The 115,343-nt window shown below is 38.2% G+C and carries 110 protein-coding genes, 1 tRNA gene, 1 other RNA gene and 2 riboswitches (1 of these 114 cut by a window edge); of the genes, 87 read left to right on the top strand and 25 right to left on the bottom strand.

Annotation, left to right across the window (positions count from 1 at the left end):
• From ftsX to CIL03_RS10905, 3 genes are all read left to right on the top strand, one after another.
• A protein-coding gene (gene ftsX / locus CIL03_RS10915; protein ID WP_094885880.1) for a permease-like cell division protein FtsX crosses the window boundary here: on the top strand, positions 1-461 show its 3' portion. Its footprint begins 433 nt before the window's first position; only the last 461 of its 894 coding nucleotides appear in the window; its start codon lies off the left edge, out of view; the stop codon is at positions 459-461.
• A gap of 64 nt (positions 462-525) precedes the next feature.
• Positions 526-1,932 carry a murein hydrolase activator EnvC family protein gene (locus CIL03_RS10910; RefSeq protein WP_094885879.1) on the top strand — a complete coding sequence of 469 codons (1,407 nt, stop codon included), beginning with the start codon at positions 526-528 and terminating at the stop codon, positions 1,930-1,932.
• Between the two features lie 172 nt (positions 1,933-2,104).
• Complete coding sequence (locus CIL03_RS10905) at positions 2,105-3,580, top strand: S41 family peptidase (RefSeq protein WP_094885878.1); 1,476 nt, start codon at positions 2,105-2,107, stop codon at positions 3,578-3,580.
• Between the two features lie 173 nt (positions 3,581-3,753).
• On the opposite strand, the gene CIL03_RS10900 is transcribed toward CIL03_RS10905, so the two are convergent.
• Entirely contained in the window at positions 3,754-5,235 is a 1,482-nt protein-coding gene (locus CIL03_RS10900; protein WP_094885877.1) for a BCCT family transporter, read from the bottom strand.
• Between the two features lie 318 nt (positions 5,236-5,553).
• Here CIL03_RS10900 and CIL03_RS10895 point away from each other — a divergent pair, with 318 nt between their 5' ends.
• The 6 genes from CIL03_RS10895 to CIL03_RS10870 all read left to right on the top strand — a co-directional run bounded on the left by CIL03_RS10895 (position 5,554) and on the right by CIL03_RS10870 (position 12,357).
• Positions 5,554-6,759 (top strand): PDZ domain-containing protein, encoded by a 1,206-nt coding sequence (locus CIL03_RS10895; protein WP_240508051.1) that lies wholly within the window; start codon positions 5,554-5,556, stop codon positions 6,757-6,759.
• 373 nt (positions 6,760-7,132) lie between these two features.
• Complete coding sequence (locus CIL03_RS10890) at positions 7,133-7,654, top strand: cupredoxin domain-containing protein (RefSeq protein WP_094885875.1); 522 nt, start codon at positions 7,133-7,135, stop codon at positions 7,652-7,654.
• 24 nt (positions 7,655-7,678) lie between these two features.
• Positions 7,679-9,154 (top strand): cbb3-type cytochrome c oxidase subunit I, encoded by a 1,476-nt coding sequence (locus CIL03_RS10885; RefSeq protein WP_094885874.1) that lies wholly within the window; start codon positions 7,679-7,681, stop codon positions 9,152-9,154.
• 32 nt (positions 9,155-9,186) lie between these two features.
• Positions 9,187-9,747 carry a hypothetical protein gene (locus CIL03_RS10880; protein WP_094885873.1) on the top strand — a complete coding sequence of 187 codons (561 nt, stop codon included), beginning with the start codon at positions 9,187-9,189 and terminating at the stop codon, positions 9,745-9,747.
• A gap of 890 nt (positions 9,748-10,637) precedes the next feature.
• Positions 10,638-11,681 carry a multicopper oxidase domain-containing protein gene (locus tag CIL03_RS10875; protein WP_094885872.1) on the top strand — a complete coding sequence of 348 codons (1,044 nt, stop codon included), beginning with the start codon at positions 10,638-10,640 and terminating at the stop codon, positions 11,679-11,681.
• Positions 11,682-11,811: 130 nt separating this feature from the next.
• Positions 11,812-12,357 carry a YkoP family protein gene (locus tag CIL03_RS10870; RefSeq protein ID WP_094885871.1) on the top strand — a complete coding sequence of 182 codons (546 nt, stop codon included), beginning with the start codon at positions 11,812-11,814 and terminating at the stop codon, positions 12,355-12,357.
• Here the strand turns inward: CIL03_RS10870 and CIL03_RS10865 are convergent.
• Positions 12,354-13,184 carry a metallophosphoesterase gene (locus CIL03_RS10865; protein WP_094885870.1) on the bottom strand — a complete coding sequence of 277 codons (831 nt, stop codon included), beginning with the start codon at positions 13,182-13,184 and terminating at the stop codon, positions 12,354-12,356. The genes CIL03_RS10870 and CIL03_RS10865 overlap by 4 nt on opposite strands.
• A gap of 91 nt (positions 13,185-13,275) precedes the next feature.
• On the opposite strand from CIL03_RS10865, the gene CIL03_RS10860 reads away from it, so the two are divergent.
• The 22 genes from CIL03_RS10860 to CIL03_RS10755 all read left to right on the top strand — a co-directional run bounded on the left by CIL03_RS10860 (position 13,276) and on the right by CIL03_RS10755 (position 38,429).
• Positions 13,276-14,394, top strand: coding sequence for an MGDG synthase family glycosyltransferase (locus CIL03_RS10860; protein ID WP_094885869.1), 1,119 nt, complete (start codon positions 13,276-13,278; stop codon positions 14,392-14,394).
• Between the two features lie 335 nt (positions 14,395-14,729).
• The gene (gene uvrB / locus CIL03_RS10855; RefSeq protein WP_094885868.1) at positions 14,730-16,712 is read left to right on the top strand and encodes an excinuclease ABC subunit UvrB; all 1,983 of its coding nucleotides are present in this window, start codon (positions 14,730-14,732) and stop codon (positions 16,710-16,712) included.
• Between the two features lie 7 nt (positions 16,713-16,719).
• Entirely contained in the window at positions 16,720-19,602 is a 2,883-nt protein-coding gene (uvrA, locus tag CIL03_RS10850; protein WP_094885867.1) for an excinuclease ABC subunit UvrA, read from the top strand.
• A gap of 157 nt (positions 19,603-19,759) precedes the next feature.
• Entirely contained in the window at positions 19,760-20,113 is a 354-nt protein-coding gene (locus CIL03_RS10845; protein WP_094885866.1) for a YojF family protein, read from the top strand.
• A gap of 26 nt (positions 20,114-20,139) precedes the next feature.
• Entirely contained in the window at positions 20,140-20,802 is a 663-nt protein-coding gene (gene bshB2, locus CIL03_RS10840; protein WP_094885865.1) for a bacillithiol biosynthesis deacetylase BshB2, read from the top strand.
• 173 nt (positions 20,803-20,975) lie between these two features.
• The gene (locus tag CIL03_RS10835; RefSeq protein WP_094885864.1) at positions 20,976-21,335 is read left to right on the top strand and encodes a phage holin family protein; all 360 of its coding nucleotides are present in this window, start codon (positions 20,976-20,978) and stop codon (positions 21,333-21,335) included.
• A 157-nt stretch (positions 21,336-21,492) separates the two neighbouring features.
• Positions 21,493-22,428 (top strand): HPr(Ser) kinase/phosphatase, encoded by a 936-nt coding sequence (hprK, locus tag CIL03_RS10830; RefSeq protein WP_094885863.1) that lies wholly within the window; start codon positions 21,493-21,495, stop codon positions 22,426-22,428.
• A gap of 11 nt (positions 22,429-22,439) precedes the next feature.
• A complete protein-coding gene (lgt, locus tag CIL03_RS10825) occupies positions 22,440-23,321 on the top strand; it encodes a prolipoprotein diacylglyceryl transferase (protein ID WP_094885862.1) in 882 nt (293 codons plus the stop codon).
• A 40-nt stretch (positions 23,322-23,361) separates the two neighbouring features.
• Positions 23,362-24,321, top strand: a complete 960-nt coding sequence (locus CIL03_RS10820) for a nucleoside recognition domain-containing protein (RefSeq protein WP_094885861.1) — start codon at positions 23,362-23,364, stop codon at positions 24,319-24,321.
• Entirely contained in the window at positions 24,296-24,931 is a 636-nt protein-coding gene (gene ppaX, locus CIL03_RS10815; RefSeq protein WP_094885860.1) for a pyrophosphatase PpaX, read from the top strand. Before CIL03_RS10820 ends, ppaX begins: the two co-directional genes overlap by 26 nt.
• A gap of 3 nt (positions 24,932-24,934) precedes the next feature.
• Positions 24,935-25,453 (top strand): acyltransferase, encoded by a 519-nt coding sequence (locus tag CIL03_RS10810; protein ID WP_094885859.1) that lies wholly within the window; start codon positions 24,935-24,937, stop codon positions 25,451-25,453.
• A 293-nt stretch (positions 25,454-25,746) separates the two neighbouring features.
• Positions 25,747-26,556, top strand: coding sequence for an MIP/aquaporin family protein (locus CIL03_RS10805; RefSeq protein WP_094885858.1), 810 nt, complete (start codon positions 25,747-25,749; stop codon positions 26,554-26,556).
• Positions 26,557-26,611: 55 nt separating this feature from the next.
• Complete coding sequence (glpK, locus tag CIL03_RS10800; protein ID WP_094885857.1) at positions 26,612-28,102, top strand: glycerol kinase GlpK; 1,491 nt, start codon at positions 26,612-26,614, stop codon at positions 28,100-28,102.
• 614 nt (positions 28,103-28,716) lie between these two features.
• The gene (locus tag CIL03_RS10795) at positions 28,717-30,384 is read left to right on the top strand and encodes a glycerol-3-phosphate dehydrogenase/oxidase (RefSeq protein WP_094885856.1); all 1,668 of its coding nucleotides are present in this window, start codon (positions 28,717-28,719) and stop codon (positions 30,382-30,384) included.
• Between the two features lie 235 nt (positions 30,385-30,619).
• On the top strand, positions 30,620-31,786 hold the full coding sequence (locus CIL03_RS10790) for an RNA-guided endonuclease InsQ/TnpB family protein (RefSeq protein ID WP_094885855.1): 1,167 nt from the start codon (positions 30,620-30,622) through the stop codon (positions 31,784-31,786).
• Between the two features lie 268 nt (positions 31,787-32,054).
• Entirely contained in the window at positions 32,055-33,050 is a 996-nt protein-coding gene (locus CIL03_RS10785) for a tetratricopeptide repeat protein (RefSeq protein WP_094885854.1), read from the top strand.
• A gap of 148 nt (positions 33,051-33,198) precedes the next feature.
• Positions 33,199-34,149 (top strand): thioredoxin-disulfide reductase, encoded by a 951-nt coding sequence (gene trxB / locus CIL03_RS10780; RefSeq protein ID WP_094885853.1) that lies wholly within the window; start codon positions 33,199-33,201, stop codon positions 34,147-34,149.
• Positions 34,150-34,450: 301 nt separating this feature from the next.
• Positions 34,451-34,915, top strand: a complete 465-nt coding sequence (locus CIL03_RS10775) for an NUDIX hydrolase (protein WP_094885852.1) — start codon at positions 34,451-34,453, stop codon at positions 34,913-34,915.
• Between the two features lie 76 nt (positions 34,916-34,991).
• Positions 34,992-35,876, top strand: a complete 885-nt coding sequence (rapZ, locus tag CIL03_RS10770) for an RNase adapter RapZ (RefSeq protein WP_094885851.1) — start codon at positions 34,992-34,994, stop codon at positions 35,874-35,876.
• A gap of 1 nt (position 35,877) precedes the next feature.
• Positions 35,878-36,834: a gluconeogenesis factor YvcK family protein gene (locus CIL03_RS10765; protein WP_094885850.1), complete on the top strand. Its 957-nt coding sequence runs from the start codon at positions 35,878-35,880 to the stop codon at positions 36,832-36,834.
• Between the two features lie 35 nt (positions 36,835-36,869).
• Positions 36,870-37,820 carry a DNA-binding protein WhiA gene (gene whiA / locus CIL03_RS10760; RefSeq protein ID WP_094885849.1) on the top strand — a complete coding sequence of 317 codons (951 nt, stop codon included), beginning with the start codon at positions 36,870-36,872 and terminating at the stop codon, positions 37,818-37,820.
• A gap of 354 nt (positions 37,821-38,174) precedes the next feature.
• Positions 38,175-38,429 carry an HPr family phosphocarrier protein gene (locus CIL03_RS10755; RefSeq protein WP_094885848.1) on the top strand — a complete coding sequence of 85 codons (255 nt, stop codon included), beginning with the start codon at positions 38,175-38,177 and terminating at the stop codon, positions 38,427-38,429.
• A 40-nt stretch (positions 38,430-38,469) separates the two neighbouring features.
• On the opposite strand, the gene clpP is transcribed toward CIL03_RS10755, so the two are convergent.
• Together clpP and CIL03_RS10745 are read right to left on the bottom strand one after the other, a co-directional pair.
• Positions 38,470-39,060 (bottom strand): ATP-dependent Clp endopeptidase proteolytic subunit ClpP, encoded by a 591-nt coding sequence (gene clpP / locus CIL03_RS10750; RefSeq protein ID WP_094885847.1) that lies wholly within the window; start codon positions 39,058-39,060, stop codon positions 38,470-38,472.
• A gap of 198 nt (positions 39,061-39,258) precedes the next feature.
• Positions 39,259-39,334 (bottom strand) — tRNA-Arg (locus CIL03_RS10745).
• A 674-nt stretch (positions 39,335-40,008) separates the two neighbouring features.
• On the opposite strand from CIL03_RS10745, the gene CIL03_RS19835 reads away from it, so the two are divergent.
• Positions 40,009-40,182, top strand: coding sequence for a hypothetical protein (locus tag CIL03_RS19835; protein WP_165767935.1), 174 nt, complete (start codon positions 40,009-40,011; stop codon positions 40,180-40,182).
• On the opposite strand, the gene CIL03_RS10740 is transcribed toward CIL03_RS19835, so the two are convergent.
• From CIL03_RS10740 to CIL03_RS10735, 3 genes are all read right to left on the bottom strand, one after another.
• Positions 40,171-40,521, bottom strand: a complete 351-nt coding sequence (locus CIL03_RS10740; RefSeq protein ID WP_094885846.1) for a hypothetical protein — start codon at positions 40,519-40,521, stop codon at positions 40,171-40,173. The genes CIL03_RS19835 and CIL03_RS10740 overlap by 12 nt on opposite strands.
• Complete coding sequence (locus CIL03_RS19830; RefSeq protein WP_165767934.1) at positions 40,514-40,666, bottom strand: hypothetical protein; 153 nt, start codon at positions 40,664-40,666, stop codon at positions 40,514-40,516. The genes CIL03_RS10740 and CIL03_RS19830 overlap by 8 nt, the downstream gene beginning before the upstream one ends.
• Positions 40,667-40,766: 100 nt before the next feature.
• Positions 40,767-41,300: a shikimate kinase gene (locus tag CIL03_RS10735; protein WP_094885845.1), complete on the bottom strand. Its 534-nt coding sequence runs from the start codon at positions 41,298-41,300 to the stop codon at positions 40,767-40,769.
• 133 nt (positions 41,301-41,433) lie between these two features.
• Here CIL03_RS10735 and aroD point away from each other — a divergent pair, with 133 nt between their 5' ends.
• The 7 genes from aroD (at position 41,434) to CIL03_RS10700 (ending at position 50,211) form a co-directional block, all read left to right on the top strand.
• Positions 41,434-42,195 (top strand): type I 3-dehydroquinate dehydratase, encoded by a 762-nt coding sequence (gene aroD / locus CIL03_RS10730; RefSeq protein ID WP_094885844.1) that lies wholly within the window; start codon positions 41,434-41,436, stop codon positions 42,193-42,195.
• Positions 42,196-42,435: 240 nt separating this feature from the next.
• Positions 42,436-43,452, top strand: a complete 1,017-nt coding sequence (locus CIL03_RS10725) for an ABC transporter ATP-binding protein (RefSeq protein ID WP_094885843.1) — start codon at positions 42,436-42,438, stop codon at positions 43,450-43,452.
• A complete protein-coding gene (locus CIL03_RS10720) occupies positions 43,427-44,404 on the top strand; it encodes an ABC transporter ATP-binding protein (protein ID WP_094885842.1) in 978 nt (325 codons plus the stop codon). The genes CIL03_RS10725 and CIL03_RS10720 overlap by 26 nt, the downstream gene beginning before the upstream one ends.
• 39 nt (positions 44,405-44,443) lie before the next feature.
• Positions 44,444-46,144, top strand: coding sequence for an ABC transporter substrate-binding protein (locus CIL03_RS10715; protein ID WP_094885841.1), 1,701 nt, complete (start codon positions 44,444-44,446; stop codon positions 46,142-46,144).
• 139 nt (positions 46,145-46,283) lie between these two features.
• Positions 46,284-47,285 (top strand): ABC transporter permease, encoded by a 1,002-nt coding sequence (locus CIL03_RS10710; protein WP_094885840.1) that lies wholly within the window; start codon positions 46,284-46,286, stop codon positions 47,283-47,285.
• Between the two features lie 12 nt (positions 47,286-47,297).
• Complete coding sequence (nikC, locus tag CIL03_RS10705; protein ID WP_094885839.1) at positions 47,298-48,230, top strand: nickel transporter permease; 933 nt, start codon at positions 47,298-47,300, stop codon at positions 48,228-48,230.
• A gap of 118 nt (positions 48,231-48,348) precedes the next feature.
• Positions 48,349-50,211 (top strand): DUF2207 domain-containing protein, encoded by a 1,863-nt coding sequence (locus CIL03_RS10700; protein ID WP_094885838.1) that lies wholly within the window; start codon positions 48,349-48,351, stop codon positions 50,209-50,211.
• A gap of 90 nt (positions 50,212-50,301) precedes the next feature.
• On the opposite strand, the gene CIL03_RS10695 is transcribed toward CIL03_RS10700, so the two are convergent.
• Entirely contained in the window at positions 50,302-51,231 is a 930-nt protein-coding gene (locus tag CIL03_RS10695; RefSeq protein WP_094885837.1) for a prenyltransferase, read from the bottom strand.
• 371 nt (positions 51,232-51,602) lie between these two features.
• On the opposite strand from CIL03_RS10695, the gene CIL03_RS10690 reads away from it, so the two are divergent.
• From CIL03_RS10690 to CIL03_RS10675, 4 genes are all read left to right on the top strand, one after another.
• Positions 51,603-52,379, top strand: coding sequence for a 3-hydroxybutyrate dehydrogenase (locus CIL03_RS10690; RefSeq protein ID WP_094885836.1), 777 nt, complete (start codon positions 51,603-51,605; stop codon positions 52,377-52,379).
• Between the two features lie 193 nt (positions 52,380-52,572).
• Positions 52,573-53,004, top strand: a complete 432-nt coding sequence (locus CIL03_RS10685) for a hypothetical protein (RefSeq protein WP_094885835.1) — start codon at positions 52,573-52,575, stop codon at positions 53,002-53,004.
• A gap of 736 nt (positions 53,005-53,740) precedes the next feature.
• Positions 53,741-54,673 carry a fumarylacetoacetate hydrolase family protein gene (locus CIL03_RS10680; RefSeq protein ID WP_094885834.1) on the top strand — a complete coding sequence of 311 codons (933 nt, stop codon included), beginning with the start codon at positions 53,741-53,743 and terminating at the stop codon, positions 54,671-54,673.
• 15 nt (positions 54,674-54,688) lie between these two features.
• Complete coding sequence (locus CIL03_RS10675) at positions 54,689-55,234, top strand: DinB family protein (RefSeq protein WP_094885833.1); 546 nt, start codon at positions 54,689-54,691, stop codon at positions 55,232-55,234.
• Positions 55,235-55,658: 424 nt separating this feature from the next.
• Here CIL03_RS10675 and CIL03_RS10670 read toward each other — a convergent pair whose 3' ends face one another.
• Both CIL03_RS10670 and CIL03_RS10665 read right to left on the bottom strand, forming a co-directional pair.
• Positions 55,659-56,045: a ribonuclease HI family protein gene (locus CIL03_RS10670; protein WP_094885832.1), complete on the bottom strand. Its 387-nt coding sequence runs from the start codon at positions 56,043-56,045 to the stop codon at positions 55,659-55,661.
• Between the two features lie 68 nt (positions 56,046-56,113).
• Complete coding sequence (locus CIL03_RS10665) at positions 56,114-56,977, bottom strand: YitT family protein (RefSeq protein WP_094885831.1); 864 nt, start codon at positions 56,975-56,977, stop codon at positions 56,114-56,116.
• 158 nt (positions 56,978-57,135) lie between these two features.
• Between CIL03_RS10665 and rpoN the strand changes: the two genes are divergently transcribed.
• The 10 genes from rpoN to CIL03_RS10615 all read left to right on the top strand — a co-directional run bounded on the left by rpoN (position 57,136) and on the right by CIL03_RS10615 (position 67,683).
• Positions 57,136-58,419, top strand: a complete 1,284-nt coding sequence (gene rpoN, locus CIL03_RS10660; protein WP_094885830.1) for an RNA polymerase factor sigma-54 — start codon at positions 57,136-57,138, stop codon at positions 58,417-58,419.
• Positions 58,420-58,426: 7 nt separating this feature from the next.
• Positions 58,427-58,669 carry a glutaredoxin family protein gene (locus CIL03_RS10655; protein WP_206207692.1) on the top strand — a complete coding sequence of 81 codons (243 nt, stop codon included), beginning with the start codon at positions 58,427-58,429 and terminating at the stop codon, positions 58,667-58,669.
• 166 nt (positions 58,670-58,835) lie between these two features.
• Entirely contained in the window at positions 58,836-59,864 is a 1,029-nt protein-coding gene (locus tag CIL03_RS10650) for a sugar-binding transcriptional regulator (protein ID WP_094885829.1), read from the top strand.
• 37 nt (positions 59,865-59,901) lie between these two features.
• Positions 59,902-60,909 carry a type I glyceraldehyde-3-phosphate dehydrogenase gene (gap, locus tag CIL03_RS10645; protein ID WP_094885828.1) on the top strand — a complete coding sequence of 336 codons (1,008 nt, stop codon included), beginning with the start codon at positions 59,902-59,904 and terminating at the stop codon, positions 60,907-60,909.
• 151 nt (positions 60,910-61,060) lie between these two features.
• Positions 61,061-62,242, top strand: a complete 1,182-nt coding sequence (locus tag CIL03_RS10640; protein ID WP_094885827.1) for a phosphoglycerate kinase — start codon at positions 61,061-61,063, stop codon at positions 62,240-62,242.
• A gap of 18 nt (positions 62,243-62,260) precedes the next feature.
• Entirely contained in the window at positions 62,261-63,019 is a 759-nt protein-coding gene (tpiA, locus tag CIL03_RS10635) for a triose-phosphate isomerase (RefSeq protein ID WP_094885826.1), read from the top strand.
• Positions 63,016-64,551 carry a 2,3-bisphosphoglycerate-independent phosphoglycerate mutase gene (gpmI, locus tag CIL03_RS10630; RefSeq protein ID WP_094885825.1) on the top strand — a complete coding sequence of 512 codons (1,536 nt, stop codon included), beginning with the start codon at positions 63,016-63,018 and terminating at the stop codon, positions 64,549-64,551. The genes tpiA and gpmI overlap by 4 nt, the downstream gene beginning before the upstream one ends.
• A 33-nt stretch (positions 64,552-64,584) precedes the next feature.
• The gene (gene eno / locus CIL03_RS10625; RefSeq protein ID WP_094885824.1) at positions 64,585-65,871 is read left to right on the top strand and encodes a phosphopyruvate hydratase; all 1,287 of its coding nucleotides are present in this window, start codon (positions 64,585-64,587) and stop codon (positions 65,869-65,871) included.
• 145 nt (positions 65,872-66,016) lie between these two features.
• On the top strand, positions 66,017-66,997 hold the full coding sequence (locus tag CIL03_RS10620) for a nucleoside hydrolase (RefSeq protein WP_094885823.1): 981 nt from the start codon (positions 66,017-66,019) through the stop codon (positions 66,995-66,997).
• An 80-nt stretch (positions 66,998-67,077) separates the two neighbouring features.
• Entirely contained in the window at positions 67,078-67,683 is a 606-nt protein-coding gene (locus CIL03_RS10615) for a nitroreductase family protein (protein WP_094885822.1), read from the top strand.
• Between the two features lie 144 nt (positions 67,684-67,827).
• Here the strand turns inward: CIL03_RS10615 and ptsP are convergent, their stop codons facing one another.
• Together ptsP and CIL03_RS10605 are read right to left on the bottom strand one after the other, a co-directional pair.
• Positions 67,828-69,540, bottom strand: coding sequence for a phosphoenolpyruvate--protein phosphotransferase (ptsP, locus tag CIL03_RS10610; protein ID WP_094885821.1), 1,713 nt, complete (start codon positions 69,538-69,540; stop codon positions 67,828-67,830).
• 109 nt (positions 69,541-69,649) lie between these two features.
• A complete protein-coding gene (locus CIL03_RS10605; RefSeq protein ID WP_094885820.1) occupies positions 69,650-70,567 on the bottom strand; it encodes an alpha/beta hydrolase in 918 nt (305 codons plus the stop codon).
• A 177-nt stretch (positions 70,568-70,744) separates the two neighbouring features.
• Here CIL03_RS10605 and secG point away from each other — a divergent pair, with 177 nt between their 5' ends.
• The 6 genes from secG (at position 70,745) to ssrA (ending at position 76,231) form a co-directional block, all read left to right on the top strand.
• The gene (secG, locus tag CIL03_RS10600) at positions 70,745-70,975 is read left to right on the top strand and encodes a preprotein translocase subunit SecG (protein WP_094885819.1); all 231 of its coding nucleotides are present in this window, start codon (positions 70,745-70,747) and stop codon (positions 70,973-70,975) included.
• A gap of 108 nt (positions 70,976-71,083) precedes the next feature.
• Positions 71,084-71,830: an alpha/beta hydrolase gene (locus CIL03_RS10595; protein ID WP_094885818.1), complete on the top strand. Its 747-nt coding sequence runs from the start codon at positions 71,084-71,086 to the stop codon at positions 71,828-71,830.
• A 49-nt stretch (positions 71,831-71,879) separates the two neighbouring features.
• Positions 71,880-74,048: a ribonuclease R gene (gene rnr / locus CIL03_RS10590; RefSeq protein ID WP_094885817.1), complete on the top strand. Its 2,169-nt coding sequence runs from the start codon at positions 71,880-71,882 to the stop codon at positions 74,046-74,048.
• A gap of 299 nt (positions 74,049-74,347) precedes the next feature.
• Positions 74,348-75,157, top strand: coding sequence for a zinc transporter ZupT (gene zupT, locus CIL03_RS10585; protein ID WP_094885816.1), 810 nt, complete (start codon positions 74,348-74,350; stop codon positions 75,155-75,157).
• Between the two features lie 120 nt (positions 75,158-75,277).
• Entirely contained in the window at positions 75,278-75,742 is a 465-nt protein-coding gene (gene smpB, locus CIL03_RS10580) for an SsrA-binding protein SmpB (RefSeq protein ID WP_094885815.1), read from the top strand.
• Between the two features lie 121 nt (positions 75,743-75,863).
• Positions 75,864-76,231: a transfer-messenger RNA gene (ssrA, locus tag CIL03_RS10575) on the top strand.
• A 99-nt stretch (positions 76,232-76,330) separates the two neighbouring features.
• Here ssrA and CIL03_RS10570 read toward each other — a convergent pair.
• On the bottom strand, positions 76,331-76,882 hold the full coding sequence (locus CIL03_RS10570; protein ID WP_094885814.1) for a DUF3967 domain-containing protein: 552 nt from the start codon (positions 76,880-76,882) through the stop codon (positions 76,331-76,333).
• A 225-nt stretch (positions 76,883-77,107) separates the two neighbouring features.
• Between CIL03_RS10570 and CIL03_RS10565 the strand changes: the two genes are divergently transcribed.
• Positions 77,108-78,163 carry a M42 family metallopeptidase gene (locus tag CIL03_RS10565; protein ID WP_094885813.1) on the top strand — a complete coding sequence of 352 codons (1,056 nt, stop codon included), beginning with the start codon at positions 77,108-77,110 and terminating at the stop codon, positions 78,161-78,163.
• Between the two features lie 41 nt (positions 78,164-78,204).
• Here the strand turns inward: CIL03_RS10565 and trhA are convergent, their stop codons facing one another.
• Complete coding sequence (trhA, locus tag CIL03_RS10560; protein ID WP_094885812.1) at positions 78,205-78,852, bottom strand: PAQR family membrane homeostasis protein TrhA; 648 nt, start codon at positions 78,850-78,852, stop codon at positions 78,205-78,207.
• A 131-nt stretch (positions 78,853-78,983) separates the two neighbouring features.
• On the opposite strand from trhA, the gene CIL03_RS10555 reads away from it, so the two are divergent.
• The gene (locus tag CIL03_RS10555) at positions 78,984-79,556 is read left to right on the top strand and encodes a DUF1836 domain-containing protein (protein ID WP_094885811.1); all 573 of its coding nucleotides are present in this window, start codon (positions 78,984-78,986) and stop codon (positions 79,554-79,556) included.
• Between the two features lie 20 nt (positions 79,557-79,576).
• Positions 79,577-80,557: an LLM class flavin-dependent oxidoreductase gene (locus tag CIL03_RS10550; RefSeq protein WP_094885810.1), complete on the top strand. Its 981-nt coding sequence runs from the start codon at positions 79,577-79,579 to the stop codon at positions 80,555-80,557.
• Between the two features lie 53 nt (positions 80,558-80,610).
• On the opposite strand, the gene CIL03_RS10545 is transcribed toward CIL03_RS10550, so the two are convergent.
• The gene (locus tag CIL03_RS10545) at positions 80,611-81,135 is read right to left on the bottom strand and encodes a cysteine hydrolase family protein (protein ID WP_094885809.1); all 525 of its coding nucleotides are present in this window, start codon (positions 81,133-81,135) and stop codon (positions 80,611-80,613) included.
• Between the two features lie 174 nt (positions 81,136-81,309).
• Here CIL03_RS10545 and CIL03_RS10540 point away from each other — a divergent pair, with 174 nt between their 5' ends.
• From CIL03_RS10540 to CIL03_RS10520, 5 genes are all read left to right on the top strand, one after another.
• Positions 81,310-81,663: a lmo0954 family membrane protein gene (locus CIL03_RS10540; protein ID WP_094885808.1), complete on the top strand. Its 354-nt coding sequence runs from the start codon at positions 81,310-81,312 to the stop codon at positions 81,661-81,663.
• Positions 81,664-81,684: 21 nt separating this feature from the next.
• Positions 81,685-82,314 (top strand): PspA/IM30 family protein, encoded by a 630-nt coding sequence (locus CIL03_RS10535; RefSeq protein ID WP_094885807.1) that lies wholly within the window; start codon positions 81,685-81,687, stop codon positions 82,312-82,314.
• Positions 82,315-82,465: 151 nt separating this feature from the next.
• Entirely contained in the window at positions 82,466-83,197 is a 732-nt protein-coding gene (liaF, locus tag CIL03_RS10530) for a cell wall-active antibiotics response protein LiaF (RefSeq protein ID WP_094885806.1), read from the top strand.
• A complete protein-coding gene (locus tag CIL03_RS10525) occupies positions 83,194-84,240 on the top strand; it encodes a sensor histidine kinase (RefSeq protein WP_094885805.1) in 1,047 nt (348 codons plus the stop codon). The genes liaF and CIL03_RS10525 overlap by 4 nt, the downstream gene beginning before the upstream one ends.
• Entirely contained in the window at positions 84,233-84,865 is a 633-nt protein-coding gene (locus CIL03_RS10520) for a response regulator transcription factor (RefSeq protein ID WP_094885804.1), read from the top strand. The genes CIL03_RS10525 and CIL03_RS10520 overlap by 8 nt, the downstream gene beginning before the upstream one ends.
• 42 nt (positions 84,866-84,907) lie before the next feature.
• On the opposite strand, the gene CIL03_RS10515 is transcribed toward CIL03_RS10520, so the two are convergent.
• Positions 84,908-85,933, bottom strand: coding sequence for an FUSC family protein (locus tag CIL03_RS10515; RefSeq protein WP_094885803.1), 1,026 nt, complete (start codon positions 85,931-85,933; stop codon positions 84,908-84,910).
• Positions 85,934-86,429: 496 nt separating this feature from the next.
• On the opposite strand from CIL03_RS10515, the gene aceB reads away from it, so the two are divergent.
• The 3 genes from aceB to CIL03_RS10500 all read left to right on the top strand — a co-directional run bounded on the left by aceB (position 86,430) and on the right by CIL03_RS10500 (position 90,841).
• On the top strand, positions 86,430-88,031 hold the full coding sequence (aceB, locus tag CIL03_RS10510; RefSeq protein WP_094885802.1) for a malate synthase A: 1,602 nt from the start codon (positions 86,430-86,432) through the stop codon (positions 88,029-88,031).
• Positions 88,031-89,308 (top strand): isocitrate lyase, encoded by a 1,278-nt coding sequence (aceA, locus tag CIL03_RS10505; protein WP_094885801.1) that lies wholly within the window; start codon positions 88,031-88,033, stop codon positions 89,306-89,308. The genes aceB and aceA overlap by 1 nt, the downstream gene beginning before the upstream one ends.
• Positions 89,309-89,587: 279 nt before the next feature.
• Positions 89,588-90,841 carry a C40 family peptidase gene (locus CIL03_RS10500; protein WP_240508050.1) on the top strand — a complete coding sequence of 418 codons (1,254 nt, stop codon included), beginning with the start codon at positions 89,588-89,590 and terminating at the stop codon, positions 90,839-90,841.
• Between the two features lie 177 nt (positions 90,842-91,018).
• Here CIL03_RS10500 and CIL03_RS10495 read toward each other — a convergent pair whose 3' ends face one another.
• Positions 91,019-91,585, bottom strand: a complete 567-nt coding sequence (locus CIL03_RS10495; protein WP_094885800.1) for a YitT family protein — start codon at positions 91,583-91,585, stop codon at positions 91,019-91,021.
• Between the two features lie 285 nt (positions 91,586-91,870).
• Here CIL03_RS10495 and CIL03_RS10490 point away from each other — a divergent pair, with 285 nt between their 5' ends.
• The 7 genes from CIL03_RS10490 (at position 91,871) to CIL03_RS10460 (ending at position 98,885) form a co-directional block, all read left to right on the top strand.
• The gene (locus CIL03_RS10490; RefSeq protein ID WP_094885799.1) at positions 91,871-93,154 is read left to right on the top strand and encodes a hemolysin family protein; all 1,284 of its coding nucleotides are present in this window, start codon (positions 91,871-91,873) and stop codon (positions 93,152-93,154) included.
• Between the two features lie 647 nt (positions 93,155-93,801).
• Positions 93,802-94,746: an AAA family ATPase gene (locus CIL03_RS10485; protein WP_094885798.1), complete on the top strand. Its 945-nt coding sequence runs from the start codon at positions 93,802-93,804 to the stop codon at positions 94,744-94,746.
• Positions 94,743-95,960 (top strand): DUF58 domain-containing protein, encoded by a 1,218-nt coding sequence (locus CIL03_RS10480; RefSeq protein WP_094885797.1) that lies wholly within the window; start codon positions 94,743-94,745, stop codon positions 95,958-95,960. The genes CIL03_RS10485 and CIL03_RS10480 overlap by 4 nt, the downstream gene beginning before the upstream one ends.
• Entirely contained in the window at positions 95,950-97,128 is a 1,179-nt protein-coding gene (locus CIL03_RS10475) for a hypothetical protein (protein WP_094885796.1), read from the top strand. The genes CIL03_RS10480 and CIL03_RS10475 overlap by 11 nt, the downstream gene beginning before the upstream one ends.
• A 38-nt stretch (positions 97,129-97,166) precedes the next feature.
• Positions 97,167-97,260, top strand: a riboswitch (guanidine-I (ykkC/yxkD leader).
• Positions 97,261-97,346: 86 nt separating this feature from the next.
• Positions 97,347-97,688, top strand: a complete 342-nt coding sequence (locus tag CIL03_RS10470; protein WP_094885795.1) for a DMT family transporter — start codon at positions 97,347-97,349, stop codon at positions 97,686-97,688.
• Positions 97,688-98,002, top strand: a complete 315-nt coding sequence (locus CIL03_RS10465) for a DMT family transporter (RefSeq protein ID WP_094885794.1) — start codon at positions 97,688-97,690, stop codon at positions 98,000-98,002. The genes CIL03_RS10470 and CIL03_RS10465 overlap by 1 nt, the downstream gene beginning before the upstream one ends.
• 79 nt (positions 98,003-98,081) lie before the next feature.
• Positions 98,082-98,885 carry a VLRF1 family aeRF1-type release factor gene (locus tag CIL03_RS10460; RefSeq protein ID WP_094885793.1) on the top strand — a complete coding sequence of 268 codons (804 nt, stop codon included), beginning with the start codon at positions 98,082-98,084 and terminating at the stop codon, positions 98,883-98,885.
• 29 nt (positions 98,886-98,914) lie between these two features.
• Here the strand turns inward: CIL03_RS10460 and CIL03_RS10455 are convergent, their stop codons facing one another.
• From CIL03_RS10455 to CIL03_RS10420, 8 genes are all read right to left on the bottom strand, one after another.
• Positions 98,915-99,373: an SH3 domain-containing protein gene (locus CIL03_RS10455; protein WP_094885792.1), complete on the bottom strand. Its 459-nt coding sequence runs from the start codon at positions 99,371-99,373 to the stop codon at positions 98,915-98,917.
• Positions 99,374-99,442: 69 nt separating this feature from the next.
• Positions 99,443-99,802, bottom strand: a complete 360-nt coding sequence (gene crcB, locus CIL03_RS10450) for a fluoride efflux transporter CrcB (RefSeq protein ID WP_240508049.1) — start codon at positions 99,800-99,802, stop codon at positions 99,443-99,445.
• Complete coding sequence (crcB, locus tag CIL03_RS10445) at positions 99,787-100,170, bottom strand: fluoride efflux transporter CrcB (protein ID WP_165767933.1); 384 nt, start codon at positions 100,168-100,170, stop codon at positions 99,787-99,789. The genes crcB (CIL03_RS10450) and crcB (CIL03_RS10445) overlap by 16 nt, the downstream gene beginning before the upstream one ends.
• Complete coding sequence (locus CIL03_RS10440; RefSeq protein WP_094885789.1) at positions 100,167-100,580, bottom strand: Fur family transcriptional regulator; 414 nt, start codon at positions 100,578-100,580, stop codon at positions 100,167-100,169. The genes crcB (CIL03_RS10445) and CIL03_RS10440 overlap by 4 nt, the downstream gene beginning before the upstream one ends.
• Positions 100,581-100,589: 9 nt before the next feature.
• Positions 100,590-101,456 carry a metal ABC transporter permease gene (locus CIL03_RS10435; RefSeq protein WP_094885788.1) on the bottom strand — a complete coding sequence of 289 codons (867 nt, stop codon included), beginning with the start codon at positions 101,454-101,456 and terminating at the stop codon, positions 100,590-100,592.
• A 16-nt stretch (positions 101,457-101,472) separates the two neighbouring features.
• A complete protein-coding gene (locus tag CIL03_RS10430) occupies positions 101,473-102,228 on the bottom strand; it encodes a metal ABC transporter ATP-binding protein (RefSeq protein ID WP_094885787.1) in 756 nt (251 codons plus the stop codon).
• Between the two features lie 18 nt (positions 102,229-102,246).
• Positions 102,247-103,194 carry a metal ABC transporter solute-binding protein, Zn/Mn family gene (locus tag CIL03_RS10425; RefSeq protein WP_094885786.1) on the bottom strand — a complete coding sequence of 316 codons (948 nt, stop codon included), beginning with the start codon at positions 103,192-103,194 and terminating at the stop codon, positions 102,247-102,249.
• A 500-nt stretch (positions 103,195-103,694) separates the two neighbouring features.
• Positions 103,695-104,600, bottom strand: a complete 906-nt coding sequence (locus tag CIL03_RS10420; RefSeq protein WP_094885785.1) for a nuclease-related domain-containing protein — start codon at positions 104,598-104,600, stop codon at positions 103,695-103,697.
• A 282-nt stretch (positions 104,601-104,882) separates the two neighbouring features.
• On the opposite strand from CIL03_RS10420, the gene CIL03_RS10415 reads away from it, so the two are divergent.
• From CIL03_RS10415 to CIL03_RS10370, 10 genes are all read left to right on the top strand, one after another.
• The gene (locus tag CIL03_RS10415; RefSeq protein ID WP_094885784.1) at positions 104,883-107,282 is read left to right on the top strand and encodes a 3-hydroxyacyl-CoA dehydrogenase/enoyl-CoA hydratase family protein; all 2,400 of its coding nucleotides are present in this window, start codon (positions 104,883-104,885) and stop codon (positions 107,280-107,282) included.
• Between the two features lie 19 nt (positions 107,283-107,301).
• Complete coding sequence (locus tag CIL03_RS10410; RefSeq protein WP_094885783.1) at positions 107,302-108,477, top strand: acetyl-CoA C-acetyltransferase; 1,176 nt, start codon at positions 107,302-107,304, stop codon at positions 108,475-108,477.
• A 105-nt stretch (positions 108,478-108,582) separates the two neighbouring features.
• Complete coding sequence (locus CIL03_RS10405) at positions 108,583-110,367, top strand: acyl-CoA dehydrogenase family protein (RefSeq protein ID WP_094885782.1); 1,785 nt, start codon at positions 108,583-108,585, stop codon at positions 110,365-110,367.
• A gap of 144 nt (positions 110,368-110,511) precedes the next feature.
• A complete protein-coding gene (locus CIL03_RS10400; RefSeq protein WP_094885781.1) occupies positions 110,512-110,868 on the top strand; it encodes an arsenate reductase family protein in 357 nt (118 codons plus the stop codon).
• Positions 110,869-110,943: 75 nt separating this feature from the next.
• On the top strand, positions 110,944-111,327 hold the full coding sequence (gene gcvH / locus CIL03_RS10395) for a glycine cleavage system protein GcvH (protein ID WP_094885780.1): 384 nt from the start codon (positions 110,944-110,946) through the stop codon (positions 111,325-111,327).
• A 149-nt stretch (positions 111,328-111,476) separates the two neighbouring features.
• Complete coding sequence (locus CIL03_RS10390) at positions 111,477-111,833, top strand: toprim domain-containing protein (protein WP_094885779.1); 357 nt, start codon at positions 111,477-111,479, stop codon at positions 111,831-111,833.
• A gap of 22 nt (positions 111,834-111,855) precedes the next feature.
• Positions 111,856-112,170 (top strand): thioredoxin family protein, encoded by a 315-nt coding sequence (locus CIL03_RS10385; protein ID WP_094885778.1) that lies wholly within the window; start codon positions 111,856-111,858, stop codon positions 112,168-112,170.
• Positions 112,171-112,252: 82 nt separating this feature from the next.
• Positions 112,253-112,365, top strand: a riboswitch (SAM riboswitch).
• Positions 112,366-112,475: 110 nt separating this feature from the next.
• Positions 112,476-113,507 carry a methionine ABC transporter ATP-binding protein gene (locus CIL03_RS10380; protein WP_094885777.1) on the top strand — a complete coding sequence of 344 codons (1,032 nt, stop codon included), beginning with the start codon at positions 112,476-112,478 and terminating at the stop codon, positions 113,505-113,507.
• Positions 113,497-114,165, top strand: a complete 669-nt coding sequence (locus CIL03_RS10375; RefSeq protein ID WP_094885776.1) for a methionine ABC transporter permease — start codon at positions 113,497-113,499, stop codon at positions 114,163-114,165. The genes CIL03_RS10380 and CIL03_RS10375 overlap by 11 nt, the downstream gene beginning before the upstream one ends.
• Positions 114,166-114,217: 52 nt before the next feature.
• On the top strand, positions 114,218-115,033 hold the full coding sequence (locus tag CIL03_RS10370) for a MetQ/NlpA family ABC transporter substrate-binding protein (protein WP_094885775.1): 816 nt from the start codon (positions 114,218-114,220) through the stop codon (positions 115,031-115,033).
• Positions 115,034-115,343 lie beyond the last annotated feature (310 nt).

Below are 115,343 nucleotides of genomic sequence, written 5' to 3'. Positions count from 1 at the left end.
GAATGGATAATGTACAGGATGTTAATTACGGAAGAGATTATGTAGAAGGCTTATTTCAATTTAATGATTATGCACGGACGATAGGTCTTGCGATAATTATTGGCTTGGTATTTACAGCAATATTCCTTATTTCAAATACAATAAAAATTACAATTATGGCTCGAAGCAGAGAAATTGGCATCCAGAAGCTTGTAGGTGCAACAAATGGATTTATCAGATGGCCGTTCTTTATTGAAGGCATGCTGCTCGGAATATTAGGTTCATTAATTCCAATTGGAGCAATTCTTGGAGGCTATTATTATCTCGTAAATAATTTAGGAGTATTGGATAATTATAGTTTTGTAACATTGTTACCATATAATCCATTTGCATGGCAGCTTTCTCTCATCATATTGGCAATCGGCGTACTCATTGGTATCTGGGGAAGTGTAATGAGTGTCCGGAAATTCCTGAAAGTATAGCAGAAAGCATGAAAATAGAGAGCATCATAGCAAACTTTTTAACTTAGGGAAGGGGAATAAGAGAATGAAAAAAGTCTTATCATCATTACTTGCGGCATTTTTTGTCTTGACAATAGCTGCTGCTGACTTTAATCCAGTATCTGCTGAATCGATTGACGGACTTAAGAAAAAAATAGATGAACTAGAAAAAGAACAGGGTGGCATTGAAGAAAAACAAGGAAATGTGAATTCTAAAAAGAATGATACCCAAAGTAAAATTAACGAGAATCTTAATAATCAACAGTCTGTTGAAACGGAAATTAATTCAATTGATAAAGAACTAACAGAAACAACTGAAAAAATTCAGGCTAAAGAAGACGAAATCAGTAAAACGAATAAGCAGATAGAAGATTTAACAAATAAAATTACAGATTTGAAAAACCAAATTGAGGAATTGAAGAAAGAAATAGTTATACTACAAGATCGCATTAAAGAACGGGAAGAACTTTTAAAAGATCGTCTGCGTTCCATCCAGGAAAACGGCGGACAGATGAAATATATCCAGGTTATATTTGGAGCACAAAGCTTCAGCGATTTGATCAGCAGGACTACTGCAGTTAATACAATCATGGATCAGGACAAATCGATCATGGAGGCACTTGCTGCTGATAAAAAGAAATTAGAAGAAGCAAAAAAAGAAGTAGAATCTAAAAAAGCAGAAGTAGAGTCTAAAAAAGCAGAAGTAGAAGAGCAAAAGAAAGCATTAGAATCTCAAAAACATGAGCTTGTATCATTAAAAGGACAGCTTGATAAACAGATGGCTGAAAAAGAGAAGTTAATGGCTAAACTGGAAGAAGAACACGGTCATCTTGAAGAAATAAAGCTGACTTTGGAACAAGAACAGCAAATACTTAATGCGGAAGCCTCAGCGAAGAAAAAAGCGATTTCTCTAGCCCAAAGTAAAAAAGGCGAATTGGAACAGCTGGCTAAAGAAGAAGCAGCGAGAGAAAAGGCTGCGAATAATAAAGAATCCGGAAGCAAAAAGCCGAGCTCAAACTCACCTTCCAATTCAAGTTCATCAGGTAACAGTAACGGAATCTTTATTAAACCGGCTGCAGGTCCGATAACTTCTTATTATGGAAATAGATACCATCCAATTTTCCATTACAATAGACTTCATGCTGGAATTGATGTTGGAGTAGGAACAGGAACGACATTAAGAGCACCAGCTGATGGCGTTGTCAGCAGAGCTGGAAGACTTGGTGGTTTTGGGAATGTAATTATGATTTCCCACTATATAGGTGGTAAAAGCTATACAACTGTTATGGCTCACCTAAGCAGTATGTCCGTATCTCCAGGACAGGCTGTAAGTCAAGGACAGGCAATTGGCGCAACTGGAAACACTGGAGATTCAACAGGTCCACATTTGCATTTTGAAGTACATTCAGGTGGATATGGCAATCCGATAAATCCATTGCCATATGTCCGATAAATTTATAAAAAATAAAATCAGCAGGCATCGCACAATTTTGGTGTGATGCCTGTTTGCTTAACACAGTAATTATTTTCTGGCAAAAGGGAAAAGAATAGTCAACGAAAGCAGTTAGTGTTATGCTTTTCTATATTACATACAATGTTTTAAACATACTTTTCGAGGTGAAAACATGAATTTGAGAAAATCTCATATAGTCATTATATTAATAGGTGCCTTGCTGATTGGCTTTATAGGTGCATATGCTGGAGGGAAACTTGCCCAAAGCGGGGGTCAGTCTGAAATACAGCAGCAATCCAGTCCTGCAGAAACGGGAGAGAATGATAGTTCAAATTCGGAAGCAGGATCTGAAGTTCCGAAAAATGTCAGCAAAGTTGCACAGGCCTATAATTTGATTCAACAAAATTATCTGGAGGATGTTGAGGATAAACAATTAATTGAGGGTGCTATTAAGGGAATGCTGGCTTCACTTGAGGATCCATACAGTACATATATGGATGTAGAGATGATGGATCAGTTCAATGAACAGATAGAGTCATCGTTTGAGGGAATCGGTGCAGAGGTAAGCATGGTAAATGGAACTGTAACGATTGTATCTCCAATTAAAGACTCACCTGCAGAGAAAGCCGGACTGCGCCCAAATGACCAAGTGTTAAAGGTGGACGATGAAAGTCTTGAAGGATTGAACTTAAATGAAGCTGTTGCAAAAATACGTGGTGAAAAAGGTTCTGAGGTAATCCTGCAAATTCAGCGCCCAAGTGTATCAGAACCATTTAATGTGACAATTGTACGCGATACAATTCCGGTTGAAACGGTATACAATAAAATGGAAACCATTGATGGTAAGAAAACAGGGATACTGGAAATTACGAATTTCTCCGAACATACAGCAGAGGAATTTTCCGAACAGCTTAAGATGCTGGAGAATGAGGGAATAGAAGGACTAGTGATTGATGTCCGGGGGAACCCAGGCGGACTCCTGAAAGTCATTGAAGATATTTTAAAAATGTTTGTTCCAAAAGATACACCATATCTGCAGATTGAAGATCAAAAAGGTGAAAAAGTTCCGTATTATTCTGATCTGAGTGAAAAGAAAGAATACCCAATAAGTGTGCTTATCAATGAAGGCAGTGCATCTGCCTCAGAAATTCTTGCGGTTGCCATGAAAGAGATGGGCTACGATGTTGTGGGAGCAACGAGTTTTGGAAAAGGTACTGTACAGCAAGCTGTACCACTGGGGGACGGCAGTACCATAAAATTAACATTTTATAAATGGCTTTCACCAAATGGTGAATGGATTCATGAAAAAGGAGTCGAACCAACAATTGAAGCATCACAACCGGATTATTTCTACACAAATCCAATCCAGATTGAAGAGACATTAAAATACGATCAGTCAGATGAAAAAATAGGAAATGTACAGCAGATGCTGAGTGGATTAGGCTATGATACCGGCCGAACAGACGGCTATTTCAGTAAAGAAACTGAAGAAGCGTTACAGGCATTTCAGGAAGACAATGAATTGTCGCCTACTGGTGAGGTTGATGAAGAAACTGCAGGCTTAATCGAAGCAAAAGTCATGGAAAAGGTCCGGAGCGGAGAAGATGACCTGCAAATGGATAAAGCTTTGAGTGAATTATATCAATAAGCTGCTTTTGAGAGGGCGTATTAAAAAATACACATGGGATAATTGAAATCCCGTGTGTATTTTGATTTTAAAACAACAATAAAATTGGATACTCTGGACAGTTGAAATATACGGAGACTTCTATATTCTACGGGTTATATAACAACAAACTATACGAAAAGAGCCAATAATAATTACCTCTTTGCCCTTACTTCTTTGTTTAATGCTTTAAGTAATGATACCATCATTAAAATTACTACGAATGAAAATGGAAAAGCTGCTGCTATAATGGTATTTTGCAATGCAGTTAGTCCACCAACATAAAGTAAAATAAGTGCTACGGATGATTGTGCAAGACCAAGAACAATTTTTACCGTGGTTGGTGGTGTCAGTGAGCCATTCGTTGATTGCATCCCCAAAACGAATGTTGCAGAATCTGCAGAGGTAATGAAAAAGGTCAGAATCAGCATAATTGCTATGAGAGACAAAATAGATGACAACGGCATTTGGTCAAACATGTTAAATAGTACTAATTCGGTTGCATATTGTGTTAAATCTACGCCACTCTTTTGGATATCACCTGCTGTTGTTCCGAAAGTTGCGAACCAGATGGCAATGATAAATGTTGGTACAATCATCACACCAAACAAAAATTGGCGGATAGTTCTTCCACGGGATACGCGGGCAATGAACATTCCTACAAAAGGCGCCCAGGAGATCCACCATGCCCAATAGAAAATAGTCCAGGAATCAAGCCAAGCACGATTATCCCCTTCGAGTGTTGCAGTACGAAAACTCCATTGGACAATATTTTGGAAGTACAGTCCAAATGTTTCTGTAAACATGTTTAGGATAAGCAGTGTAGGCCCGGCAAATAATACTGCAATAAAAAGTAAAATGGCAAGTACCATATTCGCATTTGATAAATACTTAATACCTTTACTCAGCCCTGACCATGCTGACATCAGAAATAAGATGGTAATGATGGAAACAATTGCAAATTGGGCTGTAAAACCAACATCAATTCCAAAAAGATGGTTCAGTCCCCCATTAATTTGCATAGCACCGAATCCTAATGATGTTGCAACACCAAATATGGTCGCAAATGTTGCAAGAATATCTATTGTTTTTCCAAACGGACCCTTCATTCTGTTTCCGAAAAGTGGCTTCAATGTCGCAGAAATCAATCCGGGCTCCCCTTTTCGAAATTGAAAAAATGCCAATGAGAGAGCGACAAGTCCATACATTGCCCAGCCGTGGATACCCCAGTGAAAAAATGTCACTGCAATGCCGTATTTAAAAGCTTGTTCAGAGCCCTCTTCAGCAAATGGTGCATCGAAAAACCCGTGAAAAAGTGGCTCAGCTGCACCATAGAAAACAAGACCAATTCCAAGTCCTGCAGAGAAAAGCATGGCTATCCATGTTGGTGTTGAAAATTCAGGTTTTTCATTATTTTTTCCTAAACGGATTTTCCCGTAAGGACTAAAAGCTATAAAGATCGAAATGATGATAAGACCAGCCATCAGCCACATATAATACCAGCCGAAGCTTGTGGAAAGGAAAGAATTAATGGTTGTTGTTACTCGCTCAAATTGTGCAGGCAACAAAGCACCAAGAGAAACAAATATAATTACTAATGCTATTGTAATATAAAAAACACTTGAAACTTTTTTCATAAAAACGCCCCTTTATAATTTTATTAAAAGTAAAATTTCAATTAAATAAATTATATGTTTCAAACATTGGAATCATTTCATACCTCTTTAGTATTTATTTTAAGCTTATTATTTGGATTTCAAGAAGAAACATACTCAAAATAAGGAATGCAGAAAATATCTAATAAAATATTAAAGGTCATTATAAAACTTCATTCGTATCAAAGGGGCCAAAATTGTATTTCCGAATCTTTTTTCTTTTGAAAAAGCAGGGGAATTTCGACAAATATCGAATACTAATAAATATGATATAGTTATGTTAAGAAGGTGATAGGATTGATGGATACATGGTTCATAGAGCTTGCTAAAGGAATTGGCAGAGTTTTTCTAAACCCACTTTTATATTGGGCTCTTATATTAGTAATTTTTGCAGGGTATAAACGGATTAAACGAGAAAGAAAAAACTTTGGGGTAAAGGTATTTGATGTTTTTGCGGAGTGGAAAAGTACATGGGGACTATCCCTGATCAGCGGGTTCGTCATTAGTGTCATAACATTGGGAGCAGGTTTGGTACTTACATATGAAACGATTCTCTTGCTAAGTGCTGTTATTATCATTTTAAGCTTGACATTGAACTTCACCATGCTGTCTTCCAGTTATACAATCGGAATAAGCTTCATATTATTATTATTTCTGCCATTTTTACTGGAAAACCAGACCTATGTGGATCCTGATTTATTTTCGGCTACTAATTTTACAGGACTGATTTTACTGCTTGGGATATTTCTGATTGTTGAAGCTTTTTTGCTGGGCAGAGTTAAAGATAATGAGTCATTTCCTGAGCTTCGAATGGGCAATCGTGGAGCCTGGACAGGACAGCATCACGCAAGAAAAATGGCTTTTATCCCATTTTTAATTTTGGTGCCTACAGGGATGATAACGCCATTTGCAGCCTACTGGCCTTATTTTTCTATTGGCGAAGAGACTTATAGTTTAGTCCTGGTCCCATTTCTGCTGGGCTTTGATCATGTAATTAAAAGTAACCTGCCGCGACAGTCAGCACTGCGGATTGCGAAGAGGACAGCTATTTTAGGAACATTAGTTATACTCATGGCAATAGGTGGCAGTTTCCTCCCATGGCTGTCATTTGCAGCAGTATTGATTGCCATTATCGGGAAAGAATATATTAACTATAATCATCGGGCAGGAGATCGCAAAAGGACAAATTATTATCATCAGACAGAAAAAGGGCTTAAAGTACTCGCCGTTATTCCAGGTACACCTGCCGACAGACTTGGAATCCGTGTTGGAGAAACCATTTATAGAGTAAATGGTAAAAAGGTCGGCAGCACTGAAGAATTTTATCAGGCATTGCAGGAGAGCGGCGCTTCGTTTAAATTAGATTTGCTTGATCACAGTGATGAGATCCGATTTGTTCAAGGTGCATTATATGAAGGTGAACACCACGAACTCGGGATAATTTTTACCTCAGAACCATATCGTTTGGATAAAAAAAGAAGTCAAAAAGCAGCAGCACAAAATTGATGTGCTGCTGCTTTTTTATTAACAGTACTATCGTCACAAATTCGTGAAGATTAACCTTTTCCCCCATTTAAAATATCCAAATGATTTCTTTTGAAATTCCACACCACTATTCCTTCAGTTTTACACTGTTATCATGGTAAAAACCTTAAAAAATATAATAAATCTAAGATTAATATTTTTGAGACTTTTTGTGATTTGGCTCACTTGTTTTGTAAAAATGTTTTCGTATGATTAATGCGAATCACTAGGACTAAATATTTATTATTTGGCAGTTAAGAAAGTATAACTACTTTCTTACTGCATAAGTGCAACTAGGCATTCGCCCAAAAGCTAGGCGAATGCAAGTTTTCTAATATTTAAGGAGGTATTTGTCATGGTTCAAATGGTAGCTTCAATTGTAAGTTTGTTTTTTATGTCAGTAATTACAGCTATTTTTGTATTTGTTGCAGCGAAATCACAGGAAAGAAGAGAGTATAAGCCAATTAAAAAGAAATGGTACAAAGCGCGTACATTTTATGGGGTGACTTTAGTTATTGCGATGCTGGTTGTAACGATCTACACATTAAGAGAACTACCTTATGACCAGCCAGTTTACGGGGCAGAAACTGAACCCACAATTGTTGATGTAGAAGCAGTACAGTTTGGCTGGATCATGAGTGAAACTGAGTTTTCCGTTGGAGAACCGATTGAATTTCATGTAACAAGTTCTGATGTTACACACGGCTTTGGAATTTATGATAAGGATAAAAATCTCCTGGCACAAACACAGGCAATGCCGGAATATACAAATGAAGTATATATCACATTTGATAAGCCTGGCACATATGAAATTTTATGTCTGGAATATTGTGGACTTGCCCATCATGCAATGATTGGGAAAATTGAAGTTAAGTAATAAAATGATTGGAGTGTGAAAACGATGAGTGCTGTAATTAGCGAAAAAAAATCACGAAATAATTTAGTTGTATCCTATTTAACTGTAGGTGGAATAATCATTTTAGCTATGATGGTATTTGGAGTTTTAATGCTGCTGGCCCAAGGCGGATCACTAAATCTTTCTCCAGCCGCTTTTTATCAGTTTTTAACCATTCATGGGACTGGAATGGTTGGGGCAGCGGCGCTGGCAGCTGCAGGAGTTATGTGGTATTTCCTTAGTAAATATGTGGAATTGTCTAAAAAGATCGCCCAGGTTAATCTGGCATTATTCCTTATTGGTGTTGTAATGGTAATCATAGGAGTTTTTTCTTTTGAATATGCAAGCGCATGGACCTTTCTATATCCTCTTCCTGCTATTTCAGCAAATGCCTGGGGAGTGACAGGTGCACTATTATACCTGTTTGGAATGTTGATTCTGGGAATAGGCTTCCTGCTGTTTTATTTGGACACAGGCCGGGCAATTATTAAAAAATATGGAAGTTTGGCAAAAGGGCTGGGCTGGGATGTCATTTCAGGTAAAAAAGCTGAAAAAGATGCTCCATCTTCTACAATTGTTGCTAGTACAATGGTTACAATTGTAAACATTACAGCCTTAACAGCTGGTGCAATTGTTCTGATAATGAACATTATTAATGTTATTAATCCAGCATTTACTTTTGACCCATTATTGGCGAAGAATTTAACTTTTGCGTTTGGCCATATTTTTGCAAACTCAATTATTTACATGGCTGTTATTGCTGTTTATGAAATATTATCAAAATATACAAATCGTCCATGGAAAGCTAATAAGCCATTTTTAATTGCCTGGACGATGTCAACAGCATTTACACTTGTTATCTACACACACCATATGCTGATGGATTCTGTTATGCCGAAATGGATGTTGATTATGGGGCAGGTTTTATCCTATGCAAATGGTTTGCCTGTACTTGTAATTACAGCTTATGGTGCATTAATGATAGTTTATAAATCAGGGATTAAATGGGATATGGGATCAGGATTAATTTTTCTTTCCATGTTTGGCTGGGTTGTCGGTGTTGTGCCAGCTATAGTTGACGCTACCATCGTTGTTAACCACGTGATGCATAATACGAAATGGGTGCCGGGACATTTTCATATGTATATGGCTCTTGGCGCATGTGCGATGATATTTGGATTCATGTACTATCTGGCGAAAGAGGATAGTAATGTGGAAGAACAAATTTTTGATAAAATTGCTTTTCTTGGTTATACATTAGGTATTCTTGGATTGAGCGGTTCCTTCCTTGTATCAGGTGCTCTAAGCACCCCGAGAAGATGGGCAACTCATTTTCCGGAATGGATGGCACCAGCAAACTTTGGTGCAGCGGCAGGGGTTCTGACAGCATTATCATTAACGATGTTTGTGGTTCATTTCATTCGTTATCTAAGCAATAGAAATAAAGTGGAAATGAGTCCTGAATCCAAAAAATTAGCATAATATCTTTAAGCCAGTAAAGGGGGAAATAAGTTATGAAACAGACAATATCAGGAGTTGTTTTATTCTGTATTCTGCTTATTCCCCCAGTAAGAACGTATATGGAGTCTATTATGATTCTTCATATGCTAGTGCAGCTGCCACTTTTGATTCTTGCTGGATGGCTGGCAGGTAAAGTGGTCATTCAGAAATTTAGCCGTTTTTTCGCCAAGTACAACGAAAATGGTGTCCCAGGCATTACACTGGTTATTATAATAACGATGTATTGGATGCTTCCGAGGGCGATGGATGAGGCTTTGACATTTTACCATGTTGAGCTGTTTAAATTTTTAGGACTGCCTTTTCTTGTTGGAATCCCACTAAGGGACAGCTGGCATAAATTAAAGGCTGTTGGCAAAAGCTTTGTCTATTTAAATTATCTCCCTATGTTTGGCTTAATGGCATGGCTTTATATTGATACACCAATTCAGATTTGCAATAATTATTTGGAAGTTCAACAGAAAGTGCTTGGCTGGGGATTTTTAATCATTACAGCATTCATGGTGCTTTATATTATCCAATTTGTTTTTACCGATCACTCAGAACAGGAATCTTAACAATGCCACCCACAATGGGTGGTTTTTAATTCGAATGGGGCGAACTAGGGGGGCGTTCCATCGAAAAAATTTGCTGCTTTTGAATATGAATAAGATCTGTTGAATGAGGTTCGCAGTTTCTATAGACTGCGAACTAACTTTAAATAGTAATGGAACTACCGATGCAGGAAAAGCATCTGCTGAAATCCCAGCGTCTTTGTGACCTTCTCTACGCATATCATCTTGATTTGTCCCTCATAACTTCAATGACTTTACGAATGAATAGTTTTTTCCTGCATTCGTGCACTCATACCCTTGATGAGTGTACGAATGAATAGCTTTTTCCTGCATTCGAGCACTCATAACCTTGATAAGTTAACGAATGAATAGTTTTCTCCTGCATTCGTAAACTCATAACCTTGATGAGTGTGCGAATGAAATGTATTACTGTATAACGCTTCTATGTGACCTTTTTTAACGCTTTTCATCTTAGTTTTTCCTGTAAAACACTTCTAATGTGCTTTCAATACAGTTTTACTTCGCAATTTACATCAAATGTGGGCCAGATAACAGTAATTTATACGAAAAGTGCCATTCGAATAACAATATTAAATTTACAATTAATGTAATATATTTTTGTGAAAAAATCACAATTATGTTAATCGTATCTTACCTGTATTACCACTATTACAATAGTTTTTACTATATTTACATCAGACATAGATTGTTCATAATTGAACATTGTTTTAGTGATCTAAATCACAGGTGCCTTGGTCAATAAAAATTATACTTAAACTAAGAGATAAGATAAACCATTCAGTCACGCAGATAACATAGAAAGACCACTAATTGATTGGATGGATGAAGCTTTAAAAACTTATCTATCACAAAAAACTTATGGGGTGATTTGAATGTTTAAAAAGTTTGGTTACAGTTTAGTTGTTGGTCTAAGCGCAAGTGCTCTATTGTTATCTGCATGTGGCGATGTATCAAATAATGCAGAGCATGAAGTATCCCCGGAACTCGAAAAGACTATTGAAACAGTAAGTGCTGAGGAAAAGGCAAATGATGTGATTACACCACACAAGGATCTGAATCAGGAACCAGTTCCATTGAAAATGGAAAGGGACGGAACAGATGTCTACATTGAAATGACAGCACAGATAACAGATATTGAAATTGAGGAAGGATATGAATATAAAGCATGGACATTTAATGGGGAAGCACCAGGACCATTGGTTGTTGTAAATGAAGGAGATACCCTTCACTTTACACTGGATAACCAAGACCCGGCAATACCTCACAGTATGGATTTCCATGCTGTTCACACCGCACCAGATAAAGGCTTTATCGATGTAGCTCCTAATGAGAAAGGAACATTTTCTTATCAGGCTTCGAAACCAGGTGTTTTCATGTACCACTGTGGAACTGATCCGGTACTTTCCCATATAGCTAACGGGATGCATGGTGTAATCATTGTACAGCCAAATGACGGCTATCCTACAGATGATGAGGTTGATAAGGAATATGTAGTAATTCAAAACGAATGGTACAAATATAATGATTTAGAAGATATGACAAATAACGTACCATCTCAGGTAGTATTTTCTACAAAAGCACTTCATGAAGGCCAGCCAAATACAAATGGTACAGTTGGGGCAATTCAAAATGCTCCACTGGAAGCAAAAGTAGGAGACAAAGTAAGAATATATGTTAATAATGTCGGACCTAATGAAGTCAGCTCTTTCCACGTAATCGGAACAATCTTTGATGATGTATATATGGATGGAAACCCTGCAAACCATTTTGAAGGAATGCAAACAGTTATGCTTCCAGCCAGTGGTGGTGCAGTAGTAGAATTCACGGTTAAGGAAGCAGGCGAATATCCTTTCGTAACACACCAATTTAACCATGCTACCAAAGGTGCAGTTGGCCTAATCGTTGTAACTGAATAATATGAAATGCTAATAAGAAACCGGTCAGCTGCAAACTGACCGGTTTCTTATTGTCCAAAAAATTCCTCCAATAAAGTAATCAAAAATAAGCAAACTAAGGATGTGAATAAAACGGGAAAGGGAAATAGTGATGAGAAGCTATCTATTAAGTGCATGGAACTTGATTGATCCATTATATTATACATTTACACGATTACAATACGTACTCGATAATAATAACCGTAAAACATTATTACGCGTCAGACTTACCAGATATAAGGGAAGTGAAGTGGTATTGAATGATGGTACGGTCATTCATAAAAACGATTTACTGATAAAAATTCATTTGCATAATGTAAGAATGATAAAAGAGTTGTCTACTGTAAAAAGTGACATAAAACGGGCAGTTTTTATTTATCATATGGTTAAAGGTGCGCTTCCAAGGCTCTCATATTATATTAGACACCATCACAAAAGCAATGAGATTAAGGGGATTATTGGGATTACCACATTGTATAATGGAGCAACCCGATTAGGCTTTGACGTTGTACCAATAAAAAATGACTATTACTGTGCCTATAAAAAAATTACGTTTTTGCCGATTAATTTATTCTCAGGCAAGAAAAGTAAAGAAGATCCTGTTTATTTATTTATGTCTAAAGATGGACTCTTAACTAAACACAGTAAAAACAGTTAGGCACTTTCCTCAGAAATCGCAACATTATGAAGCGTGATTTCCGGACGGCTTCCAATTCGAATATTAAAGCCGGTTTGGCCTAAGCCTTCACTTATATAGAATGGTGAGTTATTGTGCATATGCAAACCTTTTATAATATTTTTCCGTGCAAGTTTTCCCATTTTAGCGAGATGATAGGCCTTAGGATAGCAAATTTGACCACCATGAAAATGACCAGCAAGCAAATAATCGAACGTATAACCTTCCATTTCAAGCACTACAGTTGGATCATGTGTAAGAATAATGTTACTTCCTGCTGAAACGTTTTTGTAAGCAAGCTTCAGATCACTTCGTTTCGTACTGTAATCATCAATGCCAATAATATTGATCACCTGATTGTTTATCTTAATTGTCTCACTGGAATTCTGCAGAACATGACAATCATATTGAACCAGCAGGTCTTTCAATTTAGTAAAATCCTTCTCTTTTAAAACATAATCATGATTGCCAAATACTGCGTAAGTTCCGAACTTCGGCTTTAGTTCCTGAATTACCTGTAAATAGGGCACAAGCTTAGGAATTGTCCGCCTGCGATCCAGAAAGTCTCCGGTCAGGGCAATGATATCAGGTGTTTCATGTTTAATTTTTTGAGCTAATTCTTCTGGTGTTATTGATATATTTTCCAAATGCATATCTGAAAGATGAAGTATGGATAAAGATTGATTGCTTAACGCTTGTTTTGAATTTATTTTAATTTTATTAATCTGTATATCTTTTGTATTGGTATAAGCCTTGTAAACAAGAAAACTGAATGCTGCTAAGAATAAAATAATAAGGATATATGTCATTATTTTTTAACTCCTCTCTGCTTTAAAATTATATCATGCTCAAACAACCTTTTTCATTGGTAATTGAAGGGATTGAAAGGGGAACCGGGATATGAACGAGATTGCGAAAAACGAAGCCCTGTTTTTGCCTTTTATGCAAATACCTACAGGGCACCACCATGTTGCAGATGCCTTAATGTACGATCTGGAAAAGAATATAACCTGTGATAAAGTTGATATTCTTTCGTACAGCTATGGAAAGGCAGAAGGACTTGTTTCCTCTGCTTATTTGAAGTGGATTGAAGTTCTCCCGGGAGCATATGATTGGCTTTATTGTTTTCTGGCAAGTAAACAGCTTCCTAAAAGAAATCGACAATTTATTTATGAAGCATTATTTAATTACTTTTTTAAAAAACTTGTGAAGGAATATGATCCAACTATTATGTTTTTCACACATTGTCTGCCCTCGAATATTGCCAGTATTTTGAAGCAGAAAAGAAAACTGAATGCTGTAACAGTAAATGTTTATACGGATTATTTTGTGAATCGCGTCTGGGGTGTAGAGGGAATTGATTATCATCTTGTTCCATCATTAGATGTAAAAAAATTCTTGTTGCAGTCAGGTGTAAAGGAAGATCGGATATTTTTAACAGGGATTCCCGTACACCCTGCATTTCGTTCAGGACCTGTCCAGAGCGAAGTGAAAAATCAGCTGAATGTTTTAGTGACTGGGGGAAGTCTCGGGGTCGGTGCAATCGATAAGCTCCTGCCGGATAAAACGGACAATAGTGCTATAAATTATTATGTGCTATGTGGAAAGAATCAGGCTTTATACCGTCAGTTGCGATCAAAAAACAGTGCTAATATAACACCAATTCCATATGTAAAAAGCAAAGAAAAAATGAACATACTATATGACCAAGCTGATGCAGTAATAACTAAGCCTGGAGGGGTAACAGTGAGTGAATGTCTGATAAAGCAGAAACCAATTTTCGTTAGTGATGCGCTGCCTGGGCAGGAGAAAATTAATTTAGATCGGTTGATGCAGATGGGTTTAATTATACCAATCGATCTGCAGGCTGATTCAGTGGAGGAGCAAATTATCAATTTCTTTGCAGATGAGGCTATGCGAAAAAGATATGATGAGAGGCTGCATGAATATCATTGTAATTTGGACAAGAGGCCGATACAGGAAATAATGGGCAAGATAATGAATATAAAGCAACATTAGGATATTGGTAACGGGTTCCCTTTTGAGGGTGCAAAAATAGTAATGCGAATCAAACAAAGATCAGCAGCAAAAATAGCAAGAGCAAATTCAAATGTGAATTGCTCTTGCTATTTTTTAATTACTTATTATTCTTTGCTTATAAGTTAGATAACATTGAGAAACAATGAATAGGATGTGAAACCCTTGTGAATGATTTTTGCCTGACAAATTAGGGTATTGAACTGCATAGATCAATGAAACAAAATAATCGAATATTTGTTCGTGGATATGTTAAAATATATTATTATATATGATAAAATAAGATTAGAGTTAAGATAGGAACGGAGGCCTTCAATTTGGATAATAAATTTGAACTGGTATCACGTTACGAGCCTGCTGGTGACCAGCCGAAAGCTATACAAGAAATTATAGATAAAGTGCTGGCAGGACAGCATCATCAGACACTGCTTGGTGCAACAGGGACGGGTAAGACATTTACCGTCTCCAATGTTGTGCAGGAAATTAATCGTCCAACATTAGTCATTGCTCATAACAAGACGTTGGCCGGACAGCTGTACAGTGAGTTTAAGGAGTATTTTCCAAACAACGCAGTGGAGTATTTTGTAAGCTTTTATGACTATTATCAGCCAGAGGCATATGTCCCGTCTTCAGATACATTTATTGAAAAAGATGCCAGCATAAATGATGAAATTGACAAACTGCGTCACTCTGCAACATCCTCATTATTTGAACGAAAAGATGTATTAATTGTTGCAAGTGTTTCCTGTATATATGGACTTGGTTCCCCAGAGGAATATGGAAGCCAAATGCTTTCAATACGAATGGGAATGGAAAAAGATCGCGATCAATTATTGCGTGATCTCGTGGACATACAATATGCGAGAAATGATATTAATTTTCAGCGCGGGACCTTTCGTGTCAGAGGGGATTCAGTTGAGGTAATTCCTGCATCAAGGGAAGAGCGTTGTATCCGCTTTGAATTTTTTGGTGATGAAATTGACCGGATTCGTGAAGTAGATGCTTTAACCGGAGAAATAATAGGAGACCGTGAGCACGTAACTATTTTTCCAGCATCTCACTATGTAACACGGGAAGAAAAACTGAAAAAAGCAATTGTAAATATTGAAAAAGAGCTGGAAGAGCGATTAAATGTGCTTCGCTCTGAAAATAAATTACTTGAGGCACAGCGCCTGGAACAGCGAACGAATTATGATATAGAAATGATGCAGGAAATGGGCTTTTGTTCCGGAATTGAAAACTATTCCAGACATTTAACATTAAGGGAAGCGGGTGTAACGCCATATACATTATTCGATTATCTGCCGGATGATCATTTCATAGTTATCGACGAATCACATGTTACGCTTCCACAGATCAGAGGTATGTTTAATGGGGACCAGGCAAGAAAGCAGGTTTTGGTGGATCACGGTTTTCGGCTGCCATCCGCATTAGACAACCGTCCATTGCGTTTTGGCGAATTTGAGGATAAGGCAAATCAGCTTTTATATGTTTCAGCAACACCAGGACCATATGAAATGGAGCATTCCCCAGAAATGACCGAGCAGATTATCAGACCTACAGGATTACTTGACCCTGCAATTGACGTTCGTCCGATTGACGGACAGATTGATGATTTAATCGGGGAGATAAATAAGCGAACTGAAAGAAATGAACGAGTGCTTGTTACTACACTGACCAAAAAAATGTCGGAGGACTTGACCGATTATTTAAAAGAACTGGGAATGAAAGTGGCCTACCTGCATTCGGAAATTAAAACATTGGAGCGAATCGAAGTTATTCGTGATTTGCGAGTAGGAAAGTTTGATGTGCTTATTGGAATTAACCTTTTAAGGGAAGGTCTTGATATACCTGAGGTTTCACTTGTTGCAATTCTTGATGCAGATAAAGAAGGATTTCTGCGTTCAGAACGCTCATTAATTCAAACGATGGGACGAGCGGCGCGTAATGAGAATGGGCAAGTAATTATGTATGCAGACCGCGTTACCGATTCGATGCAAAAAGCGATCGATGAAACAACTAGAAGACGTGAAATTCAAACGGAATATAATAAAAAGCACAATATCACACCAGTAACAATCAAGAAAGAGGTTCGTGATGTCATTCGTGCAACAGTAGCAGCAGAGGAACAGGAAGAGTATGAAAGTAAATCAACGAAGATTACCAAATTAAAGGGAAAAGAGAAGGAGAAGGTAATCGAACAAATGGAAAAAGAAATGAAGGATGCTGCCAAAGCGCTTGACTTTGAAAAAGCAGCAGAGCTTCGTGATATTATTCACGAACTTAAAGCGGAAAGGTGAGTCAGTCATGCCTAGTAAATCAATACAAATTCAGGGTGCCAGAGCACATAATTTAAAAAATATAGATGTAACGATACCAAAGAATAAGTTGGTTGTTTTAACAGGTTTATCAGGATCCGGGAAGTCATCTCTCGCATTCGATACCATTTATGCAGAAGGACAGCGCCGTTATGTTGAATCACTTTCCGCATATGCAAGGCAATTTTTGGGTCAGATGGATAAGCCGGATGTTGATGCGATTGATGGGTTGTCGCCTGCGATAGCAATCGACCAGAAGACAACAAGTAATAATCCAAGGTCAACAGTAGGTACAGTAACTGAGATCTATGATTATTTGAGATTACTGTATGCACGGATTGGCCGGCCGACATGTCCAAAGCATGGAATTGAAATCAGTTCACAGACAGTGCAGCAAATGGTGGACAGGATTCTGGATTATCCGGAACGTACGAGAATGCAGATACTGGCCCCTGTCGTTTCAGGAAGAAAGGGAGAACATGTAAAAACCTTCGAAAAGCTGAAGCAGGAAGGGTATGTCCGGATTCGTGTGGATAAAGAAATGCTCGAGGTAACAGAAGATATTAAACTCGAGAAGAACAAAAAGCACTCCATCGAGGTGGTTGTTGACAGGATTGTAGTAAAAGAGGGTATTGCCAGCCGTTTGAGTGATTCAATAGAAACTGCCCTAGGACTCGGTGAAGGAAATATAATTGTCGATGTAATTGGTGAAGAAGAGCTTTTATTCAGTGAAAATCACGCATGTCCAATATGTGGGTTTTCCATCGGTAAACTTGAACCACGGTTATTTTCTTTCAACAGTCCATTTGGTGCTTGTCCAACATGTGATGGATTAGGGACAAATCTGGAAGTTGATATTGACCTGGTTATACCTGACTGGGATAGGTCCTTGAAGAAGCACGCAATCGCTGCATGGGAGCCAATAAGTTCTCAATATTATCCACAGCTGCTGAAAAGTGTTTGTGACCATTATGGGATTGATATGGATATTCCAGTTAAAGACATCCCAAAAGACAAACTAGACATAATTTTATATGGCAGCGGCAAAGAAAAAATACATTTTCATTATGTGAATGATTTTGGAAAAGTACGGGATAATGACATTAATTTTGAAGGGGTCTTGAATAATATTGCAAGACGGTACCGCGAAACTTCTTCTGATTTTATTCGTGAAACACTTGAAAAATATATGGCTATGAAACATTGTCCGACCTGTAAAGGGTACCGTTTGAAGGAAGAGGCATTGGCTGTTTTAGTAAATGGTCTGCATATTAGTAATATAACAGACTATTCAATCGTTGAATCAATGGACTTCTTTCAAAATCTTGATTTGTCTGAAAAAGAACAGCAAATTGCCAAGATGATTCTAAAGGAAATTTGCAACCGTCTCGAGTTTTTAAATAATGTTGGTTTGGATTATTTAACATTATCAAGAACGGCTGGAACTTTATCAGGCGGTGAGGCACAGCGTATTCGCCTGGCAACCCAGATTGGTTCTGCATTAACAGGTGTCCTTTACGTGCTGGATGAGCCTTCCATTGGATTGCACCAGCGGGATAATGACCGTTTGATTGATTCCTTAAAAAGGATGCGTGATCTTGATAATACACTTATAGTTGTGGAGCATGATGAAGATACGATGCTCGCTGCGGACTGGCTGATTGATATTGGGCCTGGAGCTGGGGAACATGGTGGAGAAATAATAGCAAGTGATACACCGAAAAAAGTTATGAAGGATAAAAATTCATTAACAGGCAGATATTTATCCGGGAAAGAATTTATACCATTGCCGGCAAAACGCAGAAAAGCAGATAAACGTAAAATAGAAGTAGTGGGAGCAGCCGAAAACAATTTGAAAAATGTAACAGCAAAATTCCCAATTGGATTATTGAATGTAGTAACAGGTGTATCGGGCTCGGGAAAAAGTACACTTGTAAATGATATTCTTCATAAATCATTAGCAAAGGAGCTTTACCGTGGAAAATATAAGCCTGGCAAGCATAAAAGAGTAAAGGGAATTGAACATATCGATAAAGTTATCGATATTGATCAGTCACCAATTGGACGGACACCACGTTCGAATCCAGCAACTTACACTGGTGTATTTGATGATATACGTGATGTTTACGCTCAGACAAATGAAGCAAAAGTGCGCGGCTATAAAAAGGGGCGCTTCAGTTTTAACGTAAAAGGCGGGCGATGCGAGGCCTGCCGGGGCGATGGAATTATAAAAATAGAAATGCATTTTCTGCCGGATGTATACGTACCATGTGAAGTATGCCATGGTAGTCGCTATAATCGCGAAACATTGGAAGTGAAATACAAAGGCAAGAATATTGCAGATATACTGGAAATGCGAATTGAAGAAGCTTTGGAGTTTTTCGCACCAATTCCAAAAATTAACCGGAAGCTGCAAACAGTATTTGATGTTGGACTAGGCTATGTCAAGCTAGGTCAGCCTGCAACAACCTTATCTGGCGGAGAAGCCCAGCGTGTTAAACTGGCAAGTGAGCTGCACCGCCGCTCCAATGGAAAATCATTTTATATTCTGGACGAGCCAACAACAGGTTTGCACACCGATGACATCAAGCGGCTGCTAAAAGTTCTGCAGCGCCTAGTGGATAATGGTGACACGGTTTTAATCATTGAGCATAATTTAGATGTTATAAAAACAGCTGATCACATTATTGATCTTGGTCCGGAAGGCGGAGACCGGGGTGGACAAATTATTGCAGCAGGAACACCTGAGCAAATTGTCAAAGAAGAAGCATCTTATACAGGGAAATATTTAATGCCTGTTTTGGAACGTGACCGAAAACGAACAGAAGAAGCAGTTGCTGAAAAGGAAAAGGTTGGATCTGGAACGAAATAGATTTAGAAAAGACAGCAGGCAAGAAATAGCTGCTGTCTTTTTTGTGGAATGCCATAATGTACTAAGTAATTGCTTCCGAAAATAATCAGACGTATTTTTTGACGCAATCAAAAGCATTAGATAAGCTAAAAAGAGATGTGTGTTGGGAGGAACTGTAATGAAGCCGATTGAAATTGATAAAATACAGGATATTTTGAATCGTTTTGTTGATAAAGATGTTTATATCCATTTGGAAACAACGAACGGAGCATATGCAAGCCATATCAATGATAAAGCCTATAATGTCGGGGCATATATTCGTAATGCAAAAGTGAGGTTTAATCAAGCCAAAATTATTAAGGATGGAAAAATATATCGTGCTGGATTAAAAATGGAAATAGGCTGGATTTATGCTGAAGGTCTTTCTGACTGGGAAATATTTGAAAATGAAAAGCTGCTGCTTGCAGGTCATGATCGCCAAGGCCGTTTAATGGTTTCACTTCAGCTTAGTGAAACCCCTTTTAACTATTAAATAAAACGAGGGAGACAGGTGAAAAAATGGAAGAGCATGTTGTCGTTATTTATCCACACCCGGATGATGAATCATTTGGTGCTGCCGGTACAATGACTGAGTTTCGCAAACAAGGGGTACCAGTTACCTATTTATGTGGTACATTGGGAGAGATGGGCCGAAATATGGGGTCACCTATCTTTGCAAATAGAGAGACACTGCCTGAGATTCGAAAGAAAGAGCTGATAGAAGCATGTAACGTGCTTGATGTAGAATTGAAGCTGCTAGGATACCGGGATAAAACAATAGAATATGAGGATATCAATGAGGTAGCAAGCCATCTGAAAAAAATTTTAGAAGATATCAAGCCAAGTCTTGTTATTACTCATTATCCTGACCACGCTGTACATCCCGATCATAATGCACTGGGGGCTGCAGCGATTGAAGCAGTGAGGTTAATGGATACGGATAAACGTCCGAAAGTCTGGGCACAGGCAATTACCAATAATCATGTGGAGATGCTGGGCAACCCAGATATTATAAATGATATTACCGAATACTTTGATATAAAAATGAAGGCGATCTTATCACATTCTTCACAGGCTTCCGGAATTATTGGTCAATTTAGGAAAGATCAGGATGATGTTGATGAAGTGGCAAAAGCAAGATTTTCAACGGAGCAATTTTATACTTGGAATTTCGAGAAGTAGCTTTAGACCTCCTGAGAATTGCAGGGGGTTTTTGATTATCGCCATAAAGGGATAACTGTTCTGCTCATCATAAGAACCTTTTATACTGCAGGAATGCATTATAGCAATGAAGAATAGTATAGTGTGAATAATATTTTCAAATACCTGACCAGTTATTGTAAAGGAGGCTATTTATGCTAGCTCGCTGGATTATTTCCGTAGTATTAAATGCAGTTGCACTTATCGCTGTCGCCCAATTGTTTAATTCTTTCCATCTCGATGGATTTGGCACAGCTATTTTAGCAAGTATTATCTTATCGATTTTGAATGTGATCGTAAAACCCATTCTCATTATCTTAACGTTGCCTATTACGGTAATAAGTCTTGGGCTTTTCCTGTTTGTCATTAATGCCATTACGTTAATGCTCACACAGGCGATTATGGGGGGATCATTTAATATTGATGGATTTGGCACAGCAATTATTGCTTCCATAATTATTTCGATAATTAATTTACTTTTAAACAGTCTGGTAAAAGATTCGGTGAAGGTGTAGGCCCGTGTGGAAGAAAAGCACGGGTTTTTCTTTTGGAAAAAAATATAATCCAAAAAACAGCTTTTTCAAAGATACATGTTTTTGTAAGTGCGTGTTTTCTGCTCAAATGTGCTACAATTAAAAGCAGTTATGTATGGGTTACGAGGAGGTATATAGTATGGCAATGGTCCGGACGAAAGATCTGCTGGAAAATTTTAATCTGACACTTGTCGCAGGGAAAGATGGAATACATAGAGAGATTATAACAAGTGATATTTCGAGACCAGGAATTGAGATGACTGGTTATTTTAAATATTATCCGAAAGAACGGCTGCAATTGATTGGCAAGACGGAGATGGCATATTTTTTGGATCTCACATTTCAGGAGCAAAAAGATCGGGTTGAGAAGTTATGTACAGATATCACGCCTGGGATTGTAGTAACAAGAGGAATGGATATACCTGAGGTAATGATTGATGCAGCAAACGAATCAGCGGTGCCCATTCTCCGTTCACCGAGAAAAACAACTCGTGTAATCAGCCGCTTAACCAATTTCCTGGAAGCAAGATATGCACCGTTTACAGCTATCCATGGAGTGTTAGTGGATATTTATGGAGTAGGTGTACTAATTACAGGTCAGAGTGGTGTTGGTAAAAGTGAAACTGCACTGGAACTGGTAAAGCGGGGGCATCGTCTTGTCGCAGATGACAGTGTTGAAATTCGTCAAGAGGATTATGACACGTTAATCGGTAATTCCCCGCCACTTATTGAGCATTTGCTGGAGATACGTGGTCTGGGAATTATAAATGTAATGACACTGTTCGGAGCTGGAGCAGTTCGCAGTTATAAGAAAATATCGATGATCATTAACCTGGAAATTTGGGATCAAAAGAAACAATATGATCGGTTGGGGCTGGATGAAGATACAATGAAAATTATGGATGTCCATGTACCAAAATCTACGATACCGGTCCGCCCGGGAAGAAACCTTGCAGTCATTATTGAGGTTGCAGCAATGAACTTCCGTCTGAAAAGGATGGGGGTAAATGCTGCTGAGGAATTCTCGGAAAGATTAACTACGATGATCGAACAGGAAAAAGATGATATGGAATAGGAGTGATTTTATTGATATTGAGTGCACCCCCAATAGATCGGGTCTTTATTGAACTCGGTCCTTTAACAATATATTGGTATGGCGTTATTATTGCTCTGGGAGCATTTTTAGGATTATATTTGGCCACCAGAGAGACAGACCGGCTTGGTTTGAATAAAGATTTAATGATTGATTTTATTGTCTTTGCCATTCCTGTTGCCATTATCTGTGCAAGAATCTATTATGTAGTTTTCGAATGGGAAAGATATGCAGACGGGCCATGGACCGATGTGTTTGCCATTTGGGAGGGAGGCATAGCGATTCACGGTGCTGTTATTGGCGGTGTTCTGACTGCTATTGTCTACGCGCGAGTGAGAAATATTTCCTTCTGGCTGCTGGCGGATATTGTTGCACCAAGTCTGATACTTGGACAGGCGATTGGCCGCTGGGGTAACTTTATCAATCAGGAGGCCCACGGGGGACCGATATCTGAATCCGTCTACAACAGCTTTCATCAATATTTGCCGGACTTTATTATGAATCAAATGGTAATTGATGGTGTCATATACCATCCGACATTTTTGTATGAATCTTTTTGGAACATACTTGTATTTATATTTCTAATTGTATTGAGAAAATATAATCCATTACGCGGAGAGATATTTTTAGGCTATGCTATTACATATTCAATCGGTCGTTACTTTATTGAAGGAATGCGGACTGATAGTTTGTATCTAGTAGGAGAACTTCGAACAGCCCAAGTGATTTCGATTCTGCTTATTATTGGTGCTGCAATATTAATTATTTATCGCCGTATGGCAGGAACAACAGTCAGATATAATTATATTGAGTCAACTAAAACAACTAAGAATACGAAAAAGAAACCTAAAAAGAAGTCCAAAAAGAAAAAGTAAATGCTGCTTCGATGTATGACTGGAAATGAGGGGAAATAAATTGAAAGGAATTATCTATCGTGGCTTAAAGCAAGGCCTGCAAGTTACATGGACACTAAGTAAGGTGATTTTTCCAATCACATTAATTGTTACGATTTTACAATATACACCAGTACTTCCCTGGATTATCAGGCAATTGGAGCCCTTAATGGGACTTCTTGGGTTATCAGGGGAAGCAGCGGTTCCGCTTGTGTTGGGGAATGCACTGAATTTATATGCTGGAATTGGAGCAATTGTTTCATTTGATTTTACAGTAAAAGAAGTATTTATCATGGCGATGATGCTTTCTTTTTCCCATAATTTATTTATCGAATCGGCAGTAGCATCGCGTGTCGGTGTCAGCTGGTGGCTGATATCAGGAATCCGCATCAGCCTGGCATTATTAGCAGGAACTCTGATTAACCTCTTTTGGAGTGGTGGTACAGAACAGGCAAATTATGGATTTATTTCGTCATCAGAAACGGTACTTTCAGGCTGGGGGGAAATTACACTTTTTGGTTTGCAAACTTCAGTTATGGCAGTAGCTCAGCTTGCATTGATCGTAATTCCCTTAATGATAGTTATGCAAATTCTACGTGAAAAAGGCTGGCTCACTGCTTTTTCAAAAAAATTCGCTCCATTTATGAAAATACTTGGAATGGAAAAAAACACATCCATGACATTGGTGGCAGGTTTAACGATTGGTTTAGCCTTTGGAGCCGGATTAATGATTCAGGCAGTTGAAGAGGATGGAGTTTCGAGAAAGGACATGTATCTTGCATTGATATTCCTTGTTTCCTGCCATGCGGTTGTAGAGGATACATTGATATTTATCCCATTGGGAATTCCAGTGTGGCCATTGCTTATGATTCGTCTGATAACTGCCATACTATTAACAATGACTATCGCATTTATTTGGAAACGAGTTGACAATAAGAAAAGGAAGGATTCAGCACATGAGCATTCATACAGTACTTTTTGATCTTGATGGCACTTTGATTGATACCAATGAACTTATTATCGCATCATTTGAACACACATTTAAGCATTACAATTTTGCTTTTACGACAAAAGAAATAATGGGGTTTAATGGCCCGCCATTAACGGAGACGTTTCAAAAGATTGATCCGGCCAGGGCTGAAGTTATGATTAAAACATATCGTGATCATAATCTGTCCAACCATGAACAATATGTAAAAGTTTTTCCAAACGTTCTGGAGACAATCGAAGAGTTAAAGAATAATAACATTCAAGTTGGTATTGTCACAACAAAGATGAAGGATACTGTTCAATTGGGTCTATCGATCACAGGGTTAGATAAATTCTTTGATACTGTCATAACATTGGATGATGTCGTTCATCCCAAACCGCATCCGGAACCAGTCATTAAAGCGATGAAGGAACTGGACTCACAAGCAAACACAACTTTAATGGTTGGCGACAATTATCATGATATAGAAGCAGGAAAAAATGCAGGTGTCAAAACAGCAGGTGTCGCATGGGCACATAAAGGAAAAGATCATTTACTGGAACATAATCCGACTTACATGCTGGAAGATATGCGTGATTTGCTGAAAATAACAGGAGTGTAAACAATGCGGAATACGGAACGGTTTCGGGTAGAGAATGCGAATTCATTATGGCAAATCTATAAAACAGTTTCATTCTGGAAGGTCGTAAAAAATTTTATTGTTATCCAGCTTGCAAGATATACACCTTTTCTAGGTATGAAAAATTGGCTGTACCGTGTCTTTCTGCGTATGAAGATAGGGGATAAAACTGCATTTGCATTGATGGTAATGCCAGATGTAATGTTCCCGGAAAAAATAGCTGTAGGCAAAAATAGCATTATTGGCTATAATACAACGATATTAGCACATGAATATCTGATCAAGGAATATCGGGTCGGCAAGGTTATTATTGGTGATGAAGTATTGATCGGTGCGAATTCAACAATCCTTCCAGGTGTGACAATCGGAGATCAAGCCATTGTTTCCGCTGGTACACTAGTGCATAAAAATGTTCCTGCTGGTTCCTTTGTTGGAGGCAACCCGATGAAAGTGATTTATACAAAGGAAGAAATGGAAAAGCGTGAAGAGAATTTTACGTTATAGAAGGTGAAGTCATTCCAGGTTTGTCTACTATTCCGTGGGTAAATTGAACAATTTCATACAGATACGGAATTTCCGGTTATTAATTGGCAAAATAGCAGCAGCTACAATACCGATTAAAGAATCAAACAGATTCGAATAAGGCTTAGGATCATATACCATTTGGTGTATGGTCTTTTTTACATTCTGGATAAAGCTCATTTATCTAATTCCACGCTTGAAATGTTATAAAATCTGAAATTTGTGGAATAACATAATAATTGGTATTTACCCTGATATGTTCTGGAGGTTGCATCATGTCTGAGTTTTTAGGGGAACTAATCGGTACAATGATATTAATTATTTTTGGGGCAGGTGTAGTAGCTGGTGTCTCTTTGAAAAAATCATTAGCAGAAGGTGCTGGTTGGGTACTAGTAACATTTGCCTGGGGTTTGGGTGTTGCAATGGGAGTTTACGCTGTAGGGAATATAACCGGAGCACATATTAATCCTGCAGTTACATTAGGATTGGCAACAGTAGGTGATTTTCCCTGGGCCAAGGTTCCAATGTATATCACCGCCCAAATGCTTGGGGGAATTGCTGGAGCAGTTATTGTTTTCATCCATTACTTGCCGCATTGGAAAGAAACAGAAGACCCGGATGCTAAGCTTGGTGTTTTTAGTACAGGACCGGCAATTCCGAGCTCTCTTTCTAACCTTGTCAGTGAGGTGATTGGTACGTTTGTGCTTGTAATGGGAATTTTATTTATTGGTGCAAATGAATTCACAGAAGGTTTAAACCCGCTGATAGTTGGTTTATTAATTGTTGTAATCGGAATGTCACTAGGGGGAACCACAGGCTATGCAATTAATCCTGCTCGTGATTTAGGCCCGCGGATCGCTCATTGGTTTCTGCCTATTCCCGGAAAAGGCAGTTCGAACTGGAGTTATTCATGGGTGCCGGTTCTTGGGCCAGCAATTGGCGGAATGTATGGTGGTTTATTTTATCAGGCTATGTTTGAAGGAAATCGAACGGTAATTTTTTGGATTTCAAGTATCCTGATTGTTATTTTATTTGCTGCAGCTATAAAAATAGAACTTAAAAAAGCAAGTATTAAAGCAGGTTAATAAAGGCACTTTCGCGAAGTAAATGAATAAAGAAGTTTATAGGGAGGAATTTTCCATGGAAAAATACATTTTAGCCTTGGATCAAGGAACAACGAGTTCCCGGGCAATTATATTCAATCATGATGGAGAAATTATAGAAACCGGTCAAAAGGAATTCGAGCAATTTTTTCAAAAACCTGGCTGGGTGGAACATGATGCCAATGAAATATGGACATCCGTCCTTTCATGTATCTCAGATGCCCTTAGAAAAAGTGATATAGAACCAGAACAGATTGCTGGAATTGGGATAACAAACCAGCGGGAAACAACTGTTGTCTGGGATAAGAATACAGGCAAGCCTGTTTATAAAGCCATCGTTTGGCAATCCAGACAAACTCAGGGAATTTGCAATCAGCTGCGTGAGGATGGACATAATGAACTGTTCAGAGAAAAGACTGGCCTCTTAATTGATCCCTATTTTGCAGGAACGAAGGTTAAGTGGATTCTCGATAATGTAGATGGAGCAAGAGAAAAAGCAGAAAATGGTGATCTATTATTTGGTACAATCGATACCTGGCTGGTATATAAATTAACTGGCGGCGAGAAACATATTACGGATTATTCCAATGCCTCCAGAACACTGATGTACAATATTTATGATTTAAAGTGGGATGATGAACTCCTTGATATTCTGGGAGTACCTAAATCTATGCTTCCCGAGGTTAAGCAATCATCGGAGGTTTATGATAAAACAGTAAGCTACCATTTTTATGGGCATGAGGTTCCAATCGCTGGCATTGCGGGTGATCAGCAGGCAGCTCTCTTCGGACAGGCTTGTTTCGAAAAAGGAATGGCTAAAAACACATATGGGACCGGCTGCTTTATGCTAATGAATACAGGTGAAGAAGGTGTGAAGTCAGAAAATGGATTACTTACCACATTAGCCTGGGGTATAGACGGCAAGGTGGAATATGCATTGGAGGGAAGTATTTTTGTTGCTGGATCTGCCATCCAATGGCTGCGAGATGGATTGAAGATTATTGATAGCTCACCAGAAAGTGAACCCCTTGCGAAAGCCGTAGATTCTACGGATGGAGTTTATGTCGTGCCTGCTTTTGTAGGGCTGGGAACACCATATTGGGACAGTGACGTTCGTGGTGCAGTATTTGGCTTAACCCGCGGAACAAAGAAAGAGCACTTCGTTCGGGCTACCCTGGAATCGTTAGCCTACCAGACACGTGATGTGGTTGATGTCATGATCAAAGATTCCGGTATCGATGTGAAAAAATTCCGGGTGGATGGCGGAGCAGTGAAAAATGATTTTCTGATGCAATTTCAAAGTAATATGCTGGATGTACCCGTGGAACGTCCGGTTATTAATGAAACAACCGCATTGGGTGCAGCATATCTGGCAGGATTGGCTGTAGGTTTCTGGGAAAGTAAAGAAGAAATTGCCAAACAGTGGAATATTGATAAAACCTTTGATCCGGATTTATCACAGGAAGATAGAAGAGAATTATATGATGGCTGGAAAAAAGCGGTCAAAGCAGCGCAGGCCTTTAAGTAAAATACTATACGTAAAGTGAATGCTATGATATAGTAAATTTAAGTTAATATATTTGGCTGGAGAAATGGAGAAACCGCAAACCCCTTATGCTTAACAAAGCATTGGTGGATTTTTGCGGTTTTTTATGATTTCTCAAGACTGTTTTCTAAATCGTTGATTGTAATACGGCAGAAATTCTATTTTGCAGTTGATGTAAACTGCGACATAATTGGTATCTGCTAAAATCGCCGTTCGGGATCGCTGCGGGCGGATGCTTTCCGCGGGCACGGCCTCAGCCTCCTCGAGAAAACCACTCTGCGGGGTCTTCGGACTCGTGCTATTCCCGCAGGAGTCACCGCCCTCCGCTCACCCGAACTGGTGAGGTGGTTAGATACTTTGTATATTATTACTAATGCAATTCATCAGCAGTAATCGGACCATCAGCGTAGTGTATTTCCGCAGCGGTAGCTCAACATCATATTAAGTATTAAGTTATGTCGCAGCCTATAGAAACAGCGGAGGTACAAGAACTGGAGAGTATCAAAAATAGTAAAAGAAGAGGAAGAATACATTACTACTCCTGAAATGGGGTAATTATATGTATAGAGAATATGAAGAATTGGAGAGTGCAGATAATGAATTTATTTTCCAGCTATGAACGGTCAGAAATTTTTAGTAATTTGGAGAACGAAAATCTGGATCTTTTAGTAATTGGTGGGGGAATTACAGGAGCAGGTATTTCATTAGATGCCACAACCCGTGGATTAAAAACAGGGCTAGTGGAAATGCAGGATTTTGCGGCGGGAACATCAAGCCGTTCAACAAAGCTTGTACATGGCGGCCTGCGCTATTTAAAACAATTTGAAGTAAAAATGGTTGCAGAAGTAGGGAAAGAGCGCGCAATTGTTTATGAGAACGGACCACATGTTACAACACCTGAGTGGATGATGCTTCCATTCCATAAAGGTGGCACATTCGGCCCCTTTACAACAAATATAGGCTTAAGAGTTTATGACCTGCTAGCAGGAGTAAAAAAAGGGGAAAGGCGCAGAATGCTGAGTCCGGAACAGGCACTGCAAAAAGAGCCGCTCGTTAAAGATGAAGAGTTGAAGGGTGCCGGATATTATGTGGAATATAAAACAGATGACGCTCGGCTAACTATCGAAGTATTGAAAAAGGCAGTTCAAAAGGGCGTCAATGCTGTAAATTATGCAAAAGCAATTGATTTTATTTATGATCAGTCAAATAAGGTTAAAGGTGTAATTGTTCAAGATCAAATTACTGGAGCCACTCATAAAATTTATGCAAAAAAAATTATTAATGCTGGTGGTCCATGGGTTGATGAGCTAAGAGAAAAGGATAATTCAAAGAAGGGAAAATCACTCCATCTGACAAAAGGGGTTCATCTGGTTTTTCCAAAGGAAATATTTCCGCTGCAGCAGGCAATTTATTTTGATACTCCTGATGGCCGAATGATTTTTGCAATTCCCCGTGATAATAAAACATATGTGGGAACTACTGATACATCGTATGGTGGAGATATTGCACATCCAGTGATGACAGAAGATGACAGGGATTATTTATTGAAATCCATTAATTATATGTTTCCTTCTTTGGATATGAAAGCGGAACATGTTGAATCCAGCTGGGCAGGATTACGTCCGTTAATTGGGGAAGAAGGGACAGACAATCCAAGTGAAATATCCCGAAAAGACGAGATTTTCATTTCTGATTCGGGTTTGGTTTCTATGGCAGGCGGTAAGCTGACAGGCTACCGGAAAATGGCTCAGGAAGCGGTAGATACAATCGTTAAACAATTAAAAGAAGACGAAGGAATTCTATATTCGGATTCGGAAACTAAGCATCTTCCAATCGCTGGTGGAGAAGTAGGTGGTTCACAGGGCTTCAAGAAATATAAAGCAGGAAAAGTACACGAGGCTACAGCTGTGGGCATGGACGAAGCCACAGCATTAAGGCTGATCCAGAGATATGGTGCGAATTCAGAAATTATAATAGAAATGTATCAAAGCAAACAGGCTGAAGCAAAACAGCATTCAATAGATCCGGTTGTATTTGCTGAACTGGTATATGCCATAGAGTATGAACTTGCATACAAACCGGCAGACTTCTTTGTCCGGAGAACGGGCGCATTGTTTTTCGAAATTAATTGGGTGAATTCACATAAAAGTCACGTATTGGAATACATGGCAAAGTCACTTCAATGGAGTGACAACCAAAAAAGGGAATATAAAGAGGAACTTGAGCAGTTATTGTATGATGCCGTAACACCTGTAAAAGCATAAGCTGATTTGGACGTGCACCGTAATCCTATTTGTTATTTAAATTAACAAAAATAATGTTTGAAAATCCATTTAACTCACATTAGCCAGAAGTTCCCTTCAAAATCTATGATTTAGTGGGGGATGAATGGCTCTTTTTATTTTTCAAAATAAAAAGCAGAAAACAGATGACAAATGATAGAATATTTAGTAAAATATACAAAAGAACATATATTCGTGTGGATGGGGGGTAAGGCAAATGCTGCTGAATTATAAATATGAAATTTATCCTTCCGAAAGCCAAAAGGAAACGTTGGAATACTGGTTAGCCATCTGCCGCCAACAATATAATTCTGCATTGTTGGATAAACTAAATTATTATAGGAAGTATAAAAAGGGACTGTCCCACATGTTACTACAAAAACAGTTGACACAAGATAAAAAGAAACTTACATTTTTGAAAACACTCCCATCTCAGCCTCTGCAAGAAGTCTTCTTCCGTCTGGAAAAGGCATATAATAAATTTTTCAAGGGAGATGCAAACTACCCGAAGCTAAAGAAACACAAAGACTATACCTCGATTACGTTTACCCAATTTGGAACTGGCACTCGAAAAGTGAAGAATAAAAAAACTGGCATGACTAAAATTCAGCCGGTTCGATATGCAGCATCTTTTGATTCGGATGGAAATTTATTCATTTCTAAACTAGGTTCTATCAAAATCATACTCCACCGAAAACCAGAAGGTAACATCAAACAAGCCATCATCAAACGGAAGGGAAATCGCTGGTTTGCGATTTTTAGTGTCGAAAGACCCGCAAACCCACCGGAAATCCTGGCCGATTTGATCAAAACAACAGGGATTGATGTTGGTATTAAAAAGTTTGCTGTATTATCGGATGGAACAGAAATAGACAACCCAACGTATTTGAGAATAAAAGAAAAGAGTCTTAAGCGGCAGCAAAAGAAATTGTCCCGAATGAAAAGAAGCTCTAATAATTGGAAAAAACAAGTGGAAAAGGTGCAAAAAATCCACGCAAAGGTTGCCAATCAACGCAGGGATTTCCAGCATAAGCAGAGTTACTGGATTTCGAATAAGTATAGTGTTGTAATTGTTGAGGACTTAACAATTAGAAACATGGTTAAAAACCGACATCTTGCTAAGTCCATTCATGATGCTGGCTGGGGTTCATTCAAACATATGCTGATGTATAAATGTGAGCGAAATGGCGGTTTCTTTGTAAAAGTAAAACCGCATTATACAAGTCAAAATTGTTCCGCTTGTGGCAGAACGGTTAAAAAATCATTATCCATTCGTACGCATCTATGCAAGCATTGTGGAACGATATTGGATCGTGACCACAATGCAGCAATGAATATTGAAAAAGCCGGATTACAACAGATCAAGTGGAAACCAATAGCATAGACTGATTTTCTGAAAAGTGTAGGTCGAGGTCCCGCCCGAACACGATAATCAACGCCTCTGGAGATTGTGTAAAACTTTATTCGAAAGAACAAAGTGACGGTCGCTGAATGAGGAAAGTCCTTAAAATCATAGGTGATTTTTTGGAAGCTCCATCAAATTGTGTATACAATTAGTTGGAGAGGTTTCACTATAAGATTACACACTATATAATTTCCCATTCATCTATGTTATAATTTGTTCGGATGTATCGAATTATAGGGGGATATGCATGCAACAAGTAAAAATTAAAGCAGAAGGACAACAAACTAATGTTATCCCTTTTATTCCTGAAGGTGACTTTTATTTCACAAAAGGTATAGAAGCTTTTCAAAAAAGAAAGTTTGATATTTCAATAAAATGGATGAAAAAAGCGATAGAAGCAAAACCAAATGAAGCCTTATATCAATGTCAAATGTCAATTATATATACAGAAATTGGAGCATATCATGCTGCAAATCAGCTATTAACAAAAGTACTGCAATCAGATGATTACGTGGATTGCTACTACCTTTTGGCAAATAACTATGCCCATTTAGGATTACTGCATGATGCAAAAAAATATGCGTTGTCATACCTTGATAAAGAGCCCGACGGTGATTTCACCGAAGAAGCAGAGAGTTTGCTGGATTTAATAGATATCGATGACAATGACGAAGATGATTGGGATCTGGAGGATGAGGACGAGCTTCTTATCTATCAGGAAACAGTATTTCATCATATGGAAAATATGGAATGGGATCAGGCCCTTCCACTTATTGAAGAGATGCTCACATTATTTCCGGAGCATAAATTGGCTAAACATGATTATACTCATGCCCTGTTCTTTTCAGGTAATAAAAGTGAAGCAGTTGAAGCTGAACTCGATATTTTAAAGGAAAATCCTAATTCTCTGTATAGCCATACAAATTTAGCATTGTTTTACTATGAACTGGGTCAGAAAAGAGAATATAAAGAAAGTATTCAGGCATTACTAAATGTATATCCGATTCATGAACAGCAAAAATTGAAAATTGCTGTAACATTGTCTAGAACAGCTTATTTTGAGGAAGCCTATAAAAGGTTTCGTACTTTGAATAAAGCAATCGTAAAAACTCACCCATCCTATTTCAGATGGTACAGCATTGCAGCATTTCACATGGGTGAGAAGGATAAAGCAGCAACTATCTGGGAAGAGGGCTTGAAAAAGTATCCGAAGCTAGACAATGAACAAATGCCTTGGAAATAGTGTACGTGTTAAAACGGGCAGTGAAGTTCGAGGCGGTGAAACATTTTCACCGGTCTTTTCGAACATCCTTTATAAGCAAAATGATAGACGAACTGATTTTATTTATATAAGCTTGAATTGGTAAATAAGAGAAAAAGGGGCGATATTTATGTCCGAAGATCGTATGTTTGATGTGATTATTGCAGGTGCAGGACCTGCCGGTATGACCGCAGCGGTTTACGCATCCCGCGCAAATCTGGACACACTAATGATAGAAAGAGGTATTCCAGGAGGCCAGATGGCGAATACGGAAGATGTTGAAAATTATCCAGGCTATGATCATATACTTGGCCCGGATTTATCCAATAAAATGTTTGAACACGCAAAAAAATTTGGTGCAGAATATGCCTATGGTGATATAAAAGAAGTTATAGACAATGGTGACTATAAAACCGTTATCGCCGGAAGCAAAGAATATAAAACGAGAGCACTGATCATTACAACAGGAGCCCAATATAAAAAACTCGGCATTCAGGGCGAAGAAGAACTTGGAGGCCGTGGTGTTTCGTATTGTGCAGTTTGTGATGGTGCATTTTTCAAACAGAAAAATCTTGTTGTAATTGGTGGCGGTGATTCTGCAGTTGAAGAGGGGATCTATTTAACCCGTTTTGCGGATAAAGTAACAATTATTCACCGTCGTGATGAGCTGCGTGCACAAAAGATTATCCAAAATCGTGCTTTTGACAATGAAAAAATTGATTTCATCTGGGATACTGTTGTTGAAGAAATTAATGGACCAGACGGTAAAGTAAGCAGTGTTTCGCTTAAAAACAACAAAACAGGGGAAACTGCTGAACATCCAATTGACGGTGTATTCGTCTATATCGGAATGGTGCCATTAAGTGAACCATTTAAGTCACTTGGGATAACAAACAGCGAAGGTTATATTCCAACAAATGAAAATATGGAAACAACCATTCCAGGAATATATGCTGCTGGAGATATTCGTGAAAAAACACTTCGACAAATTGTGACAGCAACAGGTGATGGAAGCATCGCAGCAGAATCAGCAATTAAATATGTTGAAGAGATCGCAGAGAAATTAAAAACGGCAAATTAATAAAATATGAAGAAAAATTTACCATAAGTAATTGCTTTTTAACGCTGCTGTAATACGCTCGAAACATTTTTGGGGTACAATATAAATAACTAATTGACCCCCTTTTAATAGATAGATTAGTTTCTTGCACAGGTGCTTGTCACCTGTGTCTTTTTTTGTTTGATTTGAATAAGAAACTTGTCCCACCTTGTCGAGGAAAGATTTTCCCAAAACTAATTCTTGTTGGTTTGATTTTTTTCATTGTATAATAGTAATAGTGCTTATTTTATAATGCCCTCGGGAAGAATGAGGTGAATGAAACATGCAGCGTGTAACGAACTGCATAGTAATAGATAATGGTCATGTATTATTAATTAAAAAACCAAGACGTGGCTGGTATGCAATGCCTGGTGGCAAGATGGAGCAGGGGGAGTCCATTAAGGAATCCGTAACTCGGGAATATTGGGAAGAAACCGCATTAAAATTAAAAGAACCCAAATTAATCGGAGCCTTTACATTTTCAATCTTTGACACTGACAGAATCACTCAAGAATGGATGATGTTTACATTTGTAAGTAAAGCCTATGATGGAGAACTTACAGATTACTGCAGGGAAGGCGAGTTGGAATGGGTTCCCATTGAAAATATAAAGAATTTGCCAATGGCAGAAGGGGACAGAATGATTTTTGACCATGTTTTAGCTTCAGAAACTATGCTTTATGGTGCTTTTTCTTATACAGAGGAGTATAAACTTTTAAAAGCGCGTTTGGATCCTTCAATTAGTTAAACGGTAATTTATGCTGATTTTTAAATGGGCATAAAAGATATACAAGGTAAAAGTTCAATTTTAAGGGGGAGATATGATGAGAAATAAAGAGCAGGAAACAAAACTGGTTGTTATAACGGGAATGTCCGGAGCAGGTAAGACAGTTGCGGTTCAAAGCTTTGAAGATCTAGGGTTTTATTGTGTTGATAATCTTCCGCCGACACTTTTGCCTAAATTTCTTGAACTGATGAAGGACTCCACTAATAATATACGCAAAGTGGCACTTGTGATGGATCTTCGCGGAAGAGAATTTTTTGATTCATTATTTGAAGCTTTGGATATTTTAGGGAAAGAAGAATGGCTCCATGAACATATTCTTTTTCTTGATGCTAAGGATGAACAGCTAGTCAGCAGATATAAAGAAACAAGACGCTCACATCCACTGGCTGTTGGTGGCCTGCCACTGAATGGAATACAGCAGGAAAGGGAAATTCTGGATGAGTTAAGAGGTAGAGCCCAGCGGATTATCGATACTACGAATTTAAAGCCTAAGGAATTACGGGAGAAAATATTAAAAATATATACAGAAGATAAGCAAGAAATATTTTCGGTCCATATGGTATCGTTCGGCTTCAAATATGGTCTGCCAATTGATGCTGACCTCGTGTTTGATGTACGGTTTTTGCCGAACCCTCATTATGTCTCACATTTGCAGCCATTAACCGGTTTAAATAAGGAAGTGTCTTCCTATGTCTTCAAATGGTCTGATACAGAAAAGTTTAATGAAAAGGTACTGGATCTGCTGCAGTTCATGCTTCCCCAATATAAAAAAGAGGGGAAGTCACAGCTTGTCGTAGCTATTGGCTGTACTGGAGGTCAGCACCGATCTGTCGCACTTGCAGAGTATTTTGCAAAGAAACTGTCTCCAGACTATACCACTCATATAAGTCATCGTGATATTGACAAGAGAAAGGGACATTAATATGGATCAGCAAAAGCAGCCACGTGTTGTTGTTATAGGCGGCGGGACCGGGATGCCGGTTCTGCTGCGCGGATTAAAAAGCCTGCCAATTCATTTAACTGCACTCGTTACCGTGGCTGATGATGGTGGGAGTACCGGAAGACTTCGAAGTGAACTGGCAATACCAGCTCCAGGTGATATCCGGAATGTAATCGCGGCATTATCAGATGCTGAGCCTATGCTAGTAGAGCTTTTCCAGCACCGCTTTGCAGCAGGTAACGGATTATCCGGGCATTCGATGGGGAATCTTCTGCTTGCTGCGATGACGTCGGTTACGGGAGATTTTTATACTGGAATAAAGGAAATTTCACGAGTTTTAAATGTGAGGGGAAAGATTTACCCAATTTCCAATGAAAGTATGTCACTGCATGCTGAAATGGCTGATGGTTCAATCGTATCAGGAGAGTCCAATATTCCACTTGCAAATAAGCGAATTAGACGGGTTTTTCTTAGCCCTCAGCCGATTAAGCCGCTTCCGAATGCGATAAGAGCAATTAAATCAGCAGATTTGATTGTAGTATCACCTGGAAGTCTTTATACAAGCATTTTGCCAAATTTAATTATACCTAATATTGATGCTGCTATCAGGGAATCCAAAGCCAAGGTAATGTATGTATGCAATGTAATGACACAGGCAGGTGAAACGACAGGCTATACGGCATCTGATCATGTTAAAGCGATTATGGATCATATTGGCGAAGGCTGTGTTGATGGAATTGTTGTGCATAATGAACCAATTAAGCAGGCATTGCGTGCAGTATATGCGGAAGAGAATGCAGAGCCTGTAATTTATGATACGGAACGTTTATTGGATATGGGACTTGAAATTATTGAGGGTGATATTATCAATCATTCCCAATCTACGATTAGACATGATACGAATAAAATTGCAAAATTAATTTATTCGATTATAGAATAAAATTTTTTATCCAAAACAGTAAAGGGGAGAATAAAATGTCCTTTGCTTCAGAAATAAAAAAGGAATTAACGGCAATTGAAGTCGATGATTGCTGCAGGCAGGCAGAGCTTGCTGCATTGATTCGGATGAATGGAGCAATATCTTTATCAAGACAGGATTATGTGTTGGATGTTCAGACAGAAAATGCAGCAATTGCACGAAGGATTTATACACTGGTTAAATCCATTTATGAATACCCAGTTGAACTGCTTGTACGAAAAAAAATGAAACTGAAAAAAAATAATGTATATATTGTGCGATTGAAGAAGGATGTTCGCAGTCTATTATCCAAATTGGATATATTTGAGGAACCATTTACTTTTGTTCGAACAATCTCAAAGAAATATGCAGCAAAATCCTGTTGTAAAAAAGCCTATTTACGTGGTGCATTTTTAGCAGGAGGTTCAATTAATAACCCGGAAACTTCATCATACCATCTGGAAATTTTCAATTTTTATCACGAGCATAATGAAGCATTATGTGAATTATTAAATAAATTTGATCTCCGTGCAAGAACACTCGAGCGGAAAAACGGTCATATTGTTTATATAAAAGAAGCCGAAAAGATTACGGAGTTTCTTAGTATTATAGGTGCTCATAATGCATTATTTAAGTTTGAGGATGTACGAATTGTACGAGACATGCGAAACTCAGTTAACCGACTGGTCAATTGTGAAACAGCAAATCTAAATAAAACGATTGGTGCTGCGTTCCGCCAGATCGAAAACATAAATTTGATTGATCGCACAGTGGGGCTGGATCAGCTGCCGGTGAAACTTCAGGAAATAGCAGTATTGCGTGTGCAGCACCAGGATGTTTCGTTAAAGGAATTAGGTGAATTGGTATCAGGCGGAAAAATCTCTAAATCTGGCGTTAACCATCGTTTAAAAAAGATCGACGAGTTTGCTGAAAAAATCAAACGTGGTGGTACATTACAGGAAAAATAGCAGAATCATGTTTATATAAGCGATATGCTGGCCTTTTTATCATGTATAAAATATTTATCTAGTATTAAAAACATGATATAATAAGAATAATTATTAGAAAACTTGGCTTATCGCTAAGCTTTAATGGCGAAAGCCTTAGTTCGACGAAAAATACTTTTCGTCTGCGATGCCAATGCTTCGAAGTATTCCTTATGCACTTATACTGATTTCCTAAGAAATTATACGTTCCTATCAGTGTAAAAAGATATCAATTTTATCACTTTTTATCGGCAGCAGCATGGCCTAATTACCATGTGCTGTCGATTATAATTATTAATTAATGATAGCGTTTACGAAGTGGGGAGGATGAACAATTTGGTTGAGAAGTCCGTTAAAGTTGAACTGGACACGGGATTACAAGCTAGGCCAGCTGCACTATTTGTCCAGGAGGCAAATCGTTATTCAGCGCATCTGTTTCTTGAGAAAGAAGGAAAACGGGTAAATGCAAAGAGCATAATGGGTCTGATGAGTTTAGCGATTACCAGGGGAGAAGTAATTACATTAATTGCTGAGGGTTCGGATGAGGAAATTGCACTGAATCATTTGACTACATTTGTTTCAAAAGCCTAAAAAAAGAAGAGGTTGTCAGCTGACAACCTCTTCTATCTTCTTATTTATCAGAATTACGTTCCAGAATTTTATCAATCAAACCGTAATCCACTGATTTTTCAGCAGACATGAAGTTATCACGTTCTGTGTCCTGTTCTACTACTTCAAGTGGCTGGCCAGTACGTTCTGAAAGAATCTGGTTCATTTTCTTTTTCATTTCGATAATTCTTCTTGCATGAATCTCAATATCTGTTGCTTGTCCTTGTGTTCCGCCCAATGGCTGATGAATCATTACTTCACTGTTTGGCAATGCATAGCGTTTTCCTTTTTCCCCTGCTGCAAGCAGGAATGCACCCATAGATGCTGCCATACCTGTACAGATTGTAGAAACGTCGGCTTTAATAAATTGCATTGTATCAAAAATAGCCATACCTGCTGTGATGGATCCGCCTGGTGAGTTAATGTATAACGAGATATCCTTTTCAGGATCTTCTGCTTCAAGGAAAAGCAATTGTGCTACGATTGAGTTTGCTACATTATCGTCAATTGCACTTCCAAGCATAATGATTCTGTCTTTCAATAAACGTGAATAAATATCATAGGCTCGTTCTCCACGGTTTGTCTGTTCAATAACTGTAGGTATTAAATTCATGTTTGAAAATCCTCCCTTTTTAAAATAACGATCATCCATTTCTACTGGATCTATTTTTATCATAACCAAAAGGTCAATAAAGGTCAAACAAAAACGTTCGACAAAACATACTTTTTATGTTTCCCATATTTACTGGAAAATAAACGTATAAAAAGACAAGGAAAGCTTGTCGCTGAAATCCTTGTCTTTTGTTATTAGCGCGCCCAGAGGGATTCGAACCCCCGACAAACCTGGTACCGGAAACCAGTGCTCTATCCAGCTGAGCTATGGGCGCATATTATTTTATTCACAAAGAGTATTATAACTCTTGTGCGGTTTTTACACAAGTTTTTTTAATTTAGTCCATATTTTTTTTAGTTTTGCTGTTTTAATGCTCGCAGTGGATGTAAACTGCGAACTAAGATCGGCGATGATAATTCCATCGGCCGCTCAGGAAATATACCGTACTTCTCATATCAGCCATCCACTCTCTATGTGACCGATAGAAACTTGTTTTTGGTTGTTTGGGCCCAGAGAAGCGCTCTATGTGACCGGTGGCTACTTATTTCTGGCTATTTGGGCTTAGAGAGTCGCTCTATGTGACGGGTGGCAACTTGTTTCTGGCTATTTGGGCTTAGAGAGACGCTCTATGTGACGGGTAGCAACTTGTTTCTGGCTATTTGGGCTTAGAGAGTCGCTCTATGTGACGGGTGGCAACTTGTTTCTGGTTGTTCGGGCTTAGAGAGACGCTCTATGTGACGGGTGGCAACTTGTTTCTGGTTGTTTGGGCCCAGAGAAACGCCCTATGTGACCGTTGGCTACTTATTTCTGGCTATTGGGCTTAGAGAGTCGCTCTATGTGACCGGTGGCTATAGTTTTCTAGCCGTTGGTCTCAGAGAAGCACCAAAATCCTGATAATTCGTTCAACTCGCGAAACATCCGTCCGAAGTTGAAATCAAGAGGGCAGTTATGTCGCAGTTTATAGATTATGTTGCAAAAATAACATATCTTATCAGAGAGATGAGCATTGCAAAGTTCCAAATCTTTTCGATGGGGCGAGTCCCTTTTTATGAAACAACCATAATTGAAACAGGAATTGCTTTATTACAGCAATTCCTGTTTTGGCTTCCTTTAAAAAAATGATGACTGGCTTCCATTTTGACTACCGCTCGTTATATTAGGAGGTATTTCATGTGTTTTTTCAATAACTAAATTATAATTTCTGTCCAGTGCTTTTAGATACTTGTAAATTGTTACAGTTGTAAGGCCTACCTGTAAAGCTGCAAAGACTGCAGTAAAACTGGAAATAGCCGGAAAACCCAGTGCAAGGAATAAGAGCAGCTGGATAATAAATAACTTTGTCGTCCGTAATACTACCGAGAAAGCTAAGGTTAGAATAGCTAAATAAAAGATAAATGAATAGTCCTGTGCGACTGTACTGAAATCAATCAAGAAAAGGTGACCTGGCAATATACTATTCATTTGCATCACCCGAAGCGGCTGTCTCAATTGGTTCCAGCTTCAATTTATCGTACTCACCGTATATAAATCCGCCACCCAGACCCTCATTAATCATCCGGTCAACACCATCAAAGCAATCGCAAGCTTCCGTCACCTGTGTTTTCATTTTGTATCCTCCTCCTTATACATCCATTATCAGATGTTTAAAGAGAAAAAACTTTGACGCAGGTCAATTTTTAGAAAAAAATTAAATTATTTTTAGTTTATTAGCCCTGTTGCAGTAAATGTATTATTGAATTGGCAGCTTCTTCAGGATTTAGATTGTCTGTTAATACTTTGTAGTGATTTTTCTCATAAATTGATTGTCTATTATAAAAGAGAGCTTTAATTTCATCCATGCTTTTCCCCTGCAGCACAGGACGGCTGTCAATAAGCAAGCTGATTCTATCCTTCCAGGCGTCCCAGGAAAGATCCAGGAAAAATACAGTGCATTCAATTAAACAAATATCTCTTACTTCCTTCTGTAAAAAAGCTCCTCCGCCAACAGAAATGATTTTCATTTTTTCTTTGCAATACTTTTCGATTACTTCTTTTTCCTTTTTTCGAAAATAGTTTTCACCATACTGTTTAAAAATTTCAGTTGTTGGTATTTGAAACTCTCTTTCTATTTCTTCATCAATGTCTACAAAATCTCTTGAAAGCTTTTCTGCAACTAATTTGCCAATCGTTGTTTTTCCGGCTCCCATAAAACCAATTAAAACAATATTTTTTTCTTTAGTTGAAATGCAGGAATTCATCATAAGAAACCTCTTTCTATTCTATTAATTTAAAATAAGTATAAGCGAAATTTATTTTTTTTGCATTATCCCAAAAATGGTTTATATTTTTATTATGCATTAAATAGTTTGGTTCGGAAAAAGGAGAGGAATAACGTTGAAAAGCTATCAAATCAATAATATAAAAATCGGTGAAGGGTCTCCTAAAGTAATTATTCCATTAATGGGGGGATCTGAGGAAGAATTAATGAAGGAAGTATATGCAGTGAAGGAACTCAGCCCGGATATTGTGGAATGGAGAGCAGATGTATTTGGACCTGTGGATGATATGGAAGCTGTTCAGAGAATGACTGAAAAAATAAATACTGCACTAATGGATATACCACTCCTTTTCACCTTCAGAAGCCACAAGGAGGGTGGAAACAAGGAAATTTCAAGCGACTATTATTCTAAGCTCATCGCCGGTGTGATAAAGACACGATATATTGATCTTGTGGATATTGAACTATTTTTCAATGAAGAAGATCTTGACTATTTAGTGGGGCTTGCTAACAAGAATAATGTTTTTGTAGTTATGTCGAATCATGATTTTGAAAAGACACCTGCAAAGGAAGAAATTATTTCCAGACTGAAACTTATGCAGAAATATGGAGCACATATTCCAAAGATAGCAGTAATGCCTAAAAATACAGAAGATGTCCTTACCTTGTTAGAGGCTACAACTATTATGAGAGAAAAATATACAGATCGTCCGATTATTACAATGGCTATGGGAAAGCTCGGGGTTGTCAGCAGATTAACTGGGGAGATATTTGGTTCTGCAGCTACATTTGGTGCCGGAAAAAGCTCTTCTGCTCCGGGACAAATAGATACAATTGATTTAAGAACCGTACTGGAAGTTTTACATAAAAATCTATAGGCATAAATAAGAGCTGGGGATAAGTTCCCGGTTCTTTTTTTGTTCTCCTTAAAAATAGGTAATTTGTATGAATATTATTAATATTTTACTTGCAATATTAAATAAATTAAGTATAATAAATCATAGCAAAATATTCTAAAAATATTAACTTATGTGTTAAATCTTAAAATTATCCTCTAAACTAAAATTTGCAGTGTTTAGAGGATTTTTACAAATAGACCTGCCAGAGGGGGAAACAGCTTGTCAGATTTGGTATTAGAATTGAATAATCTGCAAACCCATTTCTTTACAGATAGTGGAGAAGTCCCTGCTGTAGATGGAGTTAGCATAAAAGTACATAAAGGAGAAGTGGTAGGCATTGTAGGTGAATCCGGCTGCGGAAAAAGTGTTACTTCACTTTCTGTTATGCAGCTGGTTCCGACTCCGCCAGGAAAAATTGTTGGAGGGGAAATTAATTTTAAAGGTGAAAATCTGGTAAATACCTCTGAAAAACGAATGAAGAAAATACGCGGAAATGAAATTTCTATGATTTTTCAGGAACCGATGACATCTTTAAATCCTCTGTTTACAATTGGAAATCAATTAAGAGAAGCTATTCGTATTCATCAAAAAATCAATAAAAGGGAAGCACGCAGCAAAGCGATTGATATGTTGAGGATTGTCGGGATCCCCCGTGCGGATGCCGTTATTGATGAGTATCCACATCAATTATCTGGTGGTATGCGCCAGCGGGTTATGATTGCAATGGCAATGTCATGTAATCCGGAGCTGCTGATTGCTGATGAACCAACAACTGCACTGGATGTAACAATTCAAGCGCAAATTCTTGATTTAATGAGGAATTTAAATGACGAAAAAGACACGGCAATTCTGTTAATAACACATGATCTGGGAGTTGTGGCAGAAATTTGCGACCGGGTCGTCGTTATGTATTCGGGACAAGTAGTGGAAGAAGGTACAACCCGGGAAATATTGAAAGATCCTAAACATCCATATTCAAAGGGATTAATCAAATCGCTGCCAAAAATCCATGAAAGAGAACAAAAGCTGTATTCGATTCCGGGAACGGTTCCTAAACCAAAGATGGGGCGGGTTGGATGCCGATTTGCACCAAGATGTGAGTTTGCATTTGATCGGTGTTTTCAAGAGGATCCTGAATTATATTCTATAGAAAATGATCGCCTCAGCCGTTGCTTTTTATATGACCAGAAGGAAGGGGATCGAACTGAAAATGCAGAAGCCAATATTGGAAGTTAGTGGATTAAAAAAATACTTTGAAATTAAAGGCGGAGTATTTGGCAAGAAAGTGGGCGAGGTAAAAGCAGTTGATGGTATTTCTTTCTCTGTCATGGAAGGTGAGATACTCGGCATTGTGGGTGAATCCGGCTGTGGTAAATCCACAGCAGGAAAATCGATCCTTAGATTAATTGAGCCTTCAGCTGGTGAAGTGAAGTTTGAGAATAAAGATATAACTAATCTTTCTGCAGAAGAGATGCGGAAATTAAGACGGAATATGCAAATTATTTTTCAGGATCCCTATGCGTCTTTAAACCCGAGGCATACAGTTGAAAAAATAATAGGTGAGCCATTGCAGATTCATGGTATGTCTTCTGCAAAAGAACGAAAAGAACGAGTGAAAGAACTTTTGGAGGTTGTTGGATTAAGTGCTTATCACGCCTCGAGATACCCTCATCAGTTCAGCGGCGGGCAGAGACAGCGGATAGGAATCGCCAGAGCACTTGCAAATAATCCAAAACTGATTATTTGTGATGAGCCGGTTTCTGCATTGGATGTATCTGTTCAGTCACAAATACTTAATTTAATGGAAGAACTCCGTGATGAATTTAACCTTACGTATGTTTTTATTGCTCATGATCTCAGTGTGGTGAAACACATTAGTGATCGAGTAGGAGTAATGTATCTGGGACGAATGGTTGAACTGACAGATAAGGACAAGCTGTATGATGATCCCAAACATCCTTATACACAGGCATTATTATCGGCAGTTCCCTTACCGGACCCCGATATTGCTAAAGATAGAATCATTTTAAAAGGGGATGTGCCAAGTCCCTCAAATCCGCCTGCAGGATGTGCGTTCCACACAAGATGTCCACATGCGATGGATATATGTTCAAAAGTAAGACCTGAGTTTGAAGAAATTGAGGATAACCATTTTGTTGCATGTCATTTATATGGGGAAGTGCAATAAAATCTATCAAATATTATATTAAAAAAAGGGGGAAAAAGAATGAAGTTAAAGTTTTCTTTTTTACTTACATTCATGCTTGCATTAATTTTAGTGCTTGCAGCATGCAGTGGAGATGGGGGAGCAAACAGTGAAGCTGATGATGGAGAGAACGAGTCAGAAGCAGAGGAAACTGATACGGGCTCAGATGGAGGTACTGACGATGAAGCAGAGGCTGAAGCTTCCGGTGAGCAGGTATTAGTATTCGCACGTGGTGGGGATTCAGAAAGCTTGGATCCTTCCAGTACAACAGATGGAGAATCTTCTCGTGTAACAAAACAGGTTTTGGAAGGATTATTGGAATTTGATAAAGAATCGTTTGATCTCTTGCCAGGTCTAGCACATGACTGGGAGGTTTCAGATGATGGATTAAATTACACATTCTATCTGGAAGAGGGTGTAACTTTCCATGATGGAACACCATTTAATGCAGAAGCGGTAAAAACAAACTTTGAACGCTGGGCAGATCCAGAGCATGAGTTTGCCTTTACAGATGACGGTTATGTGTACTCCATGTATGGAACAATGTTTGGCGGATTCAAAGGTGATGAGAATCATGTCATTAAAGAAATAAATGTAGTTAATGATCATGAAATTGTATTTGTTTTGAAACAGCCATTAGGTTATTTCCTGCAAAATATGGGGATGAGCTATTTTGGAATTAACTCACCGGCAGCCTTTGAAGAGTACGGGGCCAAAATTAATGAAAATCCGGTTGGAACAGGTCCATTCAAGTTTGTCAGCTGGAGCAAGGATGATTCAATTGTCCTCGAAAAATTTGAAGACTATCGTAAAGATGGACTGCCAAAGTTAGACAGGGTTGTATTTGAAGTAATCCCTGATAACGCAGCTCGGCTTATTGCACTTCGTTCAGGAGAAATTGACATTATGGATGGGCTAAACCCTGATGATGCTGCAGGTGTTGAATCAGAAGATGGCCTGGTACTGCATACTCGGGCAGAAAATAACTTTGGGTATGTTGGTTTTAACACACAAAAAGAACCATTAGATAATAAGCAACTTCGTCAGGCGATTAATTATGCAATTGATAAACAGGCAATTGCAGATGCCCTTTATGCAGGCTATGCTGTTCCTGCGAAAAATCCATTACCACCTAGTTACATGGGGTATAATGACGAGGTTGAAGGTTATGAATATAACCTGGATAAAGCAAAAGAATTACTGGCAGAGGCAGGTTATGAGGATGGTTTGGAGATTGAACTATGGACAATGCCTGTAGCAAGACCATATATGCCAGATCCAGAGACAGTTTCACAGATTGTACAAAATAATTTAGCTGAAATTGGAATTGAAGTTACTATTGTACGTGAAGAATGGGCTCCATATTTAGAGAAAACGATGCAAGGTGAACAGCAAATGTATATGCTTGGCTGGTCCGGAACCAACGGAGACCCAGATTATTTCCTAAGCAGTCTTCTGCACGGAAATAACGTAGGAAGCAGTAACCGTTCTTTCTATGAAAATGATGAAGTTGATGAATTATTAGATAAGGCGAAGCTATCTGTAGATCAGGATGAACGTGCACAGTATTACCAGGAAGCACAAGCCTTGATTTCAGAGGATTCTCCTATGGCAACCCTGGTACACTCCAGACCAGTTATGGCAACAACAGATGCAGTTAAGAATTATGTCCCGCATCCATCAACAAGTGAGTCATTGGCAGAAGTTGAAATAGAGAATTAAGAAAAATGAAGGGTAGTAGTTTTATTTACTGCTGCCCTCTTATTTTTTCTTTTCCAATCAAATATGAAAAAACCATATTTATTGCATGAATTGATCCACGACATTTACTAATCTATACACAACGAACTGGGGTGAAATTATGTTTGCCTATATCATGCGCCGTTTGTTAATGCTTATACCGGTTTTAATCGGAATGACTCTAATAACATTTTCAATAGTACATCTAATACCTGGAAACCCAGCTCAGGTTATTTTGGGGGAGACAGCTAACCAAACCGCGATAGATGATCTGGAAGAAAGCATGGGATTAAATGAACCTTATATTGTTCAATATGGTATTTATGTATCTGATTTAGTTCAAGGAGATTTAGGTACTTCGCTTCGTTCAAAATCTGAAATCTCGAGTGAAATATGGCCTTACATAGCAGCGACCTTTGAGTTAACAATTTTTGCAATGATTTTTGCTATTATAATTGGTGTGAATGCTGGAATTATTAGTGCATGGAAGCAAAATTCCTGGTTCGACTTTCTGGCGATGCTTTTTGCATTAGTTGGTGTGTCCATGCCAATATTTTGGCTGGCGTTAATGGAACAATGGATTTTTGCCCAGGAACTTGGCTGGCTTCCGGCATATGGAAGGCAGGACAGCCGGGATCCTATCGCTCCAATTACGCACTTTTATGTGTTAGATGCACTTATACATTTAGACTTCCCAAGGGCACTGACTGTATTGAAGCATCTAATCCTGCCAAGTATCGCTCTTGGAACAATACCAATGGCTATCATTGCAAGAATGACGCGTTCCAGTATGCTTGAGGTAATGAAATCTGATTATATTCGAACTGTACGCGCAAAAGGCTCTGGACAATTTTTAATTATCTATAAACATGCGCTTAAAAATGCAATTATTCCTGTGTTGACTGTTATTGGACTGCAAACAGGAGTGCTTTTGGGCGGAGCAATTCTAACTGAAACGATTTTTAGCTGGCCAGGCATTGGCCGTTATGTCTATGAAGCAATCAATTATCGGGACTATCCGGTGATCCAGTCTGGTATTCTCGTAATTGCATTTATCTTTGTCATTATTAATTTAATTGTTGACATACTTTATACCCGAATTGATCCAAGGATTAAGTATTAGGGGGATATGCATATGGAAATAAAAGAAAAAGATAAACAATCAGAGCAGCAATTACCAAACCCCGCAAAAGCAGGTCAACAGTTTGATACTGACGAAATCGAGGCGATTTCTCCATGGAAGGATACCTTAAAGCAATTAAGGAAAAATCGTTTCGCAATTGCGGGATTAGTTATTATCGTATTTTTTATCATACTGGGAATACTTGCACCATTAGTAACCTCCTATACCTATGATGAGCAGTCCCTTGTCGATCGATTACTGCCGCCATCTGCTGAACATTGGCTTGGAACAGACCATCTTGGCAGGGATATATTTACCAGAATTGCGTATGGGGCAAGAGTTTCGCTTCAGGTAGGATTTTTTGCAGTAACGGGTGCATTAGTTTTTGGTACGTTACTGGGGATTATAGCAGGTTATTTCGGACGCTGGGTGGATATGGTTATTTCACGTATTTTTGATATTTTACTGGCTTTTCCAAGTATTCTGCTGGCAATAGCTATTGTGGCAATCCTTGGTGCATCTCTGCAAAATGCTTTGATCGCAATCGCAGTGATAAACATACCTATATTTGGAAGACTTGTTCGATCAAAAGTAATCAGTTTACGTGAAGAAGAATATATTATGGCTGCCAAAGCACAGGGGATGAAAAACGGCAGGATTATATTCAGGCATATTTTACCAAATAGTGTTGCTCCAATAATTGTGCAAGCAACGCTGGGATTTGGTACAGCAATATTGGAAGCAGCCGCACTCGGTTTCTTAGGCCTAGGTGTACAGCCACCTACACCTGAATGGGGACAAATGCTTGCAGATTCCCGTGACTTTATCCAGATTGCACCATGGACTTTAATTATCCCAGGTGTGTCGATTATGCTGGTAGTGTTAGGATTTAACCTGATAGGTGATGGTTTGCGTGATGCACTTGATCCAAAAATGAAGAATTAAAAAAGACAAAGAAGTGCCGAACCTTGCACTTCTTTGTTTTTTAAATTGCTTGCATTGCGAAACTTTTCTGTGCTCTTAGACGTACTATAACTAAATGCTAACCAGGAGGCAATAAAGCATGAGAAAACTTTTAACCTCACTAATAATTGTATTTTCGCTTTTCATAATTACAGCCTGTTCTGAAGAAAAATCCTTTTCTATAGATGATGTAACCATTAATGCAAATATAGATGAAAATGGGAACATGCATGTTCGTGAACTATATACATATACATTTGATGGGTCCTATGAGGGGATGACCCGTTCCATAGAATCAGATGTTCATGATTTTAAAGCATATCTAGCTGAGGGAAATGATCCTGCAATGTCTACTGAAAATCTGGAGCCTCTGAAAATGGAGGAAGAGGATGATGCATACAAAATTTTTTCAGAATCAGCAGATGAAACGAAAAAGGTATTGTACAGCTATCATGTAGAAGATTCTGTACAAAAATATGCGGATGTAGCAGAACTGGAGTATTCATTTTTTGATGAATCAAATGAAACAGATTTGCATAATGTAGAGATTTCTATTCATTCTCCAGAACAGAATATAACGGAACATACACATTATTTCCTTCATGATGATGATACTGGAATACTTACTGCCGCAGAAAATGGCATTCATTATACAAATACAGTACTGGAGTCAGGTGAAAATTCTATCATACGTTTTATTTTCCCTGCAGAGCAGCTTAGCAATATGGGAATTGATAAAGATAAAATGATGGAAGATAAAATATTAGCTGAAGAACAGGAACTGAAAGTACGTGGAGAAAATCTTGAAGTAAATATGAATAAAGTTACACCGGCCATTTGGCTGTTGATAGGAATTGTAATTACTGCTGCGATATTTTTACTTATTGTACATCCGAATCGCTTTCGGGGTGATAAAAGTCCGGATGCTTTACTTCGGCTGCTGGAAAATACGGATCCTTTATTCGTAAAATACCTGCAAAATTCATACTTACCTCAAGACAGCTTTATTGCGGCATTATTTTCATTGAAGCAGCGTGAAATTATAACACTCGAGGAAGTTCCATCAAAATTAAATGACGCAGATAAAACATTCCGTTTTACGTGGGTAAATGACAAAGTAAATATAGATATGGCCGATACTTATTTGAGAAACTGGCTCTTCACAGAAGAAGATGAACATGGTGATTATTTTCTGCTGGAATCACTTCTGGACAATGAAGATGAATCGGAAAATGTTAGGGAGGAAAGAGCAGAACACTTTGAAAGTAATTTTGATAAATGGAATGGCTTAGTGCAAGGAAGAACAGGCTTTCAAGAGCTGCGGAATTCATTTAAAGCTTTTTCGTTTTTCTCTATTCCTTTAGTTATCATTTCTTTTGGACTGTTTTACTATTTCATAACAATTGACACAATCAGTCAAACAGAACAATGGGCAATGCCTGCTGTAATCGGGGTATTAGCTATTCTTAGTTTATTATTCAATAGGAATAAATGGGTATTGTGCGGTTATTATTTTGTACTTCTATTGGTAACGGCTATTGGATTTACCCTGACAAATGCAGTAATTTTAACATTGATATTCTATTTCCTATCCCTCTTGGCTCTGCTGATTGTGCCTGCTTATTATTGGAATAAGGATATCAGGAAGCTGAAGTATGCTATGAATACAGCATATACTTTGTTTAAGGAAAAACGCTATCCAGTTGGTTCTGATCCGAATAAAATTGAACGGCGGCTAGAATATGCAATTACGTTGGGAGCTGGGGAAAGCTACGGAGAACAATGTGGAAAAGCAGAGGATGTTTCTAAATTAAATGCATATTATCCATTGCTGAATAACCCTATATATGCAACTGCTGCTTTTAGTACGGGTAATTTGGTTCTTTATACCGTTGCAATACAAAGCGCAGGCAGTACAAATACTACATCTTCAACAGGTGGCGGGGGAGCAGGAGCATTTTGAAGATAAAAAAGCCAGGAAGGGCACCAAATCGCCCTTTCTGTTTTTTATCGCCTCTTAATGATAGTAAAATCTTCCCAAATGGAGTTTGCTTTATAACGAAATTAACAAGCCTAAGATAAATAAAAGACTAAATAGCCAGTGATGCTGTGCTGCTATTTTCATTGCTGCAATTTCTTCAGCACGACTTGCTCCGTAACGGAAGGACCAACGAAGCTTAAGGGCTGCAGGAAGCGCGAATAATACTAATCCTGTTGTGGCTCCCACTACTTGGAAAAAGATTAATCCAATGACGAGCAAGTATGTGAGGCTCAGCAATACTGTCAAAAGACGGATGCTCATCAATTTGCCAATTATCATTGCAACCGTTTTTCGAAAGCCGCGGTCTTTTTCAAAATCTCTTAGATTATTAGTTAGAATCATAGTGGAGATCAGAATTGCAAATGGTAATGCGAGGAAGAAAACCTGAACGTTTAATGAATATCCTTGAACAAAATATGCAAGAGTGGCCGGAACAAAACCTAGAAAGATTGCTGCAACAGTCTCACCCAGACCTATGGATGAAAAGGAATGTTGTCCGGCAGAGTATGCATACCCAGCTAAAATACCCAATACTCCGATGAGAATAATCCATAGACTGGTTTCTAACGCCAGCCAAAAACCAATGATTGCCGCAACCGCTAATAGTGTACCAGCAACAAATGGAATAAGATGGTGTGCTGGACCGTGAGTATACTCGACATTCTCTGCTGATATCCATTTTTCTTTATCCTGCCCATGAGAAAAATCAAAATAATCGTTGAACATATTAGTTGCTGCCTGAATCAGTAATGCCGCTGCCAGCATTGCCATGAAAATATCAAAACGAATCTGTCCTTGAGATGCTGCGAAAAGCGTTCCGACTATCACAGGACTGACAGTACCAGTGAATGTTAGGGGACGTGTAAGGTGAAACCAAGAGAAGCGATAAAAAAAGCAATCGTTTCCTATTGAAGAAGCAAGATTTTCCTTCTTAATATCCATACAAATACCTCCAGTACTTATTTATTGTAGATCATCTGTGACTGAATACTGTATTTCAAAATAAGGATATCCACTCTCTGCTTTGTTTTCGTTTTAAGTATATAACTATAAATAGAAATGAAGTGTGATATTTATCACGAAAATAAGCGTATTAGTTTGAAATGTTCACAAAATGTTAACCAATGAAAAATGTAAATATCGATGGTATATAAAGGGAAAAGCCCAATGACCGGGTGGGGGAGGAATGCGCTTTTGCGTTTGCAAACACTTCCTGCACCTTCCTTCTTTAACATTACAGAAGCAGCAGAATTGATTATAAGTAAAAATCTTCAACTAGGGAGCTATTAAATAAAAATCAGGAGGTTATTTTAATGGTTAAAAACAAAGTAATTTACATTACAGGTGCAGCAAGTGGAATTGGTTATGAAATTGGTGTTGAATTTGCAAAGAACGGAGCAAAAGTGGCATTTACAGATATTAATGAAGAGAAAGTGAAGGCAGTTACCCAAAAGTTAACATCAGATGGATATGATTGTATTGGTTTTAAATGTGATGTAACGGAAGAAGGAGAACTAAAGCAGACGATTGATAAAACAGTAGAGAAATATGGAAGACTGGACATTTTAATCAACAATGCCGGTTTGCAGCATATAGCGTCACTTGAAGATTTTCCTACGGAGAAATTCGAATTTATGACAAAGGTAATGCTTGTCGCGCCATTCATGGCGTCGAAGCATGTATTTCCGATTATGAAGAAGCAGGGGAATGGCCGGATCATTAATATGGCATCTATTAATGGAGTGATTGGTTTTGCTGGAAAAGCTGCTTATAATAGTGCAAAACATGGTCTGATTGGTTTGACAAAGGTAGCGGCTTTGGAAGGTGCTAAACATGGAATTACTGTGAATGCAATGTGCCCAGGATATGTTGATACACCACTTGTTCGAGGTCAATTTGAAGATTTGGCAAAAAATCGAAGCATTCCAGTGGAAAAAGTGCTTGAAGAAGTTCTATTTCCTTTAGTGCCCCAGCAACGTTTGCTGGAAGTGCAGGAAATAGCTGATTACACGATGTTCCTTTCAAGTGATAAAGCCAAAGGTGTAACCGGACAGGCTATTATTCTCGATGGAGGTTACACAGCTCAATAAGTGATAAGGGGGAGAAATGTGCTAAGGACATTGATCTGACCGTAATAGGGAAATGTCATACCCCCCTCGAAAAATGCGCCTTATTTAACTAGACTTACACTTGAAAATTGACTTGCATCAATTAGTTATTTCTCAAACTGCTTCATACTAGAGTTAGATATGTTTAAGTCATAGTTTAGAAGGTGAAGCGGTTATGCGAAAAACAAACTATATTATCATATCAATTGTTCTCTTGCTCATACTGTTTCTGGCAATAATAGGTTTTAAAAACTCTGATTATAGAATAAAAAATCTGGAGGAAACACTTGAGGTTGACCCGGAAAACGTCACAAGGATTTCGCTGAGTCATCCAATAAATAAAGGCAGATATAAAAGTACGGAGGATGAAGGAAAGATTGAATTTTTCATAGAATTTCTTGATGGGGTTAATTACAGGCGGCTTCCAGGTGACCAATCTGCATACATGCCAATGAGTGCAAGTATGATTTATTTATACGAGGGCGATAAGGTGGATTTTATCGTACCGTATGAACAGGAAGCGATGATTAGTTATAAGGTTTATGAAATAAGAAATGGTATGCTTGAGAACACGTTTATTATAGAATTTTATAATTCACTCGATTAAGCAGCGGACAGTACAATCTGTATTGTTCGTTGTTTTTTGTTCACGCCTCCGGTTCCAAATTATAGATACTGCAAATTGTGAATATTCCTGCTACACTTGTATTAATAGAAGGCTATTTTCTGGAACTTTGGATTGCACCACGGCTTTGTCCCACTAACCGGAAAGCTTTGGAACTATTTGCGTTATTCGTCCCTCTGATAAGATATGTTATTTTTGCAACATAATCTATAGACTGCGACGTAACTGCTCTGTTGATTTCAATCTCGGGCGGATGTTTTGTGGGTTGAACGGATTATCAGGATTTGGCGTACTTCTCTGAGCCCAAATAGTCAGAAATAAGTAGCCACCGGTCACATAGAGCACCTCTCTATGCCCAAACAACAAGAAACAGGTAGCTACCGGTCACATGGAGCGCCTCTCTAAGCCCAAAACAACCAGAAACTAGTAGCCGCCGGTCACATAGAGCGCTTCTCTATGCCCAAATAGCCAGAAACAAGTTGCTACCGGTCACATAGAGTGTCTCTCTAAGCCCAAACCAAACAAACAGAAACTAGTAGCTATCGGTCACATAGACTGGATGGCTGATATGCTATTGGAATTGTGGTTATATTTTCTGAACGGCTGTTGGAATTATCATCACTGATTTTACTCCGCAATATCTATCTACTGCGAGTATTAAATAGCAACAAAAAAAAAAGAGAAAGAATCTTATAAATAAGTAAATGAGGTGTGTTCAATGAAAGTTGTAAGCTATAAACTAAAGAATAAACCGGGAAATTACAGGGTTGGCTTTTTGTTGGATGAGGAAGTTGCTGATATGCAGGAAGCCTGGAGAAATTTAATGCTATCGCGTGGGGAAAAGACTTCGCCGAATGCAATAGATCAGTTTCTTCCTGCTGAGCCAGCAGCCTTTTTTTCCATTGGTGAAAGTGCAATGCATAAGGCAAAAGAAGCCTATGAATACATAATGGATAATAAGGTTAAAACAGTTTACTTAACAAAAGAAGAGATTCAATTAAGTACACCAATTCCAAATCCATCAAAAATTATTTGCATAGGGAAGAACTATGCAGATCATGCTGCAGAAATGGGTGGTGACATACCGGAATTCCCTGTTCTTTTTTCAAAGTTTTCAAATGCAATTATAGGCCCGGAGGATTCAATCGAAAAATCAAAAGCAACTGAAAAACTGGATTATGAGGTTGAGTTGGCCGTGGTGATAGGCAAACAGGCATCAAAAGTGGGCCAGGATGAAGCACTTGATTATATTGCCGGCTACACGATTGGCAATGATATATCCGCACGTGATCTGCAAAAAAGAACACCGCAATGGCTTCAGGGGAAAACACTGGATCGCAGCACTCCGATTGGCCCATGGATAGTTACTTCGGATGAAATTGATGATCCTTCTAATTTAAAGATAAGTTCCTATGTAAATGGGGAGAAACGCCAGTCTTCAACAACAAGACAATTGATATTCGATATCCCATTTCTAATCGAATTTATTTCTAATCTTATTACATTGAATCCTGGTGATATCATTCTTACAGGCACACCTGATGGGGTTGGTTTTGCAATGGATCCCCCTCAATTTTTACAAGCCGGAGATGTGGTTACTGTAGAAGTGGAGAAGATAGGCAGGATGGAGAACAAGGTAAGGGAAGCTTAGGAAAGGTTGTTTAAAATGAAAAGTGAAAAAATTGAACATTATTTTCACCTGGTTAAACAGCAAAGAGAAGCTTTTTATCATGAATTAACTGTAAATAACATTGATCCATGGAGGGTACCAAAGGCTGGAAAGTGGACGGTTGGCGAAACATTGTATCATCTCGTACTGATGGTGCGGCTAGTACGGAGGTTCTCCATTTTCTGCATCCCAGTTATGACTCCTATTGCTTATTTACGTAAAAATAGGACCTATAAAACGGAAATTCATGATATTTATCAGGAATATAATCAGAAAAAAAGAAAACCGATGAAGGCACCTTTTCTGTTAAATCCTCCAAAAAACCTGGAAAGGAAACAGACTCCGGCAGAAATTAAGGCTCTGCTGGAATCTGAAACAAGCAAGCTTATTAAAGACATTGAACATATTGATGAGAGAATTGCGGGGCATATTCATTATCCGGATTCAATTGCATTTTATCCAAATTTGATTCAGAGTGTACAACTGATTGCAATCCATGAGAACCATCATTATAAACTTGTGAAATTATATTTTAATATTTGAGGGAGAGAACAGTAAAGGTGGTTGTTTTTAAACTGACTGGCACTTAAGGGAGCATATCAGTACGCTATCAACTGTTTCCAGCGATTATACTGCATAGCCAAGTTCTATGTGACTTTCCAGCATGCGAACGGCAAGGAAGGTCACATAGCCAAGTTCTATGCTCCCTTTCCGGCATGCGAACGGCAAGGAAAGTCATATAGCCAAGTTCTATGCTTCCTTTCCAGCATGCGAACGGCAAGGAAAGTCACATAGCCAAGTTCTATGCTCCCTTTCCAGCATGCGAACGGCAAGGAAGGTCACATAGCCAAGTTCTATGCTCCCTTTCCGGCATGCGAACGGCAGGAAAGTCACATAGGCATGTTCTATGCTCCCTTCCCGGCAGACATACGGCATGTCATGTCACATAATACTGGTTCTCTTCTTTTTACTTATGAATGGCCTTTCTCGCTAACTGGTCAGCATGACTATTTTGTTTTTCAGGTATCCATTTAACAAAAAAATATGGGAAATGATTTGCCTTTTCTTTTATCTTTTCGAGTAACGGTGAAAATGTTTTGTTTTTTGTAAAATCCTTTTCAATAACATCCACAACCAGCTTGGAATCCGAACGGAAGGATAATATTTCACCAGGAAATTGCTCTCTGCAAATTTCAAGAGCTTTTATCACTGCATGAAATTCTGCTTCATGATTGGATAATACGCCAAGCGGCAATGAATATTCATAAGTGCTTCCATTAGCTTTTATATAAATGCCCGCTCCGCTCACACCAGGGTTTCCGCTTGTCGCACCATCTGTATATACTTCAATCAACTTTAGAAACACTCCTTTTCATTAACCTGCCAGCAGTATAGCTGAAGCGATGAAAAAGGGTTATTATGTTAATGTGCAGCCTGTCTGAACTTTCCACCATGTACCTCCTGTGTATCCATGATTGTGATGAAGGAATCTGGATCAATATCATGTACAATGTTTTTTAGCTCGGACATCTCAAGTCTTGTAATAACCACATATAGAACTTCCGTATCTGTATCCTGATAGCTATTTTTACCGTATATTTTTGTTATTCCCCGTCCAAGGTTTTCACTTACTGCTTCAGCTATTTTCCCATATTCATTTGAAATGATAATGGCAGCTTTTGTTTCATTAAATCCTTGACCAACCGAATCGATTGTTTTCGAAGCAATATAGTACGTAAGAATTGAGAACATTGCCTGCTCCCAGCCAAGAACAAAACCTGCCCAAACAAAGATGAAGATATTAAGAAACATGACAAATTCGCCAACCGAGAAAGGAATGTTTTTCGTAATAATAATTCCTAATATTTCAGTACCGTCCAAGGCTCCGGAATTCCGGATGACAATTCCAACTCCTGCTCCCAGCATTAACCCACCGAATACAGTTGCCAGCAGTGTTTCATCTGTAAATGGCTCAAACCGATGAAGCAGATTTTCAACGACAGCCAATGAAATAATACTGAATAATGAAGAGAAAAGAAAGTCCTTCCCCAATCTTTTCAGTCCGGCATACAAAAATGGAATATTAATGATTAAAACTAAAATACCAAAGTTTATATTTGTAATTTGGTTGAGCAGCAGTGAAACGCCAATAACCCCACCATCGATAATTGTATTCGGGACTAAAAATAGTTCAATTGCAACTGCTGCCAAAGATGCTCCGAGCAACAGCATAATATAACGGCGAATTAAATGCCCAATCGATTCATTATGTATTTGTTTTGCCATGGAAACCATCCTATTCTAAATTAGAGATTTAAGTTGTATTCAATAAAATACTATTTTTTTTCTGAAATAATGTCAATATAAAAAAAGAACATGTGACTTATTAGTGGAATAATGGCAAAATAGAAAGAGGGACTATTTACTTACAGGGGTGTATAATAATGAAGCAAAGGCTCGTTCAGGAACAAACCTTGCAGCGAAAAATGAATCAGCAGCTTTTGCAGGCGATACATATCCTGCAATTTTCAAGTCTTGAATTAATTGAACATATTCAGGAGATTTCTAAAGAGAATCCTCTAATTGAAGAGATTAATTATGATTATGATATTGCTCAGTATAGGTCATCCATATCTAATCAGCAGACCCAGGCTATTGGAGAGATAAATCCAACTGAAGAATCTATGTATGAAAAATTAAAACAACAATTATTTACATTGGATTTCCCTGATAAACTGCGGCCTATGGTTGAGTACGGTATAGATTCATTGGATGAAGATGGTTATTTAACAATAACAATGGAGTATTGGGCAGAAGAATTCAGTACAGCAATAGATAAAGCAGAACATGCATTGGATTTGATCCAATCACTGGAGCCGGCGGGTGTTGGCGCGAGAGACTTAAGTGAATGTATTATGCTGCAGCTGAAGGATTCCCCTGGATATGACCCCTTTATAGAAAACCTGCTCCATGAGCATTTAGATTGGATTGCAGGGGAAAATATTGAAGAGATTGCTGACTATTATAGTACCTCTAACGAAAATGTCATTCGAATTATCGAAGAAATTAAGTCCTGCCATCCTAAACCGGGACAGCTATTGGCTGCAAAAAAAGCGGAATATATTATTCCAGAAGCGTCAATATACAAGGAAAAAGGTAAGTGGAATATTTCTTTTTATAAATGGAACTCGCCGGTAATTGAAATTAATCAGGAATATGCCGATATTACTGACTATGAGAAAAAAGCGGCAGATTATTTAAAGGAAAAATACAAACAGATCGATCAGTTAAACCAGGCAATACTTTATCGGACAAATACCCTGGAATTGGTTGTCAGAAAAATAGTGGAGAAACAGTATATGTTTTTTGAACATGGGACTTTTATGATGCGGCCCCTGACCTTAAGGGAAATAGCAAACGAACTTAATTTAAACATATCTACAATCAGCCGGTCGATTAATGGTAAATATGTACAGACAAAACAGGGTGTTCTGCCAATTAAGTTTTTCTTTCAATCCGGCATTAGACAGCAAAATGGCAAGCAGACTGCTTCCTATGCAGTAAAACAATTAATTCTTGAAATGGTTCGTTACGAGGAAAAACCATTATCAGATGAAGCAATAAAAAATAAATTAAATGATGAGTTTGGAATTACAATTTCCCGTCGCACGGTAATGAAATACCGCAGCCAATTAAATATCCCCTCATCTCAGAAAAGAAAGAAGTGATAAAATTATGCTGAAAGTAATTTTTTACACAAAAGAGGTTTGTTCACTCTGTGATGACGCCAAAGCATTATTACTTATGCTCGAGCGTGAGTATCCTTTTGAATTGGAGGAACGCGATATTTATACAAATGATGAGTGGCTTGAAAAATACCAGCTGCTGATTCCATTTGTAAAAATAAATGATGTCACACTGGATTGTGAACAAGTTAATATAGATTCTTTGGAGCAAGCACTTAAACAAAACGTTTAAAAGAAATCGGCCATTCAGCCGGTTTTTTTATTTTCAATACCTATTATTTGAATATTAATTTTCCTATGCTATAATGAATTTATAAATGAGATATATTTTTTTACCCATTCCGGGACATAATATAACCATCCGGGACTACAAATGTCCAACGAACAGGAGTATTGGTATGAGAACCTTAATTGATCTTCAAAAAAAGCTGGTACCTGATCTGTTGGAGGTTATGGAGCAGAGATACTCTATTTTGCATAGTGTAGAGCTTTTCCAGCCGATTGGCAGAAGAGGACTTGCAGAAAACACAAACCTAACCGAACGCAGTGTGCGAGGTGAGATTGAATACCTGCAGGAACAGGACCTCATTCAAGTTACAACAAAAGGAATGTATATTACAAAAGAGGGTAAATTAATTTTAGCTCGGCTCACAGAATTCATGAGTGAAATAAAGGGTTTAAGTGTTTTAGAAAAGCAAATTAAGGAAAGATTACAAGTAGGAAATGTTATTATTGTTCCTGGAAATAGTGATAAGTATGAATGGGTAAAACAGGAAATGGGAAAAGCCTGTATTGCCTTTCTCAAAACGATTGTAAAACCTGAATCGACGATAGCTGTTACTGGTGGAACTTCGATGGCTGCAATTGCAGATGTGATGACGCCATTAAACAAGAAAAATAGCTATTTATTTGTGCCTGCACGCGGCGGAATTGGCGAAAAGGTGGAAAACCAGGCGAATACAATTGCTGCAGAGATGGCAAAGAAAGCAAAAGGTGATTATCGCCTGTTATATGTTCCTGACCCATTGAGTGATTCTGCCTACGAGTCGATTATTGAAGAACCGTCAATCAATGAAATCCTAAAACAAATTAAAGGATCATCAATTATTCTGCATGGCATAGGTGATGCAATTACAATGGCAGAACGCAGGAAAACGCCGGAATCCATTATAGAAATACTCAAGACAAATAAAGCAGTAAGTGAAGCATTTGGATACTATTTTAATGCAGAAGGAAATGTCGTTCATAAAGTGAAAACAATTGGTATTCATTTAGAGGATTTGGGTTCCATCGAGCATGTCATTACGGTTGCTGGCGGAAAATCGAAAGGACAGGCAATAGCTTCCTATTTTAAACATGGAAAAAGCAACCTGCTTATCACTGATGAAGCAGCTGCTGAACAGATTTTAAGGGATTATCCCCTTTAAATATAAATTTTAAAGTAAAAGTCTAGGAGGAATATACATGGCAGTAAAAGTTGGTATTAATGGTTTTGGAAGAATTGGACGTAACGTATTTCGTCAAGCACTTAAAAATAATGACGTAGAAGTGGTGGCAGTTAATGATTTAACAGATGCAAACATGCTTGCTCACCTTTTAAAATACGATTCCGTTCATGGTATTTTAGAAGAAGAAGTATCTGTTAACGGTTCAAACATCGTAGTAGGCGGCAATGAAATCAAGGTGCTATCTGAACGTGATCCAGCAGATCTTGGCTGGGGAGATTTGGGAGTAGAAGTTGTTATCGAATCAACTGGACGTTTCACAAATGGCGGAGATGCTAAAAAACACATTGATGCAGGAGCGAAAAAGGTAATTATCTCTGCACCTGCAAAAGAAGAAGACCTGACGTTGGTAATGGGAGTAAATGACGATCAATATGATTCTGCAAAACACAACATTATCTCAAACGCATCTTGTACAACAAACTGTTTAGCACCATTTGCTAAAGTACTTCATGATACGTTCGGCATTAAACGCGGATTGATGACTACAATTCACTCTTATACAAACGATCAGCAAATTCTTGATTTGCCGCATAAAGATTATCGCCGTGCCCGTGCAGCAGCAGAAAATATCATTCCAACAACAACTGGAGCTGCAAAAGCAGTTGGATTAGTTTTACCGGAAATCAATGGCAAATTGAATGGGATGGCTGTACGTGTGCCAACTCCAGATGGTTCATTAGTTGATTTAGTTGCTGAACTTAATGAGAATGTAACAGCTGAAGATGTTAACAATGCATTGAAAGAAGCTGCAGAAGGCCCGTTAAAAGGTGTTCTGGAATATAGTGAAGCACCGCTTGTTTCAACTGACATCGTTGGCAACACCCACTCATCCGTTATTGATGGATTATCCACAATGGTAATGGAAGATAATATGGTTAAAGTAGTTTCCTGGTATGATAACGAAATGGGTTACTCATCTCGTTGTGTAGACTTGGCTGTATTTTTGAAGGAAAAAGGACTATAAGCCGTTTATAAAAATGGAGGAGGATAAGATTCCTCCTCCATTTTCTATGTTAAAAACACATTTTCCTTTATAATGATTAATAGCACTATATTCAGGGAAAACCTAATATGGTATTAAGTTACATAAGCCGGAATTTGGGAGGTAGAGTCAAGTGAATAAGAAAACACTTCAAGACCTTGATGTAAAAGGAAAGAAAGTATTTTGCCGTGTTGATTTTAATGTACCAATGAAAGATGGAGAAGTTACGGATGATACACGGATTAAAGCGGCATTGCCGACAATCAGCTACCTGTCTGAACAGGGTGCGATTGTTATTTTGGCAAGCCATTTAGGCCGTCCGAAGGGACAAGTGGTTGAGGACCTGCGTTTAGATCCTGTGGCAAAACGATTAAGTGATTTAATTGGCAAAGATGTAGTCAAAACAGATGCTGTATATGGCAAAGAGGTTAATGAAGCATTATCACAGATTAGTGATGGTGATATCTTATTAATCGAAAATGTCCGATTTGAGGCTGGTGAGGAAAAAAACGATCCGCAAATTTCACAAAGCTTTGCAGCTATGGCTGATTTCTATGTAAATGATGCTTTTGGAGCAGCCCATCGTGCACATGCATCTACCGTCGGAGTGGCGGAGAAACTCCCTGCAGCTGCTGGCTACCTGATGCAGAAGGAAATTGATGTATTAGGCAAGGCACTGGAAAATCCGGAGCGCCCGTTTACCGCAATTATTGGCGGGGCAAAAGTAAAAGATAAAATTAATGTTATCGATAATTTACTGGACAAAGTAGATAATTTGATCGTAGGCGGCGGATTAGCTTACACGTTTATTAAAGCACAAGGCCATGAAATTGGAAAATCGTTATTGGAAGAGGATAAAATCGATTTGGCTAAGGAGTTTATGAAAAAAGCAGAAGAAAAGGGAGTTAATTTTGTTCTGCCGGTTGATGCTGTTGTAGCGGATGACTTCTCAGAAACAGCCGATACGAAAATTGTATCAATTGATCAAATTCCATCTGACTGGGAAGCACTTGATATTGGACCTGAAACACGTGAGAAGTATAGTCAAATTGTTGCAGATTCCAAGCTTATAATCTGGAATGGACCGATGGGAGTCTTTGAAATGAATGCATTTGCTGGTGGAACGAAGTCAGTAGCTGAAGCACTTGCAAATACAGAAGGCTATTCCATAATCGGTGGAGGGGATTCAGCAGCAGCGGTTGAGAAATTCGGTTTTGCTGAAGAAATGGACCATGTTTCTACAGGAGGCGGAGCTTCTCTTGAGTTTATGGAAGGAAAAGTTCTTCCAGGTGTACAGGCATTAGATGATAAATAGAATTAATGAGGTGATACAATGCGAAAAAAAGTAATTGCAGGAAATTGGAAAATGAACAAAGTATTATCAGAAGCGAATGCATTTGTTGAGGAAGTTGCTGAAAAAGCCAAGATAAATGATAGTGTAGAGACAATCGTTTGTGCACCATATCCATATTTAGCATCACTTGTTGAAAAAGCAAAAGGTTCTCAGGTGAAAATCAGCGCCCAAAACATGCACTTTGAAGAAAATGGTGCGTTTACTGGTGAAGTAAGTCCGGTTATGCTGTCAGATCTTGGCGTAACCCATGTTGTACTCGGACACTCAGAAAGACGTGAATATTTTGCTGAAACAGACGAAACAGTTAACAAGAAAACACATGCAGCTTTTAATCATGATCTAACACCAATTGTTTGTGTAGGTGAAACCCTCGAACAACGTGAAGCAAATGAAACAATGAATCATGTTGGCAATCAGGTAACTAAAGCATTGGAAGGATTGTCAAACGAGCAAGTGGCTGAAACAATTGTTGCATATGAACCAATCTGGGCAATCGGTACAGGCAAAACTGCTTCAAGTGAAGATGCAAATGAAGTTTGCAGTCACATTCGTAACGTAATTAAGGATATTACATCTGACGAAACAGCTGAAAAAGTAGTTATTCAGTATGGTGGAAGTGTCAAACCAGCGAACATCAAGGAATTGCTTTCACAATCTGATATTGATGGTGCATTAGTTGGAGGAGCAAGTCTTGAAGCAGATTCCTTCCTGCAGCTTGTGGAGGCAGGTACGAAATGAGTCAGAATAATTTAGCTGCACTGATTATCTTAGATGGATTTGGGATCCGTGCAGAAGAAAGCGGCAATGCTGTCAGACAGGCAAATACCCCAAACTTTGACCGATATTGGAAAAAGTTTGCTCACAGCCAATTAACAGCAAGCGGTGAGGCTGTAGGTCTTCCTGAAGGGCAAATGGGCAACTCGGAGGTTGGCCATTTAAATATTGGTGCAGGCCGCATTGTTTATCAAAGCTTAACACGCGTGAATTTATCAATTAAAGAAGGTGACTTTTTTGAAAAAGAAGCCTTTCTGAAGTCAATTTATCATGCCAAGGAAAATGATAAGGCTCTGCATGTTTTTGGCTTGTTGTCTGACGGCGGTGTCCATAGCCATATCAATCATTTATTTGCATTATTAAAGCTTGCAAAAGATTATGATTTGAAAAAAGTATATGTACATGCATTTCTTGATGGCCGTGATGTTGGTCCGCAGACGGCAAAAGATTATATTGAACAAACCGAGGATAAAATGAATGAACTTGGTGTTGGCCAATTTGCAACAATTTCTGGCCGCTATTACTCGATGGACCGTGACAAGCGCTGGGAACGTGTTAAAAAGGCCTATGATGCAATGGTTTATGGTGAAGGTCCCAGCTACAGCAGTCCGTATGAGGTAATTGATGATTCGTATAAGAACGAAATCTACGATGAATTCGTTATCCCATCCGTAATTACGGATGAATATGGTGAACCTGTTGGAAAGGTAGAAGATGAAGATTCCATCATTTTTTATAATTTCCGGCCAGATCGTGCAATTCAAATTTCACGGACCTTTGCTAATGAAGATTTTCAGGACTTTGACCGTGGAGAAAACAGGCCAAAAAATCTGGATTTTGTTATGCTGACGAATTTCAGTGAGTCAGTGAATGGCTATGTTGCCTATGAGCCGGTGAATCTTGACAATACAGTTGGTGAAGTCCTTTCGCAAAATAAGCTGAATCAATTGCGCATTGCTGAAACGGAAAAATATCCACATGTAACTTTCTTCATGAGCGGCGGTCGTGAACAGGAATTTCCTGGAGAAAAACGTATACTGATTAATTCACCTAAAGTTGCAACATATGATTTGAAACCTGAAATGAGTGCATATGAGGTAACAGATGCTTTACTGAAAGAGCTTGATACGGGTGCGCAAAATGCAATCATATTGAACTTTGCAAACCCAGATATGGTGGGACACTCTGGTAAGCTAAAACCAACTATTGAAGCGATTGAAGCTGTTGATGAGTGTCTGGGGAAAATTGTTGATAAAATTGCGGAACTTGGTGGAAATGCCATTATCACCGCAGATCATGGGAACTCAGATGAAGTGATAACACTCGAAGGAAAACCGATGACTGCACATACAACCAACCCTGTACCAGTTATCATTACAAAAGAAGGTATTGAATTGCGTGATGGTGGAATTTTAGCGGATTTATCACCAACTTTGCTTGACCTGCTTGATGTTGAGAAACCGGCAGAAATGACTGGAACTACATTAATTAAATAAATTATACATTTAAAAATAAAGGAGAGATTTTTCATGCCATATATTACAGATGTTTATGCTCGTGAGGTATTAGATTCCCGTGGTAATCCAACAGTAGAGGTAGAAGTATTTACAGAATCAGGTGCATTTGGTGCAGCATTAGTTCCAAGTGGAGCTTCAACTGGTGAATATGAGGCAGTTGAATTGCGTGATGGGGATAAAGAGCGCTATATGGGCAAAGGTGTTCTAAAAGCCGTCCAAAACGTAAATGAAGTAATTGCTCCTGAATTGCTTGGAATTGATGTAACCCGTCAAAACATTATTGATGCTTTAATGATTGACCTTGACGGCACAGAAAATAAAGGAAAACTTGGCGCAAATGCTATTTTAGGTGTGTCGATGGCAGTGGCACATGCCGCAGCAAGCTATCTGGAAATTCCTTTATATAATTACTTAGGTGGATTTAATGCCAAAACACTTCCAACCCCAATGATGAATATTTTAAATGGCGGGGAACATGCTGATAACAATGTGGATATTCAGGAATTCATGATTATGCCTGTTGCAGCTCCAACCTTCCAGGAAGCATTGCGTACAGGTGCAGAAATTTTCCATTCATTAAAAAATGTGCTTAAATCTAAAGGGTATAATACTGCTGTAGGGGACGAAGGCGGATTTGCTCCAAACCTGGGATCTAACGAGGAAGCACTTCAAACAATTGTAGAGGCTATTGAAGCGGCTGGCTACAAGCCTGGTGAAGAAATACAACTAGCAATGGATGTTGCCGCATCAGAAATTTATGATGATGGCAAATACAATCTGAAAGGTGAAGGTGTTGTTCGTACATCAGCTGAAATGGTTGACTGGTATGAAGAAATGGTAAATAAATATCCAATCATTTCAATTGAGGATGGCCTGGACGAAAACGACTGGGAAGGTTTTAAATTATTGACAGAGCGTCTTGGAGATCGTGTGCAATTAGTAGGTGACGACCTATTTGTAACAAATACTGCAAAACTTTCTCAAGGAATTGAACAAGGAGTAGGAAACTCCATCCTGGTTAAAGTGAATCAAATTGGTACACTAACTGAAACCTTTGAAGCAATTGAAATGGCAAAACGTGCCGGTTATACTGCTGTTATCTCCCACCGTTCCGGAGAAACAGAAGATGCAACAATTGCTGATATCGCAGTTGCAACAAATGCTGGCCAAATCAAAACAGGCGCACCATCACGTACAGACCGTGTTGCAAAATACAACCAACTGCTTCGCATTGAAGACGAATTGGCTGGTATGGGCGAATATGCTGGTCTGAGTGCATTTTATAATCTGGAAAACTAAAAAATTGTATGACTTTAAAGGGGCAGAGCGCATCTGCCTCTTTTTTAATTTTTTGGAAACTAAAATGTGTCTGGCTGAAATACCCTCATAGGACAAATCTCTGCTGTAATACTATATAATAACTACACATGATGGGGGTAATCACTTGGCGCAGAAAGTTTTGGTTTTTGGTGATATAGGGATTGATGATACGATAGCACTTATTTATGCATACTTGAATGATGATATAGATGTTGTTGGTGTTGTAGCTGATTATGGAAATATTTCCAGAGAAAATGCTCTGGCCAATATTAGCTATGTCAGAAGTTTATTTGAGACCGAAGAAATTGAAGATGTAAAAATTTTTGCTGGCGCTGAAGTTCCAATGACAGGAGAACTTCCTGAATATGTTCCCGAAATACACGGGGAATATGGTTTAGGGCCTATCACCCCTCCAATGGCGGGACAGATTGATATAGCTGAAAATTTCCTGGATGTCGTAGAAATCATAGAAGAGCATAATAATGAGTTGATAATTGTTAATATAGGCAGATTAACATCACTTGCCACATTATTTATTGTATATCGTGATCTAATAAGTAAGATAAAAGGTATTTATATAATGGGTGGGGCATTCTGGGTCCCTGGAAATGTCACAGCAGTATCTGAAGCCAATATTCATGGTGATCCAGTTGCGGCACAAGTTGTGTTAACCCATGCCGAAAATGTAACGATTATCCCGCTAAATGTAACGCAAATGGCGATTGCTACACCGCAAATGGTTGATTATATTGACAGTGTCGGTGAGATTGATATTGTGAAGCCATTAATTGATTATTATTATGATTTTTATAAGAAACGAAATCCCAATGTTCAGGGGAGCCCGCTTCATGATGTGCTTACATTGATGGCGGCCATACATGATGATATGTTTACTTATCAAAATTTGCCCGTAATAATTGTCCAGGGACAGACAGGTGTTGAGCGGGGACAGAGCATTGCAGATATAAGGCCATTTGTAACACTTGCGGAATTAGAAGAAGAGGAAGAAGAGGAGGTGAAAAGACACCGCATAGCTTTCAATTTAGATTATAAGCAATTTTATACTGACTTTATGACAACAATGACAGGCCAGCGGTTTGATTAATTATATAATCCATTATAAAGAGTGATAGCGAATTTTGTTATCACTCTTTCTAATGGGGTTAAAACTATGCTAATCTAGTAATGAGAAAATATTCAGAGGTGAATCCCATCGATATTTTAAAAACTATGAAAGAACGCAGATCCATTCATACGTTTAAACAACAGGAAATTGAATCTGGAGTATTAAAAGATATCTTTACATATGGCTCTTATGCACCTACGCACTACATGAAAGAGCCCTGGAATATCAAACTGTATCAGGAAACTGGTAAACTTGCTTTTATTGATGCAATTATTGCAAGCTATCAGCGAATTGGAATGATTAAAAAAGATAACGATCCAAAAACAATTAAAATGATAGAATCAATGAAAAAGTTTTTAATGGCAATTCCACATCATGCTGTGATTTACCTGGAAAAGGAAGAGGATCCTATTCGCTATGAGGAGGAATATTCTGCTGTTTGTGCCTTTATCCAAAATTCTCAGCTCGCTGCATGGAAGTATGGTGTTGGAATGCTTTGGACAATCACTCCCTATATGCATGATCCTGAATTTTTATCAGATATCGGTTTAGATTGTAAGGTTGTGAAAATTGTTGCCGTAATGCAAATTGGTTATCCGGAAAAAGTACCCCGGGATAAGGGCAGGACTCCAATCGAGAATAAGCTGGAAATAATAGCAGACTAGTTATTGCAAGTTTCTCGCGTATATTGCGCGCTCATCATGTTGATGGTAAACACCCAGTTAAGGTGGGCATACATAATGACAATTATAAACATTATAAGAGCCAAAAGAAGCTCCCCTTCTTGTCTTGGGGGAGCTTCTGAAGTTCTATTCCGTTAATTCCTTAACAAATTCTACAACCTCTTCTGTTGTACTCATCGTCAGCATTTTGTCTTTATTGGAAGCCAGTTTTTTCTTGGATAATTCACGTATTTGTGTACGTGCAGGCAGGATCGATGTTGCACTCATGCTGAATTCATCTAATCCAAGTCCAAGAAGAATCGGAATTGCAATTGGATCTCCAGCCATTTCCCCGCACATACCAGCCCATTTGCCTTCACTGTGTGCTGCTTCTATCACATTGTTTACCAGATTCAAAATGGCTGGATGATATGGCTGATACAGGTAGGAAACCTGTTCATTCATACGGTCTGCAGCCATGGTGTATTGGATTAGGTCGTTGGTTCCAATACTGAAGAAGTCCACCTCTTTGGCAAACTGCTTTGCAGTAACAGCAGTTGATGGAATTTCTACCATAATCCCAACTTCTATATGTTCAGATACTTCTTTTCCTTCGTTTTTCAGATTTTCTTTTTCATCCAATAAAATTGCTTTTGCCTGACGGAATTCCTCAAGTGTCGCAATCATCGGAAACATTATTTTTAAATTGCCATGGACGCTGGACCTCAGCAGTGCACGAAGCTGTGGACGGAAAACATTTTCATTTTCCAAACAGAAACGAATCGCACGGAAGCCTAAAAATGGGTTCAGTTCTTTTGGCAAATCTAAATAATTTAACTCTTTATCGCCACCTACGTCCAGTGTGCGAACTACTACAGGCTTATCTCCCATTTTTTCAAGTACAGTTTTATAAGCATCATATTGCTCATCTTCCGTTGGCAATTCATTTTTACCCATGTACAAAAACTCTGTGCGATACAGGCCGACACCTTCACCGCCATTATTTAACACACCCTCAACGTCATCGGGAGTACCTATGTTGGCAGCTAATTCAACTTGTTCGCCGTCTTCAGAGAAAGTCGGTTCCTCTTTTAGTTTAGCCCATTCTTCTTTTTGCTTTGCAAATTCCTCTTGTTTTTGGCGATATGCAGTTAGTTCTTCATCAGATGGATTAATAAGTACGAAGCCTTCGTTCCCGTCAACAATGATCATATCATTTTGCTTACCTTCGCTTGTCACATCTTTTGTGCCAACAACAGCCGGAATTTCAAGAGATCTTGCCATAATCGCAGAATGGGATGTACGGCCACCGATATCTGTAGCAAATCCCTTTACAAACTGGCGATTTAACTGTGCTGTGTCAGATGGTGTCAGATCATTAGCAAGCACAATAACTTCTTCGTCAATTAATGCCGGATCTGGGAAGCTGGCGCCTAGTAAATGTGCCAAAACACGTTTGGTTACATCCTGAATATCGGCAGCACGTTCCCGCATATACTCATTTTCCATGTTTTTAAACATGTCAATAAACATGTTGGCAACTTCTTCGAGAGCTGTTTCAGCAATAACATTATCAGATGAAATTTTATCTTTCATTGGGTTGATAAGTTCTGGGTCACTTAAAACAAGAAGATGTGCTGAGAAGATTTCTGCATGCTCATCACCAAGTTCTTTTTTTGTATGTTCTTTGATTTTTTCAAGTTCCTGCTTAGAGATCTCCAATGCTTTATCCAGTCGTTCTATTTCCTCATTTGGATTATCAGCAGATTTTTTTTCAAATGATAAATCTGGTGATGCCAGATGGTATGCTTTTGCAATTGCAATACCTGATGAGGCTGCAATTCCCTGTATATTTTTCATATATATTTCCGCCTTTCAAATTTTGAGTTAACAATGTTAACATCCAGTCCCTATTTTAAACTTATTCTATAGCTGATTCAAGGAATCAAGCTAAACTGTAACAAGCAATTCATAATTTGAAGTTTTGCCTGATCCATCTGTAAATCGCACTATAAACTTCTTCTTTATTGGATTCATTTAATAGTTCATGGCGGCCTTCTGAAAAAAGCATTGTAGTAATTTTTTCGAGTCCGGATTTTTCATAAAGGTGAGCCGTTTTCCATATTCCTTTAGCATAATTTCCTACAGGATCGGCATCACCGCTTATTAATAACATAGGAATGTTTTTGCGGATAGAACGATTTTGTTTCGGATCATTCATCGTAATTAAACCATCCATTAAATCATAAAAGAATCTCGCTGTTGGAATAAAGCCAGCGTGTGGATCTTCCATGTAGGTTTGAATTACCTTTTCGTCACTGGAGAGCCAGTCAAAGGCTGTATTTTTAGGTTTGATTTTTTTATTATATTTGCCAAAAGCCAGTGCATTCATCAACTTGGATTCTTCCTTTGGGGGCAGCAGGTTTGCTAATAGTTTTCCTGCGTGAGATTGCAGTGCTGGAAAATAGCCGGTGCCGGAAAGAATTATCCCATCAATTTCTCTGCTGTAATTCTGCAGGTAATTTCTTGCTAAGAATGAACCCATACTGTGTCCAAATAAAAACACAGGTGTGGCAGGATGATCAGATTTTATTTGGTTCGTAATCATATATAAATCTTCCGTTGTTTTGGCAAAACCATCTTCTTCTGCAAAATAGCCAAGGAGTCCTTGTTCTTTGCCAGTATTGCCATGGCCGCGATGATCGTTTCCATATACAAAAATATTTTGCCCAAGCAGGTATTCAGCAAATGCATCATAGCGGTTAATATGTTCCACCATACCGTGGGAAAGCTGGACAATTGCTTTTGGCTTTTCATTATCTGTATACCATTTCTTTACATAAATAGCTGTATTGTCATCTGCTCGCATCCAAAATGTTTTCTCCATTATATTATCCTTTCTGCATTTAACTTCGTCTATTATCTATGATAAAATTAAATGGAAGTATCGTCCAATCTGAAATGCATTATTTGCTAGATAATTGAAAAATAGCTTGCTTTATATATCAGTATTATGCTAAATTAATCTATAGGTATTTGTCCGTTCAGGGGGTGTCTTTAATAAATGACAAGTTTGGTAAATATATTATTGATAATTGATGCTATTATAATGATCGTACTTATTTTATTGCAGTCTGGTGCAAGTGCTGGTCTTTCCGGAGCTATTTCCGGAGGTGCTGAACAGTTATTTGGTAAGCAAAAAGCACGGGGGATGGATCTGGTTCTCCACCGGGGTACCGTGATTACCGGTGTACTGTTTTTTATATTAGCATTTCTAAGTGCATATATTGTTTAATGAATCTGACCCTTATCACCAAATGTGTGATAAGGGTTTTTAAGTATAAATACGTTGTATAATCTAATATAATGGGTAAAATTAGTAACAGTGAAGGAGATGTACATAATGAAAATAATACAGCCAAAACCTTTTACATTTGAAGCGGGTCCACGTGCGGTGCTGCTGCTGCATGGGTTTACAGGTCATTCTGCAGATGTGCGTATGCTGGGCAGATTTTTAGAGAAGAAAGGATACACAAGTCATGCACCGATTTACAGAGGGCATGGATTGCCGCCTGAGGAATTGATCAAATCCAATCCTGAGCAATGGTGGGCAGATGTAAAAGAGGCATACGATCACCTCAAAGAGCTTGGCTATGAGGAAATTGCTATAGCTGGATTGTCTCTTGGCGGTGTTTTAGGTTTAAAGCTTGCTTATTCTATAAAAACAAAAGCGATTATCACAATGTGTTCGCCGATGTTCTTTGATAATGAAACACAATTATCAAAAGGATTTAAGTCTTTTTCCAAAGAATATAAAGAGTTAGAAGGGAAAAACGATGAAGATATCGAAGCAGAAGTGGATAAGCTAATGGAAGAATCCTCAGACATGTTCCATCAGCTGGGAGATTTTATCAAAGAGGTGAAAAGTGAGATTGATACAATCTATACACCAACATTTGTAGTTCAGGCACGTCACGATGAAATGATCAATACGAAAAGCGCTGCTTACATTTATGATACGGTGGAAACAAATGAAAAAGAAATAAAATGGTACGAAAATTCCACACATGTGATTACATTAGGGGAAGAAAAGGAACAGTTACATGAGGATATCTATCAATTCCTGGAATCACTGGATTGGAAAGTATGATTATATTCAGGAATAAGAGCAAACAATAAAAAGGAAAGAAGGTGAGCGAATGAAAGATAGAATACGTGAGTTTTTTAAAGAAAATGGAACAAAGCCATTGGCTGTTGATGAATTGGAAGAGGCACTTGAGATTGAGGATGCAGTTGAATTTAAAGAATTGGTGAAAGCATTGAATGAACTCGAGGATGCAGGTGAACTTGTTCGCACCAGAAAGAATCGCTTCGGGCTTCCGGAGAAAATGAATCTGGTTCGCGGAAGAATTCAAATGCATGCAAAGGGGTTTGCATTCTTGATTCCTGACGATGAGGATCAAACGGATGTGTACATCCACCATTCTGATTTAGCATCGGCTATGAATAATGACAAGGTATTGGTCAGGCTAGAAAAGAAAGATGAGGATGGAAACCGCCCGGAAGGAACCGTTATCCGAATCCTGGAACGTGCCACATTGCAGGTGGTAGGGACCTTTGAGGATAATCGATCATTCGGGTTTGTAATTGCTGATGATAAACGGATACCAAATGATATTTTCATACCTAAAAATCAAACACACGGTGCTGTCAGCGGCCATAAGGTAATTGCTCATATTACGAAATATCCGGAAGGAAGAAAAAGTGCAGAAGGAGAAATTATTCATATCCTTGGACATAAAAATGACCCTGGGATTGATATCATTTCCATTATTCATAAGCATGGAATCAAAACTGATTTTCCGGATGAAGTAATGGAACAGGCAAGTAATACTGCAGAAGTAATTTCAGAAGCAGAACTTGAAGGAAGAACAGACCGGCGAGAGGAAGTTATTGTTACAATCGACGGTGCCGATGCAAAGGATCTTGATGATGCAGTAATGGTAAAAAAGCTGGACAACGGAAATTATAAGCTTGGTGTCTATATCGCAGACGTGAGCTACTATGTTGAACAGAATTCAGCAATCGATAAAGAAGCATATGAGCGCGGCACAAGCGTTTATTTAGTCAACAGGGTAATTCCAATGATCCCGCATCGCTTGTCAAATGGAATCTGTTCCTTAAACCCTAAGGTGGACAGGCTGACACTTGGCTGTGAAATGGAGATAAATGATTCAGGACAGGTTGTAAATCATGAAATTTTCCAAAGCGTTATTAAAACAACGGAACGGATGACTTATAAAGATGTAAATAAAATTCTGGTTGATAAGGATGAAGAAACAAAAGAAAAATATAAATCACTCGTTCCGATGTTTGAACAAATGGAAAAGCTGGCTTCTATTCTAAATGGCAAACGAATGGGCAGAGGAGCAATTGATTTTGATTTCAAAGAGGCAAAGGTTTTGGTGGATGAAAAGGGTAAGCCGGAAGATGTTGTTCTAAGAGAGCGTTCTGTTGCTGAGCGACTAATTGAAGAATTTATGCTGGCCGCCAATGAAACAGTTGCTGAGCATATTCATTGGATGGATGTTCCATTTATTCATCGTATCCATGAGGAGCCTGATCAGGGAAAACTTCAGAGCTTTTTCGAATTCCTTGCTGGTCTCGGCCATGCTGTTAAAGGTACTGCCAATGATGTTCATCCACAGGCCCTGCAGAAAGTTATCGAAGGAATTCGTGGCAAACCAGAGGAAATGATTGTATCCAAGCTGATGCTCAGATCAATGAAACAGGCAAAATATGACCCGCAAAGCATTGGACACTTTGGTCTGGCAACAGAATTTTATACACATTTCACATCACCGATAAGAAGGTATCCGGATTTAATAGTACACCGGTTAATCAGAACCTATTTGATTGATAAAAAGATGGATAAAAAGACTATCCAGCAGTGGAAAGAAAATTTGCCTGAGATTGCCAGACATACATCTGAAGCAGAACGGACTGCTGTAGATGCAGAACGGGAAACAGATGACTTGAAGAAAGCTGAATTTATGCAGGATAAAATTGGTGAAGAATATACTGGTTTCATCAGTTCAGTTACAAACTTTGGATTGTTTGTGGAATTGGAAAATACAATCGAAGGACTGGTTCATGTCAGCTATCTTACAGATGATTATTATCACCATGATGAAAGAAGTCATGCAATGATTGGGGAAAGAACCGGTAATATATATCGGATTGGTGATGAAGTCAAAGTAAGAGTAACCAGTGTCAATACGGATGAACGTGCAGTGGACTTTGAAATGGTCCGTGCAGAAAAGCCTAAAACGAAAAAGCGCAAGAAGATAAAAGCAAAGAAAAAGTAATTTTTCTAATATAGCGGAACTGCCGAAAGCTATACAGCTGATTATAAACGCTGGTCATTAATGATTTTAAATGACCAGCGCTTTTATTTATCATATTTTCCGAGGATTTCGCATATAATAATGTTGCCCTAGGTAAAATTTATTGTTGACATCTAATTATTTGACGCTTATACTAAACATTAGCTGATACACAATAAATATAATGAATACAAGTTGCAATCTGCCTATAATATTAATACTATAATTTTAAAACTGAAAATTAATTTGTTTTTTCAACTTTCCTTAAAGGAGTATTTCGAATGAGCCATGATGTAATTCTTGCATTTTTGTTTACTCTGTTTGCCGGTCTCGCAACAGGGGTAGGAAGTCTTCTCGCTTTTTTTGCAAAAACAACAAATACTAAATTTTTATCATTTGCACTGGGATTCTCAGCAGGCGTTATGATTTACGTATCATTTATTGATATTATTCCGAAAGCACAGGAAGCTTTTGTTGGGGACCTTGGGGAGGAAGAAGGATCCTGGCTGACAGTTATATCTTTTTTTTCAGGTATGTTATTAATCGCATTAATTGACCGATTCATACCGAAAAGTTCTAATCCTCATGAACTTAAAAAGGTAGAGGATATGGAAAAACCAGGTTCAGCTTTGAAGGATCCTGCTTTACTAAAGATGGGAATGTTTACTGCATTAGCCATTGGAATTCACAATTTCCCGGAAGGAATTGCAACATTTGTTTCAACTATTCAGGATCCAGCTTTAGGTTTGGCAATAGCCATTGCAGTAGCAATTCATAATATCCCAGAGGGAATTGCCGTATCGGTCCCAATTTATTACGCAACAAATGACAAGAAGAAGGCATTTCGACTGTCTTTTTTATCCGGTTTAGCCGAACCAGTTGGAGCAGTTGTGGCATTTCTGATTTTAATGCCATTCTTAAATGATGTCGTTTTTGGTATTATCTTTGCAATGGTCGCAGGGATTATGGTCTTTATTTCGTTGGATGAACTGCTTCCTGCAGCCAAGAAATATGATGAAGCACATCTTTCCATCTATGGAGTAATGGGCGGAATGGCTGTAATGGCAATAAGCTTATTGCTGATTATCTAATCGCGTGGGGAACTTTTCAGTTTTCTTGAAATTTGCTTTAAAGGCTGGCCTTTTCAGGATGGAATTACTATCAAATGTTTGGTAGAATAGAGTTCTATGTAAGCGTTAGGAGGAAGTCTCATGCCAAAAGGTTTTGGAAAACCAATTGCCCAAAATAAAAAAGCATCCCATGATTATTTTATTGAAGACACATATGAAGCAGGAATCGTTCTACAGGGTACTGAGATTAAATCCCTTCGTGCAGGCAGGGTAAGTATTAAGGATTCCCATGCAAGAATTGATCGAGGAGAGATTAAATTAATAAACCTGCATATTGCGGAATATGAACAGGGGAACAGATATAATCATGATCCGACTCGTACGCGAAAGCTTCTGCTCCACCGAAAGGAAATTGATAAATTAATCGGTTTAACCCAGCAGCAGGGATATGCACTTGTACCTTTGAAGATCTATATTAAAAATGGATTTGCCAAGGTGCTGATTGGTCTTGGAAAAGGGAAAAAGAAATATGATAAACGAGAAGACTTGAAGCGCAAGCAAATGAAACGTGATGTGGATCGTGCGATAAAGGATCACATGAGATAAAGCTTATAAATCCTTCCAGCACTTGATTTTATCAGGATTTCTGTTATAATTATAACCGTAGTTGAAGCAATGCTATTGTATATGAATGCTCGATTAATTCCCGAGCGATTCTCATTTAAATGGGGACGTTACGGATTCGACAGGGATAGATTGAGCTCTGGTCGCACGTCGAGGTTACGGCTCGTAAAACGTTACTCGCCTAAATATAACTGGCAAAACTAACAATCAACCTGCTTTAGCAGCTGCGTAAGTAGCCTAAAGCGATCCTTCCTGCTATCGCCCGTGTGGCAGTATTGAAGGGTCTCAAATTAAGCGGGCTATTGCGGCAATCCACCGTCTGAGGATGGTCGCTGAATATAATCAGACTAGCTATCCTATAAGCCTGTTGGCAGGCTGCTGGAATAGCGAATGATAATATACCAACTATGCGTGTAGAAGCCTGAGTGGCGATATCTCTGGACGAGGGTTCAACTCCCTCCGTCTCCACCAATACATAATTTGGTGGTTTTTTTATTTTTGTTTATAAAAATTGGTAAAAAAAATAAAAATAAATTCCCTCCATAAATGTCAGCGGAAAATAAATAGAAACTATTTTCTAAATAATCTGCTGAAAAATGATTTTTTCTCATTCTCTTTTTCTTCTGCTTCAGCAGCTGCAATTAGTTTTTGGGTTTCCAGACGTTCAGTGATTGTTTTCATTAAAAGTTTATCACGTTCATTAAGACGGAATTGGATATATTCATGCTGCTTTTCCATTATTTTGTGTAATTCCTCCATTCGTTCACTTTGATGAACAATTAACTCCTTTAACTCATCGTATTGCTTACTGTATTGCTTTGTATCGGGTGTATCGCTTGGCGTTACGGTCTGTATCGTCTCTGTGTCAAACCGCTCCAAAACAATGTTTGCGGCTTGTTCTACTGTAACGTTAGATTTCTCTCGTAATTCTTTAAGGTAACGTAATGCCATAATGTCTTTTTCTACAAACAATCTGGCATTGCTCTTCGATTTGAGAATTTCGTAGCCTGATGTTTCCATTTGCCGAGCGTATTTCCTGGCGGTAGGTACTGCTATACCCAGCATTACGGCAATTTCGCTTGTTGAATAAGCCTTTTCTGTTGTTACAGCTTTATTTTCCACGTAATCACCCCTATATAATTAATTCAACATCTGTTTTTAAATTCCTTTTAAATTATGAAAATAGTCCGATATTTTATATTTCTATATTTCAAAAACGCTAGTAACCTGATTGAAAATTAATGGGTACTGTGTACTGTTTAGTAATTATATATTTGATTTCATTGTAAATGGACATTCATTAACGTTAAAATAGACTTGTTGAAGTTACGGAAAGGGGCAATTATTTTGAATACATATCCAAATGTACAAGAAACAAAAGATCTTATTAAACAATTAGTTTCCATACCAAGTCCTTCTGGAAATACAGCCAAGGTCATTCAATTTGTGGAAAACTATCTGAAGGAATTAGATGTGGAAACAAAACGGAATCGTAAAGGCGGATTAATCGCAACATTCCCTGGGAAAAATAATGATGAACATCGTATGCTTACTGCACATGTGGACACATTAGGGGCAATGGTTAAAGAAGTAAAATCAAATGGACGTCTGCGCCTGGATCTGATAGGGGGTTTTAAATATAATGCAATAGAAGGAGAGTACTGTGAGATACAAACAACAAGTGGAAACGTATACACAGGTACAATCCTGATGCATCAAACCTCTGTTCATGTGTATAAAGATGCCGGAGATGCGAAACGAAATCAGGAAAATATGGAAGTCCGAATTGATGTAAAAGCAGAAAATGCGGAGGACATTCGGGAGCTTGGTATTGAAGTGGGAGATTTTGTTTCCTTTGATCCAAGAGTCCAGATTACAGACAATGGGTTCATTAAATCTCGTCATTTGGACGACAAAGCAAGTGTTGGCATCCTGCTTCAGCTTATAAAAAGAATTAAAGAAGAAACGATTACATTGCCATATACGACCCATTTTCTCATTTCGAACAACGAAGAAATCGGTTATGGCGGAAATTCCAATATCCCTCCGGAAACAGTGGAATATCTGGCTGTTGATATGGGTGCAATGGGAGATGGACAATCCACAGATGAATATACTGTCTCGATTTGTGTGAAAGATGCCAGCGGACCATATCATTTTGAGCTGAGAAAAAGGCTTATAGAATTGGCAGAAGCAAATAATATCGAATACAAGCTGGATATTTACCCATACTATGGATCAGACGCCTCTGCAGCCATCCGTGCAGGACATGATATTGTTCACGGATTGATAGGTCCTGGAATTGACTCATCCCATGCTTATGAAAGAACTCATGAAACGTCATTAGATTATACAGAACAGTTACTCTATCATTATGTTTTATCAGAACTGGTTTCCTATTAATAAAAAACGAACCTGCCATACTGCGGGTTCGTTTTTATCATTTACAATACATACAAATATACACACAAAAAGTGAAACAAGCTTCCAGCTAATATAAATAGATGAAATATTTCGTGGAAGCCAAAATGCTTAAACGAAAGAAATTTTGGCTTTAGCCAATATATAAATGCACCAATGGTATAAAACAATCCACCAATGATCAACATAGCCATTCCGCCAATTCCTAAAATTGGAGCAAGGGCTGCACTAAAAAATACGACAATCCATCCCATTGCAACATACAAAGCTGTTGATAACCATCTTGGGGCATGGAACCATACTAATTTGAATGTTACTCCCAGCACAGCAATACTGCTTATCACTGCAAATAGCACCCAACCTGTTACACCATTCAAACTGATGAGGCATAATGGTGCATAGGTTCCTGCGATAAGCACAAAGATCATCGAATGGTCAATCCGTCTTAAAAATGCAATCACATGATCTTTGGCAACAACCATATGATAGGTTGCAGAAGCTGAATATAATAGTATCATACTGACCCCAAAGATAATCACAGCAGCGATGGCAAGTGTTGATTCTGTTACTGTTGAAGCTTTGATTACCATAGCCAATAGTCCCGCAAAAGATAAAACAGCTCCAAATAAATGTGTTAATCCATTAACGGGTTCCCTGATATAAATCCCCAAAATACCAACACCTCTTCATGTAGTTTTTAAAACTATATTGTAATGATACATGCATATTATTAAGTAGTCAAGGTTTACTGGAAAATAAATATACCGTATAATGAATGAAAAAATTAACTGGAGTTTTTACAATGGAAAATATAATTAAAAAAATGAATCTGGACACCTATTTATCTCTGGAAGAAATACCGGATTTGGATTTATATATGGACCAGGTCATTCAGCTTTTTGAAAATAAATATGCAGATACGAAGCGAAATGAAGATGAAAAAGTATTAACAAAAACAATGATTAATAACTATGCAAAGGGAAAGCTTTTCTTTCCAATAAAGAATAAAAAGTATTCAAAGGGACATGTCATCCTGATCAGCATGATTTATCAGATGAAAACTGCTTTATCGATAAATGATGTGAAACAGACGCTTGATAAACTTAACAATAAAATAACTGAAGATGAATTTAATCTGCAAAATCTGTATAAAAGCTATCTGCATTTACTTGATTCAAATGTAAATATGTTCACAGAAAACATGGAGGAACAAGTAGAAGAAATAAAAAACGAAGTAGCAATGCTGGAAAATAAGGATGAAGAATATCTGCAGCAATTTTTATTAATAGCTGCTTTTACAAATATGAGTAATTTTTACAGAAGAGCCGCAGAAAAAATAGTCGATGAATTGGAGCAAGATGAAAAAGAGGATTAGCAGAAGGAAGGTAATTTATTTTGAAACTTAGTATTTTAGACCAATCCCCTGTACCAGCAGGAAAGACTCCTAAGGAATCCCTTGATGCCACTATAGAACTGGCAGTACTTGCAGAAGAATTAGGATACACCAGATATTGGACGGCAGAGCATCATGACATGACAGGCCTGGCAAGTCCATCTCCGGACATTATGCTGGCACTGATCGGGGCACAAACTAAAAGCATCCGAATTGGCTCAGGAGCTGTATTGCTGCCGCATTATAAACCATTTAATATTGCCGAACGATATAATATGCTGGCCTCATTATTCCCGGGACGGATAGACCTTGGATTAGGACGGGCACCAGGTGGGTCAGCTGAAGCTACCATGGCGCTTTCAGATAATTTTTTGCAGAATGTAAAGGAAATGCCACAGTCTTTAGATGATTTACTTAACTTTATTAATAACAGCTTTCCAGAAGAGAATTTGTTCTCGAAGATTAAACCGGAACCTGTTCCAAAAAACTCACCAATGCCATGGCTCCTCGGTACCAGTGAAAAAAGTGCCATATTAGCTTCGGAAAAAGGCATCAATTATGCATTCGGCCATTTTATGACAGATCAGGACGGACCTTCCATTGTCAGGAAATATAAAAAGAATTCAAAAGGAAAACAATCGCTCGTTGCTGTTTCTGTCATTTGTGCTTCAACTACTAAAGAAGCGGAAGAGCTCGCTTTAAGCAGCCAGCTTTGGAAGATTCAGCAGGATAAGGTGGAAGGTGGAAAAGGAATTCCTTCCATAGAAGAAGCGAAATCCTATAATTATACAGATGATGAAAAATCTAAAATGCAGAAAATGAAAGATAATCTTATCATTGGCACTCCGAAAGAAGTAAGAGTCCAGCTTGAAGCACTTCAAGAGGAGTATCAAACAGATGAATTTATGCTCGTGACAATTACGCATCGTTTTGAAGACAGAAAAAAGTCTTATGAATTACTTGCAGATGAATTTGGATTATAGCAGTTAGAAGTAAAGTAAAACGTTCATCATTGAGGCGATGAACGTTTTTCAATCTAATACTCTTCTACATATTCCTCATAATCCAATACTTCAATCACTTCAGACCAGTGCAGGACAGTCCCGACGAAATCTCTGATATCAAGACCTTCCATTTCATACGTTTCGTCATCATTAACTGTGCCGGTTGCATCTTCAATGAATGTAACTTTATAACCCCGGTCAAATGCTGCAATCGAGGTAAACTGACAGCAGAATTCAGTGTTAAATCCGACTATAAAAAGATGATCGACACCTAATTCTTCCAGAATTGAAGCAAGGTTGGTGTTGAAAAAAGAACTTGGTGTCTGCTTTTCAATTACTTGTTCAGCATAATCTTTTAACGAGCTATGTAATTCAGAACCAGCTGAGTCTTTAAAAAGAGGACTTTCTTTTTCATCATCCAGATGTCTTACGAAAATTACCGGGTCATCATTCTCCTTAAAATCTTTGATAATACCCTCCATTTTTTCCAATTCTACTTCAAAATCTCCAAATTCAACGATGCCATTCTGTACATCAATAACTAATAATGCTTTCACTACGCCACCTCCAAATACTTTTATTCTACAAAGATTGTTTAAATCCTGCCTGATTAATAAAGAACTATTGTCAAATACGTCTCAGGGCCTAGTCCAAAATATTTCTTAGGCTCATTACTGAGATCTTGTATTCCCGGTAAGATGGAATCAGGATAAAGAAAGGAGGCAAAAGTAATGAAAAAATTCATGTTGTTTATTGGAGGGCTGGTTGCGTTATTCATTTTGCTCGCCAACCTTGGACCAATGATTCTGCTAGGCCTCAGCATTTGGCTGTTATACGTAATCTTCAAGAAATTTGCCAAGAGTGACTCTACAGCTGGGAAAATTGGCTGGGTCATATTAGGATTGATTGTCCTAAGTATCACATTTTCTAACATATTTGCTGTTATAGGTGTTGCTGCGGCTTATGTATTGTATCTTGTAATAACCAACTGGAGAAAGGAAGATAACGATCAGGTTGTTCATGAAATGAAAGATGATGATCCATTTACAAATTTTGAACGTCAATGGGCAGAAATTAATAATTAATTTAAAAGGAGAGGTTACTAAATGTCTAACATTTTTACACGTATTAAGGATTCCATTTCAGCAGATCTTCACGATATGATGGATAAGAAGGAACAAAAAAACCCAATCGCTGCTTTAAATCAGTACCTTCGTCAAAGTGAGCAGGAAAAAGAAAGAGTAAGAAAGCTGATAGATCGCCAGTATCGCCTAAAAGAAGAATTTTCTAGAGAATATTTAAAGGCACAGGACTTTGCTGAAAAAAGATTGAAACAGGCAAGGATTGCAGAAAAAGCTGAAGAAACAGCGATGCATGAATTTGCTATGAAAGAATATGAAGAATATCAGGCACGTGCAGATCGCATGAAGGCATCCCGTGAAGAGGCAATACAGCAGCTTGATATGCTGGAACAAAAATATGAAGAAATGAAGCATAAGCTAAAGGACATGCATCTGCGCAGAATGGAACTAATGGGCAGAGAAAATATTGCTCATGCTAACCACCAAATCAATAAGGTAAATGAAGAGGCATCTGACAAACCTTTTTCCAGATTTGCCGAGATGGAACAGTATATTGAAAATCTAGAATATAAAGTAAACAGTGCATATTACCGCAGTACATTCGACAGCAAAATCGCCAAACTTGAAAAAGAAATGAATGAACAGACGAACTGATCATTCATAACAGAAAATGGAACAAAAAAATGATATACTGAACAGGCGCAAGTGTTTGCGTCTGTTTTACATAGAACAAACTGTTAAAGATCCAGATCCGGACATAGAAAATTGCAAGTCTTTACATAAATAGAGAAAGGGGGATCACCAATTGTTCAAGCGACTAAATACAGATACATTAAATTGGATATTGATTATCGGTGTGATCCTCTTTATTATTGAGCTTACTTTTTTTCATGGTGGCATGATCGCCTCTGCTTTGTTTTCTGGTGTATTCATTTATGTTGGCTGGAAGAAGTTTAACAGGCTTTGGGGGAAAATAGTTTTCTGGCTTGGTGTTGTTGGAGCAGTATTTGCGATTTTAAATATGCTTGCTGTTAGATTTTTGATCATCGCAGCAATTGTACTATTTATTGTGAATTATTCCAAATCAAAAAAAGAAGCAGAAATGATCACACCAGGCCTGCCAAATGCTCAGGAAATCATAACTGATCCAGTGATGAAAGTTAAACCATTATTTGACCACCGGATTTTTAATGACCAAAAAACAGAAGATATTGCCTATCAATGGCGGGATGTAAATATACATGGAGCCTTTGGTGATAGAGTAATTGATTTAAGCAATACAGTGCTGCCAAATGATACTGCTGTTATTTCCATCAGACATCTTGTTGGCAATATTGAAATTTATGTACCTTATGAGGTGGAGGTAAGCATCCATCACAGCTCCATTTTTGGCCGTGCCCACATTCTGGGGGAGCATAATTTGAAACTGATGAACCAGTCACTGATTTATCAGACAGAGAATTATGATAAAGCAATGCCAAGAGTGAAAATTATTACCTCTTTATTGTCAGGCGATATTGAGGTGAAACGAATATGAATACGATTATTCGTCAAGTCTCCACTGCTGTTCTTTTAAGTTTAATCATCTCCATAACAATTGCCGGAATCACTTTATCCATGTTTTTAGGACGTGATTGGTCAGATATTCTTGGATATAAAATTGGAGAGGTGCCATTTCTGTTAGTGATTCTTATCGTTCCGGTTATTGCTGGCATGATTGGAGGTCTTGTAACGGGAGTTTACTGGAAGCAGCGGCTGCAAAGAACAGAACGGCAAATGCAGGCAATTATTAAAGACCAGAATTTAACGATCGATAATGAAACATATAAGGAATTGGATACCATTGAGAAACTGATGGTCCAAATTCAGGAAAAAATCAGGCTCCAGACAGAACATGCACAGCGACTGGCAACGGAAAGAGCAACAGAAAGAGAAAAGAGTCTTCAGGAAATTGTGGTTCAGGAAAGAAATCGTCTGGCAAGAGAATTGCATGATTCTGTCAGTCAGCAATTATTTGCAGCTTCTATGATGATGTCTGCCATTAATGAGGCTCAACCACCAGAGGATCCGCAGGTAAAACAGCAGCTGCAAATGGTTGAAAAGATGATCAATCAATCCCAGCTTGAAATGCGGGCACTGCTTTTGCATTTACGGCCGGTAGCACTAAAAGGGAAGTCACTCCAGGATGGTGCCAAGGAGCTGCTTGTTGAATTGACTCAAAAAGTTCCAATGAAAGTAGATTGGAAAATTGAAGATTTCACAGTCGACAAAGGAATTGAAGACCAATTGTTTCGTATTCTGCAGGAAGCAGTTTCAAATACGCTGAGACATGCAAAAGCAACTTCCCTGCATGTCATGCTTATTGAACGGGATGAGAAGGTTATTTTACGTATTGCAGACAATGGAATCGGATTTAATATGGATAAAGTTAAAACAAGCTCTTATGGTATGCAGAACATGCGGGAGAGAGCCTATGAAGTTGGTGGAGTATTCAAAGTGGTTAGTTTACCCAATGAAGGGACACAGCTGGAGGTTAAGGTGCCGAATTTAAGAGGAATGGGGGGAGAAAAAGATGATTAAAGTTTTATTTGCTGATGATCATGAGATGGTGCGAATTGGTGTATCTGCATATCTCTCAGCACAGCCTGATATTGATGTAATTGCAGAAGCTGATGATGGAGGAAGTGCTGTGAAAATAGCATTGGAACTAAAGCCTGACATTATTTTGATGGATCTTGTAATGAAGGAAATGGATGGAATTGAAGCAACGGAAAAAATCATTGAGCAGTGGCCTGAAGCCAAAATTATAATCGTCACAAGCTTTTTGGATGATGAGAAAGTATATCCTGCCTTGGAAGCTGGAGCTACCAGCTATATGCTGAAGACATCCAAAGCCTCAGAAATTGCAAAAGCAATCCGCTCAACACATGAAGGGCAATCAATCCTGGAGCCAGAAGTTACAGGGAAAATAATGAACCGCATGCGTGAAAAACCTGCAGTCTATCTGCATGAGCAATTAACCGACCGGGAAATGGAAATTCTTATGCTGATAGCACAGGGTAAAACAAACCAGGAGATTGCCGATGAACTTTTTATTGCATTAAAAACAGTTAAGGTTCATGTTAGCAACATCTTAGGAAAACTGGAAGTCCAGGACCGGACGCAGGCTGTTATTTATGCATTTAAACATGATTTGGTTGAATGAAATAAGAGAAGTGGCAATGTATCTGATGCTGCTTCTCTTATTTCATTTATCCGCCCCATTGTCTCCCCACTGATGAAATGATTTGACAAGACTATAAATCGAAAGTAATTCATAAAGCATAATTAATTCAGGCGGAAAACCTGTTGAATAATTATTATCCTTTTTGACTGTGATGCTTCCTTCCCAAAATAATTTCTGCAATTTTACTTCCTTTTCCTGATGCTCTGATTTACTGAACTTAGAGCTGCTCTTGAGTCCCTGAACTAATAATCCGGCGGCGTTATTAATCATTTTTTGATTTTCAATTGATAATAAAAATTTCTGGGAAGGCAGCCCCATTAAATTTGTAAGATGGTAATGAATTAGCCTTAGTGACATCAGTTTTTGCTCAGCCTGACGAAATGTATCTTTTTCATTTCCAACAAGCGGATGATACTTGGATTCATCCCTTTGAAATTTTAGCAGTGTTTCGGTTTGGACAATTTTTTTATCAAGCTGATCGATTCGATATTTATTTATCTCAGGATCCTTATTACTTAAGAGACTTTGAAAGAGCTTTTCAATGGTGAAACCAGTCTGTTTTGTAATGCTTTGAATATTTTTTTGGATTTCTTTTGTATAATCCGGTGGCAATACAAACATATTCACACCTGTGGATACAAGCAGTCCAACTGTTGTTGTTCCTAAACGGATGAAAAAAGATACTAAATAGTTGCTGTGTATGACTTCGACCATTGCAACTGCAGTAAGTGTTGCTACTAGGAGCCCCGCATGTAATTTCAATTTGAAGCAGGTAGCGATAGTCAGAACAGCAGCAAGTGTATAGGTGATTGGTGAATTTCCAAAGATCGAAATAAATAAAACTGCATAGGCTGACCCTATTGCAGATGCCGGAAATCGGACAATCCCTTTTTTAATTGAATCTGAAACGGTAGGTTCCAATGTAACAATTGCTGTAATAACAGCAAATACAGGAGGCCAATTCAATAGCTCGCAGATCCATGCTGTGAGAAAAATAGCAACCCCGGTTTTAATCACCCGACTCCCCAAAAACTGAAAAAGTTTCAATCTGCTTGCCCTCCAAATGTAAAATTACAAATTATAAAGTTATATACTTATTCTCTAATAGATTACATCATAATTCAATTCTTTACCTGAGAAGAATACAGAATTACTTTACATTTTTTTATTTATATAATAAATAAATGTAAAAGCTTTGAAAGCTGATATACAGCGATTTTTTCAGCAAGACTAGCTAATGAAATAATACAAAAATAAAAATTTTCTAAAAAGGGGTTGCAATTTCAGGGAAAATTAAATAGACTGTATTATAACAAATAAGAAATTAAATAAACTGTTATATAAAAGGTGGTGTAAAAATGAAAAGATCAAAAGATACTGTTTCATGCCCTAATTGTGGAAAAGAGGTGGATTCAAAAAGCTACATGATGGAATGTGAATATTGTTTAGCTAAAAGGGAGGATTAATTTTTTTGTATGTGTTGTTATATAACAAAGAATATTTATGGTTTATGTAATACAACAGATTAGAAAGGAAGGAAACTATGCTGATAAAGAATACGGAGGTACAGATTACGAGTGAAGAACGGTATGAGGAAATTTTAACACCAGAAGCCCTGGAGTTTATAGGGAAACTGCATAATCATTTTGATGAACGTCGGAGAAACTTATTGGAGATCAGAAAGAAACTGCAGGAAAAATTAAATGAAGGAGGGAAATTGGATTTTTTAAAAGAAACAAAAGATGTGCGTGACGATCAATGGGAGATTGATCCATTACCTAGAGATCTCCAGGATCGCAGGGTGGAGATTACGGGCCCTGTTAACAGAAAAATGATTATTAATGCTTTGAATTCAGGTGCGAAAACATTTATGGCTGATTTTGAAGATGCGACTTCACCAACCTGGGAAAATATGATGCAAGGTCAAATTAATTTAAGAGATGCAATTCGAAAGCAGATCGATTTTCAAGCAGAAAACGGTAAAAGCTATTCACTTAATGATGATCCTGCAGTATTAATGGTTAGGCCAAGGGGCTGGCATCTTGAGGAAAAAAATATCAGAGTGAATAATAAGCCGCTTTCTGCAAGTTTAGTAGACTTTGGACTATATCTTTTCCATAATGCAAAAGAATTATTGCATCGGGGAACAGGCCCATATTTTTATTTGCCGAAACTTGAAAATCATTTAGAGGCACGGCTTTGGAATGACATATTTGTTTTTGTTCAAAATGATCTGGGTATCCCGCAAGGCACCATTAAAGCGACTGTTCTGATTGAAACAATAACAGCTGCCTTTGAAATGGATGAGATTCTGTATGAATTAAAAGAGCATTCTGCTGGACTGAACTGCGGGCGCTGGGATTATATTTTCAGCTATATAAAGAAGTTCCAGACAGATCCTGATGTAATATTGCCAGATCGTTCTATTGTCACGATGGAAGTACCGTTTATGAGATCATATTCACTACTGGCAATAAAAACCTGTCATAAACGGGGGGCACCCGCAATAGGAGGAATGGCTGCACAAATTCCAGTGAAGAATAATGATCAGGCAAATGAAGCTGCATTTAATAAAGTTCGTGCAGACAAGGAAAGAGAAGTAAATGATGGACATGATGGGACATGGGTTGCACATCCTGGTATGGTTCAGCTGGTGAGGGATGTTTTTGATAAGGGCATGCCTGCACCGAATCAAATTTCAAGGAAACGTGAAGATGTGAAGGTAACAGCAGCGGATTTAGTGGAAATTCCGAAGGGTGCTATAACGGAGCAGGGATTACGTACAAATATCAATGTAGGAATTCTGTATATTGCTGCATGGTTATCGGGCAGTGGGGCTGTCCCAATAAATAACTTAATGGAGGATGCAGCAACCGCAGAAATATCACGGGCACAAGTATGGCAATGGATACGTCACCCAAAAGGTATTTTAAGTGATGGAAGGGATATTACTTTGGAATTGGTCGAGACAATCTTGGAAGAAGAGATAACCCAGATAAAAGGTAATGAAGGAGAATTAAACTTTCGTAAAGGAAACTATGAGAAAGCAGCACAGATTTTTCATAATCTTATTAATCAGGATCTTTTTGAAGAATTTTTGACACTGCCGGCTTATGGCCAACTTTTAAAAGGGGGAAACGAATAATGACTGCAGAACGTGTTGAACGATTAATGACTGATTGGGAAAATAATATCCGCTGGGCGGGTGTGGAACGTCCATATACTGCTGAAGAAGTAATACGTTTACGTGGTTCACTTGATATTGATTATACAATAGCAACAAGGGGTGCCAATAAGCTTTGGAATCTTGTTAATACTGAAGCTTATGTTAATGCATTAGGTGCTCTTACCGGAAACCAGGCGGTACAACAGGTGAAGGCAGGTTTGAAAGCAATTTACTTAAGTGGCTGGCAGGTTGCAGCAGATGCGAACATGGCTGGTCAAATGTATCCGGACCAGAGCTTGTATCCGGTAAATAGTGTTCCAAATGTGGTTAAGCGGATTAATCAGGCCTTGCAGCGTGCTGATCAGGTTCACTATTCAGAAGGAAATAAAACGATTGACTGGTTTGCTCCAATTGTTGCAGATGCTGAAGCAGGGTTTGGAGGTCAATTAAATGTATTTGAATTGATGAAATCTATGATAGAAGCAGGAGCGGCTGCTGTTCACTTTGAGGATCAGCTATCATCTGAAAAGAAATGCGGTCACCTGGGTGGAAAAGTTCTGCTGCCAACCCAAACAGCTGTAAGAAATTTAATAGCAGCCCGTTTTGCAGCAGACGTTATGGGGACTCCAACCTTAATAATCGCCAGAACAGATGCAAACGCAGCAGATTTGATTACAAGTGATATTGATTCCAATGATGCACCATTTATTACAGGTGAACGCACTGCCGAAGGATTTTTCAAAACAAATTCAGGAATCGATCAAGCCATATCTCGCGGTTTGGCTTATGCACCCTATGCTGATCTGATTTGGTGTGAAACATCGGAACCAAATATAGAAGAGGCACAAAAATTTGCCGAAGCAATTCATGAGAAGTATCCGAATAAGTTATTGGCATATAATTGCTCCCCATCTTTTAACTGGAAGCGGAAATTGTCGGAAACAGAGATAGCCGGCTTTCAAAAAGAACTTGGCAATATGGGATATAAGTTCCAATTTGTTACATTAGCGGGTTTTCATGCACTCAATCATAGTATGTTTGACCTGGCAAGAAAATATAAAGATGAAGGAATGGTAGCATACTCGGAACTTCAGGAGGCAGAATTCGCGAGTGAAAGGCATGGTTACAGTGCTACACGGCACCAGCGTGAAGTTGGAACAGGTTATTTTGATGAAGTGGCTCAGGTGATTTCGGGAGGAACTTCTTCAACCACTGCGCTCAAAGGTTCAACGGAGGCAGAACAGTTTACAAATTAATATAATAAGATACTATTTAATCCAAAAAAGTGTGTATTCTCGGATAGGGAATATACGCTTTTTTTAATGAAAAAAGAGGTTTTATGTCATATTTGAAATATAATTGTAATATTACTCTAACACGCATGAAATTTTTAAGTGTTACACTACAAATGACCTAAATAAATAGGTTACATAGAACAAAATACATATCACTGATCTGCAAGATAAAAGGTCGATCCTAGAATAATACATAGAGAAAGCATTGCGGTCGTGAAATTGAAAGCGGGGAACAGAAAGTTGAAAAAGACGTTAGTTATGGTAACCACTGTTGCAGTGGTCGGTTTTGGCAGTGCTCTTTTTGGTACAACAGCCCATGCAGACAACCTGGAAAATTTGCAGCAAAAACAAACTCAAATTCAAAATGAACGTTCAGATATTAAATCAAATCTATCAGAAGCAGAAGGGAAAATTGCTGATATTCTGGTAGATTTAGAGGAATTAAATCAAGAAATAGAAAAAGTTGATAAAGCATTAGAAGAAAACCAAAAAATGATGGACAAAACAGAAAATGAAATAACAGACACACAAAGTGAAGTTGATTCATTGGAAGAAGAAATTGTAAAACTGGAAGAAGCGATCGAAAAGCGCTACGATATTTTAAAAGAACGAATTGTTTCCTATCAAAAAAGTGGCGGGAATGTAAGCTACCTGGAAGTTATATTCGGCTCCAAAAGTTTTGGGGATCTTATCAGCCGTGTAGCTGCTGTAAATAAAATCACTGAATCTGATCAGGCATTAATGGATCAGCAGGAAGAAGATAAGAAACAAGTAGAAGAGAAACAAAATAAAGTAATCGATAAATTAGATGAGTTAAAAGAAATGAAAACAGAGCTTGAAGGAATGCAAGCAACCATTAAAGAACAAAAAAAGCAAAATGAAGATAAAAAGGAAACATTAAAATCAAAAGAAAAAGATTTACTAGCAATGAAAGAAGAATTGCAAATGGAAGATAGCAATCTGGCATCACTTGAAGCTGAAGTAAGTCAAAGCATTGCAGCTGCAACGGCACCTGCGCCAGCAACCTCAGTGGAAGAGGATAGTTCAAATGGAAATCTGACAACACTGAGCAAAAAAGAAAACAATAAAAGTAATTCAGCTTCTAAACCAGCAGTATCCACAGGCAGTGGAAACATCAGTACAGCAATAAATGCTGGTTATCAGTACCTGGGAGTGCCATATGTTTGGGCAGGAAGAACACCAAGCGGTTTCGATTGTTCCGGTTTTGTATCCTGGGCATTCAGCCAGGCGGGAATTTCGATTCCATCAAGTACATCCGGCCTGTCAGGAACTGGATCTAAAGTTTCCTACAGTAATATTCAGCCGGGGGATTTGGTATTCTTTAACACATATAAAACAAATGGCCACGTTGGAATTTATGTAGGCGGCGGTAAATTTATTGGTTCTCAAAATTCCACAGGCTTGGCAGTTGCTGACATGACTAGCGGTTATTGGAAAGGCAAGTTTGCTGGACATGTACGTCGTGTACGTTAAAGTATTAATCTGAAAATAAAAATCCATCCTAAATTGAATAGGATGGATTTTTTATTAGCTGTTTTTATCTTTGTATTATTTTTATCGGAATTTTCATCAGTAAATATGAGAAAGTCCAGCTAGTCAAAAAAGAATAAATAGGGTAAAAAAATGAATGAGCAGCCAAACTTAATTTCTTTAGCTGCTTATTTTAATTATTGTTGATGTTGTGATGCCAATCATTATTACCAAGATAGATGAGTAAATAATCGTCACTTCCGGTATGAAAAGCCAGCCGAAAAAAAGTATTATACAATCGATTGTAAAAATATAGATTCCAGCATTTATCGATGTTATTTTTGATAGTATTAGCGCAAGAAGGTCTGTACCGCCAGTACTTGTTTCAGAAATAAGCATGATACCAACTCCACTGCCGATAAGAAGACCTCCCGTTAATGAACTTATTAGAATAGGTGCTGACTCCGTTAAAGATAGTGGATGAAATAGATCAATGAAAAAGGAAGAAATCAATAGACCATGAACTCCGTTAATAAAATAAGTTCGATTGTAAAAGAAGGCAATTACATATAAGGGAATACTAAGCAGAATTATAGTTAAACCTGGTTTTAGGCCAAAAGCATATTTCGCAATTAATCCTAATCCGATAATCCCGCCATCCAATAAATGATTTGGTAAAATAAATGTGTTAATTCCAATGGCAATCAATGAACTTCCTATTATTATGGAAACTATTTTTTTAATCAAAAGCAATCACCTTGTCCCATCCTCTTATCAAAATAATATGACTTATAATATAAAATAATGAATTATAACTGTGTTCTATATAGACACATTTTTTTATATAGAATATAATTTAGTATAGGAAAGCAGGTGATTGCCCATGGGAAGGCGCTAATACTTTCGTTTATTGATGTATCTGTACCTGCATGGGCGGATCATCTGCGAAGAACGTGCAGAAACTTAATTAGCTTAATTTTCTCAAAAAACCAGGAGGTGAACTCCTTGTATTCATTGATACAAGGGTCTTAATTGGAGATTGTTAATTTACTTATGGTTGCTATATTGATTTTGCTGACCGCATTCTTTGTAGCAACCGAATTTGCTATTGTTAAAGTTCGTTCCACTCGAATTGAACATTTAATATCAGAAGGAAATAAAAAAGCAGTTCATGCCAAAAAATTGATAGATAATTTAGATGCATATTTATCTGCATGTCAATTAGGGATTACGGTTACAGCTTTAGGTTTAGGTTGGCTTGGGGAACCAACAGTTGAAAGATTATTGCAACCCGTATTTGAAAACCTGGATGTAAATGAAACGGTATCCTCACTGCTGTCCTTTCTAATCGCCTTTTTAGCGATAACCTATATACATGTAGTTGTAGGAGAATTGGCACCAAAGACAATTGCTATTCAAAAGGCTGAAGCTATAACATTATTACTGGCAAAACCTCTTATATTCTTCTATAAAATTATGTATCCATTTATTTGGTTGCTAAATGGATCTGCACAATTGCTTATTCGATTATTTGGTTTTAAGCCAGTTAAAGAGAATGAAATGGCTCACTCCGAAGAGGAACTGCGTTTAATTCTTTCTGAAAGTTATAAAAGCGGGGAAATTAATCAAGCAGAAATGACATATGTGAATAATATATTTGAATTTGATGAACGGCTGGCAAAAGAAATAATGATACCACGCACGGAAATGATTTGCTTCTTTAAAGAAGACAGCTTTGAAACAAATATTAATGTTATCCGTGAGGGCCAATTTACCAGATATCCTGTGGCAGATGAAGAAAAAGACAACATCATCGGATTAGTAAATTTGAAAGATGTATTTACTGGACAATTTGATGATGACAGGCCAGTTTCGATTGAGAGATATATCCGCCCGATTATTCATGTTTCTGAAGCTACCCCGATTAAGCAGCTTTTGTTAAAGATGCAAAAAGACCGAATCCATATGGCAATAGTTAATGATGAATATGGTGGGACTGCGGGACTTGTGACAGTTGAAGATATACTCGAGGAGATTGTTGGAGATATCCGCGACGAATTTGATGTCAATGAAACGCCAATGATTGAAGAAGTTGACCATTCAACAATGGTTGTAGCAGGTAAAATTCAAATAGAAGAAATTAATGACCGATTGGGATTACATTTAGAAGATGAGGAAGTAGATACTATCGGTGGTTGGATTTTTATGAAAAATTTAGAAGCAGCAGAAGGTACAATTATTGAGCACGAAGGCTATCAATTTATTGTTGAAGAAATTGATGGTTATCAAATTAAGAAGGTTAGAATAATAAAATAATAGAAAACAAAGGCAAACTTCTATGAAGTTTGCCTTTGTTTTTATCTGTTTTTCAAAATAAGAAAATCTGTTATGGGAAAACTTGTCTTTTTTGACATAAAATCTATAGAATGCGACGTAACTGCCCTGTTGATTTCAACTTCGGACGGATGTTTCACGGGTTGAACGGATTATCAGGATTTGGGGTACTTCTCTGAGCCCAACACTAGAAAACAATAGCCAGTGATCACATAGAGCGCCTCTCTAAGCCCAAATTGCCTGAAATAATTAGTCACCGGGCACATAGAGTGACTCTCTAAGCCCAAACAACACGAAATAAGTAGCCACCGGGCACGTAGAGTACTTCTCTAAACCCAAAGAGCTAGAAACAAATAGCCACTGGTCACATAGAGGATATTTCGGTGGATGGCTGATATGATTCCGGGAGTGTGGTTATATTTCCTGAGCGGCCGATGGAATTATCATCGCTAATTTTAGTTCGATTTTACATCAACTATGGCGTTTCAAAGACATCAAAGATCGCAAAAATATATAACAGCGGAAATATAACTGTATGTCAAAAAAGTTTCCATTATTGTAAAGGAAATTATAATATGTAATAATTATGTTAATTATCTAAAAACTATAATTTCCAACAGGGGGCTATCATGGAACAAATAAACAAAGTAAAAGAATCACTAAATAATGTTATTTTTGGTAAAGAAGAGGTTATTGATCTTCTATTTATCGCCTTACTTGCAGAAGGACATGTGCTGCTGGAAAGTGTACCAGGCACCGGTAAAACAAAACTTGCGAAAAGCTTTGCAAAAGTGATGGATGGTGACTTCAGCAGAGTTCAATTCACTCCGGATGTTTTACCAAGTGATGTAACGGGAATTCGTTTTTTTAATCCGAAAACACAGGAATTTGAACTGAGGGTCGGCCCGGTTGTATCAAATGTTCTGCTTGCCGATGAGATCAACCGAGCAACACCAAAAACACAGTCCAGTCTGCTGGAGGTTATGGAAGAATATCAGACTACCATTGATGGGGAAACGATAAAAGTAGAAGCACCATTTATAGTACTTGCAACCCAGAATCCGGTAGAAAGTAATTATGGCACGTTTCCATTGCCTGAGGCTCAATTAGACCGTTTCCTGTTTAAAATAGATTTGGGATATCCTTCTGAAGAGGAAGAAAGACGCATTTTACATACATATCGTTTAAGTGATTCATATGATGAAATTTCATCTTCACTAACATTGGAAACGATCAGAGAAATGCAGAAAGCTATAAAGCAGATTACCTTATCGGATGCAGTAACCGATTATTTATTAGGACTTGTTCATGAATCACGAACAAATCATGACGTAGATCTTGGCATTAGTCCAAGGGGGATGCTTGCAGTAATGCGAGCATCACAGGCAAGAGCATATTTGGAAAACCGTTCGTACGTTACACCTGATGATATTAAACTGCTGGTGCCATATATATTTGAGCATCGGCTGATTTTAACGATGGAGGGGTCCATTAAAAAGACAGCTGGGCAGGTTGTAACTGAAATAATGAGAAATGTGGCTGTCCCAGTAGAAGCAGGAGCAGTAAGCAAATGATATGGCAAAAGGAATTTGGTTCACAGCAGCAGAAAAGCTTTGACTATATGCTTGTTGCAATCATTATTTTCTGTTTAATCGGGATCATTTTTTCAAATCAAATTGCTTTTTTGGGTGTAGGTGTATTTACAGCATATCTGGTTGTATACAAATTATATGACACAGGGATCGGTAAAAAGTTAGATCTTAAGAATCCTCGAATGACTATAAAGTTATTTCCCGAAGAGGAGTCATCCCTGACTTTTGAGTTGTCAAATCAATCTGTTTTTCCTCTTGTAAATGGGGAATTTCAATTTCAGACTGGTGCAGCAATAAGGGCATATGAACATACCAAGGAAACAGACAAGTACTGGACCCAGATAAATGTCCCTTTATCAATTTTTCGCAAGCGAAAAATAACAGTTGAAATTCCTGTTGTTGCACAGGAGCGTGGTGTTTCAAGAATCAATAATATTTCCTATGTTTTTCCGCATCTTTTTAACTTTGATTTACTGACATTAAAGTTTAATGGGTTCTATTATACAGAGTTTATTGTATTCCCAAAGCTGCTTCCTGTTCACAATACAGAGATGGTTTTTCATATGATACCGGGAATCGGCCGCTCAAATATGTCTCCATTTGAAGATATACAAAGTCCATTAGGAACAAGAGATTATAGCTATAGTGATCCATTTCACCGTATTAACTGGAATGCTTCGGTAAAATCACAGAAGCTGCAAACAAATGTATATGAAAAAGTCGTTGATATGTCATATGTTTTTATCGTTAACCTAGGTATAAAGGATAATAAAAATATGACAAGATTTAATCAAAACCTGGAAGAGCTATTATCATATACAGCCTATTTATCTGAGTATGCCACAAAAAAAGGTGTTCCTTTTGAGATATTTATTAATTCCCGCAAGCCGGGCAAAGTTCCATATGTTCATCTTTCAGAAGGGGAAGGAAAAAATCATTATGGACAGGCTCTGGAAATGCTTGCAAGAGTTCATAAACAATCAATGATCATGCCATTTAACCAAATGCTCCATCGTTTGGGGAAACACTTTTCCAAACCGAAAACAATTATATTCATTGGAAATGTTCCGGCCGGGACTCGGAGGATTATGGATTCCTGGCGGATACAGCAAAAATCGGCATTTCGTGTTATTCAGGAGAATGATGCAGCGATTATAAAGTCATTGGAAAAGGATGGGATGAAGGATGCAAAATAACCATCCAATGTTAACATTTGCCTACCATTTTCTCAGTGAAGCAATCATCATGTTTTTAATTATGCTGCCAATTATGTATCATCGGTTTCTCTGGGTGCCATACTGGAGCTATCTTATTATTATATTGCTGACATGTATTTTATTTTCAATAATAACAGCAAGGACAGTAAGTTATTTTTGGTATATTATAATGGCTCCTGTATTATTTGGCGTATTTTACTTGTGGGATTATCCGATTGCAGCAGCTGTGTTATTTCCTGTCCTGTTTGTCTGGAGATATATTAGTATCCGCCGTGAAGAAATTATCAGCAGAGAAAATCAATACATTATCATTACAATTGTATTAACTGCACTTGTAAGTCTGCTGGTCAGAGATAGCCGGATTATGATATTTCCGTTTTTGCAGATTATTATTTTGATTACTGGCTATATCAGCAGTCATCTGGCTGCATTGAAAAAACAAGAACGCAGAGAATTTGATCGCATGCTGGCTGTGTATTTTATTGGTTTTCTTGGAATAGGAGCTCTATTGTTTTTTGCCATATCTGATGGGATCCGTAATTCAGTACTGGGGATTTGGAATGGATTGCTTCATTTACTGGGGCTTTCCCTTGGCGGTATATCAAATATTCTCAGCCTCATAGAAGTTAATGAAAGAGAATGGACATCACAGAATAGTGACGGGGGAGGAGAAGGCGGGGAATACTGGAATGAGCCTCAGGGTGTTTCACTCCTGGAAGAAAGTACCTTATTTGTTGCCATAGGTTTTGTTGTCCTGCTTTTAATAATTGCTTTATTTTATTTGAAAAGACGCTTTCGCAGTTCAACAAAACAGGAAACACAGAATGCTAAGATTTCTTATAGTGAATTGGATCCGCAAGAAGGAGGTAACTCCTATTCCATAGCCACCAGAATAAAAAACATGTTTAAACGACCGGAACATCCGGTGCGGAGAATGGTTTTGCAATTTGAAAAATTCGCGGAAAAGAACCAAAAAGGACGAATGTCCTTTGAAACAATTGAAGATTGGTTTGAGCGGATTGGAATGGAATCAGATATTGTGGTTTATCAAAAAGTGAGGTATGGTGAATCAGATGTCAGCACTCAGGAACAAGAAGCCTTAAAGCTGCAGCTGAAAAAAATGGAAAAACAGCTGACCGATCATTGACCAAAATCAATTTAAACGTTATAATCTTAACTAATAATATATAAGTTTTCTAGGGTTCCGCAGCTTTCTGCTGGTCTGGTCCGAGAGAAAACGCACTGTTCGTGTACACGGAGGGACAAAAGCCCGGGAGGATGTCTATGTTTGATAGATATCTTCCCGGGTTTTTCAATTTTTCCTGCATGTAACTTGCATAAACGCTTTTACAGGAGATGGTGAGCATGAAAAAAGATTGGAATTTTGTATTTATAGCCGGATTATTTGAGATTGGCTGGGTAATTGGATTAAAGCATGCCTTTAATTGGTGGACATGGGGACTTACGCTGTTTGCAATCTATTTTAGTATGCATTTACTTATTATTGGATCGAGACGGCTTCCGGTAGGGACAACATATGCTGTATTCACAGGGATGGGTACTGCTGGAACGGTTATATTGGAAATACTCGTATTCAATGAGCCATTCCGGATTGAAAAAATAGCATTGATTCTTCTGCTGCTTAGCGGAGTCATTGGCTTGAAAACAATAACACCAGCTGCTGATAGTGAAGGAGGCCAATCATAATGGACTGGATTTTTTTGATTTTTGCCGGAGCAGGTGAAGTGGTTGGAGTTATGGGAATAAATAAAGTGAATAAAAAGCTGAATTTATCTTCTCTCGGATTATTATTCGGTGGGTTCATTTTAAGCTTTATCTTTTTATCAATAGCTATGAAGACAATTCCAATGAGTACGGCATATGCTGTATGGACAGGGATGGGAACAGTAGGCAGCGCACTTGCCGGGATGATATTTTTTAATGAATCGAAGGATTGGAAGAGGCTTTTGTTTATTGGCATGGTTCTTTCCGCTGCAGTCGGATTAAAATTAATCTCATAATAAGCATGTTTATACCCCGCAAATATAGGATAAACACTACTAAGAATTGAAAACTTTCTTAAAGGAGTGCCTGTATCCTATGGATTTGAATAAGGAATTGAAGCAGCTGGAAAATGTGCAAAGAGAAGGTGCGAATAAAGTATTTACAATGTACTTAAATACGGATCCATCAGACCCTGATCAGCAGAGTGGTGAATGGAAAATACATTATAAAAATGGTATCCGTAATTTTGAACAGTATCTGGAAGAAGATGAGAATAAGGAAGAATTAAGGAATTTTCAGTTAATCAAACAAAAGGTTGATAAGTTTGTTAAAGGAAATGAACAAAATTTCCTGAAGGGAATCGTTATTTTTGCAACTGCTGATGAGGAGGTCTGGTTCGCAAACAGAGTGCAGATGCATGTCGAGACAGAGTTTTACTGGCAGGAAACACCTGAAATCAGCCAGCTCGCTAAATTAAGAGACCAGTTTCCAAAATCGGGAATTATCCTGGTACAGCAAAATGAAATCAAAGTTATTGAATCTTATTTAAATGAAATTGAAGATACTACTTCTTTTGAACTTGATATAAAAACAGAGGACTGGCGTCAAAAACAAGGACCTAGAAATTCAAATGCTTCCATGGGGGCTGGCAATGCAGATAGGCAAAGAGACCATTTTGACGCACGTTATGAGGCGAATCAGCAGCGCTGGTATAAAAAAATTGCCCCTAAACTGGACAAGCGGGCAAAAGAACATAGCTGGGAAAAAATATATGTTATTGGTGAACCTGATTCATCAAATGATTTAAAAGCACAGATGAATAAGCCCGTTAATGAAGTAATTCAAAAGAATATGCTGGATCACGAGGAATCAAAAGTATTGCAGGAGGTATTTGGATAAAAAAAGAAGCTGTCCCAAAGGGTCAAACTCTATTGGGCAGCTTCTTCGCTTGATTCATCTGATAAATACTTTTCGTTAACGTAACCCTCAAATTCATCGGTAGTTATCTTCACCCATTCTTCTCCACTGTCCTCAACAGAGACTTCCTCATCGATTACAACGACCCCAGCAATTTCATAGTCAACTCCTGGACCGCTTCTGACATTCAATGTTTCAACCGTTACATATCTTGTAGAATGAGTGACTGCTTCTTCTTCGGTTTCCTCTTCTTCTTTCTGAACTTTATCTTCAGTGTCATCAGAATCTTCGGTTTCGTCATCAGTTTCATCTTCAGGATTCTCTTCTAATTCAGCATTATGTACACTTCCAGATTCTGTTTGATCAAATTCAGGATTATTAAAATTATGCTGCATAACAGCAACAAAAACGATAAAAGCAGCAATTAATATTGTTAAAATTGTAATGATAAGAACTTTTCCCTTTTCCATACACAAATCTCCTAACCTGAATATCTAAAATGTAGTATACACGAAATAAGTTGAAAATGGAAAAAGTCTCTACAAAAATAGGCGAAAAACACTAAAAACTATGACGATTGAAATGATCAAGGAGCTGAGTATATAACCGAGTGCTTTTTTATATTGATTTGATATTATTAATTGCAAGGCCTCATTTCCAAAGGTAGAAAAAGTTGTGTATGAACCACAAAAGCCGATTCCAAGCAGCCCCCACAACCATTCAGGTGTGATTTCTTTTTCTGATAGAACAAGCAGAACTGCCAGGAGAAAGGAACCAGAAATATTAGCTGTCCAGGTGCCAATCAATCTTTTGTTTGCTTTGACTGAAAGATAAAACCTGGCAGCACTGCCAAAAAAACCACCAATTGCGATGAGGAAAATATTCATTGAATGTTCCACTTCCTTGAGGCCACCTTAAATCCAAGCATGCAAAATAAAATCCCGCCGGCAACACTAAGCAAAATATAAACAGCCGCCAATAACATGTGGCTGTTCATGAGCTGAATAGTTTCAACAGCAAATGTCGAAAAGGTGGTAAAAGCACCAATTACACCAACACTGAAAGCTGCAAACAATTCAGGAGAAAGCTTCTGCTTTAATGATGGATGGTATAAAAGAAAGCTAATTAAAAAGCAGCCTGATAAATTAATAAATAAGGTTGTATATGGAAATATGTGATCGGTACCGAAAAGCACAGAAATTCCATAACGGGCAATCGCACCGAACATCCCGCCAGTACCAGCAGCTAAATAAAGCTTTATGTTCATGCACTTTTGCAGCCGGGGCATAATCCGTAAATTTCAAATTTATGTCCCTCTATTTCGTAATTGGCCAACGTATTTTGTACCTCGTCCATCGGGCAGACTTCGATTTCCTTCGTTTTTCCGCATTGATTGCAAATAAAATGATGGTGATGATGGTGCGTGCAATTCATGCGGAAATGTTTTTCCCCGTTTAATTCGGTAGTTTCCAAAATTTCCATTTCATTATACAAATGAAGATTACGGTAGATTGTGTCAAAGCTGATTCCTTCATAAGCAGGTTCCAAATGCTGAATTAAATCCTTTGCGGTACGGTAGCCATCTGCTTCTTCAAAAAAACCCAAGATTTCTTTACGTCTTTTGGTAGCTTTATAGCCATTGTTTTTCAAACGATCAATTGCCTCATTTATATTCATTCAAATCCCTCACTTTTTTTGAAGGTTATTTTCGTGTGCTTTTTTTAACGTGAAATTATATTTCTTTGCTGCAATCGAAATTAATAAAATAATTAGTGAAACAAGTACAATCGTACCACCTGGTGGGATACTTAAATAATAACCTGTTATTAAACCTGCAACAACGGCTATTTCGCCAAAAATAATAGATAAAAACATCATTTGTTTAAAACCTTTAGCAATCCTCATGCTTGCAGCAACCGGTAATGTCATCAATGCGGAAACTAGCAGCACGCCAACTATTCGAATGGATGCCGCGATTACCAGTGCGGTTAAAACAATAAAAAGCAGGTGAATTGCTTTTGCATGAATTCCAGAGATTGTCGCATGTTCTTCATCGAAAGAAAGGCTGAAAAGTTCTTTATAAAGCAAACCTACAATCATCACGATGAAAATGGAAATCCCAAGAATGGTATAAAAATCATTGATGCTTACTGCTGATACAGATCCAAAAAGGTAGTTGAATAATTCGGTGTTAAAGCCATCCGCAATTGAGATGAAGATTACACTTAACCCTACTCCACCGGATAAAATAATTGGTATCGCGATTTCCTGATAGGCCTTGTAAACACCTCGAAGTTTTTCAATGAAAATGGAGCCAATTACGGAAAAGGCCATCCCGCTGTATAATGGGGTGATCAGTGTTACCGCAAATTTTTTCTCGAGCAATAATCCAAAAGCTATCCCGGCCAATGTAACATGTGATAATGCATCAGCAATCAGTGACAGTCGTCTGACTACAATAAATGTTCCTAGAAGTGGTGCGATGATTCCAATTAATAGTCCTGTTAAAAATGTATATCGTAAAAAGTCGTATTCCAGAAAATCTGCGAGCATAACCGTTCCTCCAGCATTAATGATTGTGGGTGACAATATTTACGGGATGGCCATAAAATACGGACAAATCCTTTTCTGAAAGAGATGTGTATTCTTCCGGCTTTCCGTGAAAATGCAATGTTTTATTTAAGCAAACAATATCTGTTGCATGCTCAGTAATTGTTCCTGTGTCATGTGTAACGAGCAATAATGTGATCTGGCGTTCATCATTTAAACGATGCAGAAGCTCATAAAACCGCTGAACATTTTCATAATCGACACCGACAGTAGGCTCATCCAGTATAAGCAGCTGTGGATCATTAACCAGGGAACGGGCAATAAAGATCCGCTGCTGCTGGCCCCCGGAAAGATTCCCGATATTTTCATGTGTATATTCAAGCATACCTACCTGATCAATCGCCTGAATTATTTTTTCCTTATGATTCTTATTGAAAAATCTGAAATAGCCAACGTTTGCAGTCAGTCCTGTTGAAACTACCTCAAATACGGTAGCAGGGAACCCCTTATTAAATGAATTGGCTTTTTGTGAAACAAAACCGATTCTATTCCAGTCTTTAAATTTGCCGATTGGTCCGCCAAGTAATTGTACAGATCCTTCATCAGGTTTCAGTAACCCGAGAATTAGTTTGATCAATGTTGTTTTGCCACCGCCATTGGGACCAAGTAGCCCCATAAAGGCTCCTTTAGGAATTTCGAAGTTTATGTGGTTTAACACAGTTTTCTGATCATAGGCATAGGATATATTTTTCATTGAAACAACCGGTTCTGACATGTGTAAACACCTCTTTTGCTAATCTGTTGCTTTATCCAATACGTTTAAATTTTCCTTCATTAGTGACATGTAATCATTTCCCTGCTCAATATCCTCGTCTGTTAATACAGACAGATTATGAATTGTTAAGCTCTCAGCATCAATCTGATCCTGAATAATTTCGGAAACCCGATTCGAGCTGTTTTGTTCAAAAATAATATAATTCAAGTCATGTTCTTTTGCCTGTTCAATGATTTTGACTAGATCTTTTTGCGACGGCTCACTGCTTGAGGAAAGTCCATTAATTGGAATTTGTTCAATCCCATAACGTTCCTCCCAGTACCCATAACCAGCATGGGAAACAAGAATTCGTTTGTTTTGTTTTGACTCTAATATATCGGTAAATTGTTCATCCAAATCTAATAAATCTTCTTCAAGCGTGGAAAAACCTTTGTTATAAATTTCTTCTGCCTCCGGATTTAAGCGGATTAGTTCATCTTTTATAATAGAAGACATTTCCAGCATACGATGCGGATCAATCCATATGTGCGGATCATGATCACCATGACTGTGCCCCTCATGATTGTGTTCGTCTTCATGATGTTCATGTGACTCATTCTCCTGGTGGAAGAGTTCTTCATGCTGGCCTATCTCAATTAATTCAACATCCTGTTCTGCCAACGTTGCTGCTGCAGTTTCAGCAAACCCTTCCATGCCAGCGCCCAGATAAATAAATGCATCACTCTTGGCAATAGCGGTAATATCCTTCGATGCTGGTTCATACGTATGTGCGTCCACTCCCGGGGGATAAACAGATGTAACAGCAACAGAATCTCCGCCAATTCTTTCGACAGCATATTGAATCGGGTAAACAGTTGTATAAATGGTAAGATCTGCATCATTGTCTGTTTCTTTATTATTAGGTGTGCAACCAATTGCGATAGCACTTAAAATCGTCAATATGAAAATTGCTTGTATTACTTTCATTTCGTATCCTTCCCAACATTTATTTCAACTTTTTATATAATATCGTAATCATTACGATTTGTAAATAGGAATGATTACGGAAAACATCCCTCTTTTAGTGATGAGTGCACGAAAGCAGGAGAAAACTTATCATTCGCAAACTCATCGACGTAATGAGTGCACGAAAGCAGGAGAAAACTTATCATTCGTAAACTCATCAAGGTAATGAGTGCACGAATGCAAGAGAAAACTTATCATTCGCAAACTCATCAAGGTGATGAGTGCACGAATGCAGGAGAAAACTCTTCATTCGCTAGCTCATCGAGGTGATGAGTGCACGAAAGCAGGAGAAAACTTATCATTCGTAAACTCATCGAGGTAATGAGTGCACGAATGCAGCAAAAAGCTCTTCATTCATTAACTCATCAATAAAATGAAAGTCGACCCTAAGTAAGATCACAGCAAAAAGTCCTCCATCGATGTGATGAAGGACTAAATCAGCCTATAAATGTTAAATAGCTCTATTCATAGTATGTCCATTGCTGTTTTCCTACAGAATTAAAATTAGTCGCCAAAATTCTTCTTATCGAACTTTTCGACTTCACCACCTGACACCAATTTTGTATAACATTACTGGTAATCTTCTCATTTGGGAATAAAACCTGAAATTCTTTGACCGATCTTAATACAGCTTTTGTAACTGATTCTTTATATCTGCATTTATGGCAAACGCAAGTTCTTTTCTCAACAGCAACAGAAAATGAATGGCATTTTAAACAGGTAATTCCTTTTTCTAATTGATTGTAATCGTAGGAAGGAATCTGAGTATATGGAGAATCTGAATTGTGTAACGATAATAATTGACCTGCAAGCTTTTTATGTCTTTCTGTCAATCTTGAAGGTATAGTATTTAGATTTGTCATGTATTGAGTAACCTGCGTTGGAAAAATAATAGGTTTATCTAGGGGTGCTTGGTATAAAGTGAAGTTGGGGTTAATAAAAACGACAGAAGCATCAATTTGAAGGTTGAAGCCAAGACTGAGAAGTAATTGACGCAGTAAGGATTCGCTTCTGCTCAGTTGGTGAAGGGGATTAAGAATTTCTAATTTGGGCTTCTTAAATAGCTTATCAGATTCGTAATAATAATCACCTTCATAGTTTTTAACTTCGTAAAAGAAGATCCTTTCTCCTGCGATAATGAGGGAATCAATTTGAAAGGTGGTACTATTTACAACTAGTAACAAATCATTTAATATCGAGCATTCACATTGTAGTTTTTCTGTAAAAGTATCGAATAGCATCTCTCCTTCAAAGCCCTTTTTTAGATTCAGGTAGTGTTGTTTTTCCTTACTGGTTAATTTCTTCCGCTTGTTTAATAATTCGAGGATTATCAGTTCTTGTGGCTTGACGCGAGGTTTATAAGGCATAGTCCACTTCCTTTATATTTTGATAAAGACTAGTTCTATTATATCCGAATATTCCGTTTTAGGGAATAAACATTACTTTTAGCAACTTCATAGTTGAAAAAACAACATTGCTTCACTAGACCTCAAGGTCATTGTAACAAAAAAATCACAACATTTTAATCTTTGGTATTGCGAAATGTCAGAATATAATTTATAGTAGTAAATAAGTGGATAGCTTGCTATCTTTTATTTTTGGCAACAAAATGAATGAGTGTTCATTCAAATAAGATTGGGGGACAAATCATGAAGCATACAATCAAGCGTGCGGCAGTCCTGGGCTCTGGTGTAATGGGATCTGGTATTGCAGCCCACTTGGCAAATGCAGGAATACCAACAATAATGCTGGATATCGTACCACGTGAATTAACAAAAGATGAAGAAAAGAAAGGATTAACACTTGAGGATTCAGCCGTACGAAACCGAATGGCTACACAAAGCAAGAAAGCACTTTTAAAACAAAAACCATCTCCAATAACGACAAAGAAAAGTCTTGATCTCATTCAGGTGGGCAATATGGATGATGATATGGAAAAGCTGGCTGACGTCGACTGGATTATAGAAGTAGTTGTTGAAAACCTTGGGGTTAAGAAAAAGGTTTTTGCAAATGTTGATAAATACCGGAAAGAAGGAGCAATAGTCAGTTCTAATACATCCGGAATTTCTGTAGAGGATATGACTGCAGAATGCTCAGAGGATTTCCGTAAGCATTTTCTGGGAACGCATTTTTTCAATCCTCCAAGGTATCTTAAACTTCTGGAAGTTATTCCTACAAAAGATACTGATCCTGACGTATTGAAATTTATGAAAATATTTGGTGAAGATGTGCTTGGCAAAGGTGTTGTTGAAGCGAAAGATACACCTAATTTTATCGCCAACCGCATTGGCACATATGGCTTGCTAGTGACGGTAAGAGAAATGCTGAAAGGCGGATACAGTATAGGGGAAGTGGATTCCGTAACAGGCCCAATGATTGGCAGACCAAAAAGTGCTACGTTCCGCACATTGGATGTAGTTGGTTTGGACACATTCATTCATGTGGCGAAAAATGTATATGATCAGGTGAATGGTGCTGAAAAGGAAGTATTTGAAGTGCCGGAATTTATGAAGAATATGCAGGAGAAGGGCTGGTTAGGCGCCAAAAGCGGCCAGGGATTCTTCCTTAAGAAAAAAGGAAAAGACGGAAGTACAATCTATGAATTGAATCCAGAAACACTAGAGTACGGGACCCGAAAAAAGCTGAAGACAGCAGCAACAGAAATGGCAAAACAGGAAAAAGGCTCCAGCAATAAATTGAAAGCGCTTGTATCAGCAAAAGGAGATAAAGCAGGAGACCTTGTTTGGTCCATACTCAAGCCTGTTTTAATCTATTCAGCAGATTTGCTCGGAGAGATTGCAGATGACGTTGTTTCCATTGATCAGGCCATGAAGTGGGGATTTGGCTGGGAAATCGGCCCATTTGAAACATGGGATGCAATTGGTGTCAGCAAGTCCGTTGAGCGCATGCAGAAGGAAGGAGAAACCGTACCGGAATGGGTACTTAAGCTTCTGGAAGATGGCAATGAATCCTTTTATAAAAAAGAAAATGGAAATGTATTCTTCTATGATGAAGGGGAATACAAGCAGCAGACCTTTAATAAAAAAGAAATTAATCTTAGAAGCCTGAAAGATGTTAATGGAGTTATTAAAAAGAACACAGGTGCCAGTTTGATAGATTTGGGAGACGGTGTTGCCGGACTCGAATTTCATGCGAAAAGCAATGCAATTGGTTTGGATATTATGCAAATGATCAACTTTGCAATTGAAGAAACTGATAGAAACTATGAAGGACTGGTAATAGGAAACCAAGGCAAGAATTTCTGTGTTGGTGCAAATCTAGCTATGATGCTGATGGAAGCCCAGGATGATAATTTCTATGAGCTTGATATGGTAGTTCGCCAGTTTCAAAATATGGCAATGAATATCAAGTATTCCAACAAGCCAGTTGTAGCAGCACCATTTAATATGGCACTTGGCGGAGGTGCCGAGGTTTCACTTCCGGCAGCTGCAATACAGGCATCTGCAGAAACCTATATGGGATTGGTTGAATTTGGTGTCGGATTGATCCCTGGCGGTGGCGGGACGAAGGAACTTTATTTAAAAGAGCTTCGCAACCTGCCAAAAGGTGTGAATTTTGATCTGACAAAGGTGGCAAATGATGTTTTTGAAAAAGTTGCAATGGCAAAAGTTTCAACGTCGGCTGCTGAAGCAAGAGAAAATGGATTTTTAGATAACAATGATGCAATCAGTATAAACCCGGATCATTTATTGCATGATGCAAAAGAAAAAGTTTTAGCTTTAGCAGGTGCAGGCTACAAAGCACCAGCGCGGGAACAAATTCCTGTTGTAGGTGACGCAGGCTATGCAGCCATGTTACTTGGAGCAAAAACACTGCGATTCAGCGGCTATGCATCCGATCATGATGTGAAGATTGCTGAGAAGCTGGCATATGTATTGTCAGGCGGACGAATTAAAGAAGGAACAATGATCGATGAGCAGGTAATGCTTGATTTGGAACGTGAGGCATTTCTGAGTTTAATCGCTGAACCAAAGACTCAGGCTCGGATGCAGCACATGCTATTAAAAGGAAAACCATTACGAAATTAATAGAAGAGGGGGAAGTAATGTGAAGGAAGCAGTAATTGTTGCAGGTGCAAGAACCCCTGTAGGTAAAGCGAACAAGGGATCCCTGGCGAATTCAAGACCAGATGATCTCGCAGGATTAACCATTAAAGAGACATTGAAACGTGCAGGAAATTATGATGGAAATATTGATGACGTCATTATTGGCTGTGCGATGCCGGAAGCCGAGCAAGGTATGAACATGGCAAGAAATATTGCAGGACTTGCCGGATTAAAAAATGATGTCCCAGGGATAACGATTAACCGCTATTGTTCATCAGGCCTGCAAAGCATTGCTTACGGTGCAGAGCGAATTATGATTGGAGCAAGTGACACGATCATAGCCGGCGGTGCGGAATCGATGAGCCTGATTCCAATGGGAGGCCATGTAATCAAACCAAATACAAAGCTTGTTCAGGATGCACCAGGATATTATATGGGAATGGGCCACACTGCTGAAGAAGTTGCTAATCGTTTTAATATTTCACGTGAAGATCAGGACGCGTTTGCCGTACAAAGTCATGAGCGTGCTGCAAAAGCGATTCAAGAAGGAAAATTTAATGATGAAATTGTTCCTGTCGAAGTAGCGCAGCGAGTTGTTGGTAAGCAAAACAAGATTGAAGAAAAGAAATTTATGTTTGAAATGGATGAAGGTGTACGTGCCGGGACTACTGCCGAAATATTAGCTAAGCTCCGTCCAGCATTCAATGTAAAAGGTTCGGTCACAGCTGGAAACTCCTCACAAATGAGTGACGGTGCAGCATCGGTTCTGTTAATGGATCGGGATAAAGCCAAAGCTGAAGGACTTACACCACTTGTGAAATTCCGCTCCTTTGCAGTTGCAGGTGTGGAACCGGAAATAATGGGTGTTGGTCCTGTTGAAGCAATTCCAAAAGCATTGAAAATAGCAGGACTTGAGCTATCTGATATTGGCTTATTTGAACTGAACGAAGCTTTTGCATCACAATCAGTTCGTGTGATTCAGGCACTGGATCTGGATACAAATATCGTGAATGTAAATGGTGGTGCAATCGCACTTGGTCACCCGCTTGGCATGACTGGAACCAAGTTAACATTAAGCCTGATGCATGAAATGAAGCGGCGTAATGTGCAATTTGGTGTAGTAACGATGTGTATTGGCGGCGGAATGGGTGCTGCTGGAGTATTTGAACTCCTGTAACCCGAGCGTGATACACGTTAAATTCCAAAGTTCATAATTAAAGCTCGAATAAGCTAAAGTTTTTAAGGGAGTGCAATAAATTCATTTGGAAGGGGAACGATAGATATGGGTGAAACAAAAGAAAGAATTTTTAAGGGTGGAGCATTTTTAATTGAAGATCTGACTGGTGAAGATATCATTACACCAGAGGACTTCACTGATGAGCATAAAATGATTGCAAAAACTACAGAGGACTTCGTTATCGGAGAAGTTCTGCCAAAAGTAGAAAATCTGGAAAATCATGAATTTGAATATTCTGTGGAACTGTTGAAAAAGGCTGGTGACCTTGGACTGCTGGGCGCGGATGTACCTGAAGAATATGGAGGTCTGGCATTAGACAAAATCAGTTCCTCCTTAATCACAGAAAAATTCTCACGTGCCGGTGGCTTCTCCGTAACTCACGGGGCACATGTTGGAATCGGTTCCCTGCCAATCGTGTTTTTTGGCAACGATGAACAAAAAGAGAAGTATTTGCCAAAGCTGGCTACAGGTGAATTGCTGGCCGCTTATGCATTAACAGAACCAAGCTCAGGATCTGATGCGCTGGGTGCAAAGACGACTGCTAAATTAAATGAAGCAGGTACACATTATATTTTAAATGGTGAAAAACAGTGGATCACAAACTCTGCATTTGCGGATGTGTTTGTTGTATATGCAAAAATTGATGGTGAACACTTCACTGCATTTATCGTAGAACGTGAGTTTCCTGGGGTTTCCACAGGACCTGAAGAAAAGAAAATGGGGATTAAGAGCTCATCAACTCGTACATTAGTTTTAGAAGATGCGGAGGTTCCTGTTGAAAACTTATTAGGTGAAAAAGGCCGTGGTCATATTATCGCATTTAATATATTAAATGTGGGACGCTATAAGCTGGCAATTGGCGGCGTAGGTGGATCCAAACGAGCATTGGAGCTTGCTGTAAAGTATACAAATGAGAGAAAACAGTTCAATACACCAATTTCCGGATTTTCACTTACCCAAGAAAAACTTGCCACAATGGCATCTGAGCTTTATGCCAATGAAAGTGCGGTTTATCGTACAGTTGGTTTGTTCGAGCAGCGGATGGGTGCATTGACCGATGATCAATTAAAGGATGGCCGAGAAGTAGCCCGGGCAATTGCTGAATACCAGATTGAGTGTTCCATGAATAAATATATGTGTACTGAACTGCTTGATTTTACTTCTGATGAAGCAGTTCAGCTCCATGGCGGTTATGGTTTCATGCAGGAATATGAAGTGGAGCGCATTTACCGCGACTCCCGCATTAACCGTATTTTTGAAGGAACAAATGAAATTAACCGTCTGCTTGTACCAGGTACTTTGCTTAAGAAAGCAATGAAAGGTGAATTGCCATTACTGCAAAAGGCTCAAAGCCTGCAGGAAGAATTAATGATGATGATGCCGGAAGAAGTAGGCACTGAAGTATTAGAGCAGGAAAAATATTTGTTAAGAAACGCTAAGAAAATGGTTCTGCTGGGTGCTGGACTTGCAGCACAAAAATATATGCAGAAACTGGAAAAGGAACAAGAGATTCTTGTTAACCTGGCTGATATGGTTGCAGAAGTGTACAATATGGAATCAGCAATTCTACGTACAGAAAAAGCTATCAGTAAAACTGGTGAAGAGAAGAATAACCAAAAACTTCTTTACACTCAAGTCTACGTGCAGGAAGCATTCAACCGCATCGAAGCAGATGCTAAGGAAACATTGATTGCTGTAGAAGAAGGTGACACATTGCGCATGATGCTTTCATCATTACGTAAACTGACACGTCACACACCAACAAATGTAATCAAGAAAAAACGTGAAGCTGCAGCGGCGATTATTGAAGAAGAGAAATATTTAGTTTAAGAATCTAACCACCCCCACTATTATTTTGCACCCCAAAAGTTAGAGTGAAAATCTAACTTTTGGGGTTGCATCAGTGGAAGGTGGTTTTTACATTGGCGATTTTGTATAATAGGAAATGATAAAATAAGGCGAGGAGGTATTCAATTGGCATTAACATTTTATTGGTATCCAAATTGCGGTACATGTAAAAAAGCAAAGAAATGGCTGGAAGATAATAATATTGATTATACGAGCATACATATTGTTGATAATCCGCCTTCTAAAGAGGAATTGGAAGACCTTATTGAAAAAAGTGAATTGCCAGCTAAGAAATTTTTCAATACAAGCGGGAAGAAATACAGAGAACTTAATATAAAAGAAAAAATAAAAGATGCAGGTACAGAAGAAATGGCAGGGATTCTTGCGTCAGATGGGATGCTGATTAAGCGCCCAATTGTAACAAATGGAGAAAAAGTAACTGTTGGATTCAAAGAAGAAACATTTAACGAAACTTGGCTATGAAATATAAAGAAATAGTAGAAAAATATGCTGTTTACTTGTATAGTTAAATTGTATTGATTATATGGAGGGATAGATATGAGCTTACCAAAAGATTTATTGTATTCTGAGGAGCACGAGTGGATAAAAAAAGAAGGCGAAAACGTACGTATCGGTATTACAGATTTTGCACAATCTGAACTAGGTGATATTGTATTTGTCGAGCTTCCTGAAGTTGGGGATGAGATTGAAGCAGACGAGCCTTTTGGAAGTGTTGAGTCAGTTAAAACTGTTTCCGAATTATATGCTCCGCTCAGTGGAAAAGTTGTTGAAGTAAACGAAGAATTAGAAGATAACCCAGAATATGTTAACGAATCACCATATGAAAATGCATGGATGGTAGTAGTGGAGCCTTCAGATGAATCAGCACTTGATAAATTATTATCTGCAGAGCAATATGAAGAAGTTATAAAAGAGGACTAATAATCAGTGAGGGTTCAAAATGCTAAATTTGAGCTCCTCAGGTTTAGGCTGACATCCAACTTTGCAAAAGGTTGTATAGTCAGCCTTGTTTTAATCATATACTAAAGTAATTCAATCATCTTGCTTAATTTCTTAGGGAGTGCGATGTGATGATAACAGATGATTCTGATAAGGTTATTATTGTTGAGGGCTTGACTGATAAAAGGCAAATTGAAAAAATTATTGATGATGACGTAACGATTATTTGTACGAATGGTACACTTGGTGTGGAGAGATTTGATGATCTTTTGGATACGTATGAATTAGATTACAAAGATGTTATTATTTTAGTAGATGAGGATAAATCCGGAATAAAACTGCGCAAACAGCTGGCACGTGAATTGCCGCATGCGAAGCATATCTATGTCAGCAGTGAATATCGTGAGGTAGCAACAACTCCGGTGAATATTCTTGCAACTGCCTTATTGAGCAAACATATTGCAGTTAATCCGATTTTCTTAATATAGAGGAACATATAGGGTGGTATTTTTGCAGCAGATTACAAATAGACAACTGGAAACAGGAGATTATTTACTTTACATTTATACGCCTTTTTGTGGTACATGTCAGCTAGCCAGAGCCATGCTGACAAAAATTGAGTCCGTACACAAAGAGGATGTTTTTTATGAAATGAATGCCTCATTGCATCCTGATTTTATGCAGGAGAACCAAATTGAAAGTGTTCCCTGTCTTCTCATAATGAAAGAAAATAAAGTGAAAGAAAAGGTTTATGCATTTAGGTCCATACCTAATATATATAATTATCTGATGAAATATAAACCGGAGCTTTTTGCAAAAAGTTAGACATGTGAATTAATATAATTGACACGGGTTCTCCAGCATGCTAGTATTTAGATTGTTAATTTTAAATAAAAAATACATTTATCTCTTATCTTGAGCGGTGGAGGGACTGGCCCTTTGAAACCGCGGCAACCTTCAGACATACCGATGTCTGAAAGGTGCCAATTCCTGCAAAGTGCTTGCTTTGACAGATGAGAGAACGAAAAGACTTCGTATAATATTACGTCTTTCTGTTCTCTTGCAGAAAGGCGTTTTTGATATTTATGGGCACAATAAAAGTGCAGCAAGTTTGTTAGGAGGAAATACTAGTGATTTCGATCGAAGGTTTGAGTAAAATTTTCACAGCAGATAAACAAAAACTAACGGCAGTCGATAATCTGACACTTGATATAAAAGATGGAGAAATATTTGGTGTTATCGGATATAGTGGTGCAGGTAAAAGTACTTTCGTCCGACTGCTTAACCGTTTGGAAGAGCCAACTGGCGGCCGGGTTGTTATTGACAAGCAGGAAATAACTTCATTGAATTCAAGAAAGCTCCGTCTGGCGAGACAGGAAATTGGGATGATATTCCAGCATTTTAATTTACTCTGGTCGAGAACGGTAAAAGACAACATTGCCTTTCCGCTGGAAATAGCAGGAATAGCAAAGGCTGAGAGAGAACAGCGAGTACAGGAGTTAATCGATCTCGTTGGATTATCGGGAAGGGAAAATGCATATCCGTCCCAGTTGAGCGGCGGGCAAAAACAGCGTGTAGGGATAGCCAGGGCGCTCGCCAACAGGCCGAAAGTATTGCTTTGTGATGAAGCAACATCCGCCCTTGACCCAGAGACAACGAATGCTATTTTGGATTTGTTGGTTGATATTAACCAAAAACTTGGATTAACAATCATTTTGATTACCCATGAAATGCACGTGATCCGAAAAATATGCAATCAGGTTGCTGTTATGGAAAAAGGAAAGATTGTAGAACAGGGCGATGTTTTGGACGTGTTTTTACGACCGAAACAGCCGGTTACGAGGAAGTTTGTACAGCAGGTTATGGGAAGCAGTGAAGAAGATGACGATCTGCAACTGTTAATGAGCACCTATAAGCAGGGGAAAATTGTCCGTCTGCATTTTATTGGAGAAACAACAAACCAGGCACTTATTAGTCAGCTTGCAAAAAAATATGCGGTTGATATAAATATTTTGCAAGGGAAAATAACTCAGACCCGTGCCGGGGCATATGGTACGTTGTTTGTGCAGATGGATGGCAAAGCAGAAGAAATGAATAAGGCAATTCAATATATAACTGACGAGACCTCTGTAGAAGTGGAGGTTATCCGTGATGCTAACTGATTTATTTGCAAATATAGATGCAGGTGATCTTTGGGAAGCAACTTATGAAACATTTTATATGACCATCCTCGCGCTGATAGGTACATGTATATTCGGAATTTTGCTTGGGCTGCTGTTGTTCTTAACAACAAAGGATGGAATCTGGCAAAATAAATATATAAATTTTATTGTTGCCGCACTTGTGAATGTGTTTCGTGCAATTCCGTTTATTATTCTGATTCTATTATTATTCCCTTTTACGGATTTCCTGATTGGCACAATCCGAGGCCCAAATGCAGCATTGCCGGCTCTAATTATTGGTTCAGCCCCTTTTTATGGCAGGCTTGTGGAAATTGCCTTAAAAGAAGTGGACAAGGGTGTTGTGGAAGCGGCTAAAGCAATGGGGGCAAAAACGGGGACGATCATCTTCCGAGTATTGCTGCCTGAATCCATGCCGGCCTTAGTCTCCGGATTGACTGTGACTGCTATTGCGTTAATTGGCTATACGGCAATGGCAGGTGTAATCGGAGCCGGTGGACTTGGAAACTATGCTTATTATTTTGGTTTTCAGCGGCGTGATTTCGATGTTGTCTTCGTATGTACCATATTTATTGTTGTTATCGTGTTTATTTTTCAATTTATTGGTGATTTTATCACAAACAAATTGGATAAAAGATAGGAAATTAGGCGAAAGCTAATTTTAAATATATTTTTACAAGGAGAGAAACATCATGAAAAAAATACTAGTATTTTTATCTGCTTTATTAGTTTTAGTACTTGCTGCATGTGGCGGGGAAGATTCGGAAACGGGAGAAATTACAGTGGGTGCATCCAGTGTTCCGCATGCAGAAATTTTGGAAGAGGCAAAACCGCTGCTTGAAGAAGAAGGTATCACATTAACTATTGAAGAATATCAAGATTATATTTTACCAAACGATGACCTGGCAAATGGCGACCTCGATACCAATTACTTTCAGCATTTTCCATATTTAAAACAAACAATCAGTGACACTGGTTACGAGCTGGAATCCATTGGTGATATTCATATTGAACCAATGGGAGTTTATTCTAAAGATATTGCGAGTGCAGATGAAATTCCAGATGGTACAGAAGTTATTTTAAGTAATTCCATTTCAGATCATGGCCGTATTTTATCATTGTTTGAAACAGAAGGATTAATTACATTAGATGACAGTGTGGAAAAATCAGCTGCAACGATTGAGGATATTGTGGAAAATCCTAAAGATTTAACATTTTCACCTGATTATGATCCGGCCCTGTTACCGGAATTATATAATTCAGAAGATAATGTACTAGCCGTTATCAATACAAACTATGCTATTCAAGCAGGATTAAATCCACTAGAAGATGCACTTTTTATTGAGGGTGATGAATCAGAGTATGGAAACATTGTTGCTGTTCGCTCTGAAGATAAAGATAATGAAGCATTGAATAAATTAGTTGAAGTACTTCAATCAGAGGAAATTCAAAACTTTATGCTTGAAGAATACGAAGGTGCGATTGTCCCAGTTGGTGGAAATAAATAAACTGATTTATCCCGCCTTAACGGGCAGTAAGCCCCCCACCTCAAGATTTTAAGGTGAAACAAAAAAGATAAGTGGGGATCAACTGCCCGTAAAGGTCCGATTCTGTTCAACTAACATACAGTGGGGGAGGCAGGGAACTCCCACTGTATGAAGTTTCACTTTATCAAAAATGGAGCATTTCATAGTATATGCAAGCAATTGGTTAAATGTTACTAAGAAACTCAGGTAAGTAATTGTCAGTATAATATATACAATTTAATTACTGGAAAGACGTTTATAGGCGCTTTGTCTAGGGAATTGTCCTTGTGTT

This window comes from Virgibacillus indicus (assembly GCF_002266285.1).
GTDB lineage: Bacteria > Bacillota > Bacilli > Bacillales > Amphibacillaceae > Virgibacillus_K > Virgibacillus_K indicus.
Note: the sequence above shows the minus strand (reverse complement) of the source record. Positions and strands in the feature narration are given on the sequence as shown.

Excerpts from the sequence above, each read along its gene's own strand:
- crcB (WP_165767933.1), bottom strand. The coding sequence starts at position 100,170 with ATGAACATAAAGCTTTATTTAGCTGCTGGTACTGGCGGGATGTTCGGT.
- CIL03_RS10715 (WP_094885841.1), top strand. The coding sequence starts at position 44,444 with ATGAAGTTAAAGTTTTCTTTTTTACTTACATTCATGCTTGCATTAATT.
- CIL03_RS10690 (WP_094885836.1), top strand. The coding sequence starts at position 51,603 with ATGGTTAAAAACAAAGTAATTTACATTACAGGTGCAGCAAGTGGAATT.
- CIL03_RS10740 (WP_094885846.1), bottom strand. The coding sequence starts at position 40,521 with ATGAATAGTATATTGCCAGGTCACCTTTTCTTGATTGATTTCAGTACA.
- CIL03_RS10785 (WP_094885854.1), top strand. The coding sequence starts at position 32,055 with ATGCAACAAGTAAAAATTAAAGCAGAAGGACAACAAACTAATGTTATC.
- eno (WP_094885824.1), top strand. The coding sequence starts at position 64,585 with ATGCCATATATTACAGATGTTTATGCTCGTGAGGTATTAGATTCCCGT.
- clpP (WP_094885847.1), bottom strand. The coding sequence starts at position 39,060 with ATGAATTTAATACCTACAGTTATTGAACAGACAAACCGTGGAGAACGA.
- CIL03_RS19830 (WP_165767934.1), bottom strand. The coding sequence starts at position 40,666 with ATGAAAACACAGGTGACGGAAGCTTGCGATTGCTTTGATGGTGTTGAC.
- CIL03_RS10720 (WP_094885842.1), top strand. The coding sequence starts at position 43,427 with ATGCAGAAGCCAATATTGGAAGTTAGTGGATTAAAAAAATACTTTGAA.
- uvrA (WP_094885867.1), top strand. The coding sequence starts at position 16,720 with ATGCCTAGTAAATCAATACAAATTCAGGGTGCCAGAGCACATAATTTA.
- CIL03_RS10710 (WP_094885840.1), top strand. The coding sequence starts at position 46,284 with ATGTTTGCCTATATCATGCGCCGTTTGTTAATGCTTATACCGGTTTTA.
- CIL03_RS10860 (WP_094885869.1), top strand. The coding sequence starts at position 13,276 with ATGAACGAGATTGCGAAAAACGAAGCCCTGTTTTTGCCTTTTATGCAA.
- rapZ (WP_094885851.1), top strand. The coding sequence starts at position 34,992 with ATGAGAAATAAAGAGCAGGAAACAAAACTGGTTGTTATAACGGGAATG.
- CIL03_RS10875 (WP_094885872.1), top strand. The coding sequence starts at position 10,638 with ATGTTTAAAAAGTTTGGTTACAGTTTAGTTGTTGGTCTAAGCGCAAGT.
- CIL03_RS10420 (WP_094885785.1), bottom strand. The coding sequence starts at position 104,600 with ATGCCTTATAAACCTCGCGTCAAGCCACAAGAACTGATAATCCTCGAA.
- ptsP (WP_094885821.1), bottom strand. The coding sequence starts at position 69,540 with ATGAAAAATATACAGGGAATTGCAGCCTCATCAGGTATTGCAATTGCA.
- CIL03_RS10460 (WP_094885793.1), top strand. The coding sequence starts at position 98,082 with ATGGATTTGAATAAGGAATTGAAGCAGCTGGAAAATGTGCAAAGAGAA.
- CIL03_RS10465 (WP_094885794.1), top strand. The coding sequence starts at position 97,688 with ATGGACTGGATTTTTTTGATTTTTGCCGGAGCAGGTGAAGTGGTTGGA.
- CIL03_RS10675 (WP_094885833.1), top strand. The coding sequence starts at position 54,689 with ATGAAAAGTGAAAAAATTGAACATTATTTTCACCTGGTTAAACAGCAA.
- CIL03_RS10685 (WP_094885835.1), top strand. The coding sequence starts at position 52,573 with ATGCGAAAAACAAACTATATTATCATATCAATTGTTCTCTTGCTCATA.
- CIL03_RS10880 (WP_094885873.1), top strand. The coding sequence starts at position 9,187 with ATGAAACAGACAATATCAGGAGTTGTTTTATTCTGTATTCTGCTTATT.
- ppaX (WP_094885860.1), top strand. The coding sequence starts at position 24,296 with ATGAGCATTCATACAGTACTTTTTGATCTTGATGGCACTTTGATTGAT.
- CIL03_RS10910 (WP_094885879.1), top strand. The coding sequence starts at position 526 with ATGAAAAAAGTCTTATCATCATTACTTGCGGCATTTTTTGTCTTGACA.
- CIL03_RS10905 (WP_094885878.1), top strand. The coding sequence starts at position 2,105 with ATGAATTTGAGAAAATCTCATATAGTCATTATATTAATAGGTGCCTTG.
- CIL03_RS10440 (WP_094885789.1), bottom strand. The coding sequence starts at position 100,580 with ATGAATATAAATGAGGCAATTGATCGTTTGAAAAACAATGGCTATAAA.
- CIL03_RS10595 (WP_094885818.1), top strand. The coding sequence starts at position 71,084 with ATGAAAATAATACAGCCAAAACCTTTTACATTTGAAGCGGGTCCACGT.
- tpiA (WP_094885826.1), top strand. The coding sequence starts at position 62,261 with ATGCGAAAAAAAGTAATTGCAGGAAATTGGAAAATGAACAAAGTATTA.
- glpK (WP_094885857.1), top strand. The coding sequence starts at position 26,612 with ATGGAAAAATACATTTTAGCCTTGGATCAAGGAACAACGAGTTCCCGG.
- secG (WP_094885819.1), top strand. The coding sequence starts at position 70,745 with ATGACAAGTTTGGTAAATATATTATTGATAATTGATGCTATTATAATG.
- CIL03_RS10485 (WP_094885798.1), top strand. The coding sequence starts at position 93,802 with ATGGAACAAATAAACAAAGTAAAAGAATCACTAAATAATGTTATTTTT.
- whiA (WP_094885849.1), top strand. The coding sequence starts at position 36,870 with ATGTCCTTTGCTTCAGAAATAAAAAAGGAATTAACGGCAATTGAAGTC.
- CIL03_RS10900 (WP_094885877.1), bottom strand. The coding sequence starts at position 5,235 with ATGAAAAAAGTTTCAAGTGTTTTTTATATTACAATAGCATTAGTAATT.
- CIL03_RS10390 (WP_094885779.1), top strand. The coding sequence starts at position 111,477 with ATGATAACAGATGATTCTGATAAGGTTATTATTGTTGAGGGCTTGACT.
- CIL03_RS10805 (WP_094885858.1), top strand. The coding sequence starts at position 25,747 with ATGTCTGAGTTTTTAGGGGAACTAATCGGTACAATGATATTAATTATT.
- aceA (WP_094885801.1), top strand. The coding sequence starts at position 88,031 with ATGACTGCAGAACGTGTTGAACGATTAATGACTGATTGGGAAAATAAT.
- CIL03_RS10700 (WP_094885838.1), top strand. The coding sequence starts at position 48,349 with ATGAGAAAACTTTTAACCTCACTAATAATTGTATTTTCGCTTTTCATA.
- CIL03_RS10735 (WP_094885845.1), bottom strand. The coding sequence starts at position 41,300 with ATGATGAATTCCTGCATTTCAACTAAAGAAAAAAATATTGTTTTAATT.
- CIL03_RS10865 (WP_094885870.1), bottom strand. The coding sequence starts at position 13,184 with ATGACATATATCCTTATTATTTTATTCTTAGCAGCATTCAGTTTTCTT.
- CIL03_RS10810 (WP_094885859.1), top strand. The coding sequence starts at position 24,935 with ATGCGGAATACGGAACGGTTTCGGGTAGAGAATGCGAATTCATTATGG.
- CIL03_RS10415 (WP_094885784.1), top strand. The coding sequence starts at position 104,883 with ATGAAGCATACAATCAAGCGTGCGGCAGTCCTGGGCTCTGGTGTAATG.
- CIL03_RS10605 (WP_094885820.1), bottom strand. The coding sequence starts at position 70,567 with ATGGAGAAAACATTTTGGATGCGAGCAGATGACAATACAGCTATTTAT.
- CIL03_RS10425 (WP_094885786.1), bottom strand. The coding sequence starts at position 103,194 with ATGAAAGTAATACAAGCAATTTTCATATTGACGATTTTAAGTGCTATC.
- nikC (WP_094885839.1), top strand. The coding sequence starts at position 47,298 with ATGGAAATAAAAGAAAAAGATAAACAATCAGAGCAGCAATTACCAAAC.
- CIL03_RS10665 (WP_094885831.1), bottom strand. The coding sequence starts at position 56,977 with ATGGCAAAACAAATACATAATGAATCGATTGGGCATTTAATTCGCCGT.
- CIL03_RS10835 (WP_094885864.1), top strand. The coding sequence starts at position 20,976 with ATGCTAGCTCGCTGGATTATTTCCGTAGTATTAAATGCAGTTGCACTT.
- trxB (WP_094885853.1), top strand. The coding sequence starts at position 33,199 with ATGTCCGAAGATCGTATGTTTGATGTGATTATTGCAGGTGCAGGACCT.
- CIL03_RS10555 (WP_094885811.1), top strand. The coding sequence starts at position 78,984 with ATGGAAAATATAATTAAAAAAATGAATCTGGACACCTATTTATCTCTG.
- CIL03_RS10795 (WP_094885856.1), top strand. The coding sequence starts at position 28,717 with ATGAATTTATTTTCCAGCTATGAACGGTCAGAAATTTTTAGTAATTTG.
- CIL03_RS10435 (WP_094885788.1), bottom strand. The coding sequence starts at position 101,456 with ATGCTCGCAGATTTTCTGGAATACGACTTTTTACGATATACATTTTTA.
- CIL03_RS19835 (WP_165767935.1), top strand. The coding sequence starts at position 40,009 with ATGTCGCAGTTTATAGATTATGTTGCAAAAATAACATATCTTATCAGA.
- CIL03_RS10695 (WP_094885837.1), bottom strand. The coding sequence starts at position 51,231 with ATGGATATTAAGAAGGAAAATCTTGCTTCTTCAATAGGAAACGATTGC.
- CIL03_RS10765 (WP_094885850.1), top strand. The coding sequence starts at position 35,878 with ATGGATCAGCAAAAGCAGCCACGTGTTGTTGTTATAGGCGGCGGGACC.
- CIL03_RS10520 (WP_094885804.1), top strand. The coding sequence starts at position 84,233 with ATGATTAAAGTTTTATTTGCTGATGATCATGAGATGGTGCGAATTGGT.
- gap (WP_094885828.1), top strand. The coding sequence starts at position 59,902 with ATGGCAGTAAAAGTTGGTATTAATGGTTTTGGAAGAATTGGACGTAAC.
- CIL03_RS10430 (WP_094885787.1), bottom strand. The coding sequence starts at position 102,228 with ATGTCAGAACCGGTTGTTTCAATGAAAAATATATCCTATGCCTATGAT.
- CIL03_RS10845 (WP_094885866.1), top strand. The coding sequence starts at position 19,760 with ATGAAGCCGATTGAAATTGATAAAATACAGGATATTTTGAATCGTTTT.
- CIL03_RS10535 (WP_094885807.1), top strand. The coding sequence starts at position 81,685 with ATGTCTAACATTTTTACACGTATTAAGGATTCCATTTCAGCAGATCTT.
- CIL03_RS10475 (WP_094885796.1), top strand. The coding sequence starts at position 95,950 with ATGCAAAATAACCATCCAATGTTAACATTTGCCTACCATTTTCTCAGT.
- CIL03_RS10895 (WP_240508051.1), top strand. The coding sequence starts at position 5,554 with ATGGATACATGGTTCATAGAGCTTGCTAAAGGAATTGGCAGAGTTTTT.
- CIL03_RS10470 (WP_094885795.1), top strand. The coding sequence starts at position 97,347 with ATGAAAAAAGATTGGAATTTTGTATTTATAGCCGGATTATTTGAGATT.
- CIL03_RS10650 (WP_094885829.1), top strand. The coding sequence starts at position 58,836 with ATGAGAACCTTAATTGATCTTCAAAAAAAGCTGGTACCTGATCTGTTG.
- zupT (WP_094885816.1), top strand. The coding sequence starts at position 74,348 with ATGAGCCATGATGTAATTCTTGCATTTTTGTTTACTCTGTTTGCCGGT.
- rnr (WP_094885817.1), top strand. The coding sequence starts at position 71,880 with ATGAAAGATAGAATACGTGAGTTTTTTAAAGAAAATGGAACAAAGCCA.
- CIL03_RS10370 (WP_094885775.1), top strand. The coding sequence starts at position 114,218 with ATGAAAAAAATACTAGTATTTTTATCTGCTTTATTAGTTTTAGTACTT.
- CIL03_RS10885 (WP_094885874.1), top strand. The coding sequence starts at position 7,679 with ATGAGTGCTGTAATTAGCGAAAAAAAATCACGAAATAATTTAGTTGTA.
- CIL03_RS10775 (WP_094885852.1), top strand. The coding sequence starts at position 34,451 with ATGCAGCGTGTAACGAACTGCATAGTAATAGATAATGGTCATGTATTA.
- CIL03_RS10525 (WP_094885805.1), top strand. The coding sequence starts at position 83,194 with ATGAATACGATTATTCGTCAAGTCTCCACTGCTGTTCTTTTAAGTTTA.
- CIL03_RS10455 (WP_094885792.1), bottom strand. The coding sequence starts at position 99,373 with ATGGAAAAGGGAAAAGTTCTTATCATTACAATTTTAACAATATTAATT.
- gcvH (WP_094885780.1), top strand. The coding sequence starts at position 110,944 with ATGAGCTTACCAAAAGATTTATTGTATTCTGAGGAGCACGAGTGGATA.
- smpB (WP_094885815.1), top strand. The coding sequence starts at position 75,278 with ATGCCAAAAGGTTTTGGAAAACCAATTGCCCAAAATAAAAAAGCATCC.
- bshB2 (WP_094885865.1), top strand. The coding sequence starts at position 20,140 with ATGGAAGAGCATGTTGTCGTTATTTATCCACACCCGGATGATGAATCA.
- CIL03_RS10375 (WP_094885776.1), top strand. The coding sequence starts at position 113,497 with ATGCTAACTGATTTATTTGCAAATATAGATGCAGGTGATCTTTGGGAA.
- CIL03_RS10480 (WP_094885797.1), top strand. The coding sequence starts at position 94,743 with ATGATATGGCAAAAGGAATTTGGTTCACAGCAGCAGAAAAGCTTTGAC.
- CIL03_RS10870 (WP_094885871.1), top strand. The coding sequence starts at position 11,812 with ATGAGAAGCTATCTATTAAGTGCATGGAACTTGATTGATCCATTATAT.
- rpoN (WP_094885830.1), top strand. The coding sequence starts at position 57,136 with ATGAAGCAAAGGCTCGTTCAGGAACAAACCTTGCAGCGAAAAATGAAT.
- gpmI (WP_094885825.1), top strand. The coding sequence starts at position 63,016 with ATGAGTCAGAATAATTTAGCTGCACTGATTATCTTAGATGGATTTGGG.
- CIL03_RS10680 (WP_094885834.1), top strand. The coding sequence starts at position 53,741 with ATGAAAGTTGTAAGCTATAAACTAAAGAATAAACCGGGAAATTACAGG.
- CIL03_RS10540 (WP_094885808.1), top strand. The coding sequence starts at position 81,310 with ATGAAAAAATTCATGTTGTTTATTGGAGGGCTGGTTGCGTTATTCATT.
- CIL03_RS10655 (WP_206207692.1), top strand. The coding sequence starts at position 58,427 with ATGCTGAAAGTAATTTTTTACACAAAAGAGGTTTGTTCACTCTGTGAT.
- aceB (WP_094885802.1), top strand. The coding sequence starts at position 86,430 with ATGCTGATAAAGAATACGGAGGTACAGATTACGAGTGAAGAACGGTAT.
- hprK (WP_094885863.1), top strand. The coding sequence starts at position 21,493 with ATGGCAATGGTCCGGACGAAAGATCTGCTGGAAAATTTTAATCTGACA.
- CIL03_RS10405 (WP_094885782.1), top strand. The coding sequence starts at position 108,583 with ATGGGTGAAACAAAAGAAAGAATTTTTAAGGGTGGAGCATTTTTAATT.
- CIL03_RS10790 (WP_094885855.1), top strand. The coding sequence starts at position 30,620 with ATGCTGCTGAATTATAAATATGAAATTTATCCTTCCGAAAGCCAAAAG.
- CIL03_RS10890 (WP_094885875.1), top strand. The coding sequence starts at position 7,133 with ATGGTTCAAATGGTAGCTTCAATTGTAAGTTTGTTTTTTATGTCAGTA.
- CIL03_RS10615 (WP_094885822.1), top strand. The coding sequence starts at position 67,078 with ATGAGAAAATATTCAGAGGTGAATCCCATCGATATTTTAAAAACTATG.